Source organism: Ferrimonas aestuarii, from assembly GCF_005116665.1.
Taxonomy (GTDB): domain Bacteria; phylum Pseudomonadota; class Gammaproteobacteria; order Enterobacterales; family Shewanellaceae; genus Ferrimonas; species Ferrimonas aestuarii.
In genome coordinates, this window is sequence record NZ_SWCJ01000008.1 from 57,672 (window position 1) to 152,340 (window position 94,669).

A 94,669-nucleotide genomic window follows, 5' to 3' on the forward strand; every position below is an offset into this window, starting at 1 on the left:
GATTTTTTGTGGCGAAGAACCTGAGTATAGAGCACGAATTCACACCCTCTTGAGTAAAGCCGTTGTCTTTAATCAATTAGGAGGCATTCGCTGCCCAGCGTCGTCGTAGTTTGCTCAGGTTCTTCGTGTTTTGAAAAGGGAGTCAGTGTGGTCTTAGCTCTGGTGCGAAGACCACATCATTGTTTAGTGATCTTGAGTGTTGGCTGCGCCAGTATACAGCGGCTGGCCGTACTCCTTGTCGCCGTAGCTGCTGAACAGTTGCTGGCCTTTATCGCTGCCCAAGTAATGGACGAAAGACTCTGCCAACTTGCCTTTGGCATCGTGTTTGTTGCCGTGCAGAGCGTGGTAGGTATTCACCAAAATCGGATCTCCTTGAAACTGCACTTTAAGGTCAGTCAATTTGGCTTTTTCAGTGATCCAAGTTGAGCTGTCGGTCATGAAGTAACCCTGCTCGCGGTTGGCTTGGCGCAAAGTGGCGCGCATAAAGCTTTTGGTGGTTACGTACCAGTCGCCTTTCGGGGCGATATCGGCTTTTGACCAGATCATCAACTCTTTCTTATGGGTGCCTGAGTTGTCGCCTCGAGACAGGAAGCGGCTTTGGGTATCGGCGATGCGCTGATAAGCCTCAGCAATGGTGTTTGCCTGATGCACCTTGGCAGGGTCATTGACTGGGCCAACAAAGTAAAATTCGTTGCTGCCAATGAGGGTGCGATCTTTGGCCCAGCCCTCTTTAACTGCGGCTTTTTCTGCAGCAGGTGCGTGCACCATCACCAGATCCACCTCGCCTTGCTTTAATAGCTTTAACGATTTGCCTGATCCTGCCTTTACCCAGCAGATGCGACTGTCATGATCTTGGTTGAACGCATCGGCCAGTGCTTTTACCGCGCCCAATTCGCCTGGGCTACCGGTAGCCAAGCGAACTTCAGTGGCACCATCGCCATAAACCTGTTTGCAGGGAGCTGCGCTTAATCCAAAGCTAGGAATAAGTGCAATCATTAACCATTGATTGAGCTTTAGCATAATTGGTCCACCATTAAATTTGATTCAGCGATATGGTGGTAGCCATTTGGATGACCAACAATATGGCAACCTGTGATTTGCGGTTAGGGTCACGGCAAAATCCAGCGAAAAAACTTAAGGGAGAAAAACTGACTGCTGAAAAGGACAATATGTCTCAATGAATGGAAAAATACACCGGCGCAATGGGCGCCGGTGGAAAGCGAAACTCAGCGACTTCCTTGATTGGTTTACACTGGAAACCTGAGAAGAAACAAGAGCATACCAATTGATTGGAACTGCAGTCGCATAAGTGGTGCTAGAGGTCAGTCGCAACACGCTACAAAGTATTAAAGGTAGACTTAATTGCCATTGCAGGCGGCGTTGCCTTTTTATTAGTAACAACCCATTGTTTCAAAAATGTTTAATTTATATTTCTTAAGGTTTTGTTTTATTTGAAATATTAGAGTCACTCAAGTGACTCATTTTTGAAATATAACATTATCTTGTTTGTAACATTTTCCATCTAGATTCCCATACCAAGTTTTAAATAGAACCCTTGTTCTAGAGGAAAATAAGAAATGGAATTACGACGTTTATTTAAGTTAGGGGCTTTGGCATCAGCTCTTGCGCTTGCAGGCTGTGGTGGTGATATCAATCTGAACACCGGAAGCGATTCCGATAACACCCCTACGCCGACTCCAACCCCGACCCCAACCGATCCTATTGCCGATAAGTACGATGGCTTTGCAGATCGCAGCAACATCGACACCATCGATGGCAAGCAGGTATGGGTACTCAAAGGCAACCTGACTGGCGCTTCCAATGCAGCCAACAGCACCATCACTCTAGGTAACGACGTCGTGTGGGAACTGGATGGTGCCGTTGTGGTGGGTGGCGACAATGAAAACGCCACCGTGCTGGAGATTGAGCCGGGCACCAAAATTTTAGGTAACAACGATGCCTACTTGGTTATCAGCCGTGGCTCGCAAATTGACGCTGAAGGCACCGCTGACCAGCCCATCGTATTCACGTCATTAACTGCAGGTCTGGGACAGAAGGGCGATCGCGGCCAGTGGGGCGGCTTGGTACTTTTGGGTAACGCTCCTACCAACAAGTGTCCTGATCTGTCTAGCTGTGACCAAGGTTTTGAAGTGGGCGACCACGCCTTTGGTGGCGACCAAACCGACGATAACTCAGGTACCCTCAAATACGTTCGTGTTGAGTTCGGCGGCTTTAAAATTAACGACACTCAAGAGCTAAACGGCGTCAGCTTCGCCGGTGTGGGCTCTGGCACTACCGTTGATTACCTGCAGGTTCACAAGAACGACGACGATGGCATTGAGTTCTGGGGCGGTAACGTTTCCGTGAGCCACGTGGTTCTGACCGACAACTTTGATGACTCTTTCGACTGGACCAACGGTTGGAGCGGCAGCGCTCAGCACGTTTACATCCGTCAGGAAGACAACAACGCCAACCGCGGCATTGAAGCGGACAGCTCTAAGAGCGGCGAAGACGTGCCAGTTTCCACCCCGACCTTGGCTAACCTGACACTGCAACTGGCTGGTGGCGTAAACGGATCTGACGATGCCGCCGAAGGCATTTTGTTCCGAGTAGGCACTGCGGGTCACGTATACAACGCATTGGTTAAAGGCGGTGTGGACACCGGTGAGTGTTTGGAAGTGAACGATGCCTCCACCGTTGCCAACGCCGATGACGGCTCGCTGACTATCGAGCACAGCCTGATCGATTGTGTTGAGCCGTTTAAGAGCACCAAGGATGACTCCGATACCGTGATTCTGGACACCGAAGCTTGGTTCCTGGGTCAAGAGGGTAACCTAGCTGCTGCGGCAGATTTAGACGGTTATATGCCAAATGCATCATCTCCAGCACTGACTGGCGGTAAAGCGGGTCTAGCTAACATGGACGCCCGTCTGATGGACGCTGAGTACATTGGCGCTTTTGACGGCTCAAACGACTGGACCCAGGGCTGGACCATCGACATTCACGGTGACAGCACTGCGCCAGTGACGCTGCAGCCTCTGACCTCCTGCCCAGCGGGCACGGTGAACGATGCGACCTCAGCGGCGCTGATTGCCGATACCGATCTGGTGTGTACTTTGGAAGGCACCTACACCAACAACCTAACTCTGTTGGCCGGCAGCAATGTGAAATACAAGCTGGATGGCGGCGCTGTGGTTATTGGCGGTGACAACGAAAATTCCGCAACCTTGGGTATCCAAGCTGGGGTTGAACTGTTTGGTACCAGCAACAGCTACTTGGTGGTTAGCCGTGGCTCTAAGGTGATGGCTCAAGGCTCTGCCGAGATGCCAATCGTATTCACCTCTGAGGAAGACGTAACCGGCCAAACCACAGGCCAAGGTCAGTGGGGCGGTCTGGTACTGCTGGGTAATGCACCTACCAACAAGTGCCCAGATCTGAATAACTGTGACCAAGGCTTTGAGGTGGGTAACCACAGCTTCGGTGGTAACGACGACAGCGATAACAGCGGTCAGCTGAGCTACGTAGTGGTGAAGTACGCTGGCTTTAAGATCAACGACACTCAAGAGATGAACGGCATCAGCTTTGCTGGTGTGGGCTCAGGCACTCAGGTTGATCACATTCAGGTTCATGCTAACGGCGACGATGGTGTGGAGTTCTGGGGTGGTTCCGTTAACTTGAAGTACGTTTATCTGACCAACAACTTCGATGATTCCTTCGATTGGACTAACGGCTGGCGCGGTAAGGTGCAGCACATGTTCATCACCCAGGAAGACAACAACGCCAACCGTGGTATTGAAGCAGACAGCTCTAAGAGCGACCCGCTGGGCACTCCAACCTCCATGCCAACCATAAGCAACGTTACTATCTTGCCTGCTGGCGGTAACAACGGCTCCGACGATGCCGAAGGGATGATTCTGCGCGTGGCCACCGGTGCTCACCTGTCTAACTTCATCATCAAAGGTGGCGATGAGACCGGCGAGTGTTTGGAGATTGATGACGCGACAACTTGGGAGAACACCCAAGATGGCGACATCACCTTCACCCACAGCATCATCGACTGTAAAGAGGCCATCAAAGATGACGGTTTCGAAACTACCGCATGGTGGACTGCTCAGGAAGGCAACACCGTACTGACTGGCGATGACTTTGGCTCACTGATGTTGACCGAAGGCCAGCCAGCGGCGGATTCCATCGCCCTGGGTAACGGCAAAGACATGAGCGCAGAAGACAACTTCTTCGACAGCGCCGATTACATCGGTGCCTTCGATGGCACCACTGACTGGACCGAAGGCTGGACCTTTAAAGAGTAACTCCGACAAGGAACAGCATGAGCTGCGTCGCCGAGGCTATCAGAGCTAAAGCGGCGCAGCTCTCACGGTTTAAGATGAAAGGACAGTCAGTATGAAATCCCAACCAACCTTTAAGCTCGGACAAGCTGCAGTGGCAGTGCTGGCGGCACTCTCTAGTGCACCGGCCTGGGCGGACGAACAACAACAAACTAACGCCGACGATTTCCCTGTAGAGCGCATTGTGGTGACTGGCCGTTTGCAGCGCACCGCCTCTGAAGTAACCGAAGAGCGCCGTGAATCCCCTCAGGTAGCGGATTTGATGGGCGCTGACCAAATTGCACGAACCGGTGACAGCGATGCCGCCTCGGCGCTGCGCCGTGTGACCGGTTTGACCCTAAAAGATGGCAAGTTCATCTACGTTCGAGGCTTAGGTGAGCGTTATTCTTCCACCTCGCTGAACGGTGCATTGGTGCCATCTCCAGATCCGACGCGAAGCGTGATCCCGCTGGACATGTTCCCAGCCTCCATCATTCAGTCGCTGTCGGTACAAAAGTCTGCGGATCCAACCAAGTCGGCCACCTTTGGTGGTGGTCACGTGGACATCCGCACTAAGGCCATTCCCAATGATACTTTCTTCAAAGTCTCCGTAGGTGGCCAGTACAACAGCCAAAACTCCAATGACCGTCTGGCGGCGCCCGGCGGTGGTGACGACTGGTATGGCGAAGATGACGGCACGCGCGCCATGCCGTCGAGTATCAGCAATGCCTTCAATACCTACGGCGGCGTGTCGGTGACCGACATCTTCCGAGTGGTGGGGGATGCCGACCAAGCTCAGGCCATCAATCAGCAATTGGCGCTGGACATGAACCGAGACAACACCATCTCGGCCCACGATACCGATCCGGGCTTTCGTGGTTCACTGGCGTTCGGCGACAGTTATGATCTGGATACCGGCAGCGATTACATCTTCGGTTTCATGAGTGGCCTGTATTACAAGCGCCAGTCTGAAAACTATGAAAAAGAGGAGTATGAGCTGGTCAATAAGCAGGGGGATCTCAACTCCAGCTCAGTAGTGAAGGGCACCGATGACATCGTGCAGTGGTCCGCCATGTGGAACATGGGCTTAGAGCTGACCGAAGATCATAAGATTGAAACCTTCACCACCTACCTGCGGGACACCTCTGACGATGCCAGCATCTCTCTGGATGAGACTCTGGACACCATCAACGAAGACCAAGCCTTGCAGCGCTACGCCATCGATTACGAAGAGCGTACTCTGCTGAGCAACCAGATCCGTGGTGAGCACTTCTTCCCCTACTTGTGGGATCTGGAAGCGCGCTGGCAGTACACCGATGCTCGTGCTGAGCGTTATGCTCCCAATGAGCTGAACTACAAATACTCCGTGGTTGAAGGCGCCGATGGCCAACTTGTCAGCCGCAATATCGCTCGTCGCTCCGATGCCGCCGTGTATCGTTACAGTGACCTTGAGGACGATACCGAAAACTACGGCTATGAGTTCACGCTGCCCATCGAGTTTCGCAATTCGGTACTGCGCCTAACCGGTGGTTACAACTACTTTGAGCGAGCTCGTGAGTCCTACTCCACCCGTTTGAGTTTTGATGCCAGCCGTTATCAAACCGACAATCTGATTGGTGAGTTTGATGAGGTGTTCAGTGACGCCAACATTCAAAACCCAGACAACGGTTTCGCCCTGCTGGACACCACCTCAGAGACCGACGATTACATCGCTGCGCAGATGATCGATGCGGGCTTCTTCGCCTTTGACTGGAATTTTGACGACGTATGGCGCATCACCGGTGGTGTGCGTTACGAAGATTTCCGTCAGGTGGTGTTGCCGCTGACTCAAGAGGGCGAAGTGTCTGATGAAGGCGGTCGTAACGACATTGTTGATTACGCCCGTGCCGAAGACGATTGGTTCCCCTCCATTGCTGCAACTTGGAATTTCAACGATGAGATGCAGCTGCGCCTAGCGTACAGCATGACTTTGGTGCGCCCCGATCTGCGTGAAGTGGCTCCAGTGCGTTTCCAAGATCCGGTGACCGGCTTTGACATGGTGGGCAACTCGGCGCTGCAAAGCTCTGACATTCAAAACTTCGATCTGCGTTGGGAGTGGTATCTGGAGTCCGGTAGCAACCTAAGCCTAGGCGGTTTCTATAAGCTGTTCGATGCGCCAATTGAATCGGTACAGGTGGTGACAGAGCAGGATACCCTGCTGACCTTCCAAAACGCCGAAGATGGTTGGATCTACGGCGTGGAAGGGGAGTTCTACCAGCGCCTTGGGGTGTTTAATGAAGACAGCGAGATTCTCGACGGCTTCTTTATCGCCGGTAACCTGACCCTGTCGGACTCGGAAATTGAGATTCGCCCGTCTGGTAACATCGACCCGACTAACACCAAGCGCCGCATGACCGGCCACTCTGAGTACGTGGCCAACTTCCAGGTGAGCTTTGACTCCCCAGATGCCATGCACTCAGCTACCTTGGTGTACAACGTCTTTGGTGAGCGCATCGCCTACGCGGGTACCGGCGGTTTGGACGACGTGTATGAGCAGCCGTTCCACTCATTGGATTTCACCTACAGCTTCTATCCTACTGACTCCAGTTCGCTGAAGCTGAAGGTTAAGAATCTGCTGGGTCAAGACAGCGAGTATGAACAGGAAAATCATCGGGTGTTCTGGAAAGACTCTGGCACTGAATACACCCTGACGTTTGCCTATCAGTACTGATAAAATACCTTGAAATAAAACGCCGCAAACTCATTGAGTTTGCGGCGTTTTTTAATATTGGAAAAGTTGAGTTAAAACTCGCGGTTCATCTTAGTCAGGCATTGCAGCAGCAGTTTTTGCTCCTCCTCACTTAAGCTAGTAGTGATGTCAGCGGTGAGTTGATGGTGCAACTCATCGTGCTGCTGATACAGGGTTCGGCCCTTGTCGGTGAGATCCACCAAAATTGAGCGTCGATCCGACTGGTGGGGCCGCCGTTCTACCAGTTCTGCCGCCACCATCTTATCGATTTGCACCGTCAAGGTGCCGGTGGTGACCGCCAATTTTTCCGCCAACTCTTTCATTCGCAAGGCACCGTGTATGCCCAACAGTTCGATGGTGTGAACCTGCGCCAAGGAGATGCCGACATCTTTCACTACCGAGTGCTCCCAAGAGGAGAGCTTCTCGTAGAACTCGATGATGGCGTGATTGAGTTGATGGATGTGCGGCATAGGAACCTGTTTTTAAACGTTAACCAAGGTAATCAGCGTAGATGGTGTAGCTGCCGAACAAAATAGTCAAGACACCAACGCTGCGCATAATGGCAGGTTCGATCCAAGATTTTTGCAGCTTCCGCATGGCGCTCGTAGCTTTGAAGATGGCGTAGATCACCAGTGCCATGCTAACGCCGGTGCCTAGGGCGTAGATGGCAAATACCGCCACCGAGTTGATCCAACTGGCAGAATTGAGGGAGTAAGAATACATCAGTGCGACCGTGGGGCAGGGCACAATCATGTTCACAAAACCGATGGTTGCCAAACCAACTAGGGTGACGTTTTTCTTATCCAATTTCGGAGCATGGCTGTGTCCATGGCAATGGCCATCCTTGTGGCAGTGGTCGTGCTCATGCTCATGCTCATGATGATGGTCATGGTCATGGTCATGGTCATGGTCGTGAGAGTGCAGCAGGTGTGGCCGCCAGATAAGAATGGCACCCAAAGCGATGATGATCACCGCCGTAACCCAGTCAGTGATGGTCAATACCGATTCAGGCAATCCCGTTGACAGGAGTCCCAACGCGAGGCCAATCGCCAAACAGCCCAAGGTGGTACCGAAAATGAAGGCGCTGGTGAGGGAGAATACCCGTTTGCCATCTTTACTGCCCGCCACAAAGGGAGCCAAAACCAACCATGAGTGACCACAAGGGTTCACACCATGCACCAATCCCAGCACCAGGCTGCTTTGCAGTGCCACCATAAACAGAGTATCGAATTCCATAACATGCCCATTTGTTTTGATTATCAAACTACATTGTGGATCAAGTAGTTTGATAATCAAAGTAATGGCTTGAAAATGATCGGAAAAAGAGAGGGCTGAAGTGAAAAATGTGATCTGAACTTGGTTTGCGACTCTGAGAGTCGAATCTTGCTCTTGTTGTTGCTAAAGCAGCAAAACCTTGGTGTTTAGGCACAGGCTCTCTGGGTATACTGGTGGTTTTCTCCCTAAGAAGATCTCCCATGACTCCAGCCGTTAATCTGGCTAAAAAGGCCAAAATTGCATTTGAACTTCACCAGTATCAGCACGATCCCAATGTGGCCTCCTATGGAGAGGAAGCGGCTTCGGCCTTGGGTAAGGATCCCCGTCAGGTTTTCAAAACTCTGTTGGCGGCAGACGATGCTGGGCAGCTTTATGTGGCGGTGGTTCCCGTCTCGGGAAAACTGGATTTAAAAGCGCTGGCCAAAGTGGTGGGGGCCAAGCGGCTTAACATGGCGGATCCTAAGACCGCCGAGAAGGCCACCGGCTACCTAGTGGGCGGCATCAGCCCCCTAGGGCAGAAGAAGCGACTTAAATTGACTTTGGATAGCAGCGCCTCTGAGTTTGATACCATCATGGTGTCGGCAGGGCGCCGTGGTTTGGAGATTGAGCTGTCGCCTCAAGATCTGCTGTCGTTGACTCAGGGCAAGGCGGCGGCCATCGCACTGCAGTAACGATGGCCACGAGTGACTAGGCGTTAACTGAAGATTCGGCTGGCCCATAGGGTTAAGCCGGAGGTGACGCTACCAAAGTTATCACCGCTCACCATCGGTTTTTGATAGCGATCTGCCAAAAACGCTTTGATAAAGGGCGCGTTGGCGCTACCGCCAGTGAGATACAGAGTATCCGGCTCACATCCCGCCTGAGCCATGACATCGTCACACAGGTAAGCGATGCGGTTAAGCAGGTTTTGTGAGGCCTGAGTAAACTGAGATTGGGTCACGTCCGCGGTCAAATTGGCTTCGATGCAGCCCAGATCCACCTGAGTTTGAGGTTGCTCGCTTAAGGCAATTTTGGCCTGCTCCGCTAAGGCACTTAGCTGAAAGGTCATGTGTTGTTGCTGCACCTTAATCAGTCGAGATACCGTTGCCAGTTCCGGTTTTTGCTGCAGCTCCTGCAGGAACTTAAGCATATCCTTGCCGTAGAATCGGGTTTGAGCGCCAATGCTGTTGACCTCCGCCGCATCAAAGAATGGCTTGAGCGGAATGGTGCGGCCATTGCTGTCAACCAGGCCAGCGCCCAGAGTTGGCATCAAGGTGCGCACATTCAGGGTGATGTCAAAATCATTACCCCCGATTCGTTCGCCGTTAAAGCCTAAGATGCGGCGCTGCTGATCGCTTTGCTGGGCCAGTTTAGGCCCCATCTCGAGCATGGATACATCCGAGGTACCACCGCCAATGTCCACCACCATGACGCGCTGAGGGCGCTCAAGTTGCATCTCGTAGCTGAGCCCAGCCGCCACAGGCTCATAGAGAAATTCCACCTCTTTGAAGCCCACGTAACTGGCGGCGCGAGATAGCACATCCAGTGCCTGGCGATTGCTGTCTTCGCTGTTAAACCCCTGAAAGTTAACTGGGCGACCAATCACCACTTTTTCAAGATTATCAATTCCGGCTTGTTCCGCTTGGCTGCGCATCTGCCACATCATCGCAGCAGAGATATCTTCAAACATCTGCTGCTGACGGGTGGTAACGCCACTGGAGCCTAAGAACGATTTGGGGCTGCGCACGTAGTAACAGTCGGCGGGGTCTTCTAGGTAGAGCTCTAAGCCGTGGTGGCCAAAAGCGACCTCATCTCCGTAACCATCTAACTTGGCTTCGCTACCAGCGCGCAAACTTGCGGTGAGAGCCGTGGAGCGAGCTAAGGCGTAGGCGCGATCCAGCCCTCTCGGTTTTAATTGGCGGTATAGCCAACCGCAGATCATCTCTGGGTTGGGGGCCCACAGGCTGGAAAGCATGTAGTTACCGTGGTCCGGCAGGGCGACCACCTGGGGCTTATTGGCGTGAATGGTGCCTAGGGCACAGTTGGCGGTGCCAAAGTCGAATCCGGCAAAAGCGGCCATAAAGAAGCTCCAGTCAAGCTGAAAAAGGGCAGCAAGACTAACGATCTCTTGGTAACAACTCAAGGGCGATTTTGCCCTGTTATTGTGAAATTGCATCAAGATAGTTGTTTTGGTGGTGGAGGTTTTGACCTGTCTACAGGTGTTACCTAGATACTGTGGTATTTTTGTTGCTGTTGAGCCTTTGCTAAGGAAGCTGTTAATGAATCTAAAGCAGATAAGGTCGTCATATTGCCAGCATGGATTTGCCAAATTTACGGGGTTTTCTGGAGATAAGGAGATAGCCCAATTAACCGAGACGCTCATGCGTTTTCATCGGAACTGGTGTGTTGCCAATTTGGAGCTATATCAGCAAGGTGCAGTCAATTCGGCCTATTTGACTGGGACTCAGCATCTAACCTTGGCCGAAAGAAGTGTTTTGTTTGATTTCATCGGTTCCCACAAAGTGATGGAACTGGTGCAAGCGCTGCCGCTGCTTAAGCCTGCGTTTATGAATACTCAACTGTTTTTCGATCCTGTCAATGGCGCCCAGAGCAACTACTGGCATCGAGATCCTCAATATCACCTGAACTTGCAGCAGCAGCGACAGGCGCTCAGTGGTCCAGAGGTAATTCATCTGCGTTTGGCGCTCAAAGATGAACTTGGAATTGAGTTGGTGCCCGGTAGCCACCGAAACTGGGACAATGATGAGGAGTTGGCGGTGCGACAGCAGGTGGGAGGCCGATCAAACAGTGAGCCGTTATCTACGGGATTATCCCTGCCTTTGCAGCGTGGCGACCTACTTATCTTTTCCGCTAACATGATCCACCGCGGTTTATATGGCAATCAGCGTTTGGGCTTCGATATGCTATTTTGTGAGGCCTTGCCGGAGCTGCTCAAGTTCGCGGATGCCAACTGTTTACCCAGTGAGGCTCATCTGCAGCAACTGCAAGCTCCCATGGCATTTTTAAACACCCTCAACGTTAAGGGGCGCGGCGATTGCAAGCCTGATTAGCGTCGTGTCGTCGATTGAACTGAATCCAATACCGAGGTAACAATGAATCGAGTAACAACCGCGTTTGTTCGAGCATCCACTTTCGGGGTCGCGCTGACGATGATACTGGGGTGTGAGTCGACACAATCACCGGCGTTATGGCCATCAGCACCCACAACAGATGAGGCGTCTGAATCACTGGTTAAGGGGCAGTTTACCCAAGCGCTGACCCCAGAGCTGATTGTGGTAGCCAACGAGGTCTCTTGGGAACCAAGAAGCATTGGCAGCGTTAGCCTGCGCCTGTATCAGGTGGCGAATCCAAACTACCCCTTTGATCAGTTTGTGACCGGCACGATTGTACCCCGGGACGGCACCATCGTGGCTTTGGAAGCGGTAACCTTAGAACAGAGTCCAGTCATGGTGTTGATCACGCAAAGTGCAGGCTCTGGCGGTTATTTAAATGGCATGCTGTTTGAGTATTCTGGGGGCGCCTTGACCCAAATTACTGAGTCCTACGGTCATCAAAGTCGAGAAGCGCTAATGGCAGCGCTAGAGCGTAAAATTGGAAACGCAAAAGTAAGGCAGATATCAAAAAACTAGAGGAACGGCGCCAGTACTAGCAGTAGTTCTTGAGAGGCGCAGAGTGCGCCTCTTTTCATCGCGGCAATTAAAAGACTTCGTTGCCGGTCTGCTCCCCTTTTTGGTAAGCCTTAATGTTACTGAGAGTGGTGTCGGCAATCTGACTTAGTGCCAGATCCGTGAAGTAGCCTTGGTGGCCGGTAACCAGCACATTGGGATAGCTCAGCAGCAGGCCAAATACGTCATCATGGAGCACCTGGCCAGACAGATCTCTGAAGAAGAGATCCCCTTCTAGCTCATAAACATCCAGTCCAAGGTAACCAAGGCGGCCACTTTTAAGGGCTTCGATGGCATCGGAGGCGTTAACCAGTGCGCCGCGAGAGGTATTAATCAGCATCACGTTGTCTTTCATCTTGGCGAACGCTTCGTGATCGATCAGGTGATGGCTCTCTTCGGTGAGTGGGCAATGCAGGGAGATGATGTCACTTTGTGCATACAGGGTATCCAGATCCACATAGGTAGCGAGCTTTTCCGCTTCTGGATTGATGTAGGGGTCGTGGCACAGCAGCTTGCAACCAAATCCGCTGAGGGCTTTCATGGTGGCAAGACCGATTTTACCGGTGCCGATAATACCCACGGTTTTGCTGCCAAGGTTGAAGCCCAGCAGCCCTTCGAGGTTAAAGTTATGCTCTCGAATGCGAGAGTACGCTTTGTGCAGTTTTCGGTTTAAGCACAGCATCATCGCGACCGCATGCTCCGCCACCGATTCCGGTGAGTAACCTGGCACCCGGCTGACGACAAAACCGCGCTTTTTGGCTTCTACCAGATCGACGTTGTTAAAGCCAGCGCAGCGAAGGGCGATCATTTTAATGCCGGATTTATCCAACTGTTCCAATACTTTGGTGTCGACAACATCGTTAACGAAGCAGGAGATGGCGTCATAACCGTCTACGAGTTTGGCGGTGGAGGCGTTTAATTGAGTCTTATAGTAATCAAGCTCGAAGCCGAATTTCTCATTGGCTGCATCCATAGAGTGTTTATCGTAAGACTTACTGCTGAACACGGCGATTCGTGCTTTGGTCATGGTGGTTCTCCTTGCAAAATTTCCGGATATCGCTTGAGCCTGTGGTAAAAGCCATGCAACAACACAGGCTTAGGGCTCCTTCTTCGGTACCCAAGCGGCATCTTTGGCCATGCTACCTAGCTGGCAGGGGTATTGCGACCCATAGAGAGCGCTTGCCTTACAGTGTGGTTGAATAACATACAAAGAGGGGACGAAACTGAGTTATTGGGTAAGCTGGCTGGAAAATGGAGTTAAGCGCAGAGGCAAAACGAGAGGCTAATGGAGACAAAAAAGGCCGGCAGCTGCCGACCTTTTCTCATAAGCGCGATTAAACGCGGCTCATGTATTTTTTCTCTGCGGTGTTGATGCGAATCACATCGCCAGTAGCGATGTACTCTGGCACCTGAACCACCAAGCCAGTGCTTAGGGTTGCAGGCTTGGTACGGGCACTGGCAGAGGCACCCTTGATGGATGGATCGGTTTCGGTGATCTCTAAGTCGACGTTGGTTGGCAGTTCAATGGCAACCGGAGCATCGTTGACCAGCAACACTTGAATGCCTTTGGTCTCTTCGTTGATGAACAGCAGTTCGTCAGCGATGTTTTCTTGGTTGAAGTTGTATGGGGTGTAGTCTTCATTATCCATGAACACGTACTCGTCGCCGTCGATGTAGGAGAACATCACGTCACGGCGGCGCAGATCGCCCAGATCCAGCATGTCGCTGTCTTTAAAGGTTTCATCGACTTTCTGACCGGTTACCACATCGTACATGCGCATGCGGTATAGACTGCCACCGGCGCGGCCTTGAGGAACGGAACGCTCGATGTCACGAACGATGTAGGTTTTGCCGTTAAATTCAATGGCGGCGTTTTTTTTGATGTCACTTGCCTTAGGCATCTTCTCAGTCCTGAAATTTGGATACTTCAACAATCGATAAGCCATGAAAAATATCACGGCTTGCCCCATCTCGCCAAGATGATTCCCTACTATTAAACAGATAACGGGTAGTGGAAGCGGTAAAAAGGAGTCCGATGCAGAGCCTATTGTGGTTGGGGTTGTTGATGTGGTTGTCACTGGCACTGGTGCAGTTGCTGTCCAATCGATGGCAAGCTGCTGTGGTGTTAATTGTGGGCACGTTGACAGGGCAGGCGATCAGTTTTGGACAGGTGCAAACGGGCATTGATGCCCCTTCACTTAGCCAAGGGATCAGTTATTTGGTTCTACCTTGGCTCATCATGCAGGCCACGTTGCCTCTTTCGTTTGGGGTGATAAAGCGGCAAATGATCTGGTTGAGCTTTGTTGGCGTAGGCGGCTTTGTGTTCACCCTGATGGTGGTTGCCTGTGGACTCTACTACTGGGTGGATCATCTGGGGTTTCCGTGGCAGTCCGCTCTAGTGGTGGGCACGTTACTGGCGATGACGGATCCCATGGCGGTGTCGGCGCTATGGCGAGACCGCGCTAAGTTATCACTGCTGCTAGAGAGTGAATCGGTCTTCGGCGAGCTTTTGGGGTTTGTGGCGCTGGGCGTGCTGCTATCAGACTGGCAAAGTGCTTTCGCTGGTTCGGTATGGTGGCAACTGCTACTGAGCTTAGTGCTCGGAGCGCTGTTGGTAAAGCCGTTGACCTGGCTGTGCCAGTGCCATGGCAGTTTACTGCTACCCGTTGGCTATGGTGTCTACTATCTCTCCCAAGCCCATTTGGGACTCAGTGCCCCATTGGTGCTTATCTCATTGTGTCTGGGCATGCCTAAGGGGCTTTGGTTAGCGGGTTTTGCTCGGGGCAGCTATTGGTTGGGTCTGTCTTTGGTGTGGATTTTGGGTTTCTCTTTGACCCTTGAGATGTTCTCTGAGCGCGCGCCGATGATGGCGGTGGCCGCTTTACTGTGCTGGGCCGCAAGACTGATGTGGTTGGGCGTGTGCCATCTGTCTCAACGCCTCTCCGTTAGGGGCTCGCCTAGGCTCACGTTGGCAGAGTGGTGGCAATTGCCGGTTCATGGCCCGTTGGCACTGGCGGTGGTGCTGAGCCTACCAACCTCCCTGCCGGCATGGTGGAGCATTCAATCGGTGTGCTATGGGGTTATTGTGGCCGAGATTCTGCTTTGGCGGCCTTTGTTGCCGGCCAAAAGGGCGATCTCTTAAATAAATTTATTTGGGCGGCTGATCCCAAACGGGCCGTTTTCAGGCTACTGTATTAAATAATGGTGTGGTAAAGGAGGATGGCCATGTATTCCATTTCGCAAGCGTATGAGCTACTGCAGTCCGGTCAATTGTCTCGAAAACAATTGAGCGACATTGTGTCTTTAAGAGACTCATTAACGGGTCAAGAGCTGTTGGACTTTAATGAGGCGTGGGAGAACTACCTTTATGGGCAAGATGAGCAGGGAATTGCTCAGGTGTGTTCCATAATGCATCAACGATTAGGTTCAGTGAAATAACGCTTAAAAATCAAACTCATCTGTAGGCTGACATGCTGCTGTCATCTTAATCAGGCAGTCTCGGCAGAGGCCATCTAGGGCGTGAAAGGATGAGAGATGCGAAATTTTGCCGAGCAGCAGGCCCTCGATGAGGTGTTGGGCCAACGATTACTACACACTCAGTTTCAACCCATCGTTGAGCCCAAAAGCCAGCGTATTTTGGGGTTTGAAGCGTTGATGCGTGGACCCCAGTCTCATCCGCTGCATTCCCCCCTTGCCCTGTTGAGTGCTGCAAAGCTAACCCACAGAGAGTTTCAGTTAGAGTGGCTGGCGATGGAGCTGGCCATTGAGGCTTTTACCCGCTTAAATCAACATCCAAGAGTCAGTCTGTTTCTCAACATTAGCCCCCATGTATTGGTGATGTGTCATCAGGGGCGGGGTTCGTTGCGGGAGCTATTGTCCCGATTTGGTCTGAGCAACCGTCAAGTGGTGTTTGAGCTGTCGGAGATGCACCGCGTCGAGGAGCTGGGTGCGCTGAAAGTGGCGGTGGACGAGATGCGCCAGCAAGGGTTTCGCTTTGCCCTGGACGATTACGGCACGGGATATTCAAACGCTCAGCTTTGGATGGCGCTGCGCCCAGACTACGTCAAAATCGATCGCTACTTCTGCAATCAAATACATCTTGATAAAGGCAAGCGCGCCCATGCGCAATCGTTGATGCAGATGGCTAAGCTCACCTCAACGTCGGTGATCTTTGAAGGTATTGAAACCAATGAAGAGTTGTTGGAGCTGCTTCGCTGCGGTCTGGTTTTGGCTCAAGGTTACCTCTTTGCTCGGCCTCAATCACAACCCTGCGATGCCCCATACTGGCCGCCCATTGGACACACCACCGATGAAGAAGACCAATTGACTCACTCTTTGCTTCAATCATGCTTGCCGCTGGCCTCCAATCTGAAAGCGGAGGAGGCGGCCAAACATTTTGAGCAAAACCCTGAGCTTGAAGCGGTGGCGGTGGTTGATAAACAAGGGGCGGCGTTAGGCTTGTTGACACGGCTTCGACTGCTTGAGCTTTTCTCCAAAACTTTTGGCAGGGAGCTTAATGGCAAGCGCCGTTTGCATGAGCTTGCGGATCGATCTGTGCCCATGGTCGCCGCGACCACCCCAATTGGGCGCTTAAGCCAAGAAATCAGCGATCTGGATGACGGTAACTGGCAGTTTATTATAGTGGAGGGCAGTCGCTATCTTGGGCTTGGTTCGGTGCGGGACCTGCTCAAGCAGGTGACCGAACAGAAGCTGCACCACGCGCGATACGCCAATCCGTTGACCCAGTTGCCAGGGAATGTGCCCATCTTTGAGAAAATCGACGCATTACTGGCGGCGAAACGGGCTTTCCATGTGGCCTATTTTGATCTGAACCATTTTAAGCCCTACAACGACTCTTATGGTTACAGTCAGGGCGATGAGGTGATCACCATGGTGGCAACGCTGCTGCGTCAGTATTGCGATCACAGTGGTAACTTTGTGGGTCACCTAGGAGGGGATGATTTTTTGGTGGTGTTCACCTCCAGCAACTGGCAACTCTGTTGCCAGCGAGTGGTGGAGGCCTTTGATGCCAGAATTCGTGCGGCTTATTCCAGTGATGATATCGCTGCGGGAGGGATTCGTGGGGTATCTCGAGAGGGCAAACCGCAGTTCTTCCCAATCTTATCCTTGGCGGTTGGCGTGGCTTCACCGGATCCGATGAGTTGTCATAACCATCATGATGTGGCTGAGCTTGCTACTAATGCCAAACACACGGCCAAGCAACTCGAACAAGGGGGCGTGTTTGTGTCGAGGCGGCGCCACCCACAGCGAAACCGCCGTACCCATCAGTCAGTGGCGTGAGCGCATTTAGGGGTTAGAATTTCATCCAGTTGATTGGGAATCGCCAGTTCACTGAGGCTGTCTAAGCTGGGAATCAATTTGTCTTCAATGCCCAGTAGGTTGGCCAAAATCTTAACTGTAAACTCCCAGTGACGCAGCAGAGCATGCTCTTTGTCGGTCTGGAAGGTCTCCTCCAGTAACGGCTCTAGGGTAACTGGGGCGTCGCAGAACATAAACAGAATCCACTTTACTTCTCGAATATTGACGTTCTTTAGGTATCCCTGTGCTTGAACCTTTTCCAGTTCAAATCTCAATAGCTCCTGAATCTCATCGGGCTGGCTGGTGTAGAGGTCAAAGTGGCGACCGTCACTGCGAAAGGCATCGATCATCAGCTTCATGGCGCAAGGATCTTCAATTTGAGTGGCCATGAGGCGGCAAAGTAGCGTGAAGTAGCGCTGGTTGGCGGGCAAGTTGTCATCAAGCTCACTCAGAACCACTCGAATCTGGCGCATGGTGTTTTCACGGAGCAAACCACAAATCTGAGTCCAGATCTGTTCTTTGCTACCAAAGTGATGGCGGATTAGCCCGTGGGAAACTTCTGCCCCATCGGCAATCTGGCGGATCGATACCTGATCGAAGCCTTTGTCGATAAAGAGCGTTGCCGCTACCTCAAGAATGCGGAGCCGAGTTTCCTCTGCAGCTTGAGCACTTTGTTTTCCAGTTCGTTTCGTCGCCATCTATTGGTTTCCTAATGAGTCCTCAATCAGTGTAAAGCCTTTCCAGTAGATTTTGCACCCACTTACTACACAATTGTGTAGTAAGGGTTGCTATCCGTTTGTGTAGTATATACCCTATACAGGTGGATAATAAATGATGTTTTTAACAGATGGTGGATAAACCTATGTGGACAGGCAGGATGCGCGGACGGCGATCTCTGTATGCAGCGGCATTATTTGTAGTTGTAGTGACACTACTGTGGGGAGCGAAATCCCAGCAGCCGTTGCAGGCTAGCGAGCGGGAGCAAGTTAAGGTTCAATCGGTTAAGGCTTTGACGTTTGGGCATCAAATTAAGAGCTTACCTTTTGCGGCAAATGTTAGCGCCAGCAAACACGCGGCGATGGCATTTCGTATTCCTGGCCAACTTCGCCAGGTGTACGTGCGCATGGGGGAAGCGGTGACCAAAGGTCAACTTCTGGCGGAGCTTGACCCTACCGATTATCGTTTGGCGGTTCAGGCCAGACAGGCGGAGTTGGAGCTGGCGGAGATTGGTCATGAGCGCAATCAACGTTTGTTTGCCAAACAGTTGATCAGTGAAGATCAGTTCGATCGCAGCGAAACCAGCTTGCAGGTGGCTCAGGCACAGTTGGCGCAGGCTCAGAAAGATCTGGATGATACCCAGCTTCGTGCCCCCTTCGACGGTTACGTCGCCCTGACCTCGGCGCGCTCCTTTGAAGTGGTTGGCCCTGAGCAGTTGATCGCTCAAATTGAAAACAATGACTGGGTTGACGTTGAGTTCAACCTGCCCATTCAGTATGGCCGCCACCATGACGACGGCGACAAATTGACTGCTGCGGTGCGCTTTTCCGGGCATTCCGGTCGTTACACCGACGTAACGTTAAAGGAGTTTGCCTCCAAGCCCGATCCCGATACCAACAGTTATCGAGTAACCGTGACCTTGCCTCGCCCCCAACCGATTAATGCCCTTACCGGCATGTCGGCCTGGGTTGAGCTGGGAAGTGATGCCCCGCGCGCGCAGCAGTTGCAGCTTCCAAAGGGGGCCATCGCCTCCAAGCATGATGGGGATACCGCCATGGTTTGGGTAATCAACGAGAGCGATAACACCTTAGAGGCGCGCTCGGTGCGTTTGAGCAGCCGCGGCATCGTGTTATCGGGTTTGGATCAAGGTGAACGCATCGTGGCCGCAGGCGCTGACCGCCTATTCGCTGGCCAGCAGGTTCGAGTTTGGGAACGTGAGGGTGGCATCTGATGAAAGCTAAATTCTCCCTAGGTTTGGTTGCTACGGCGGCGCTGATGTTATCTGGTTGTGCAGATGAGCAAGTTCAAGTCACTGAGTCGGTGCAAACCGTGGCTGCCCTTCAATTGCAAGCTCCTGAAAAGCTTCAGGTTCGTCGTGTTAATGGTCAGGCTGCAGTGGCGGATCTGACTCGAGTGGCTTTTCGTGTTAATGGCACCATCGCCGGTTTGCAGGTGTTACCTGGGCAAAAGGTGCAGGAAGGTCAGCTGCTGGCGCGCTTGGAAGACGACATCTTGCGTCAGAAATTGCAGGATGCCAAAGCTCAGTATGAGCTGATTCAAAAGCAGTGGCAGCGCGCGGAAAAGGTGTTGTCTCAAGGGCTGTTGGCTCAGGCGGATTTTGATGAGCTCAATGCCAATCTGCGATTGGCCAAAGTTCAGCTAAAAGCGGCGCAGACCAATCTCTCTTATGCGCAGCTGCGCGCCCCCTTTGATGGGGTGGTTGACACGTTAAGTAAGCAGGCGTTTGAAACCACTGCCGTCGGTGAAACCGTGTTGACTATCTACCGTCAAGACCGCATCGATGTGGAGATTCAGGTGCCAGACACCATGATGAGCCACACCAGCGGTTACAACCCTAATCAGGATTATCATCCTCTGGTGACTTGGCAAGACAATGAGCAAGGGGTGCCAGCCCAGTACTTGGAACACTCCTTGAGCTTGATGCCAGAGACCGGCAGTTACATCGCTAAAATGTCTTTGCCTTCCAAGCACGTCAATCTGTTGCCCGGTCAAGCGGTGCAGCTGGAGATCGATCTTAAGCAAGCAGGATTGCCAGCCAGCTCTGGTTTTCGTGTGCCGCTGACGGCGCTGCAAGCGGGCGATGGTGAGCAGTTTACGCTGTGGCACATCGTTGGCGATCAGGTGGCGCCGGTATCGGTGTCGGTGATCCGCATGAGTCAAGATGGCGCTTTGGTGATGGGCCCGCTGAAAGCGGGTGAACGAGTGGTTACCTCAGGCTTGTCGCGTCTTCGTGATGGCCAGCGCGTGGCTTGGTCTGAGTAAGGCAGAGAAGTAGAAATAGAAGATGAATATTGCCGAATATACCATTAAGAATCGTGTCATCAGCTGGATGCTGTTACTGCTGCTGTTTGTTGGCGGCAGCAGTGCCTTCTTTAAGTTAGGGCGTCTGGAAGACCCGGCTTTTACCATTAAAGAAGCCATGGTGGTGACCTCCTACCCGGGAGCAACCGCCACCGAAGTGGAGGAGGAACTGACCTATCCGTTGGAGCAGGCGATCCGTTTGCTGCCTTACGTGGATAAGATCACCTCAACGTCGAGCCCTGGTCTGTCTCAGATCATGGTGTCGATGAAGATGACCTATGACGAGAATGAGCTGCCCCAGATCTGGGATGAGCTGCGCCGGAAAGTCAATGACCTGGCGCCGACCATGCCCGCCGGTGCCCATCCGCCGTCGGTGATCGATGACTTTGGCGACGTGTTCGGTCTGCTCTATTTGGTGACCGGTCCTAGCTATCAATTTGACGACCTTAAGCAGTATGTGGATCTGCTGCGCCGTGAGCTGGAACTGATTGACGGCGTTGGCAAAATCGACATCAGTGGTGCCCAGCAAGAGCAGGTGTTTATCGAACTGTCTCTGACACGCTTGGCGGCGCTGAACCTGGATCTTAATACCGTAGTCAACTTGCTGACCCAGCAAAATGCGGTACTGGATGCGGGCAAGATGACCATCAACGGCGAGTCTCTCTATCTGCGGCCAACGGCGCTGGGCTCCAGCATCGACCCCATTATTCACGGTCGCGATACCGGCCAGCTGGTGCGTCTGTCCGACGTCTCCACACTGCACCGTGGCTTCCAGGAGATCCCATCCCATCTGCTGCGCTACAACGGTCAGCCTGCTCTGAGCCTTGGTATCGCTTTTGCTGACGGCGTGAACGTGGTGGAAGTGGGTCAGCGGGTAGATGAGCGTTTGGCTGAGCTGGCGGAAACTCGCCCAGTTGGCATTGAAATGAAGCCGCTTTATCACCAGTCGCAAGAGGTGGAAAACTCCGTTGACGGCTTTGTCATTAGCCTCGTTGAAGCGGTTGCCATCGTTATCGTGATTCTGCTATTTGCCATGGGCTGGCGCAGTGGGCTTATCATCGGCATCATTTTGCTGCTGACCATGCTTGGCACCTTCATCGCCATGGATTACGCCGAGATTGAGCTGCAACGCATCTCTCTTGGGGCGCTGATCATTGCACTGGGTATGTTGGTGGATAACGCCATCGTGGTGGTTGAAGGCATCTTGGTTGGCCTAAAGCGTGGTAAGAGCAAGCTGGAAGCTTGTAAAGAGATCGTCAGTCAAACTCAGTGGCCACTGTTGGGTGCCACCGTTATTGCCATTACCGCATTCGCCCCTATCGGTTTGTCTCCGGACGCCACCGGCGAATTCATGGCATCTCTGTTTTATGTCCTTCTGTTCTCCCTGTTTTTAAGCTGGGTAACGGCCTTGACTTTGACACCGTTTCTGGCCGAAATGATGTTGCCTCTGCCTAAACAGGAGCAGGGCAGTGAGGACCTTTATCAAGGTAAGCTGTACCAAATTTTCCGCAGCTTCCTGCAGTGGGCATTGGCTCACCGCGCCTTAACCACCGTCATGTTGGTGGCAATTTTGGTGGGGGCTGTGGCTGGTTTTGGCAAAGTAAAACAGGCCTTCTTCCCACCTTCCAATACGCCGATGTTCTACCTGGATGTGTGGCTGCCTGAAGGCACGGACATTCGCGAAACCGAAGCGTTGGTGAAACAGCTGGAAACCGAAGTCTTAAAGCAGTCTGAGACTGAGTTTGTGGCCTCAACCATTGGGCAAGGTTTGCCTCGTTTCACGCTGACCTATGCACCGGAGCAGTCCTACGCCTCTTATGCGCAGATGGCGATTCGAGCGGCCGATCAAGAGCAGATGTTTGCCTTGGCCAAGCGCCTGGATAGCGAATTGCCGAAGCAGTTCCCGCAGCCGATGTTCCAACTGAAACTGATGGAGTTTGGCCCATCGCCAAAATCTAAGGTGGAAGCGCGCATCAGTGGCGCGGATCCAAAGGTTTTGCGTGAGTTGGCGCTTGAGGTGGAGGACATCTTCCGTCAAGACGCCAATGCCCGAGGCATTCGTCACAATTGGCGTGAGCGCACTAAGGAGCTGGTGCCGGTGATTGATGAGTCTCAGGCGCGCCGTTTGGGGATCAGTACCGAAGCGGTGGCACAGACTCTGAAGATGGCATACGGCGGCACCACAGTGGGCCTGTATCGCGATGGAACTCGTATGTTGCCGATTGTCACTCGTTTGGAGCAGCCCTATCGGGATGACTATGACAGCCTAGATAACCTGAAGATCTACAGCCCTAGCTTGCAGCATTACGTGCCGCTGCAGCAGGTGGTTCGTGATATTCAGCTGATATCCACCGATTCATTGATTCAGCGTAAGGATCGTAAGCGCACCATTACCGTGCTGGCGGACCACAATGTGCTGGGTGATGAAACCGCAGCGGATCTGTTTAATCGATTGCGCCCACAAGTCGAAGCACTGCCACTGCCAGCAGGCTACGAGCTCGAGTGGGGCGGAGAATACGAAGCCTCGGGGGATGCTCAGGAGATGCTGTTTGGCTCACTGCCAATGGGGTATCTGTTCATGTTCATCATCACCGTGTTGCTGTTTAACTCCGTACGTAAGCCAGTGGTGATCTGGCTGACTGTGCCGCTGTCACTGATTGGGGTGACCATTGGTTTGCTGTTGACCAATCAGCCATTTAGCTTTACTGCGCTGCTGGGCTTGCTAAGCCTGAGCGGCATGGTGTTGAAAAACGGCATTGTATTGATGGATCAGATCAACGTAGAGATGGACAGTGGTAAGAACCCATATCAAGCGGTGATGGACAGTGCCATCAGCCGTGTGCGCCCAGTATCCATGGCGGCCATGACTACCATTTTAGGCTTGGTGCCTCTGATGTTCGATGCGTTTTTCGCCTCGATGGCGGTCACCATCATGTTTGGTCTGGGCTTTGCGACCATTCTGACTCTGGTAATTGTGCCGGTGTTCTACGCCAGCTTCTACAAAATCAAGCCACCTAAGTCGGCGGCATAAGTTGAGTTATCAGGGACGCAATAGCGTCCCTTTTTTTGCTTTAGATGAGTGACTTAGAAAGTAAGCTTGGTATGCTGAGGGTTCAAAGAAGGGGATGAAATGATGAAACGACAATGGCTCGCTTTAGCAGTGGCAATGACCTTGCCAACTCAGTTGCACGCTCAGAATATGGATACGCTTTACCAATGGATGCAGGGCTCGTTTAGCTCGGAAGCGCAGAGTAACGATGACGATTACTACAAAAATGTGGTGCTGCACATGTCGCCCATCTGGGCTGATCGTACTGACGGCAAATGGCTCTATGTGGAGCAGGCGTTGTTCGAGCGCCAAGATAAACCCTATCGTCAGCGTTTGTATCGATTAACGGAAGACGGTGAAGGTGGCATCATCAGTGCGGTATACACCATCGACTCAGCCAGTCATTACATCGGCGGCTGGCAACAGCCAGAGCTGTTAAAAAAGCTGACATTTGAGCAGGTTCAGCCCAAAGTTGGATGTGCGTTGACCTTGCATTGGAATGGCGAGAAGCAGGGCTTCGAAGGAGCCACCGATGGCGATGCCTGCAAGAGTCAGCTTCGCGGTGCCAGCTACGCGACCTCACAAACCACGGTGACCAAAGACACCCTTATTAGCTGGGATCGTGGCTTTGACGATAAAGGCGATCGCAAATGGGGCGCAGAGTTTGGTGGTTACCGGTTTGATAAGCAGAATTAAATTGGGTAGCCAGTAACGCCTATTCTTTGAGAAGCGCAGGGCTGTCAGCCCTGCGTTTTTTGGTTTCTGCGAGCAGGTAAAAGCTGCAAATCTTCAAAGTTGTCTCAGAGAAATTCATCGATTTATTGATGCTAAATAATTAATCCAATGGTTAATTTCATAGGGGCGCGTAGACTAAAACTCATTGATGAATCTATGTGGAATCTTATCTATGAAGCTCCTGTTGCCCCTCTGTTTACTGCTGACTCTTATCGGTTGCAGTGACACCACCTCCTCCTTGGCTTTGGGCACCCTAGAGCGTGATCGAGTCACCCTGACCGCCACTGATAATCAGATTGTGCGCGCAAGGCCGGTGGCGGAGGGCAGCTTCGTAAAAGCGGGGCAGGTTCTGGTGCAACTGGACGACCTAAAACAGCGCTCAGTTGTGGCTGGCGCTGAGGCTCAGGTCGCCCAGGCGCAGGCCTATTTGGCTAAGCTCACCAACGGCGAACGGCCAGAGGACATCGCCGCCGCCAAAGCCGGTTTGGAAAGTGCCGACGCCACCTGGGAAGAGGCGCAAAGCAGCTTTAAACGAACTCAGTCGTTGGTGGCTCAGGGGCTTGCCAGTCAGGCGGAATTAGACCGAGCCAAGGCCAGCCGCGATGGGGCCAAAGCCGCCCACGATGGCGCGGCGGAAACCTTAGCTAAGCTGACCCGCGGCAGCCGAATTGAAGACATTAATCAGGCCAGCGCCGCGCTTGAAGCTGCGAAAGCGGAGCTCAAGTTGCAGCAGCAGATTCTCACCGACCTGACCGTGGTCGCGACACGAGATGGCATCATCGACAGCTTACCCTATCACGTGGGTGAGCGGGTTCCGGTAAATGGCATCGTTGCGGCCATTCAAGCGGACATGGCGCCCTTTGCTCGCGTGTACGTTCCTGAGCCCTATCGGGTTCAGTTGGCGAAAGGCAGCGAGCTTTGGGTTCAAGTTGACGGCATCGCGCAGCGATTTAAGGGGAAGGTTCGCTGGATTGCTACCGAGCCAGCCTTCACTCCCTATTACGCCTTGAATGAGCAGGATAGGGCTAGGTTGGTCTATTTGGCGGAGATCTGGTTGGGAGAGGAGGCCAAATCACTGCCTTCCGGTGTGCCGGTGCAGGTGGAGATGCCCCATGACTGAGCATGCCATCAGCGCCCATGGTGTGGTGAAGCGCTTTGGGGACTTTAAGGCGGTAGATGGCCTTAATCTCGAGGTGCCAAAGGGCAGCATCTATGGTTTCCTTGGCCCTAACGGCTGCGGTAAGTCGACGACCATCCGCATGTTAACTGGACTGCTCAGCCCCTCCGAAGGGCAGATTGAGGTGTTGGGGATGGCGATCCCCAAGGAGTCAGAGGCACTGCGATTGAAGATCGGCTACATGACCCAGAAATTCTCCCTTTATGACGATCTGACGGTGGAGGAGAACTTGGAGTTTATCGGCCTGATCTACGCCATGGAGCCGAAACCGCTGACGGCGCGCATCGATGAACAGCTTGAGACCTTCGGATTAACTCGTCTTCGCAAACAGCGTGCCGGTGGCATGAGTGGTGGTCAGAAACAGCGCTTAGGCTTGGCGGCGGCCACCATGCATAGCCCAGATCTACTGTTTCTCGATGAGCCGACCTCAGCCGTAGACCCAGAAAATCGACGAGAATTTTGGGAGCAACTGTTCGACCTCTGTGACGGGGGCACCACCATTTTGGTGACCACCCACTACATGGACGAGGCGGAGCGCTGTCACGGCCTGGCCATCATGGAATCTGGCGTCGTTCGCGCTAGTGGTTCACCAGAGACCTTGATGAACACCATGGGGGTGAACGTGATTGAGGTGCAAACCGACAACCTTCGTCAGCTCAAGGAGCAACTGATTGCCCTTGATGAGGTACGAAGTGCCGCCCAGCTTGGCGTGCGCTTGCGAGTATTGGTAGATGATGGCGTCGCCGAGCCCATCACTTGGTTGCAGCAGCAGTTTCCGTCATTACAACTGGCCACTTTGGAGAAGGTGCGCCCGAGCCTCGAAGACGTGTTCGTTACCTGCACTGGGGAGGGGCGCCAATGAAAACCCTAACTCGCATCAAGGCCATTGTTGTAAAGGAGTTAAGGCAGCTCTCTCGCGATCGCATCACTTTTGCAATGGTGGTGATGATCCCACTGATTCAACTGCTGCTATTTGGGTTTGCCATCAATACCGATGTCCGAGGCATTCCGGTGGCGCTGGTGGATCAGAGCCAAACGGCCCTAGGGAGGGTAATTACCGAGTCAGTAAAAGCCACTCAAGTGGTGACCGTTACCAAGCGGTTGGCGACCGTAGCCGAAGCGGAGCAAGCGATTGCCGCAGGTCAAGTTCGTGCAGCCTTGGTGTTGCCTAAGGATCTGGCTCAGAGAACCGCTCAGGGGCGTCAGTTAGGGCAGTGGCTGGTGGATGGATCCGATACCATGGTCAGCAGTGCCATTTTACAGCTGCAAAAAATGCCGCTTAAGGAGCTCATTACGTATCAAGCGGCTGGTCCGAATACCTTCGAAGTGGCGCTTTTCTACAATCCGTCGCGTCGCTCGGCGGTGAATATTGTCCCAGGGCTACTTGGGGTGATTTTAACCATGACCATGGTGCTGTTTACCTCCGCCGCCATCGTGAGGGAGCGAGAACGAGGTAACTTAGAGCTGCTGATCACCACGCCGGTGCGTTCCATGGAGCTGATGATTGCCAAGATCATTCCCTACATCTTTATTGGACTGATACAGGTAGTGATTATCTTAGGACTGGGTTGGGCGGTGTTTGATGTGCCCATTAATGGCGATTTGATGCAGATATTTTTCGGTACGCTGCTGTTTATTGCTGCCAGTTTGACCTTAGGCTTGGTGATCTCCACCATCGCCTCCACCCAGTTGCAGGCGATGCAGATGACGGTATTTGTGTTGTTACCATCCATTCTGCTTTCCGGCTTTATGTTTCCCTATGAGGCGATGCCTAACCTAGCTCAATGGATTGCTGAAGCACTGCCGGCGACCCACTTTATGCGCATCATTCGCGGCGTGGTGCTGCGAGGCGCGGATCTGGGGGCCATGTGGCCGGATACCCTGTGGCTAACGGCCTTCACCTTGTTAGGCCTGCTGGTAGCGTCATTGCGATTCAAAAAGACACTAGATTGAACCATTGGTGGTGTTTTTTGTGCCCTACTGCAATTTTATGTGGTTAACTATGGTTTCACTCGTTGATCCATGTCTGCTGGGAGGTTGACCGATTGTTCTGGCTAAATCTCATCAAAGCGGGAAGGGATGTCAGACGGGTTATGCTGGGGGCGAGCCTAGCCGAAATTCACGGGGATGGATTTTTCTTGTAATAACAATTGAATCGACTATCTGCTTGTGAATAATGCATGCGGTGCAAAGGTCAATAATAGGAATAAATACAGATGAGTAGTGAGGGAATGACGCCTGCCCAGCGAGCCAAATCCCATGGGCTAGAGTCATTAAGCGAAATGAGTGAGCTATCGCAGGTTTCGGTTAATACGCTCAAGCGTTGGGCTTACGACAAACCGGAGCGATTTGACGTTGTTGCCATCGGTTCGGTAGCCAAAAAGTATAACTACAAAGGTAATACCCTGATTTTCATCCATCATGTTGCTAAAGAGCTAAATATCATTGAGCCAAATGAGAAAACGGTCCCTTAAGGGGCCATTTTTTTGTCTATCTACCTGAATTCCATAATTTAATATTTCAATTATCACCACTTCTTGCAGCATAAGCACAGCTTTATACTAAGTATCCTGCCACTTTCATTGTTTGTGTTTTGCTCGCTTGGCTCAAATTGACCTGCTTTGTCTTTACAGTGGGTCTATATGGTCTATCATGCGTGTCGTTGTGAAGACGCTTTGCCTCAGTGTCGGTGCATGTATTACTGATATTTGCAGCGCGAGTCCATTATTTGAAAGCCCCTTGACGAATGTGGCTTCTGTCAAAGAGCTTCAATAGTGGCTTGGCGGCCGTCATTATCGAATGCAACATTTAAAGAGTGTGCAGCCGTTAAGGAGAGTTCAACACCCTTGGCAGCCTCTTTTTGGCCTCAGATTGCAGTGCGAAGCATCCCCGACATTTAGCTGGGTATACAGCCGGTCAATGGGCTACATCCCTTAAAAGCGTAAAAATTTTAGTGAGTGCATTGAGATAGTTGTCAGCGCTTCAGGTGGGGCTAATCCTGCGCTTGAAGCTATAGAAAAGACCATGGAGAAGTGAGACAACAGAATATGATTGGATACAGTCCGGTAACTGATTTGGACGAAGTGATTACTCAGCTTCACCATCGTTACGACCGCTCTGTAGATATGGAATCTAAGGCTATAAGTGAGGGAAACGAGAGCTGTCAAATAGAATCAAGAGTGAAAGCCATTACTATCCATAATGTATTGCAAATGCTAAAGAGGGTGCAGGAGAGTCAATGTGAAATATTCAATGTTGTCAAATGTGGAGCATTGATAAAGCAGTTTAAGACTAAGGTGGGTGCAGAGAATTATGTATCGGATAAATCCAACGATTACATAATTGAAAGGGTAGTGATATCAAAATAGTCAAGGGGCGGGCGCGATGGATTCGCCCTTAAAAAATAGTTGTATATGAAGTGTTTAGTGTTCACGGAAGTCATTCGACGCCCTGTTATTTACGAGGTTGAGTGCTGATGCAAAGGGGTAATCTTGAAATTAAGTAGTATTCTTATCCCATTTTTAAGCTTTCTAATATTAAATGTCATTATTTTTATTGCCGTGAAAGAACAGGTTCCATTTGGCCATTTAATTTACGGATTGGTCATCGGTGTCTGGGCATGCCAATTCCCAATATTCAGTGCCAATAAGACCATTCGAGCGTTAAACCGAGCGCTTGGGGAAGCGGGCCAAGCAAGGCTACTCCAAGAGGAGCGGCATCGAGAAAAAGAGGCGGGGTACATGGAAAAGATTTGCAATCTGGAAGACGAGATCGAGCGGTTGCGATCCAGATAGCTTTGGTGTCTATTCTTCAGGCTCAAGCTCAATGGCCGTATCCCCTCAATACGACTAACACTCTGAGGCGAAAAGGCGTATAAACGATCGTATCGCGTAAACGTTTGGCTTAGTTGTCGATATCAATCACAAACAAAGCGTGTGATAAATGATCTAAGCTAGCGTTGCCAGTCGTATAACGCACATGGAAAGTGGTTTGGGGGCGCCAGTGTTAGAGATTCAGGGAATTAATCTATTTCGTGGGGAAGGCCGTCAGCGACGGCAGATCCTATCAGACTGTCAGCTGCAACTGCACAGCGGTCGCCAGTTGGCCATTATGGGCGACAGCGGGGCAGGCAAGTCCACCTTATTGCATCTGATTGCTGGGCTCGAACGCCCTGATTCCGGTTCCCTCAAAGTGGCTGGGCAACCTCTTGAGGGGCTGTCGGAAGCTGAACTTAGTCAGTATCGAAAATCCATCGGTTTGGTGTTTCAACAATTCAATCTGCTGCCGACGTTGTCCGTCCGTGACAACATTTTATTCCAACATCGGTTAAATTGCTGCAATGACGAAACTTGGGTGCTCAATGAACTGGCTGCGCCACTGGGGTTAACCGAGTTACTGGACTACTATCCTGATCAACTGTCCGGCGGCGAGCAGCAGCGGGTGGCCATCGCTCGCGCCCTAGCTCACCGGCCCAAGCTGGTGCTGGCGGATGAGCCCACCGGTAATCTGGACGAGGGAAACAGCGCCGAGGTGATGGCGCTGCTGGCGAAGCTATCCAAGCAGTTTGAGCAGACGCTAGTTGTGGTGACTCACAGCCCGAAAGTTGCCGAAGCGATGGATCAGTGCCTGTTCCTGCGGCAGGGCAAACTCCATGATTGAGCTAAAACTGACCGCCCAAACCCTGATCGCGCACTACTGGCGGCGTCCGTGGCAGGGGTTGTTTCTGCTGCTTGGTTTAGTGTGTGGCGCCAGCTTGATGGTGGGGGTTGAAACCATCAATCAAGAGGCGCGACAGCGTTATCAACACAGTGAACAGCAGGCGGCAAGTGGCCAGGGCTGGCAGGTAATGCCCACTCAGCGAGAAGGCTGGTTGCCGCAATCCATTTGGGTTGAGTTAAGGCGTCAAGGCATTGATGCGCAGCCGGTTATCGATGCCAAGTTGGTGGATGATGAAGGGCGGCCATTGTTGGTGCGGGGAATCGATCCCGTTGCCATACTCAGCAGCCGGGAAACCTTGGCTTTTGAGCTGCCTGAGGCAGGGAGCGATTACCCACAGCTGTGGCTGGATAGTGGCCTTTCGGGCCGCTACCAGCTTGAGCAGGGTCAGCTGATTTATCTTTCTCAAGGGCAGCTATTGGGCCAAGTCAATCTGCTGGCCGATCTCGGCCCTTGGCTGATGATGGACATTGCCGATTTGGCCCCCATTATCGGCGCCGAGCGGCGGGTGAGTTACTTAACTCTGCCGCAACTGAGTCTCGAACGTCGACTTGAGATCGCTGCTGGGCTGCCAGCAGAGGCTCGCCTTCAGGCCCGAGGGGAGGCGACGGAGTTTGGCCAGCTTTCAGAATCGTTTCATTTGAATCTACGCGCACTGGCGTTAATGGCGTTGGCGGTATCGTTGTTTTTGGCGTTCAACGCCTTGCGCTTTAGCCTTATTCAGCGTCAGGGGCTCTTTGCTCAGCTTCGAAGTTTGGGGGTATCGGAATCCGCGATTCGGGCGGCGCTGCTGCTTGAGCTGGCGCTGTTGGCGCTTATCGCCGTGCCCATTAGCGCCCTGGCTGGCAGTCAGTTGGCCATCGCCTGGATGCCGCAGATTAACCATACCCTTGCGTCGATATACGGTTTCGAGCAGAGCTTGACGCTGTCGGGATGGGCGACGCCATTGTGGCTGGCAACCGCGGTGATTTTGGGAGCCTCTGCACTGGTGATGGCCAGCGTGATGCTCGACCCTAAGGTGGCCAAGCAGCTGCGCCTTTCTGAGCATCATCGTCGCAATCGACTCAACAATCGCCACTTAGCTATTGGTGCCATGGTCGTGATGGCCGTGGTGGTCGTGGCCAGTCAATGGATAAGCTCCACCACGCCCGCGCTACTTCTGTGCGCTTTGGTGCTGCTGGTTGGCGCGCTGTGCACGCCGCCTTGGCTGGCATTTTGTTGTCAAAAGCTGAAACGAGTGCGAGTAAAACACCCGTTAGCCCGCTGGCTTATCTCCGATCTTGAGGAGCAGCAGCGCACCATCAGCGTGGCCATGGTGGCGATCATGTTGGCGCTGGCTGCTGCCATTGGCATGCGCATGGTGGTGGGCAGTTTTGAGTTGGCGCTGGGAGGGTATCTGAACCAGCGTATTAATGCCGATCTCTATCTGCGGCCCACCCCGGGAGAGCACCCATTGTGGATGGAGCGTTTGTCGAGTCTGGAGGGGGTTGAGCGCATTAGCCCTTTCGCCCATCAAAAAGCCACCATCGCCGGTGTTGAGGGCAGCATCGCCAGCCTTGGAGATGAGGCTGAGCATTACTACCATCTACCTTTGAAAGTCGCACAGGATGATTGGCAGCAGGGGCTGTTTCAGCAAGGGTGCTTGGTCAATGAACGCACTGAGTTGTTGCAATCTCTTCGCCTCGGGCAGTCTCTCACCTTGTCGATAAACGGCAACGCCCATCGCTGTCGGTTGGTGGGCGTTTACTTTGATTACGGTAACTTGAGGGGACAGGCGTTTGTGAGTGAGCAAACCCTGTCGAGCTGGCTGTCAGCGCAGCAAGTTGAGATGCCTTACGGTGGCTACAGTCTGGTGGTGGCACCGGAGTTTCGTCAGCAAAATTACGAGGCGCTGCTCAACTGGTTGCCTGAGTCCCAAGTGATTGCGCGCGAGGGGATCAGGGCCATCGCCACCAAGTTATTTCAGCAAACCTTTTCGGTGACTGTCGCCTTGAACATTTTGACCTTGGTGGTGGCCGCGGTGGGGCTATTCGCGTCACTGTCTTCCTTAGAGCAGCATCGCCTTGGCCAGTTTGCCACCCTGTTGTCCATGGGAATAAGCCGGGGACAGTTGCTGCTGGCTCAGTTGACCCAACTGCTGATCATCTGCTGTTGTGCCTTATTTGTGGCTCTGCCCCTTGGAGTGAGCTTAGGTTATCTGCTGCTGAACTTGGTGAATCGGGTGGCGTTTGGCTGGACCATGGAGGTTCACCTACTGATAGGGGATTGGCCCGTACTGATCACCAGTTTGATGCTGGCGCTCACCTTGGCAGCCATCTGGCCTTTGTGGCGTCTTAGCCGCCAATCCACCGCCAATCAGCTCAAGGAGGGCGCATGAAGTTTCAAGCTGTAATCTGGTTAGTATTGGCGCTGCTTCTGGCGGGATGTCAGCCACAGTTCGAAGAGCTTGCCCGTAACGACGACAGTGGCGCTTGGTTCTCCGGCTTGCAAGGAGACAATGAGCTGCGCCTTGGGGAGCTCAATTTACGGCCGGTAACGTCAGACTATCGCCTCAGTTTCCCAAAAGATCACGGCGCTCATCCAGACTACGGGTTGGAATGGTGGTACCTGACCGCCAACTTAAACAGCGATAAAGGCCATAACCTCGCGCTGCAGTGGACGCTGTTTCGAACTAAAGTCTCTAACCGCGATAACGAGTGGGACGACGGTCAACTGTGGTTTGCGCACTTGGCGATGGAGGTTGATGGCAAACACCATGCGCTGGAGCGCTGGGCTCGAGGCGGCAGTGGTCAGGCAGGGGGTGTGCCTGAACCGTTTTCCGCATGGCTAGATGATTGGCAGCTGGCATCTGTAGGACAGGAATTTTTGCCCCTAGCGCTCACAGCCAACAGTGAACTTGGCAACCTTAGTTTGACCCTGAGTGATAGTCCCATCGTGCTTCATGGCAAACAGGGTTTCAGTCAGAAAACCCCAAACCCAGAAAATGCCTCTCACTATTACAGCTTGCCTCATTTACGTGCTCAAGGGCGGTGGCGAGAGCCAGATACCGGCCGGGAATTGGCGATCAGTGGTCAGGCTTGGATAGACCGTGAGTGGTCAAGTGGACTAATGGACTCGAAGTATCAGGGCTGGGATTGGTTGTCGCTGCATCTGGATGATGGACGGGCGTTGATGTTGTTTCGCATGCGCGGTCAGCCCGATTATTACTCTGGAAGCCTTATCTCCGCTGACGGCCAGGTGACACAGTTGGACAAAGCCGCGGTGGATTGGCAGATAACAAAAAGGGTTAATCTGGATGGCAGTGACTATCCCGTGGGTTGGGGACTGTCTTTGCCTGAGCACAATCTGACGGGTGAGATTCGAACCTTGAGTGACGATCAGCGAAATCAGTTGCGGTTTGCCTATTGGGAGGGGCCGGTTACCGCCACGGGCACCCTGTCTGGAGAGGGCTTTATCGAAATGACTGGATACTGATTCGAAATGACCTGAGTATCCAGTTTCAAAGACTGTGATTTAAATCCTACGAGTTTCCCAACATCATCGTAATAATGCAGCGTTGGCATTTTTTTGGTTTTGGGAACCCACATGGATAAGTTGTTGGATCGCTTTTTACATTACGTCACTTTTGATACTCAGTCGGATGCAAGCAGTAAATCTTGCCCAAGCACTCGAGGGCAGCTGCGTTTGGCGGAAGCCTTGGCGGATGAGTTACAGACCTTAGGTATGGACGACGTCAGTCTAGACAGCAATGGCTATGTGATGGCCACGTTGCCCGGTAATACGCCTAACGTGCCCACCATCGGCTTTATTGCTCATATGGATACGGCGCCAGATGCATCCGGCAAAGACGTAAAACCGCAGCGATTCGACAATTATCAAGGGCAGGTGATTACGCTTAATGATGTGGGCGATAAGCTGGACCCAGCTCAGTACCCGGTGCTGTCCGAGTTAATTGGCCAAACCCTGATCACCACAGATGGCACCACCTTGTTGGGAGCCGATAACAAAGCGGGCATCGCCGAGATCATCACTGCCATGATGGTGCTCAAGCAAAATCCCGATATTCCCCATGGCGACATTCGCATTGGCTTCACGCCGGATGAAGAGATTGGCCGAGGTGCCAACGCTTTTGATGTGGAGGCCTTTGGTGCCCAGTGGGCTTACACCATTGATGGTGGTCCGGTTGGGGAGCTTGAGTTTGAAAACTTCAACGCCGCCAGCGCGAAGCTCACGTTTACTGGTAACTCGGTGCACCCAGGTACGGCGAAAGGAAAACTGGTAAATGCACTAACTTTAGCGACCCGTTTCCATCAACAGATGCCCATGAGCGAAACCCCAGAGCACACCGAAGGCTATGAGGGTTTTTACCACCTAATCAACATCTCTGGCGGCACCGCCGAAGCCAGTCTCTCCTACATTGTTCGCGATTTTTGTCAGGATTCCCTTGCTCGCCGTAAAGCCTACCTAGAAAAGCAGGCTCAAGCGTTTACCGAACAAGGTGTGCCCTGCCAACTGGAGTGGGAGGATGGCTATCGGAACATGAAAACCGAAGTGGAACCTCACCCTCACATTATCGAACTTGCCCAAAAGGCCATGGAAAGTGTAGGGGTTAAGCCAGAGATAAAACCTATTCGAGGTGGCACTGATGGTGCAGTGCTCTCCTATATGGGCCTTCCTTGTCCGAATATCTTTACTGGCGGATATAACTTCCATGGTAAGCACGAATTTATTACCTTAGAGGGGATGGAATTCGCGGTGAAGACCATCGTTAAGTTGTGTCAATTAACTGCGGAGTCCAGAGAACTTAGTTCAAAATAGGTGAATAGAGAGGGCCGATGTTTGTTGCAATATTAGAGGTTTACCCCTCAGCAACCGGGAAAACTCAGTTACTGGGTTTGATGCGTCGACTTCTCGAGCTGATAAACGAACAATCTGGATTGGTCTCGGTAGAGCGATTCCAGAGTCTGCTGGATCAAGACAAGCTGATGAGCTTGTCTTTCTGGCGAAGTCGCGAGGAGTTAGAGGCGTGGCGCCTGTACCTTGAGCAGGTAGTCAATGACGACGAGCACTTCAAAGGATTGATACACCACTACCAACTGCGCATCAGTGAAGTGCTGGATCAGCATCACGGCCATGCGGCGCAGAACCGCAAAGCGTATGCGTAATGTTGTTCGAAAGGGTTTGCTTGTATTTTGATTGAAATGTGAAGCGGCTCTCACTACCCTGAGTTGAAAGATTGTGACTTGGGGTAGTGGTTATGATTTGGAACGATAAGGATGTTTCCCCTTTGTGGTGGTCGGTTTTGGCATTGATGCTGATTGCCGCCATCTCTCTTAATCTGCCAAGCCTACTGCGCTCGCAGCCCAGTATCTCCTCGCAAACACCCCCACTGCCTCAGGTTGAGTATTCTGCCTCTCGTGCACCCTTGGCACCGCAGGATCTATCTGTAGAGCCCCTAAGCAGTAATCTCTGGCGACTGGCTCAGGCGTTGGTGATTGGTATCGCCAATTTAAGTCAGCCCCATCAACTTGAACCAAGCTCTTCATCTCATCCAGTAACGAGCGATGATGGTTCCGCCTTAGAGTTGGCAGTGAGTCAGTTACAACGTGCTCAACGTGAAGATATGGATCTTCAACGAGCGGCACTGACCGACGGTTGGTGGCGGGATCGCTCTATTTTTCCTCAGCGCTACGAGATCTGGCTAAGTGCACGGCGGGGCATGGATGACGTGTTGGTTTCCCAAGCGTTGGCCCAGTTAGGCCTACCCAACGCCCTATTTATTGACGCCGTGGCCAGTGCAGCAGTGAGCTCAGAGGTTCAGCCCCAACAGGGTGATCAATTGCTTGCCATCAACGGTGAGCGGGTCTTTAATCAGGACGATTGGAAACATCATAAGCATCAGCAGGGCGCTGCGGAACTGACGCTACTTAGGAATGGAAAAGCCATCAGCCTCTGGGTTGAGGATCTCGGCGATCGGTTTCATCTACGTTCTCGAATCATTGAGTAGGTTTTTCTATCCTATTTCGCTGGCAGCAATACAAATTATAAGCGATTCGCTAATGAGATAAGAGGCGGATCACAGCCTGTGATTCCCGCTCGTTTCTCCATCGGTAGCCCCATGCATAATGCAGGCAAATGGCCCCCAATGTTTGGGGGTTGCAGCTGAGGTTTATCTATGCACAAGCGAGTCTGGTTGCCACTGCTGGCGGCGTTAGCCATGCCGGTATCGGCAGGTTCTTTAGAGGGGTTAAAGCCCATTGCGGTTGGTCCGTTGGGCATGGTTGAGATGAACCCTTTTGGGTTAGCACCATTGACGGCCGTGATCAAAGACGCCGGCCATTCTCTGTCCCAGGTTAAGGTGACGGTAGAGGGTAAGGGTGAGCATGGGGTCGATATCTCCTATCCGGTGGAGGAGCGGACTCTGGCCAACTACGGTGGCGTTCCGGTGTTTGGCCTCTATCCGAACTACAACAATAGGGTCAAGGTGGAGTACCTATTAGGCGGCAAAGCCCAAACCCATACCTATGAGATCTGGGCCAATCAGGTTGATTTTGGCAGTGCTGGAGCCAGTCAGTGGGCGGCGCAGCCTGAAATTAAGGTAAATCAACGTGCACCAGAGATGGCAGACCGCCTCTATCTGGTGAACTTTACTGGCCCAACGGGCGGTGATGCCCAGTTGGCGCACAACAACCCCACCGGTCCGGGCGCCTTTGCGTGGGATGGCACCCCGCAAATCTTCGTGACCGATACCCAGGGCGAAATCCGTTGGTACCTAGACCCAAGCATTCACGATGCCAAACAGTATGATATGGCCGGTTACTTAATGGGGCTGCATCAGGTGGATGGGGGCAAATTGATCTTTGGTCAGGGTCAGAGCTACTACAAGATGGATCTCTTGGGTCGTTTGAGCTTTAAGCGGCCACTCCCAGGGAATTTCATCGACTTCTCCCATGAAATACAGCAGATGCCAAATGGCCATCAGTTGATGCGGGTGGCTAAGAAGGACTACCTCACCCCAGAAGGGAAATTGGTAAACACCATCCGTGATCACATCATTGAGGTGGACGCCGATGGCTCTTTGGTGCACGTTTGGGATCTCAACACCATTCTTGATCCGTACCGAGACGTTACCCTTTCGGCGCTGGATATGGGGGCGGTATGCCTTAACGTTAATCTGAAAGACGCCGGCAAACAGATGACCAAAGCCGAGCTGGCAAGTGCGCCTTACGGCGATATTCCTGGTGTTGGTCCTGGTCGGAACTGGGCACACGTAAACTCCATTGACTATGACGCCAGTGACGACAGCATCATCATCAGTTCGAGACATCAGTCAGCGGTGATTAAGATTGGCCGAGATAATCAGGTTAAGTGGATTCTCTCCGATCCCCGCGGCTGGAGTGAGGACTATCAGGACAAGCTGCTTACCCCCATCGGAGCGGATGGCCAACCCCTAAGTTGCTTTAAGGGGAAGTGCCAAGGCGAGTTTGATTGGAGCTGGACCCAGCACACGGCTTACTTGACCCCTAAGGGCACACTGTCGGTCTTCGACAATGGCGATGGACGTCATAATCGTCAACCGATGTTTGCTAAAGACAAATACAGCCGCGCCGTGGAATACCGCATCGATGAGCAGAAGATGACCGTAGAGCAGGTTTGGGATTATGGTAAGGAGCGCGGTTGGGAGTGGTATTCGCCGGTGACCTCCATTGTGGAGTACCAAGAGGATCATGATTCCATGATGGTGTATTCGGCTTCGGCCATGCTGTTTGGCGTAGGTGGCGGTTTAGGTAACTTCAAGCACAGTGAAGGGGCGGGCATCGTGAAATCCAATCTGGTGGAGCTTAAATACGGCACCGACGAGGTGTTGGTGGACATGGACATTAACTCCAACCGCCTTGGTGCTACCGGCTACCGTGCGGTGGTGATTAAGCCAGAGTTCTAATGGTATCAACGTAACAATTACCAATGAGAAGGGGAGCATGATGCTCCCCTTATTGTTCGAATTATCTGTGGCTTGGCTTAGGATTTGGGCTCGCTGGGCAGCCGCGTAATTGCGATCTGCTCCAGTCGGTTGCCGGATGCCGATAACACCGTGAAACGCCACTGCTCCCAGTCATAGTAATCCCCCACTTCGGGCATCTCGCCCAAGCACCACATCAGCATGCCACCAAGGCTTTGGTAGCCCTGTTCCTGTTCATCTGGCAGGGCGTCCAACTCCAACTGATCTTTCATGATCACCACGGGGATGGCGGCGTTCATCAGCCAACTGCCTGGGCTACTTTGTATTGACCACAGCTCTGAGGAGGCTTTAGAGAGAAACTCGCCGGTTAGCGCTTCCAGCAGATCGCTGTGGGTAACGAGCCCCTGAAGATCGCCATATTCATCCACCACAAACACCATGTGTTCGCTGCTGTGGCGGAAAAACTCCAACAGCTGGTTACCACTTGAGGCCTCGGAGATAAACACCGGTGCCTGCAGTATGCTTCTAAGGCATTCACAGCGACTGTCGTTTATCCCAGAACGCTGCCCCAATTGCAGCATCAGCAGCTGCTTAGCAGAGATCACGCCGATGGGGTTATCGATGTCGCCATCAATCACTGGGAAGCGTTCGTGGTGGAGGCTAAGCAGTCGGTTTAGGTTGTCATCAAAGGCTTGGGACAGATCAAAGGCCACCATCTCGCTGCGCGGGGTCATCAGTGAGCCCACTTTACGATCGTCTAATCGAAACACGTTACGCACCAGATCCCGTTCACTGGCTTCGATGGCACCGCTTCGTGAGCCTTCGTCGACCAGCGCGTAGATGTCCTCTTCGGTTACTGATGCCTCCTGAGTATCGCCACTTTTGCCCAGCAGTTTGAGCAGCAGATCCGTCGACAGTGCCAACAGTGAGACAAAGGGGCGCGTCAAGATGGCCAGTATGGTCAGTGGTCTGGCGACAATGCGAGCAAAAATCTCAGGGCTTAGCTGTGCCAAGCGCTTGGGCACCAGCTCGCCAACCACGATGGAGAGGTAGGTAATCCCCAACACCACCACCAAGGTTGAAGTGATGGAGGCGCTGCTGGCAGACATTCCCCATTGTTTTAGGTATTCGGCAAACGGAGCCGCTAGAGCCGCTTCGCCATAGATGCCATTGAGTAGGCCGATGGCGGTAATGCCGATCTGCACCGTCGACATAAATCGAGTCGGTTCTTCTCCTAGCGCAATGGCGCTGGCGGCGCTGCGGTCGCCTTTGTCTGCCAATTTTTGTAGGCGACTTTTTCGCGCTGAGACCAGCGCAATTTCAGACATGGCGAACACGCCATTGAGTAATATCAGTGCCAATAGGATGAGCACATCCATTCAAGGTTTCTCCAAATAATGAGGCGAGCGCACTTTGACTGACGAGTGTGGAATCTCAAACGTGATTGTGCAGAGATTGTGCGTTAGATAACGTTTTTGAGATCTGGCTCACCCTAGGAGAATCATTTTAGTATTCATGTGGGGCAAGTTGTGGCAGCGATGCAAAGGGGAGGGAATTTAGCAAGATAGGTCAGCAGCAGAGGGGCTCTGCTGCTGAGACGAGAGCCTAAGGTTCTACGCCACCTCGTTTACAGGGGATCTTCAGCTCTGAATAGTAGGGGGTTTGCTCTCCGAATTGGTAACGACTGCCGGTGCAGAAGATGGTGAGATCGCCCACTTCGTTTTTCTTCGCCGAGGTTTCGTAATAGATCCGCTCAATGTAATGAGTGGGATAGAAGGCGGCAACGGCGGCACCAGCAAAGGCGGTACCAGCCAATAGCATGGCTACTAATGTCTTGTTTTTCATCGTTTGTTTTTCCTTGTTATCAACCCTGTCATTTTTAGCATCGCCGTTTGGAATAAACATGGCGTTATTGCCGCCAGTTGATGTGGGCCGTCGCAGAGGAAAAGCTTGGGGATAAGGCGTACGCCAGTGAAAGACAATCGCCAAAGAGGGGGACTCTTTGGCGTTATTGCCGGATTATCGGTATATGAGTTCGGAGTCTTGCTGCTGCCAGGTGCCGCGAATGGGGTAGTTGTTGTCAGGATCGCGAATCCACTTCAAACCACTGACTAAAGCGTCCAACTCAGGGCGTACGAAGGGGTTGTTGGAGATGTCCACCACATGCAGGTGGCCCTCTTCATTGATCACAAATAGGCCGGGCTCAGGGAAGGCGTGGTCGGTTTCCTGCTCGCTGCGAGGCACCGAAATATAGACGCCCAGAGTCTTGAGCTGATCGGTGGTGAGTCCATAACCGATGGGGAAGGAGACCTCCAGTCGACTCAGGTGTTCTTGCACCTGCTCAAGGCTGTCTGCAGTTACCGCGATCACATCCACCTTGATCGCGTTAAGTGCTTCTACGTGGGATTCCAGTGCGTTTAGGTATTTGGTGCATAGAGGGCAATGGCGGCCTCGGTAAACCACCACCAGTTGCCAGTCACAATGTCCCCGTGGCACCCCTAGGGTGACCTCATCACCATTGAGAGTGGTGACCATAACATGGGGGAAGATGGCGCCAGCTTGCAGTTTGTTTTTCACATCCATAATGGCTTCCTCGGAGTTGCATCATCGGAGCGTGTATTGATAATCGGGTTCGCTATTCAGTGTGATAACAAAGATAACGCATTTCAATCAGTATACTTTTGGTAACCTAGTCCAGCGGTCGTTGACGTTATACCCGCAATGATGGATTAGCGATCAATTTTGGTGGGCTTCAGAGGCGTGATTTCCGCGAAGCTAAGTATCAATTTAGACCTTGAGTTCGGCGTTTGAGAAATCGTACTGGGTTCCATAAGGACAGAAACGGTTAGGGAGGAATATGCAATCGGTAGTGTTTCAGGGCCGGCAGATCTGCCCCTCTAAAGTGGTGTGCATCGGTCGTAATTACGTCGAGCATGCCAAAGAGTTGGGCAATGAGGTGCCCAATGAGATGGTGGTGTTTTTAAAACCCAACTCCGCCATCGGGCAGACGCTATATAGCGAGCTGGACGAGCCGCTGCATTTTGAGACCGAGCTATGCCTGTTGATGGCTGAAGATGGTATTGCGGCAGTGGCGGTGGGGCTGGACCTCACCAAGCGAGCGCTCCAAAGTAAATTAAAGGCTAAAGGGCTGCCTTGGGAGCGGGCTAAGGCGTTTGATTGCGCGGCGCTGTTCAGTGAGTTTGTTGCCATCGATTCCCTCGACTCGCCCATCGAAGTTAGGCTTGAGATAGATGGCGAACGTCGTCAGCAAGGGGACTCCAGCCAGATGTTGTTCTCACCACAGAGGATCGTAACTCAGCTTAGCCAATGGTTAACTTTGGAAGCGGGCGACATCATCATGACCGGCACCCCGAAAGGAGTTGGCGTTGTGCCTCAAGGGGCGGCGTTTGTGGCGAGTTTAAGTCAACATGGCCAGATGCTGGTCGAATCGAAATGGCACGCGCGTTAGTACATTGCACTAATTAAAAGCTCAGACACCAAACACAAAAGCCACCGGCATTGCAGGTGGCTTTATTCAAAGAACAATCAAGGTAGTGATTATTACTTAGGCTGGTGACAGGTCATACAGGAATATGTTCCAGGGAAGCTCTTACTCAGGCTGTAAGCGTTGTTGTGCGGTACCCACAGTGGCCCAAATAGTTCTATCTCACCATCGAGGGCGGTTGGCGCGCGTGGCACGTAGTGCTGACCGGTTTCGTAGTGAGGTTCGCCAAAGTAGTAAGAGACAGTGTCGTGGTTGCTGCGGTTGTCATCGGGTTGCAACAGGAACTGCGCGCTGGCTTCACCATGATTTGGCATCACTGCCGCGTAATCTTGGTTAGCGTCATTCTTCGCGTTGTGGCAGAAGCTACAACGTGTCTCCTGATTGTGACGAGCGGTGGCTCCGTTGCTACCGTGGCAGGTCGCGCAGTAGTGAGGTTGCTGCACATCGAAACCGTCAGCAGTATTGATTGGCCAAGAGGCACCGCCGTGACCATTCGGATCCCGTTGTTCGTTGTGACATTGAGTACAATCGGCAATTTTCCAACCAAAGTGGCTCGAATCCAGAACTGGGGCATTGCCTACCGGGTTGGACTCGGTTGCCGGAATCAAGGTTCTCAGAACCGCAGTGGAGCACTTTCCGCCCTTACAAGAATTAATGTCGTAGTTGCCAAAGTCACTGCGCAGCAGCTTATCTTGGTCTACAAACACCTGCAGTTGTTTATCCGCATCCAGCTCGTTGCCGATAATCTGTTGGAATCCTAGAAACAGGAAGTCAACGCCGTAGTTGTTTACTGCGGTGTAGTGGTCGGTGTTGGTCATGTAACCACCGCTGCCGTTATGCTGGTTGAACCAGCGATCACACTCGGCTTTACCTAATGTCCACATGCCGGTTCCACCGATGGCTGCGGATGGCCCGCCTTGGTCGTTCATGTGCATGCAGTTTGGGTTAGTGCTGAAATCACCTAACATGCTTCCAGGGTTCTGAATCAGGCGACCGAACCAGTTGCCAAAACCACCACCTTGACCCAGAGGGCCTTTAGACAGAACAAAGCTGTTGAAAGGAACACCAGTGCTTAAGGTTGGCCAGAAGCTGAATCCAAGATCCACATCGTAATCGGCAGCGGCACTTAGGAAGTAATCCATGCCGATAATCACGCCAGGCTGGAATACATCGCTGCGTAAATTGAATGGGCGTACCTCAATCTGTGTGGCAATGATGCCGCTGTCCCCGGGTGACGCATCTGGGTGGTCATCAACGATCAGACGAAGTGCATCGGCAAAGACTTTGCCTCCGTTTTTGGCCTTTTTATCGATTTCGTGTTTCCATGCCAAGGTACGGCGACCTTTCATGGCTTCTGAGGTGGGTAAGAATCGAACCACGTCACCGGTTTTCAACCAGTATTCGTCCATGCGGCTGTACATGTGGAAGGTAAGGCCACCAAAGTAATCTTTGTTGTCGCCATTGGAGGCCATCAATTGGAAGTGCCACAGATCGCTGTTTGAATGCACGCCATCATTGGTGAAGTCACCGTCGCCATTTTGATCCCAGGACAGGGTGAATTCATGGGTTTTGTATTCTGAATCGGTAGGCTTAATGACATTGTCAAAACGCAGATCGCTGCGGGTTGCAACGAAGTATCGAAGCAGGTCAAAGACCGAGTAGTGGCCTTCTACGAAGATATCTGGGCGAGCCGTTCCGGCCCCAAGGCCATCGGGGTTGGTCTTTAGGACGCGGTCAATTTCACTGCCTAGTGTACTGACTTGAAGTCCTAACTCTACGCGTGCGCCGGCTTCTGAGGAATCCCAACGGTTGATCCAACCGTCGCCATTGAGATCGTAACTCATGTCACCTTGCTGGGCGAGGGCTGAACCTTGGTTAATGTACTGAATGACTTTCTCTTCGCTTTCGCCAAAAAAGACATCAAACTTACCCGCGACCATTGGTGAGTTAAAGCTCTCAGAATACGGGGTTTCGATGTAGTTCCAGGCTTCATTTTTTGGTTTATCGACAGGGGGCTCCGGCACTTCTGGCGTTGAGCTACTGTCAGAACCACAGCCTGCCAGACCAAAACAAAGCAGGGCTGGCAATAAGGAATAACGTTTTCTCATCATTCTCATTTCCTATTGTGTTTCATAGTTAATTAAGTGTTTTAGATTTTTATAATCTATTTTTGGGTGGGGTTTAAAATTTAAAGATATTGTGAATAAAACTTGATAAGTACTATACCCAGCCTAAATTCTTGGCTTCAAAAATAAGGTTTGGCTTATTGGTCGCACCGAGTTTCTGTTTGGCAATGGATAAATGATAATCAACACCGCGATTGGTTAAATGCAGTACATCAGCTATCTCATTTGAATTTAGTCCCAGTGCAGTCATTTTTAATACCTGCAGTGTTTTTTGCTTTAAATTGGGTAAGTCATTATTCACTGGGCCCTTTTTTAAAATGGTATCTCTGACCAGTTTTAACACTGAGGTTGTGGTTAACTTCTCTGCGTGTCGACATTGGCTTATCGCGATGACAACGTAGCCCACAATAGAGTGACTGTCGGTAGCATAGACGGCAAAGGTTTGAATGGGCGCAGTTTGGCCGTTGATGGTCATTTTACTAAGTTTGTTTCCAAACTCACTAACACCAAGAATGATCCTCGCACCAGCCTTCCTTAGTGCTGGATCAGATACCCACATTGCTGAAATAAGTGATTGTTCAACCATGTTTATTTGGATTTCTTTGACCTGGTATGGGTAAGAGGCATGCTCATTTTTAGTACTGAAGAAAATCCAGTTTGTTGTTGATGACATAACCGCGCTGTGCCTTAGTGATTCGATGGTGAGTATTGTAGGTAAACTGGCAAAGGGTTTTAGGGTGACCATTCGCAAGACTCTCGATGACAGAATTTATCGCTCACAGTTATGTGACCTATATTGTGATTCTTGCGGTTGTTTGATGTTGGTCCTTACCGAAATTGCGAAAATGTGTGCGCTCGATCACTTTGTATGAGTTATCACAGCTCTGAAGGTGGCAAAAAGTGGAGAATCTCTCCATCTGCTCGGCGGGTGTATAAGCATGGCGATTCATTGATAAGCTATTTAACTTCAATGTTTTACATTTTTTTGCATGGTGTTGGAGAGGAGGTGGATTAGGTTGGTACTGATGTCGCTGATATTTAGAGTTTAATCATTAAAGTGGTAACCTGAGCCTATAATAGCGGTAGCACTCTTTGAGTACCGATAATGACGATAGTTGGACGAAAAATGTTTGATAAAATTCAGATTCGGAAAATAAAAATTGCTAAAGCTGCGATGAAAATAATTCGAGAGCAGGGGTACTTGCAACTTTCAATGAATGAGCTTGCGAAGACAGTAGGCGTAACGGCTGGAACCTTATATCGTACGTTTGCATCGAAAGATGATCTATTGGTTTTTCTTTTTAGCTCAATCATTGGCACTTTGGCAGATTCAATGTTCAAATTTAATCGAATGGATCTTTCTGCCAAAGAAAAGATAGTCTGTTGTCATTGTTATCAATTTTATCTACGACAGTTTCATCCGGATACCGCCTCTTTAGATCTTATTGGTACCAATAAGGTGATTTTTGAGCACGCTAAGCCGGAAACCAAAGCTAAGTTTCAGCAAATTTTTGATTTATCTTCGTCACGTTTTAGAAAACAATTTTCCGACTTGTTAGAGAGCGGCAAGGTGATTGCTGATCATGAGTTGGCGTTTCGGGTACTCCGACAGATCACCTTGATCGGGCGAGGGGGGATGCTCGTTTCCAATCACGCGTTTATTGCCGCGAATGTATTTAAAGTGGAAGATCTCATCGATCTGTTTTGTCTGACTCTCGATCAGCTAGATTGGCAGGATGGGGAAGGCCGAGCAGACAAACGTCTGATTTTGTTAGCGATGCGTTCAGAGGTCGAGCAATCGTCGTCTGAGCTTTGGTGATGGGGACCTGCGAGGAATAAAGCGAGCATTCATGAGAGTCAAGAGCGCATTCAACGACCGTTGAGGGTATTAAAGCGACCCGACTAAGACCTTCATGCATTGACGACAAGGAAAGTCACTGCTTTTGACAATAAAGGTCATTATCAACATTCAATACCTTGCCTAGAGTGAAGACAACGATTTCACTGCAAGGAATGCTCATGTCTCAAGACGCTTTCATCTTCGATGCCATTCGCACCCCCAGAGGGCGGGGAAAAGCGAATGGCTCACTTCATGAAGTTAAACCCATTTCGCTGTTAACTGGCCTGCTAAAGGAGCTTGAGCACCGTAACGGTTTCGACACCCAAGATGTGGACGACATCGTCCTAGGTTGCGTTACCGCCGTGGGCGATCAAGGGGCAGATATTGCTAAAACCGCAGCGCTGGCAGCAGGTTGGAATGACGATGTGGCCGGCGTGACCTTAAATCGATTCTGCGCCTCTGGCCTTGAGGCGGTTAATACGGCGGCGATGAAGGTACGCTCTGGCTTTGAGCAGTTAGTGGTGGCTGGCGGAGTTGAATCGATGTCTCGGGTGCCCATGGGCTCCGATGGCGGCGCTTGGGCACAGGATCCGCAAACGAACATGAACACCGGTTTTATGCCCCAAGGCATCGGTGCCGATCTGATTGCCACTTTAGAGGGCTTTAGTCGAGAGCAGGTGGATGCCTTTGCCGTCGCCTCTCATCAGAAGGCCGCTGCGGCGTGGCAGCGGGGCGCTTTCACCAACTCCATCGTGCCGGTAAAAGATCAAAATGGGCTGACGATATTGGATAAGGACGAATTTATCCGTCCCGATTCCAATATGCAGACCCTCTCTGGGCTTAAGCCGTCATTTCAGGCTCTAGGTGAGATGGGGTTTGACTCTGTGGCTCGCGAAAAGTACCCCCAGGTAGAACGCATTAATCACATCCATACCCCTGCAAACTCCTCCGGCATCGTTGATGGTGCGGCCTTGGTATTGGTAGGCTCAAAAGCGATGGGTGAAAAGTATGGCCTTAAACCTCGGGCCAAGATCACCGCAACCGCAGTGGTGGGCACCGATGCCACCATCATGTTAACCGGCCCAGCTCCTGCGGCCAGAAAAGCCCTGAAAATTGCGGGGCTGAACGTGGATGATATCGATCTGTTTGAGGTTAATGAAGCCTTTGCCTCGGTGGTGATGAGGTTTCAAAAAGAGCTTGGGGTGGGTGACGATAAAGTCAACGTCAATGGCGGCGCTATCGCCATGGGGCATCCACTAGGGGCCACAGGAGCGATGATTTTGGGCACCTTGGTGGACGAACTGGAAGCTCGGGATCTTAAGCGCGGCCTGGCCACTTTGTGTGTCGGTGGCGGCATGGGCATCGCCACCATCATCGAACGTGTTTAAAGGAGTGAACATGAACAGCGTACGTATCGAACAGGATCAATCTGGCATTGTTCACCTGATTTTGGATAAGCAGGGCGCCTCCGCCAATTTGATGGACGACGCCTTTCGTGCCGACATGGCCAAGGCGGTGATTGAGCTCGGGCAATTGGACTATCCCGGCATCATCATTCGTTCGGCCAAATCCACCTTTTTTGCCGGTGGCGATCTGGTGAAAATTGCTGGGGTTACCAAAGACAACGCTGATGAATTTTATCAGATGGTGGAGTCGATCAAAGCCAGTTTGCGCGCCCTTGAAACCGGTGGTAAGCCGGTGGTGGCTTGCATTAATGGCGCCGCACTTGGCGGTGGCTGGGAGATTGCCCTAGCGTGTCATTACCGCATTGCACTGAATCACAAAGCGGTAAAAGTGGGTTTGCCTGAGGTTACGTTGGGACTGCTGCCCGGCGGTGGCGGCGTGGCGCGCACGGTGCGTAAATTTGGTTTGGAGCAGGCGATGCCGCTGTTGACCGAAGGTAAGCAATTTAGCGCTGAACAGGCCCAAAACATTGGCTTAATTGAAGCGCTGGCAACCGATGAGGCCGAGATGCTGGTGATGGCGAAGGCTTTCATTGAGGCCAACCCTCAAATCAGCCAACCCTGGGATCAAAAAGGCTTTAGGCTTCCCGGTGGTAGCCCAAGCTCGCCGAAGTTAGCGCCGATGCTGGCGGTGGCACCGGCGGTGCTGAAGCAGAAAACCAAGGGCGTGCTGCCAGCACCGGAAGCGATTCTTTCTGCCATGGCGGAAGGAGCGCAGGTGGACTTTGATACCGCCTGTCGAATCGAGTCGCGCTATTTTGTGGAACTGGTGACCGGCCAAGTGGCGAAAAACTTCATCAATACGTTTTGGTTCCAGCTCAATGAGGTTAAAGCCGGTGCCAGTCGGCCCGACGGCATAGCGCCGAGTAAGGTGACGAAAGTCGGTGTGCTTGGTGCTGGCATGATGGGGGCGGGCATCGCCTATTCCGCCGCGAAACGGGGCATCGAGGTGGTGCTTAAAGACATCTCGCTGGCGGCGGCGCAGCGAGGCAAAGATTACTCGGCGAGGCTACTGGATAAGCAGATACAGCGTGGGCGAAGCTCTGAGCAGCAAAAAGCGGCACTGCTTCAGCGCATTACTCCTACAGACAGTGCCGACGCACTTGCCGGGTGTGACCTTGTCATCGAAGCGGTGTTTGAAGACCGCGGCCTTAAAGCCAAAGTGACTCAGGAAGCAGAAGCACAAATCAGTGAGTCCGCATTGTTTGCCTCTAACACCTCAACGCTGCCGATCACCGGTTTAGCGCAGGCGTCGAGTCGTCCTGAGAATTTCATTGGTCTGCACTTCTTCTCACCGGTGGACAAGATGCCACTGGTGGAGATCATCTGCGGCGAGCAAACCAGCGATGCATCACTGGCGCGAGCTTATGATTTTGTGCTGCAACTGGGTAAAACGCCCATTGTCGTGAATGATAGCCGCGGCTTTTTCACCTCGCGAGTGTTTGGCACCTTTACCAATGAAGGCATCGCCATGCTTGGGGAGGGCGTCAGTGCCGCCGCCATCGAGAATGCGGCGCTGCTGTGTGGATTCCCTGTGGGACCGTTGGCGGTCTCCGATGAAGTTAGCCTGACCTTGATGGAGAAAATTCGCAATCAAACCATTCACGATCTGGCCGCCGAGGGGATAGAGCAAGCGCCCCAAGGGGGCGATGCCACCATCGACCGAATGATCGAACTTGAGCGCCCAGGAAAGCTTGCCGGTCAAGGGTTTTACGATTACCCCGACAGCGGCAAAAAACACCTGTGGCAGGGGCTAGAGGCGCAGTTCTTCCAAGCGCAGGCGCAGCTGCCACTTCAGGAGATCAAAGATCGACTGCTGTTTATCATGGCCATTGAAACCGCGCGCTGTGTTGAAGAGCAAGTGCTGACTAGCAGCCGCGACGCCAACATCGGTTCTATCTTCGGCATTGGCTATCCAACGTGGACCGGCGGTGCCCTGCAGTTCATCAATCAATATGGCGTTGAGCCGTTTGTGGCTCGCGCTGATCAATTGGCAGAGAAATTTGGCGACCGCTTTCGTGTGCCGGCCTCATTGCGAGACATGGCAGCCAGCGGTCAGCGTTACTAAAAGGAGAGAGTAATGATTCCAAGAACCCTATTTGACAGTGATCACGAGCTGTTTCGTGACAGCGTACGCCGTTTCCTGCAGGCGGAGGCGGAGCCGTTTCATGGAAAGTGGGAAAAAGAGGGCTGCGTCGATCGAGCGTTGTGGAATAAAGCCGGAGAGCAGGGCTTTTTAAGCCCAACAATGCCGGAGCAATATGGCGGCGTGGAGGTGGATTTTCGCTACAACGTCATCATCAATGAAGAGATCGCACGCGCAGGCTTAAGTGGCTTGGGCTGGGGGCTGCATTCCGACATCGCTGTACCCTACATTCTGAATTATGGCAGTGAAGCTCAGAAGCATCAGTATCTGCCAGGATGCATCAGTGGCGAGGTGGTGACCGCCATCGCCATGACCGAGCCAGGCACCGGCTCGGATCTGCAGGGGGTTAAAACCACGGCGGTTCTTGATGGCGACCACTGGGTCTTAAATGGTTCAAAAACCTTTATTACCAACGGCCAGCACGCCGATCTGGTGATAGTGGTGGCTCGCACCGACAAAAACGCAGGGGCCAAGGGGATCAGTCTGTTCTTGGTGGAAGCCAGCCGAGAAGGCTTTAGCCGTGGCAGCAACCTTGAGAAGATCGGCATGAAGGCACAGGACACCTCTGAGCTGTTTTTCGATAACGTGCGTTTGCCCAAAGACAATCTGCTCGGGGAGCTGGGCATGGGGTTTGTTTACCTGATGCAGGAGCTGCCTCAGGAGCGGTTGTCGGTGGCCAGCAATGCGGTGGCCAGCGCCGAATCGATTTTGGAGCAAACCACTCAGTATGTGACTGAACGCAAGGCGTTCGGCAAGCCGCTGGCGGCGCTGCAAAACACCCAGTTTAAACTGGCTGAATGCAAGACCAAGGTCGACTCGGCTCGGGTATTTACCGACCGCTGTATCGAACTTCACTTAGAGGGGCGTTTGGATGCGGCCACGGCGGCTCAGGCTAAACTGATGACCACCGAAGTTCAGTGCGAGGTGCTCGATGAGTGTCTGCAGCTGCATGGTGGTTATGGCTATATGTGGGAGTACCCAGTAGCCAGAGCCTGGGCCGATGCGAGGGTTCAGCGCATCTACGCCGGAACCAGCGAGGTGATGAAGCTTATCATTGCCCGCAAAATGCTTGAGCAGCAAGGGTAGCCTGCGGTGACGGCTCAAACCCAAGGTCCGCTGCAGGGACTCCGAGTGTTGGATTTCTCAACCCTGTTGCCAGGGCCTTTTGCCACCATGATGTTGGCGGACATGGGGGCCGAGGTCATTCGGGTTGAGGCTCCTAAACGCCCAGATATGCTCAGAGGCATTGCGCCCTTTGTTCAGGGGGAGTCGGCGGCTCACTTGACCATTAACCGCAATAAGCAGAGCGTGGCGCTGGATCTGAAAAACCCAGCCGCCCTTGCCGCGGTGCACAAATTGCTGCCGGAGTTCGACATTGTGGTGGAGCAGTTTCGCCCGGGCGTGATGGACAAGCTTGGGCTTGGCTATCAACAGGTGCAGCAGATAAACCCTGGCATCATCTACTGCTCCATCACCGGATATGGTCAAACCGGCCCCTTAAGCGATAAGGCTGGCCATGATATTAACTATCTGGCGCTCAGTGGCCTTGCCAGTTACAGCGGTCGTAAGCAGACCGGACCGGTATTGGGAGCCACTCAGGTTGCCGACATCGCCGCTGGATCTCAGCAAGGGGTGATCGCCATCTTAGCAGCGGTGATTCAGCGGGGCGTTGCCGGCCTTGGCCAGCACCTGGATATCTCCATGAGTGATGGTGCTCTGGCGTTAAATGCCATCAGTGGTGCCATGGCTTTAGCCAGCGGCCTGGACGCGAGCAGCGATGAGGATTGCCATCCTCAACTTGGCAGAGAGATGCTCAATGGCGGCAGTTTTTATGATTACTACCGCACAGCCGATGGCCGCTATTTTGCCGTTGGCTCATTAGAGCCGCAATTTGCCCAGCCGTTTTTTGACGCCCTTGGTCACCCTCAGTGGCTAGAGGAGGCCTTGTCGCCTCCAGGCGAGCAAGAGGCTCTGAAGCTGAAGATCGCCAAGGTGTTTGCACAGCATAATTTTGACTATTGGCAGGCTCAGTTCTCAGAACTCGATTGCTGCTGTGACCCGGTACTGTCATTTGCCCAAGCCTGTGAACACCCCCACTTTATCGAACGGGGCATGTTGCAACAGGTGGCCATGGGGGAGCAAAGGTTAACCCAGTTGGCTCCGGCGGTTAAGTTTTCTACGTCGAACCGCGCTAGCGTTGCTGGGGCAAAGTTGGGGGAGCACACTCAAACGGTACTGTTGGAAGCTGGTTTTACGGAAGCTGAGATTAAACGGCTTATCGACAGTGGCGCTGCGTTTCAGGCGTAGCGCCACGTGAAGTCAAGATTAACTGCCGGTTTGCTCAAACTGCTGAGGTTTCAGCTGCTGTAATATCCAAGTTTCTCGCTCGATGGACAGCCCCGCTTTGGGGCTGTTTTTGATGACGTTTAAGTTGTGGGCGATGGCGGTATCCAGTTCCACCCACAGTGGGGTCATGCCGTTGGCCTGCTCGTAATCTTCTAGCTGGTTTTGCCCCAATGTGTTATCGGCGGAGCACAGGTAGCAGTAGGAGTGCATGCGAACGTTGTCGTAATCATCTTTATACCAAGGACGCAGCTCTTCATAGACACCCAGTTCTTGATTGATGATGAGGTTTTGTGCGCCAGTCTCTTCACGCACTTCCCTAAGCAGGGCTTCGGTGAGCGATTCACCGGCGTCGACGCCACCTCCTGGAAGGCTGTAATCGTCGTAGCGGGCGGTGTACATCAGTAGGATCTTATCACCGTTTTGAATGATGGCTCGCACCGCGGTGCGGGCGAATTCGCTGCCATTGTTAACGGCATTGTGGTGAATCTGATGACGAAGTAGTTTCATTGCCCCTCCAAAAATTGAGGGGCGAGGTTAGCGAAACTGCGCTTGGGATGCAAACTTGGGCCTTAAGCGCTTGGTTTGGACGCGGGGTTAGAGATCCAAGCTGAACTCCATTAGCATGGATGCATCTGCTGGTACTGGGCGACCATCTTCAAACTTCGGTGCGTAACGCCAACTCTTCATCGCCTCTAGGGTGTTTTGGGCGAACTGCTTAGAGCCTTTGCTTTCGGTGACGAGAGGATCAGTGACAAAGCCATTTTCATCAATAGTAAATTGCACCACCACATGGCCACCCTGACGTCGTTTCAATGCTGACACTGGCCACTTGGGGGCAGTTCGGTAGAGTGGTGTTTGCTGCTGGGTTTCCTTCCAAGGCCTCATTTTCCCAATCGCGTGACAATGGGCGGTGGCCTGTTCACTCATGCCGCGTTTTTCATAGAGGGAAACCAGTTTTGAGTGGGCGGATAGGGCATAGGGGTGAGAGTATTCTAGGTCCTCTAAAAGAGAGGTCACTTGAGTGTAGTGTTCAATGGCGTCATTCTGCCGACCTTTGGCAAGCGCATAGTTACCATTGACAAATTCGGCACTTGCACGCTTCACCTTATGGTTGTCACCATGTTGGTTCAGTATGGCTAAGGCTTCTTTTGCCCAGCGGTAGCCCGTACGCTGAATGTCTCCATTTGATTGCATCTGCAGTGCAAATTCCGTCAACATCTGGGCGCGTTCCACTGAAGATGCCTCAAATTCAGCCTCGATGATCTGTTGACTTTCTTTGGTGTAGTGCTTGGCGTTCTGGAAATCGTATTGAATCAGAAGCAGATAGAGGTCTAACAGTTCCACACCGTGATCGCCATATTGGCGCTGATAAGTTTCCAGAGCGCTTTTCAACAGCAACTTGCTGTTCATGGGGTCTTTAACATCACCAGCTTTGACCATGTTGATGGCAAGGTTGGCAGTGTTAATCGATTCGGGGCCGAACTTAGCTAGGCCAAGTTCATAAGCTTGCTTGGCGTAGGTTCGAATCGCCGCTTTGTCACCCAGTTCGACTTGTTGTTGGTAACGGTCGTAGGCTTGGGAGAAGGTGAGAGTTTCGCTAAAAGCTAAGGGGCTGAGCATCAGCGATGCAGCAAGCGCCGCATTGCTAACATGGTTCATAAATAATCCTTTATTTATACTTTATCTTTTAATTTCAAAAAGGTAACACGGTGGGGGCTTCTTGCGAAGGGGAAAGCCCCGTGACCTTTTGATCACGGGGAGGAGATTATGCAGGCAATTGCTCGGTGATCTCCAGCTCTTTGTTCTCAGGAACTTCGTTGTAGGAGAGTACGGTTAACCCTCGGGCGAATGCCAGCGCGTAGCGCCCCAATAGCGGCCGCAACTGCGGCGCTACCAGCAGCAATGGAGGGACGCCTCGCTGACGAGCACTGGCCAGATACTCCGGCATGCTTTGCTGCAGCTTGGCCAGAATTTGCGGGTCTACCGGGAAGCTGTCTAGGGAAACCGTGCCGCCCTGCTGCGCTTGATGCAGCGCCCCGAGTAACTGCTGCTCTAGCTCGGATGAGAGGGTGAGCACATTGAGCTTTTTGGCATCACCAGCAACTTGATGCAGCAACTGCGATTTGATGGCACAGCGAGCATCTGCGGCCAACAGCACCGGATCTTTGGTGCTCTCAGAGCTCTCCAGCAGCGCCGTCGCCAAGGTGCGAATGTCCTTGAGTGACACCTGTTCTCGGAGTAGGACGCGGAAGGTTTTCAGCTGCTGAATTGGGGTTAATGCCGTGGACAGCGCTTCTGCCAATTTTGGCGCGATCTGGCCAAGGCGCTCATTCAAGTTGTTTACGTCATCGTGTTGCAGCATCTCTGGCAACGCTTCGCGAATCAGTTTACTGGTGTGAGTGGCGATAATGGTGGCATGATCTACCACGGAATAGCCCAAATTCAGCGCTTTGGCTTTGTCATCTGGACTGATCCAGGTGGCGTCCATATTGTAAGCGGGTTCTTTGGTAATGATCCCCTCAAGGGAGCCATAAACTTGATCGCTTTGGATCGCCATCAGCCGTTCAGGGTGAAGCTCAGATTGCGCCAGCGGTGTCCCCATGATGCTAATTTGATAGCCATTGGGCGGCAGCGTCAGGTTGTCGCGGACCCGAACTTCAGGCAGCAAGAAGCCCGCCTGCTCTGACAGGGTGCGACGAATACCGGTCAGTCGCTTAATCAGCTCAGCTCCTTGGCTTTTGTCCACCAGGTGAACCAAGCGGTAGCCTACCGACAGTTCGATTACATCGGTGTGTGGCAGTGCTTCCCAACTGGGTTGAGACGGTTCATTGATGACCTTCTCGGCCTTCTGTTGAACCTCTTCCAAGGGCTTAATGGGTTGGGTTTGAGCCTGCCTAAAGGCGATGTAGCCAATCAGTGCTGCAAAGGCGAGGAAAACCAAAGAGGGCATTCCCGGCACTAGGCCTAAGATCGCCATTACACCGGCGGCGGTGGCTAATACCCTAGGATTGGCAAGAAGCTGATTGCTCAGCTGAGTGGGCATCTCTTCCGCATCGGAGATGCGGGTCACCACAATGGCCGCAGAGGTAGCCAGCAGCAGTGACGGGATCTGCGCGACCAAGCCGTCACCGATAGTCAGTAGGGCATAGGTCTTAAAGGCGCTGGCGGCATCGAGGTCATACATGAAGATGCCGATGCAGATACCGCCGATGATGTTGATGGCCAGAATCAAAATGCCGGCAATGGCATCGCCTCGAACAAATTTCGAGGCACCGTCCATGGCTCCATAGAAGTCGGCCTCTCGGGCCACCTCTTGGCGCCGCTTTTTGGCTTGGTCATGGGTAAGAGTACCGGCGTTGAGATCCGCATCAATGGCCATCTGTTTGCCAGGTAGGGCGTCCAGTGTGAATCGGGCCGAGACCTCTGAAATTCGTTCTCCCCCTTTGGTAATCACCACAAAGTTGATGATCATCAAGATGAGGAATACCACCGCACCAACAACGTAGTTGCCGCCGATAACCACTTCACCAAAGGCTTGGATTACCTTACCTGCAGCGTCACCACCATTGTGACCTTCAATCAATACCACTCGGGTAGAGGCGACGTTTAGGGTCAATCGCATCAAGGTCGCCAGCAGCAGCAGCGTTGGAAATACGGAAAACTCAAGGGGCCTGCGGATCGACACCGATACCAGCAGTACCAAAATGGCCAAGATGATGTTGAAGGTGAACAGTATGTCCAATAGCCAAGGTGGCAGAGGTAAGATCACCATGGCCAGGATGGCCAGCAGCATAACGGGTATGCCGATAAAGCCTTTGTTGTTATTGAAAGCCTGTGACAGCCAGTTCATCTGTGGTGTCCTCATTTATGACGGAGGTGGTCTGGAATATGGAAATTTGGCAACGGTGCCGGTCTTGCCTGTTTGCCATTGCGAAACGCCTTAAGCTGCAATACGTAGTTGAGTACGTGTGCAATTGCTTGATACAGCGCTGCGGGAATCTGCTGTTCGATCTGGGTCGAGTGGTAAATGGCTCGGGTCAGCGGCGGTGCACTGATCACTTCAAGATCGTATTTGGGGGCCAACGAGCGCATATAAAGCGCCACTTCATCAACCCCTTTGGCGATAACGTAGGGGGCATCGACTCGGTCTGGTTCGTATTTCAACGCAACCGCATAGTGGGTCGGGTTAACCAGCAACACATCGGCCTTGGGAAGGGCCACTTCAGCGCGGCTGCGGGCCATCTTTTGCTGAATCTGACGAATTCGAGCTTTGACCTCCGGCTTGCCCTCTTGCTGTTTGTGTTCCTCTTTGACCTCTTGTTTGGTCATCTTCAGTTTGCGCTTGTGGCTCCAAGCTTGATAAGGCAAGTCGATAAGACCAATGAATGCAACGCCAGCACCCAAATAGTAAAGTCCTTGAATGATCACCTCTGCTCCCCGCTCAATGGCAAAGACTAGTGGTTGGCGAGCTAGCATTGGCAGTGTGTCCCAAACTTGCTGCAAATAGCCCCACATGATGCCGCAGACCAAAGCCACCTTGAGTATGGACTTGCCCAATTCGACGATGGAGTTGATAGAGAATATGCGGCCAAAACCTGAGAGTAGACTGATTCGGTCAAACTTAAATGCCACGCTGGCAGGGTTGAACACTGGGCCTTCAGGTAGGGTGGCGGCGATGGCCGTGCACAGATAGAGCCCGCTTAAAACCGGCACCAGCATCTGTATCAGAGCGAGAATGGTTTGGCCGAGAAGCTGGACTAGCATCCCTGGGGTTTTGAGCTGCTCGTGGCTGATGAGCATGTTCAGCTGGGTGATTTGGGCCATGCCATCAATCAACAGCTGGGTACTAAAATCCAGAGTGGCTGCGGCGGCGAGCAATAGCACGCCACTGGTGAAGTCTTTTGAACGGGCTAGTTGTCCCTCTTGGCGAGCCTTGCGTAGCCTCGACGCCGTGGGTTGTTCTGTTTTTTCGCCAGCGCTCTGTTGACCGCTCATTTGGGCCCCCCTATGGCAGCCAGCATCAACTGCAACGATTCGTCAGTAAAGGCACTGTAGAGCGATGGTAGGCCGCTAAACACCAGAGTTAAACACACCAAGCCCATCATCATCGACATGGGAAAACCCAGTGCAAATACGTTTAGGGAGGGAGCCGCGCGGCTTAGAACGCCGAAAGTGAGGTTCACTAGCAACATGGCGATCACCGCCGGTAGAGCTAATGCCAGTGCCGCAGCGAACATCCAGCCAAATCTCAGAGCAAGATCATGAAGGGGCAGATCGAAAATGCCCCTGCCTACCGGCCAAAGGGTAAAGCTATCGACCAGAATGCCAAGTGCCACTAGGTGCCCATCTAGGCTTAAAAACAGCAGCACACCATAAAGCATGAACAGTTGGCTCAAAATCGCCTGGCTGGTGCCGTTCACAGGATCATTCATGATCGCCATGGACAGGCCCATCTGCATGGAGACGATAGCACCTAAAATGGTGAGCGCGTTCAATACCAGCAGCAGTGGAAATGCCATGATCATGCCCACGAGAATCTGTTCCGCTGCGATAAGGGCCGAGGTTATCGACACCGCATCAATCTCAGGGGGCGCAGGAATCGACGGCGCCGCAACAATGGAGAACAGCATCACAAACAGAATTTTGACCCGCTGGGGGATGTGGGCGCTGGAAAACATTGGGATCATCAGCAGCGCCCCCATGATCCGACAAAAGGGCCACCAGATGTGACCCAATAGACTGCCGATTTCTGCCGAAGTGACACTAAACATACTTAACCTATGAGGTAGGGCATGTTGTTAAACAGGTAGGCAAAAAAATCGCTTATCTGCTGAAGTAACCAGTGCCCAGCAAACAGCACCATCAAGAGGGTGACCAGCAGCTTTGGCAGAAAGCTAAGTGTTTGCTCGTTGACTGAGGTGGCGGCCTGAAATACGGCGATCACCACCCCGAGTAGTAATCCAGGCAGGATTAGCACGGCGACCATGTTAACCACCAGGCTAACAGCGTCGGCAAATAGGGTGCTGAGAATCTGATTATCCATGGCTAGCCAAAGCTCGCAGCTAGGGTGCTAACGGTCATGGACCAGCCATCAACCATAACAAATACCATCAGTTTAAATGGCAAGGAGATGATCAGTGGTGACAGCATCATCATACCCATCGACATCAAGACGCTGGCAACCACCAGGTCGATGACAAGAAACGGTAGGAACAATAGAAATCCAATCTGAAATGCCGTTTTGAGTTCGCTGAGCACGAAGGCTGGCATCAACACCAAAAAGGGCACCTCGTCTGGAGTCAGATCCAAAGACTCTCCAGAGATTCGAAGCATCTGTTCCAGATCGGTCTCTCTGGTTTGCGCGAGCATGAAGGCTCTAAGCGGAATTTCTGCTGTCCTTGTTGCCTCCACTATGGTGATCTCACCTTGGTCATAGGGAACGATAGCCGAGGAGTAGATCTGCTCACCGACCGGTCTCATGATGAAGATGGTCAAGATAAGGGCGATCCCGAGCAATACTTTATTTGGTGGACTTTGCTGGAGACCTAGGGCTTGGCGCAGCACAGCCAGTACCACAATGATACGGGTAAAGCTGGTTGCCATCAGAATAAGCGCTGGCAAGACACTGATGGCGGTCATCAGTGCCAAAATCTCTAGCTTAATATTGACCGCTTGGCTGGCGTCACCATCGTCCAGCGTGAGTAGGGTGATGCCTTCTGCAGAAGCGATGCTGGGCAACAGCAGAAGGCAGACAACCAATAACAGTCTCATTCAATTAACCGTCTATGCCTGCTGAGAGTTGGGTATTCTCGACTTCCAAAAGGCGTACGCCGTAGCGTCCGTTCACTTCAACGACTTCGGCTCGGCCAAGTAGAGCGCCGTTAACACGAAGATCCAGGGGTTCACCAACCATGCGATCTAGGGTGATAACGTCCCCCTCTCCCAAGGTGGTTAATTCACCTAAAGACATCTCGGCACTGGCCAACTCTAACGTGACCTGAACTGGCAGCTGCTGGAAAAAGCTCATGTCTTTTTTAGGACGAGCTTGAGTGGCCGCTGGTAATGCCTGAGGCTCGTCATCCAGGATGTCATCAAGTAGTAGATCATCATCCATCAAATTGTCATCCACGGCGTATTACTCCTCTGGCTTATGCGTGTCGTGATTTAATTTGGCAACCAGTTTTCCGTCATGACCATGAACACTGGCGTAAAATTGGGTTCGCCCGCCGATGGTTACTGGGCATCGGGCGTGCATGTTGACTGGCAGAATTTCACCCGGACGCAGCGCATCCAGGACGTTAACTGGTACAGATTGGCGAGCCAACTCAACTTTGGCTTTTACTGGAATCTGGGTTAGACGCTGCTGCATTTTGTGTTTCAAATTAGGGTCGGGCTGGTATTGGGAGGGTTGCTCGGCCAGCGACCCCAGTAGCGCGTCAGATAGAAACAGGCTTATCGGTTCGAATGGGTGAGTACGAGGCCATTCAAAGCGCCATTGCAATGGAGAAACCACGCTACTTAAGTTGGGCAGGTTCTCGATTTCAGTAAGATCAAAATTCAAGTTTGTTTTAGGCAGAGTTTCTAGCGCCGAGGTAATGATTCGATTCGCTAAGCGAAGCTCTGATTGACTGACGCTGCGAAGCGGCGTCATCAAACGGGCATTGACGCCACCGTAGTAACTGCTCGCTAACTGATCCAATGTGCAACGATCTATGGCTAACCACGCCAAAGGAGTTCTGCCTGCGGTAAGGACAAAGTAGCCTGCACCCTGAGTGTCTATCTCGGGAGATTCTTGAAGAGAGATGCTAACAGGCGTTGCCTGTCCTTGGCGCATCAAAGGCTTGAAAATCAGTCGGATGGCGTCGAGCATTCGACTTCTTCCTTGCTCGATTTGACGAACAAGGCGGGTTCGAGCCAATTTTTCTTGTACCAAAACGACAGGCCTTACGGTCTGTTTTTCAGCACTGCGTAATAGCGTTGCTTTGGCAGTGGTTTTCATAGATTTAGATACATTGTTAAGTTGGTTAAAATAAGAGCTTGCTAACTATTAATCCGAGCTTTAATGACTCAAGTCTGAGTGGTTTATAAACCAGCAGGTCAAATTGTGCACATTTATTTTGATTCTGCTAAATCGAATTGGGAATATAAAATGGCTGTGTCATTTTTTTGTTATCGCCAATATTTAGTCAAACTTCATTATTGGTGACGAAACTTTGTCACCGTCAATATAATGTACTATTTAGTTATTCTTAATTCGTCTAAAGCCCTTGGTAAACAGTCCTTGTGTGCTGAACGGGTAAAGTAGCAATGACGCCATTGATATTCAAATTAAAATTATTTCCCGATGGTGGTTTTTTCGTCTTTAATGCATTTTTAATCTTTATTTTTATTATTTTCTTGATTTTATTATTGGTTAGAGACTAGTCTCTGCATTGTTTTTTTTAACCGTAATTAGAGAGCGATATGTATAAAGCGTTGGGCAATGCTTTTTTGACGGTTGTCGCATTTTTGGCGCCAGCCAATGCGACCGAAGTCAAATATCAAACTCAATATGAATTAGCCAGTTGGAATTTTTCTGGTGATAAATTCGCCTGCAATCTTAACCATGAAGTTGAGAATTTTGGCACTTTTTCTTTGTTAAAAAATGCTGGGGAACCAATGCGTTTAACATTGAAGGCGGATTGGTTGCTTGGTGATGATATTCGGGCTGCAATAGGTATTGAGCCATCGGCGTGGAACCGTGAATCGCAGCAAGCCTTGTATAAGGCGAGCTGGAATAATACCTATGCCAGCTTATCCCGTTCTACTGAAGGCTTTTTGGAGTCGCTAGAGTTGGGTCATCAGTGGCGTGCTGAGTTATCTCGCGGAGACCAGCATTGGTTGGTTCAATCAAGCAGTGTCGGTGCGCAACAAGCAGCGCTTTCCATGCGCAAGTGTCTTCGACAGATATTGCCGATGTCGTATGCCCAACTGCAACGGATCAATATCAGCTACGCTAGCGGAAGTATTGCTCCTAATAGTGAATCGAAACAAATACTAAGTGCAGCAGCTCTTTATGTGGCTGCCGATGACCGGATCTCTAAAGTTTTGGTCGACGGCCATACCGACTCCGATGGCGACTCTCTTGAGAATTTGGTGCTAAGCCGCACTCGAGCCGATGAGGTGGCTGCCCGTTTGGTGTCTTTGGGAATTGCGCCAAGCCTAATCGAAGTTAGAGGCCATGGTGAGCGTTACCCGCTGGTGAGCAACGGTTCGTCGAAGGGGCGCGCTAAAAACCGCAGAGTAACCATTAGATTAGTGATGTCAGGGAGTGAAGCAACGGGCGCTATGGAGCAACTCGAAGCGACTTTACCTAAGTCAATCAATGCACAGGTGAATCTTGATGAGTGAATATACCATAGCAACTCATGGGTTTGAGCTGGGTCATTTAGACCGACAGCAGCTTGACCTAAGCGGCTATCAGCTACTTGAAGGTGATGCTAAGTGCAGCTCTTGGTTGGCACTGGTTAGTCTTAAGGATTGCAGCGCGGAGTGTGTTGCACAAAGACTGGCTCAGATTGATGCCCAGATTAAGGTCGCCATGGTTGAGCCGGACCATGGTGAGCTTGCCAGTGCCGCCTTGAACTCTGGCGCTCAAGATTATCTACTTCTGCCATTGGACGTTGAGCAGCTAAATCGTTTGATTCGCCGCTCTATCAGCATCGAATCAACCCAAGAAAATCTGGTTGCCGTTTCTCCCATCAGCAAACAACTGTTGATGCTGTCTCACCGAGCGGCCAGTACCGAAGCCAGCGTTTTGCTCAGTGGTGAAAGCGGAACTGGCAAAGAGCAGTTGGCGCGCCATATCCATCGTCAATCATCCCGAGCCGATAAGCCGTTTGTGGCTGTGAACTGTGCTGCCATTCCCGAAACCATGTTGGAGTCGGTACTTTTTGGCCATGCAAAGGGCGCCTTTACCGGCGCGCATGCTGATCGTCCTGGAAAGTTTGAGCTGGCTAATGGCGGTACGTTACTGCTTGATGAAATTGGTGAAATGCCGCTGATGTTGCAGGCTAAACTGCTGCGAGTGCTTCAGGAGCGCGAGGTTGAAAGACTCGGCTCACATCGCAGTATTTCGCTGGACATACGAATCATTGCTGCCAGCAATAAAGACTTAAGGCAAGCCGCCACTCAGGGGGATTTTCGAGAAGACCTGTTCTACCGCCTCGACGTGCTGCCACTAAACCTGCCACCCCTAAGAGAACGGCGTGAAGACATCTTGCCTCTGGCTGAGCACTTTTTAAGTCGCCATTCGAAGTTAGCTGGGGGTGAGCAGTGTTACTTCTCCAGAAGTGCCCGAGAAGCCCTGATGAGCCACGACTGGCCGGGAAACATCCGCGAACTGGAAAACTGTGTGCAGCGCGCATTGGTGATGCGCCGAGGGTTTGCTCTGCAAGCAATGGAGTTGGGGTTACCTAACCTTATTCAACCAAAAGCTCCGGTGGCCAGTTCAGGACTGAAAGAGTCCAAACAGCAAGCTGAATACCAGTTCATCATCGATACCTTAAAACGCTTTCAAGGACACCGAAGTCGCAGTGCCGAAACTCTGGGTATGACCACCCGAGCACTGAGATACAAGATGGCTCAAATGCGTGAAGCCGGTATTGATGTCGATGCCATTTTAAAAAAGTCTCAATGTGCAGCATAGGGATTAGGAATAACCAATGAGTGTAATTACTGAACAATCAATGCTGCAAGCCATGGAGCTCCACAAGGAGATGGCCGCAGGCGAAATTCGAGTTCACCCGGATACCGACGCCAGTAGCGTCGGTTTTGCCGATTTGATGAAACAGAAAGTAGCGACGGTGAATGCGGATCAGAATTTCGCTGGTGCTAAGACGGCTGCCGTAGAGATGGGGCAAAGCGACGACCTTGTTGGCGCAATGGTCGCCTCCCAAAAGGCCAGCCTGTCTTTTTCTGCCATGGTTCAGATTCGTAACCGACTGGTGTCGGCCCTCGATGAACTTCTGAAGATGCCGTTGTAAGAGGAATATCATGTCTACGACTGTGGTGAATCAACCAAATTCTCAAGCGGCGCCAATGTCACTCAAAGGAGTAATGGCAAAAGTGGGACAAGGGGGCGGAGATAAACAGGTAATCGTGTTATCCGTTCTGGCTGTTGTCGCTGCGTTGCTGATTGTTGCCGTGCTTTGGAGTGCGGGTGAAAACATGCAGCCGCTATACGGTAATCAAGAGGGCTTCGATAGTGCACAAATCATTGAAGTGTTGGAAGGGGAGCAGATCTCTTACCAAATTGCAGCCAACACAGGACAAGTACTGGTCGCCGCTTCAGAGGTCAGTCGGGCTCGTTTACTGCTGGCTGCCAAAGGGGTAAAAGCGCAATTGCCTATGGGCATTGAGAACCTCCAGTCGGATATCACTACCAGCCAGTTTATGGAGCAGGCTCGATATCGTCATGGTATGGAGGGGGAGCTGGCTCGGACCATCATGGCCCTTGATGCGGTTCGTATGGCTCGAGTTCACTTAGCTATCCCTAAGCGCACACTGTTTATTCGCAAGCAAGATGCCCAGGTGTCTGCTTCGGTGATGGTGGATTTAAAGCCTGGCCACAATCTGTCTCGAAGTCAGGTCGCCGCTGTTGTGAATTTGGTTTCGGGAAGTGTGCCGGGCCTTGAAGCGGAACGAGTGCAACTGGTTACCCAGACTGGAGAGCTGCTAAGTGGCTCAACCAACGATGAATTTGGCATGGCGGGCCTTAATGATCAGCAGATCGAGTTCACGGCGAACCTAGAGCAGCAATTAAAGTCTCGCGCCGAATCGATGCTGTCGCCTGTGGTTGGCGATGGTCAGTATCGAGTTCAACTGTCTGCCAAGGTGAACTTTGACAGAGTTGAGGAGACTCAAGAGCAGGTTGACCCAAGTGTGGTAATGACCCAAGAGCGCTCCAGCACTCAAACTATTGAGGGCAATATGGCGCTGGGGATTCCTGGTGCGCTGTCCAATCAACCACCGCAACAGAACCAACCAACTAACCAAAGTAACAACTCTACCGAGGAGTTAAGCCGCTCTTTCGACACCGGGCGCTCGGTGCGTCACACGCAGTATCAACAGGCGCAGCTTGAGCAGTTGTCGGTTTCGCTGTTGATCAACCAGGACGCAGGCGATTGGCAACAGCCGCAGCTGGATCAGATGGTGCAGATGGTCAAAGATGCCATCGGTTTTGATGGCCAACGTGGCGATCAGATCTCCATCAGTGTGTTTACCTTCGCGCAAGCCACGGTTCCAGTTATTGAAGCAACGCCTTGGTGGCAGATGCCGGAATATCATCAGTACCTACGCTATGGCCTGGGAGCTTTGGTGGCAATCTGTTTGATTCTGTTCGTGCTACGGCCACTGGTGACTCATTTGGTCACCGTTGAGCGCAAAACTGCAGCAGAGAATTCGACTCCGGGTGCGGCGCCAGTGGCTCTGCCAGAGCCTGAAATTGAACCAGAACAAGAACCTGAGCAGCCTGCGCTTGCCAGTGCCATTGTGGCGTTGGGGCTACCAGAGCCTGGCTCACCGTTGACGGTTCAGCTTGAGCACTTAGGCATGCTCGCAAACGAAGAACCAGCGCGAGTCGCTGAAGTTATCTCTCAGTGGATTGGAGCCGACAAACGTGACTAAAGGTGATCAAATTCAGATGGACAGTGTTGAGCAGGCGGCCATGCTGCTGCTCAGCATGGGTGAACAGGGTGCTGCTAAAGTGCTGGCGCATCTGGACAGAAGTGACGTCCAACGACTAAGCCATCGAATGGCTCGTTTGAGTAACATTTCTCAAGAGCAGGCAGGTAGTGTACTGAGTAACTTCTTTGATGCTTACCGTAGCCAATCTGGTATTGCCAGAGCGTCTCGTGGTTATTTGCAGCGTACGCTGGATATCGCCTTAGGAGATCGAGTGGCTAAAGGCCTTATTGATAATATCTACGGTGATGAAATTCAGACCTTGGTTCGTCGACTCGAGTGGGTTGATGCCAAGCTTCTTGCACACGAAATTACCCATGAACACAGTCAGCTTCAAGCGGTTCTGTTGGGTCTATTACCTGCAGAAAATGCCTCGTTAGTATTACAGCACTTGCCGAGTCATTGTCATGATGAGGTTCTGCTGCGAATTGCCGCGTTAGGCGAATTGGATCGGGATGTGGTTGAAGAACTGCGTCAGTTGGTGGAGCGCTGCGTGGCCATCGCCATGGAGAAAAGTCACACTCAAGTAGCGGGCGTTAAGCAAGTGGCTGATATTTTGAACCGCTACGAAGGTGACCGTGAACAGTTGATGTCGGTGCTTCGGCTCCACGATCACAGTCTGGCGACTCAGGTCGAAGACAACATGTTCGACTACATCATTCTTGGCCGTCAAAAAGACGAGACACTGCAGAAACTATTGGCAGAGGTAGAGCAGGAAACCCTGTCCCTGTCTCTCAAAGGGGTCGATACCAAACTGCGCAAGTCGATTCTGTCGGCACTGCCAAAACGTATGGCCTCGGGTATCGAAACTCAGATGGAAGCCCTTGGACCCGTTGCCTTAAGCCGTGCCGATCAGGCCCGTACTGAAGTGATGGAAAAGGCTAAGTCGATGATGGAAGCCAAAGAGATTGAGTTGCAACTGTTCGATGAGCCGGTGGTGGAGTAATGAGCACAAATCGTTGGAAGCTTGATTCAAGTCGAGCTCGAGTTTTTCACTTTCCACCGCTGGCACAAAACGGCCAAGAGCAATTAGTGGAGAACCCGCAGCAGCAACAGCAAGCGCTAGAGCAAGGCTATCAAGAAGGCTTGGAACTTGGTCGCAGCGCAGGCTATGCCGATGGTCATGAAGAGGGCTTAAAAGCCGGTGAAGCCAAGGGCGTTCAATTAGGGCAACAGCAAGGGATGCAGTCTGCCAAGATGCATTTCGAGCAGCAGTTGAATCAGCTACTTCCGCCTATTACCGCGCTGCAGCAGCAGCTTCAGGAAGGCCATGAACAGCAGCTTAAACAGCATCAGCAACTGATTCTTGAACTGGTGCAAAAAGTGGCCGAGCAGGTGACACGCTGTGAATTAACTTTGCATCCTCAACAAGTGTTGAGTTTGATTGATGAGACTTTGGACAGCCTGCCAGAATCTAAAGTGACGCCAAAAATATTCCTAGATTCGACCACGCTGAATAAGCTGAAGGAGCAAGCTCCTGAGCACATTAAGTCTTGGGACATGCAGGAAGACCCTAGCCTGTCGATTGGCGACGTTCGGGTGGTGACTGATGAGTGTGAAGCGGATGCGTCGGCGCAATCACGCCTTGATAACTGCATGAAACACGTTGCCAAACACTTGGTGGATGATGACGGCTCACAGGCTTAATCGTGCCTTAAAGTCGGTGCCAAAAACGGTGCCGATTGCGACCATTTACGGTCGCTTGATGCGAGTGAACGGCTTGATGCTGGAAGCGGTTGGCTGCCAACTGGGGTTGGGGGAACGCTGCGTCATCGCTGGGCGAGATGGTCAGGAGATTGAAGCTGAAGTGGTGGGCTTTGATGGCCCATCATTGATGCTGATGCCACTGAATCAGACTCGAGGGCTGATGCCAGGGGCGCGAGTTTTACCCCTAGCCAATGATCAACAGGTTCCAATCGGTCAAGGGCTTCTTGGCCGTGTGCTCGATGGCAGCGGCGTGCCAATTGATGGCTTAGGTCCCCTGAGTCACTGCCAGTTGGTGTCCACCACAACCCAAGTTCCTAATCCGTTATTAAGACGTCCTATCGAAGCCCAATTGGACGTTGGCGTGCGTGCCATTAACTCCATGTTACCTATTGGCAAAGGCCAGCGTTTGGGGCTATTTGCTGGTTCTGGTGTGGGCAAGAGTGTTCTATTAGGCATGATGACCCGTTACACCCAAGCCAGCGTCGTTGTGGTCGGTTTAATTGGTGAGCGTGGCCGAGAAGTTCGAGAGTTTATCGAGCACGCCTTAGGCGAAGAGGGCCGACGCCGCGCAGTGGTGATTGCAGCCCCTGCAGACACCACTCCGTTGATGCGATTAAGGGCAGCAAAGCTGTGTCACCAGATCGCCTGTGCATTTCGCGACCAAGGCCAGGATGTGCTGCTGTTGATGGATTCTCTGACCCGTTACGCCCAAGCTCAACGGGAGATTGGCTTAAGCTTAGGCGAGCCACCAGCGACCCGAGGCTATCCGCCATCAGCGTTCTCTACCTTGCCGTCCTTAGTAGAATTAGCTGGTAACAGCGATAATGCCAATGGCAGTTTGACGGCCTTGTATACGGTGTTGGCTGAAGGAGATGATCAGCAAGATCCTGTCGCTGACTCTGCCAGAGCGATCTTGGATGGTCACATTGTGTTAAGTCGTAAATTGGCCGAAAAGGGCCACTATCCTGCGATTGATATCAATGCGTCAGCAAGCCGAGTGGCAGACCTTATCCGTACCCCTGAACAGTTGCAGATGGGGCAGACTGTCCGCCGGTTGTTAGGTCGTTACCAAGAGGTGAAGGAGCTTTTACCCCTTGGAGGATATCAACCGGGGCAAGACGCCGAGCTGGATAAGTCCGTGAAGTGTTACCCCGTTTTTGAACAGTTTTTGACTCAGAAGCAGTTTGATAGCGTTTCGTTAGCTGAAAGTGATCAGCAGCTCGAGTCACTTTTGGAGGCCGTAAACAGTGCCTGATAAAGCCATCGCCAAGCTTAAAGAGCGCCAGGAGAAGCAGTTGTCGGTATTGGGTGGGCAGAAACAGCGTCAGCTTCTGCGTCTGTCGCAGATTGCCACAAGGCAGCAAAACCTGAATCAGCAGCTTCAACAGCTTAGCAGTGAATTTGCGGTATCTGGTGCATTAGCTTTGCAAAATCGCGGCGATATTCATGCTCAGCTTATCCCTCGAAAGCACAAGCTTGAGAAAGAGAAACAGCTGGCAGAGGCGGAGTCCTCTCGGGTGAATCAATTGTGGCAGCAAACGTTGAGTAAACGCCAGGGGCTACATTGGCTTCAACAAAATCGAGAGGAGATGCGCCGAGAGCAACATCGGCGCCAAGAGCAAAAACAGACAGATGAGAGCGCGGCTAGGAGCGCATCAAACCGTAATCGTTATTGAGGGCTTCAGTGTGCTCAGGATTCAGCAGTTTGGCTAGGCTTTGCTGCTGAGTACTTAATAGCTGGCCGTTGCCGTCATTGTGGTGTTTACATAGGGTTACCTTCTGTTCAAGCTGGCTCCAGAGGGTACTGACCTTGTCTGAAGTGGCCGTTGGCAACTTCGACATTAACACCTTAAACCCCACGCCATTAGGCTCTAATCCTAAAGCGGATAAGTGTTGAGCGCGCGCATCAGCACTGCGCTTTAACTGTTGGCACAGCTGCAGCTGTTTTTGATTGTGCTCTTCTAACCCTGCGCAATTTCGAGATTGCAGCAAGGTGCGTTGTTCAGACAGCAGTTGCTGTAGAGCATCGTAATCGTTCAAGTCTTGCTTGATGCCGAAAACAATGGCCTTAACACGCTCTTTTGGGGTCATCTTTTATTTTTGTCCGCTATGTTGTTCAAACATCGCTTCTGCAATCTTATCAATATCAATGGGGTAGCCTTCGGTGGCTAGCTCTGCCTGAAGTTGAGCGATCTTGCTGGTATCGATCTCTGGTAGTTCTTGCAGTTGAGCGCTGGCATTATTGAGTTGCTGCCACTCATCGCTAACCGCTTTTTGCTGCGGCACCGCAGGCACAGATTGTTGCTGTACCTCGGATTGAGTCTGTGTATCTGTGGTTGTAATGGGCTTAATGCCAACGGATGAGATCTCCATGATCACCTCTCTCTATTGGATTCTACAGGACTACAGCGACAGCAAGGTTAGTAAACTTTAATAAAAAGTTTGCACTTTCCCTTTTTCGATGACGATCCCAGAAACCACCTTTCCGGATTTGCTATTGCGGACACGAATACGCTGGCCTTCACTGCCTGATTCTAAAGCAACGCCTTCTGAAGTTGCCACAAAGTCTTCGGTGCCAGCTTGCAAAATAATCAGTTCACCTCGTTTCACCCATAGAGGTGCGGTAACAAGGCTCTTGAGGATCGGCGAGTCGGAACGAATACCCCGCTTGGTTTGTTGACCAATTAACTCCTGCTTCGACATCACGATTGATTGATGTCGAGCCTCTATGGTGATAGTGCGCCAGCGTATGCTTTCGGCGTCAATCACTGCACCCTTGGACAGTTTTTTTGTGGTGATGGGGACCTGTGCCTTCATGGTGACCTCTGCGCGCGCAAACAAAACCCAACTTGGGGAAGTGCATTTAATCTGCCGTTGCTGTTGTCCGCCGGGGAATCGGTCAGCGTTGTTACTGATTTTCAGAGGCTGGGTGCAGGCCTGCAGGCGTTCCACGCCTACGGGCATGGTGATTTCCAGTTGATGAGGGCGCCAGCGACCCGGATGGTTGGTTTGCCAACGATGTACTTGCTGATTTAGGCCAGCTGTCAGTGCTTGGGAGATCTGAGATGTCACGTCGCCATCGGCAAAACTATGACCGGCCGTCACCAATGCCAAGAGCGGAAATAGTCGATGTGAAAACAGATGGGGAAGGGAATTTCCGCTTCCGATCTTTCCATGCCTTTTAATGTATCTCATTGATTTATCTCGGTTTGGCATGTTGGCATAAAACTTGTTTGCTATGTGCCTAGACCGTTTACATTAACAGGAGTTGTTATGGCTATCAATCTCGAAGCCGCCCTCGGGCTGCATGCTCAGGGACTGGATGTAAGAGTTGAGCGTAGCAAAATTTTAGCCGCCAACTTAGCCAATGCGGAAACCCCCGGCTATCAGGCTCAGGATATCGATTTTGCTGCAGCCATGAAACGCTATCAAGCTACTGGTGAAGTAGGGCGCGATTACCAACTTGGGTATCGGGTGCCTCATCAGTTTTCTGCCGATGGAAACACCGTCGAGCTGGATCAAGCGCAAGCGAGGTTTAGTGCCAATAGCATGGACTTTCAAACCAGTTTGACCTTTTTAAATATGAAAATTAATGGCATCCGCTCTGCCATTGAAGGCCAATAATCATGTCGTTTAATCAAATATATGACATCGCTGGCAGCTCCATGGCTGCGCAGACTCTGCGGTTGAATACCGTTGCCAGTAACCTCGCTAATGCCGATGCCGCCGCGCAGAGCCCAGAACAGGCATATCGCGCCATTAAACCGGTATTTCAAGCGGTGTATAAGCAAGCTGAAGGGCAGATGGCGCCGGCCGCTCGAGTTGAAGTGGCCGCCGTGGTGCAAACCGATGCGGAAGTCGATATGCGTTACGAGCCGAATCACCCTTATGCCAATGAAGCCGGGTTTGTGGCCTATTCAAATGTTGACCGAGTGTCGGAGATGGCTGACATGATGTCGGCAACTCAAAGCTTCGAAGCTAGCGTTAACATCATGAACCGTGCTCGCTCTATGCAGCAGGGTTTGCTGCAATTAGGAAGTAAGTAATGACGGTATCTGCAACCAGTAATAACGACGCTAAGGTCAATGCAAACAGTGCTCCAGTGGCGAATCCGGCCGACAGCTATAACATCGGCGACGCCAGTGAAGCCTCGAAAATTTCAAACCAATTTATGACGCTGATGATCGCTCAGATCGAAAATCAGGATCCAACTAACCCTATGGACTCCAATGAATACGTGAGTCAGTTGGCGCAGATGTCTCAGGTGGAGAGCTTGGAATTGATTCGGGAGAATCAGGCCATGCAGATGACCATGTTGGAAAACTCGACCATCGTTCAGTCCGCTTCTCTGATTGGTAAGCAGGCCATGGTTCCCGCCTCTGAGCTTACGCTTGCTGATGAGCCGATTACCGGAAAGGTGTTCCTAGAGAGCGCCGCAGAGCAGGTGAGCGTCGATATTAAAGATGAAAACGGCAAAGTCGTTGCCACCGTAGAGTTAGGAGCTCAGTCCAAAGGAGACATCCCCTTCGAGATTGACCCTGAAGCCCTTGGTTTGCCTCCCGGTGAATACACTCTGGCTGCAAAAGCCAGTGCCGATGGCGACATCACCGAATTGTCGACTTTCTTAGTCGGTGAAATTGAAAAAATTCACTTTGCCAGTGCATCGGGAATGATGCTCGCGGAGATGAGTAATGGCCTTGGCACTGTGTCGGTGCTGTCCATCAGTGAAGTTGCAGGCAGTAAAGACAGCAACTCCAATCCAGATAAATCACAGGAATCGTAAGCCCATGTCATACAACATCGCAATGAGCGGCCTGCGCTCAACCAGTCAAGAACTCAATACCATCAGTAACAACATTGCCAACGTATCAACGGCGGGCTATCGCGGTGCCCGCTCTGAGTTTGCTGCGGTTTATAACGGCGGCGAGGCCAATGGTGTCACCATGAGTGGTGCCAGCCAAAACTTTGCCTTAGGCGGTTCAATGACGTACACCGGGCGCGAGCTGGACATGGGCATTCAGGGTGAGGGCTTCTTCGTCATGAATGCGTCTGATGGCTCAACGCTGTACTCCCGTGCTGGCATGTTCAATCAAGATGCCGATGGCAACATCGTCGACCCATATGGCAACAAACTGCAAGGCTATCCTGTGGGTGCTGATGGCCAGTTGATGACCGGTAATGTGGGTGATCTTCAGGTGACCTCCGGCTCGGTTCCTGCGTCGGCAACCAGTAAAGTGAACATGACCGCGAATTTAGATTCTCGTGTTACTGCGATTAACCCTGCTACCACTCCGTTTAATGCCAGTGATGTGAGTACCTACCACTCCTCCAACACCGTTACCGTGTTTGACTCTCAGGGTAATGAGCATGCGCTGACCCAGTACTACGTTAAAACCGCCGATAACGCTTGGAATGTGCACTACTCAATGGACGGAACCACGTTGGCAGATACCAGCGCGATGACCTTTGATACCGACGGCAAACTGACCGCAGGTGGTACCGATTCCCTAACCATTCCCGCTGGCACTGGTGCATCGGATATGACCATTGAATTAGCGTGGAACAACACCACCCAGTATGGCGCGGACTACATTACCTCCAGCATCGACCAGAACGGTAACACCTCTGGCGAGCTTGTCGGTGTGCGCGTAGATGAAAGTGGCAAAGTGTATGGCACTTACACCAATGGTGAGGAGCAGCTTCAAGGTCAGGTTGTATTGGCAAACTTTACTAACCCGAATGGCTTGGAACCTGTGAACAATACCGCTTGGACCGCGACTCAAGCGGCAGGTGCTCCTGTAGTAGGTGCACCTGGCAATGGCACTCTGGGAAGCGTTAGCTCTGGTTACATCGAAGGCTCGAACGTCGATTTGACCGCTGAAATGGTGAACCTGATGACCGCTCAGCGTAACTACCAGTCCAATGCCAAGGTGCTGACCACCGCGGATACCATGAACCAAGCTCTGCTGAACGCGATTTAATCATGGATAAGCTTATCTACACTGCCGCATCTGGCGCCCAACGGGTGATGGAAGCGCAAGCTTTGCGAGCTAATAACCTTGCCAACGTCGATAGCAATGGTTTTCGCGCCGACTTGGAGCTGGTTCAGGCCAAGCAGATCTCTAACACTCGTGTGCTGTCTCAGATGGGCAGCGCTGGGGTCAGCGCCAGTAAAGGCGAATTGGCACCAACAGGAAGAGCGTTGGATCTGGCGATTTTCGATCAAGGTTTATTTGCTGTGGAAGCGAATGGCCAGGAAGCCTATACCCGCTCTGGTCAGTTTGAACTGGACGCCAATGGCCAGATGCGAATCGATGGCCGAGTCGCCGTCGGTGTAGAGGGCCCCATCGTAGTGCCTGAACACAAAGAGATCTTTGTTGGCGACGACGGCATGGTCAGCATCACCCCAGCTGGAGGTGGAATCATCGAAGAGGTTGGTCAACTAAAGTTGGTCAACCCTGATTTTGACACCCTGTTAAAAGGGGACGACGGCTTACTGCGCCTTAAAGATGGCACCGTTGCGGCAATGGACCCAGAAGTGTCGCTGGTGAGCGGATTTTTGGAGAGCAGTAACGTTGATGCGGTGACAGAACTGGTTGCCTCTATGGATCTCAGTCGTCAGTTCGAAGTTCAGATAAAGCTAATGAAAAGTGCTGAAACCTTGGCGAAGTCAGGTAATCGGCTACTAGGTAACATATAAGGAGCGACCCGTGAGTTCTGCACTGTGGATCAGTAAAACCGGTCTGGCTGCCCAAGACACCAAAATGACCACCATTGCCAACAACTTGGCAAACGTAAACACCACTGGATTTAAAAAAGATCGAGTGGCTTTTAATGACCTGTTTTATCAAGTAGAGCGTCAGCCAGGTGGTCAGATTGATCAGCTTAATGACCTGCCTTCCGGATTGCAGCTTGGTACCGGCGTTCGAGTGGCTGGTACCCAAAAAGTGTTCACTACCGGAGCGATGAACACAACAGGTCAACAATTGGATATCGCCATTGAAGGCCAAGGCTTTTTTCAAGTCGAAATGCCTACCGGAGAGCTGGCGTATTCACGAGATGGACAATTTTATCGTAATGCCGACGGTGCGATGGTGACTGCCGGTGGCCTACCGTTGACACCACAAATCACCATACCTGAAGAAGCGGTGACTGTGACCATTGGTACTGATGGCATGGTTAGCGCCCAAATGGCTGGTCAAACCGATGCAGAAGAGCTAGGTCAGATCACTTTGGTGAACTTTATTAATCCAGCTGGCCTTGAGGCCATGGGTGATAACTTGTTCAGTGAAACCGGCGCGTCTGGGGTGGCGATTGAGGGCGTAGCTGGTGAGCAGGGAATGGGCTTGCTTCGTCAAGGCTCACTAGAGGGCGCGAACGTCAACGTGGTTGAGGAGATGGTTGAGATGATTTCGACTCAACGCGCGTATGAGATGAACGCAAAAGTCCTGACTGCGTCGGATGAGATGATGCAGTTCCTGAATCAGACGGTGTAAGGAGTTTACCGTGAGAGTTTGGATTGTTGCCTTGGTGCTGTGCTTGTCTGGATGTGCCAGTCATTTCCCAGAAACGCCACCTGAGCCGGACACCCCGGATTGGGCGCCACCGACTATCGACTACAGCCTTCCAGAGGCAAAACATGGCAGCCTGTACCGCCCTGGTTTCATGCTGACTTTGTTTAAAGATAAGCGGGCGTTTCGAGAGGGCGACATCCTTACTGTTAATTTGGACGAGCGAACTCAAGCCAGTAAACAAGCGGATACCCAAACCAGCAAATCTTCAGCGTTAAACGGCAATGGCGAAGCCAGTTTCGGCAATGGCGATAGTTACAGTGGCCAAGGTTCTCTAGGGGTTGGCTCCACCTACTCAGGTAACGGACGTTCGAGTCAGCAGAACCAGTTGTCTGGGTCCATTACGGTAACCGTTGCCAAAGTGCTACCTAACGAGGTGCTGCTGATCCGTGGAGAGAAATGGCTACGTTTGAATCAAGGCGACGAATACCTTCGTCTTGTGGGTTTGGTTCGAATCGATGACATTGGTAATGACAATACCTTGTCTTCTCAGCGTATCGCCGATGCTCGGATTGTTTATGGTGGCAAAGGTGCCATTGCCGACAGCAACTCCATGGGCTGGGCGGCTCGCTATTTCAATAGTCCTTGGTTCCCAATGTAGGTTTTATGATGCGTCTACTCGTATTGCTACTCAGTTTACTTTCCTTCGGGATTTTCGCCGCGCCTCAGACTCGTCCGCTGATGGATCTGGTTGACGTTCAAGGCATCCGAAATAACCAGTTGGTCGGTTATGGATTGGTGGTGGGGTTGTCTGGCTCAGGGGATCGCAGCCAGGTTAAGTTTACCGCCCAGTCTGTTGTCAATATGTTGAAGCAGTTTGGGGTGCAGATTGATGGCACCTCAGATCCTAAGCTGAAAAACGTCGCCGCGGTTGCCATTCATGCCACGGTGCCGCCTCTGGCAAGCCCTGGTCAACAGTTGGATATCACGGTGTCCTCCTTGGGAGATGCAAAGAGCTTACGAGGCGGCACATTATTGCTAACCCCACTGCGAGGGGTTGATGGTGAAGTATACGCCGTTGCTCAGGGAAACTTGGTGGTTGGCGGTATGACGGCGGAAGGAAAAAATGGTTCATCAGTAACCATTAACGTCCCCACCGTAGGCACCATTCCCAATGGTGCGTTGATTGAGCAGAGTATTCCGAGCAGCTTTCTAGAGGATTCAGACGTTATTTTGAATTTGAAAAAGCAGAGCTTTAAGACTGCTCGAAACATCGAACGGGTGATCAATCGTCAATTCGGACCGAATGTGGCTCAGGCGCAAAGTAACGCCAAAGTGCGGGTGACTGCGCCGGAAGACCCTCGCCAGAGAGTGACCTTTATGTCGATGCTCGAAGAGCTCGAAATCGAACCAGGAAGGCAACCAGCACGGGTGGTGTTTAACAGCCGAACCGGCACTGTGGTGATGGGAGCCGATGTCCGAGTTCATAAAGCGGCAGTGGCCCATGGCACTCTTACTGTAGCAATTGTCGAGCAGCCGCAGGTAAGCCAACCAAATGCTTTTGGCGGCGGTGATACCGTGGTGACGAACAACAGCACCATCGACATCGATCAGGGCGACGGAAAAATGTTTGTTTGGCCTGAGGGCACATCATTGGAAGAGATCGTTAAAGCGGTTAACTCTTTGGGCGCAGCCCCAGCGGATTTAATGGCTATTTTACAGGCGCTTGAAGAAGCAGGCGCGCTGGATGCGGAGCTAGTAGTTATCTAATGAAAATCGAATCTGCCAATTACCTTCAACATCTGGATGCCAACACTCTGATCTCAAAACATGGTCAAGATGGCGCGATTCAAGCGGTGAGCGAGCAGTTTGAAGCTCAGTTTTTACAAACGGTACTTAAACATATGCGTTCGGCCAATGAGGTGCTGGCTGCGGAAGATAGCGCGTTATCCTCCATGGGCGATTCGGTGTTTCAGGACATGTATGACTCTCAGCTGGCGTTATCTCTCAGTGGAAAAACCGGCTCGCCTCTGGTTGAAGCACTGACCAAACAATTGGGTGGGGAATTTAAGTCAGAGACTTCCGCTGTCGCTATAGAACCACAACAACCGACAACCAAAGCGATGCAACAAGCGGTAATTCTCCCCTTTGTTGTTAAGGACGCAGTATGAGTAACATGTTGAACATTGGCATGTCTGGCATTTATGCCAGCCAAGCGGCCCTGAACGTCACCTCTAACAATATCGCCAACGCCGCTGTACCTGGTTACAGCCGTCAGCAGGTGATGCTGGAGTCGTCCATGCACGGCCCTTATGGCGGCGGCGTGAGCGTCACCGGTGTGCGTCGAATTGCTGATCAGTACCTAGTTGAACAGGTGTGGACATCCCAAACGACTGCGTCCTACTACGAAACTCAAGCGAGTTATTACGGGCAGGTCGAACAGGTGTTTGGAGCCGATGGTTCAAATATCTCAACTGGCTTGGACAGTTTGTTTGCGGCGTTAAATGCGAGCCTGTTAGCCCCCGATGACATTGCAACTCGTCAAGCAGTTCTGAATGAGGCGAGCAATCTAAGCCTACGATTCAATTCCATTGATGATGGTTTGCAGACGCAGCTTAACCAAATTGAAAGTCAGATGGGCGCATCGGTTTCTCAAGCGAATGTGTATCTGAATCAAATCTCGCGACTGAATGCGGAGGTGAAAAGCTTTGGTGGTTTGGATGGTACGCCGCCGGAGTTGCTCGACGAGCGAGATAATGCCATTGCAGAACTGTCTAAGTTGATGGATGTGACTGTGACGGATAACGCCGATGGCACGATCAATTTGTCGTTGCAGCAAGGTCAACCACTGGTGGTTGGCACCTCAGCGGCTGAGCTTAAGTACAGCCCGGATCCAACAAACCCTGAGATTGGTCAAGTTAGCTTGGATTTTGGTGACCAGAAGTTTCCTCTTAACGATGAGATGGGCGGCAGCATGGGTGCTCTGCTTGAATACCGAGATGACAGCCTAGCCGAATCTCAAAAGTTCATTGATGAGTTGGCAGTGGCTATTGCTGATGAGATGAATGCGGTATTCGCAGCGGGAACCGATCTTAATGGCAATCCGCCGACCTTGGATCTGTTTACCTACGACCCCAGTAATCCGGCGGGAACATTGAAGGTAAGCGATGGGTTTACAGCGGATATGTTGGCCTTTGGTAAAGACGGCACCCCAGGAGATAACTCGAATCTTCAAGATGCCATCGACTTAGCTAACAAGCCAATTCATTTTGCCTCATTGGGCGTTGATGCCACCATGGGGCAAGCTTATGCCACCAAGTTGGGACAGCTTGGTTCTGAGAGTGCGCAAGCGAAAATGGATGCTCAGTCAAGTGGACAGTCTTTACTTCGTGCTCAGACGGAGTGGGCCAGCAGTAGCGGTGTAAACCTAGATGAAGAAGCGGTGAACTTGATTGTGTATCAGCAAGCATATCAAGCGAACTCTAAGGTGATTTCAACCGCCGACCAGCTGTTTCAATCTGTATTGAATGCGTTTTAGGAGTAATGATGCGAGTATCTAATCAGTCGCTGTATATGAACAGTCTGTACAGTATGCAGAATACGACCGCTTCCTTAGGGGATAGCTTGTCAAAGATGTCCTTCGGTAAAAGTATCCTAAAGCCTTCAGACGACCCCATTGGTGCCGTGCAGGTATTAACGGTTCAGCGTGAGCACGCTGCTACCGATCAGTATATGAAGAACATTGGTGCGGTATCGGATAGCTTGAGCCGAAACGAGAGCCACATGAGTACCATGGTGGACATTCAGAATCGGATGCGAGAGATCGTTACCGCGGCAGGCAGTGGTACCACGTCTGCAGAAGATCGCCAAGCTTATGCCAATGAGCTTAAACAGCTTCAAGAGGCGATGGTCGATCAAGCCAATGCTAAAGACGATAAAGGCAACTACATCTTCAGCGGCAATCAAACCGACGCTCCTGCGATATCGAAAGACGCATCTGGAAACTACGTATATGGCGGTGACGGCAATAGCCGTAAAGTTCAAGTCTCTGACTCTACGTGGATCGAGGCCAATACCCCCGGGAGTGAACTGTTCTTCAGTGGTGGTGGTGATGACATCTTCAATCAGTTGGATGATTTTATTACCGTTCTAGAGGATCCAACATTGACCCCTGGGGATGCGGCCTTTGATGGTGAGCTTGACCAGATGATGGACTCATTGGACTCTACTTTAACCAGTGTTACTGGTGCCATGACCGACATTGGTGGTCGCCAAAATAGCCTTAGTTTGATGGAGTCTTCCCATCAAGATATGCAGCTATACAGTGAGCAGTTGATTGGTGAAATTGAAGGCTTGGATTATGCCGAAGCCGTGACCGAATATGAGACCATGCTGGTGGCGTTGCAGGTGACCCAACAAAGCTACGTCAAGATCAGTCAACTTTCGCTATTTAATGAGTTGTAATTAATGCTCTCTCCGGTTAATGAACCGCGCATTCCCGCAGTTGGTGGTCAGCCTAGATTAACCGCTGCGGCGACCACTACTCCCACTAGCGCCGCGATAGCGGCGCCAACCAACCTATTGGTGCCGTTGTCTCAGCACCGTTTAAGCAGCTATCAACGTTGGGAGAAAATTACCCAGCGTCACAAGTCTCTGCTGCTGGCCGAAGCCTCTGTTGGTGCCATCGGACCTCTACTCAAATTAATGAAGTCTTTCTATAAGGTAGTGAGTGAGGGTGGGGATGAGGCAAAAGAGGCGCGGAAGCGACAATTGTTGCATCGTCGAATTTTGTCTTTGCCAAACGGGTTTCAGGGAGAACCGCTGCTTGATAACCGCATGCAGATTCGCTTTTTCCAATCGCAACCGTCCAAGCGGATGTTCACTCTAGGCGGGGTGAACTTACTGACGGAGAAATCCCGAATGGAGGAGATTCACTGTCGCCATCATTCGGTTTCCAAAGTCGTGCTTCCTGCGGGGGCCGAGCCGGTTGAGCTGATCAGGGTGCTGTCTAGCCTGATGTCCTCTTTTGGCATCAATGCTGAAGTACATCAGCAGAAGTTGACCTTTAGTTGCGATGAACCTGTGTGGCAGGGTTTGAATGGTCAGTTAATGATGAGAGGCCAGGGACAGCGTCTGCCTGCTGGGGATTTTGTGCCAATTAAACTGGCTGAAGTTCATGCCTGGCAAGACCCTAAAGGTTGGCTGTTTTCGACTCATAGTGAGCGTCAAAAGTTACTTCCCCAAATTAAAGGAGTAATCGCTCAGTTAACTAGGCAATTAAATCAAGTCAGTTCGCTGTTATCGCAGCAGAAGCAGTTACTGGAAGGGGTAAAGGGCCAACTCGGTGCAGCTCAATTGGAAAGCAACTTGTTGGAGCTTAATAATCTGCTAACCGGGAATACCTTCTCCCAGCGAATCCGAAATCTAATGGCTCAGGCCAACGCCAGTCGCAATCAAACTCAGTCTTTACTCAAGTAGCCCATGTTGAGGCGCGTTTTGCGCTTCAATAGGGGCATCCCTTTTCTCCCTATCTCCTCTGGTCAGGGACTCCGCAGTCTTGCCACTTTACTTGTGTTCAAAATACGGTGACAAATTAGGCGTTCGACGCGATTCGGATTTTAGTTTTTACTCCCCTAGGTCGCCTTTGCAGTGTAACGGTTAGGTTTAGCTTTGAAGCGGAAGTGCGCTTTCCTTACCGGCGGAATAATCAAGAGGCTTTGTCGCTATTTGTTCCGTATACGAATATTAAGTTTTTGTTTTTATTTTGTATTTACTGGTGGCATGAAATTCGCATGGTGCTGCAGGTTAGCTACGAGGAGTTTGTATGATTTCCGGAATGTCGGCATCGCAAATGGCACAACAACTGGTTTCAGTTGAGCGAGCTGCGAAGGATGGTTATTACGCCAATAAGAAAACCAACTACACGGCTCAGAAAGACGCCTACGATCTTTTAGAAAAGTCACTGAAAGAGATGACCAAGGACCTAGAGTCTTTGGATAAGGACGCATTTAATGCGAAGTCCGGCAGTATCTCTGATGAAGACATCGCCAAAGTAAACGTTGGTGCAGACGCCCCAGCAGGTGATTACACCCTAGTTGTGGATCAACTGGCAAAAGCAAGCCAGTTGAGTGCGAGCTTTGCAGGGGAAGATGCCCCATTGCCAACCAGTGGCATTCTCGAGATCGAAGCTAACGGCGAAACCATGACCATCGATTTCTCAGTCGTCAACGCCAGTGGTGATGGCAAGGTCTCCGGGCTGGTTAGCTACATAAATAACAATTCCGGGGATACCGGCGTACAGGCTTCCCTACTGAGAAAAGGTGATGGTTCAGTTGAGCTGATGCTCACGTCAAAAGAGACCGGAACTGCCAATGAAATCAAAGTGACTCAGGACGATTCCGGTTTTGGGTTTACAACCATGGTTGCGGCTCAAGATGCCAAATTTTCATTGAATGGGGTCAGCATTACCAGCAGCACCAATTACGTTGAAAATGTGATTGATGGCATCAGCTTGGAGCTGACGGAAGCCCATGCTGCCGGCGAGTCCAGCACGATCACCGTCGGCAGTGATACCGAGTCCACCTCAAAGGCGGTGAACGATTTCGTTGACACCTTTAATACCTTGATGAGTCAACTGTCGTCTCTTACTCAGAGCATGGGCTCGACTTTAGAAGACGATTCATCAGATAGCGATAGTGAAGACTCCGAAGACGATAAGAAATCTGAGACGAAGAAAATCTCTGAAGATCAGATTGGAATTCTGAAGGGCGATACGTCCATCCGCATGCTGAAATCCCGTTTACAGCAAGAGGTTTTCCAACCTTCTGCTAATGGCATGCGTCTATCCGACATTGGCATCGAGCTGGATCGAAGCGGAAAGCTAACGGTGGATGATAAGAAACTCGAAGAAGCGCTTAAATCCAATTCTTCCGCTGTTGAAGCGATGTTTACCGGGGATACCGGCTACATCAAGCGTATGGATAACATTGTTGACCCATACAGCGAGCGAGAAGGCTATATCGATCAAAAGCAGAAGAACATTGGCAACAATATCGAGCGTCTCGAGGAAGATATCAGCCGTTACGATCGTCAGATGACCAAAACCTATGAGCGTTATCTCGCTCAGTTTACTGCAATGGAACAATACGTAACCTCGATGCAAAGCACCGCGGGATTATTCTACTAATAGGAAGCACTATGTTTGCTGAGCAAGACCCTTTTAATGCGTACAAGGCAACGAGCTTAGATGCTCGAGCCGCAGCCGCAAACCAACACGAAATGGTTCGTATGCTGCTTGATGGCCTACTCGAAGAGCTGGCCCGTGCCGAGGGGCATATTCATGAAAAACAGTTTGAAGCCAAAGGGTTGAGCCTGCAGAAGTGCATCAACATTGTTCATGGATTAGATAGCATGCTGGACCTGGAAAATGGCGGGGAAGTGGCTACCAACTTACATCGTTTGTATGAGTACAGCAGCAACCAACTGCTGCTTGCCAGCGTGAAAAATGATGCCAGTGAACTATCAGCAGTAGTAAGAGTGATAAACGATGTCAGAGCCGGTTGGGAAAATCTCAATTAAACAGTGGCAGAAATTTGGCCTAGCTCTGGAGCAATTTGCTGCAAAAGAAGACTGGGCTCGCGTTGCATTGATTGATCAAAAGCTACGCCAGCTGCTGATTCAAGTCGGTAAGCCCGACGACGAAGAGCAGCGGCAAGCGCGCATGGAATTGGCCAAGGTTCATCGAAAGGTTTTGAATCAATTAATCACCTCCAAAGAGGATTTGTCCCAAAAGATGAAACAGTTTCAAACCAGCCGCGAAGGCCTGTCGGCTTATCATCAAACGGAGTTAAGTGGTGAACGTTGATTTAGCCAGTTTGACGTCAGTTAAGAGCTCACCCAGCTCCTATGGGGCATCGGAGTCTATTGCTCCTTGCGTGGATGCGACTTCAACCAGGGCGCTTAACGGTAATACGCCAGCAAAAACTCAATCTGAATCACTTCAGAGCTTCGCCAAGGCATATTCGTCCTCAAGCTCAAAAGAGAGTGCATCAGCAGAAGTGGATGCTCTGTCGCCTTACGGTGTTGGTTTCAGCGAAGAGATGTTGGGCGAATTCGTTCTCGAAACTTCAGAGGGTGAGGGCGAGACTGAAGGCGCATTTACGTCTGTTGCTTCGGGCATCGAGGAGGGCGTCTTCGCCACGCTGCCAGAAAACTGGGCTAAGAGCGAGGGTTCGCAGCCGGGTAATGCCTCAGCGTTAACTTTGACTCAGGTTGCTACCGAACAGAGTGCAACCGGCGAAACTCAGCACTTTAGCCAAGCGTCTGCAAGCGCGGCGACTCAGCCAAATACAGCAACTTTGACTGCCGATCTGACGCAAAGTGTGGTGCGTCCTACTGATTTAGTGAGTCGCTTGGTCCGCGAAACCACCGTGGAGCGGAGTGGGGTGGCTGCTAGCAATGCAATGCCTCAATCTGCCACTGTGAATCAGCCGAGTGCCGCAGGCATTGGCGGCAACGCTATTTTGGCCGCTGATTATAGCGCCTCTATTACAACTGGCTCGACTTCCGGAAATCTCTCTTTGCAGCAATTTCAGCAGATACTTCAAGGCGGCGTAAAGCATAGCGCTAGCTCGACGATGCCACTTGGTGTCAGTCTAGAGGGAAGTGGTTCTGCTTCAGGTCAGTCCACCGTCGCATCTACTGACGCTGCCGGGATAGGGCCGTTGACTCACTCTGCACAAGCTGCTATCCGAGCGAACACCAGCTCTGTATGGGGACCATTGAGCTTACCAGCCAATGGGGATATGACTCAGTTCGGTAAAGAGATGTTGCTGCCCCTGCGTGATCAGTTCCGCTTTAGTGTGGATCAAGGAATTAAAAAGGCTGAGCTGCGCTTAGATCCACCAGAGCTTGGACGTGTGGAGATGACCATTCGTCAAGATGGGGATCGAATTAGCGTTCAGCTTAACGCTGCTAATCCCATGGTTCGAGAAGCGCTGGCGAGCGGTGCAGAACGTCTACGTGCAGAGATGACGCAAGGCTTCAGTGAGCAGGTTAGCGTCGATGTTGGTCAGGGAGACGCCCGCTCTGATGCCGAGCCAGAACAATTTAAGTCTGCAGACATTCTGGTCGCTGTAGAGAGTGAACAAGAATTTACCGAGTTGAGTAGCACCTCAAGTTCCGACTTGGTTAATACCCTCGCTTAAAGGAGCATTAGATGGCGATGAGTACAGGGCTAAAGCGGTCGCTGATGGCTGTAGTTTTTATTTTTTGGTCTGTGGCACTGGTGGTGTTTGGTGTGTTTGGGGTCGATAAACCCGAAACCTTCAACCTGCCTTTCCTGTCTCACGAAGAGAAGCCTGAACCGAATAAATTTTATCCGTTGGATAAATTGGTCATCTCACTTCCTGGCGAGCGCTACCCTCGATATCTACTACTTGAAATGGCACTTCAGAGCCCAAGTGAAGAGATGGAGTCCAAGCTGATTGCCAGTGATGCGGTGCTGAAAAACACCATGATTAAGCTCATGGGCAATAAATCTATCGATACCCTCAATGACACCAATCATTTGGAGCAACTTCAGGACGAAGCCCGAGAAGTGCTTCAAGCGGTACTGATTAAACATGGATTTGAAGTTCAACTGGATGCGGTTCTTATTACGCGTCTGGTGGTTCAGTAGGAGACACTATGCTAGCTGAAGCACTTGACTATGGCGCGCAGCAGAGACAGGGAAGTGAATCTCAATTGCTGCAGCAGTATCTACCGTTAGTCAAAAAAGCTGTCAATCAACTGCGAAGCCATTGCGGCAGTCAGTTGGAGATCCAAGATATGGAACAGATTGGCATGATGGCTTTGCTGGATTCACTGAGGCGCTATCCTGGCGAACTCGATGGTGGATTTATTAATTTTGCTAGCAAACGTATCCGAGGCTCCATTTTAGATGAACTCAGGCGCTTGGATTGGCGTCCTCGCCCAGTTCGTCAACAAGCTCATGAATTTAATGACGCCGTACGAACCTTAACCCGTACCCTTGGCCGACCACCTAAAGATGCTGAGATTGCTGATGCCATGGGGCTAAGTCCAGAGCAGCTTAGGGAGCGCTTGTACGCCAGTCAGGCTGAGTCGATGCAAAGTTTGGACGACCTGTTCCAGCAAGGAGTTGAGCCAGAGCAAAGCCGCGATGGGCAACCCAGCTTTATCGACAAGCGCACGCTGGTGAAGGCACTGTCGAAGCTGAATAAGCGGGAGCAGCTGGTGCTTGGTTTGTATTATCAGCATGAACTGAACCTTAAAGAGATTGCGTTAACCTTGAATCTAACCGAATCACGAGTTTGCCAACTGCATAAATTGGCGGTTAAGCAGCTACAAGAAATTTTAAGTCACTGGCACGGACAACAGTAGAGACATAGTCGATGAAGAAGTTATTAGGTTTCGTATTTTTGCTCGCTACTGTGTTTGGCGGTTACATGTCCCATGGTGGCAACATGGGCAACCTGTGGCAGCCATCTGAGTTGGTGATCATCTTCGGGGCGGGTATTGGTGCGCTATTTATTGCTAACCCTTTGTCGGTGCTGAAAGACATGAAAAGCCAATTGAGTGAGCTATGGAAGGCCGAAGTGGAAGACCCAGAGCTCTACCCACAACTGTTCGGCCTGATGCACGTATTGCTGGGGCAGTTGCAAGCCCAAGGGATGAAGGTGCTCGACGAGCATATTGAAAATCCCGATGAAAGCTCACTGTTTTTAATGTATCCCGCGGTGCTTAAGCAACCGGAATTACTTCAGTTCTTGATCGATAACCTGCGTTTGCAATCGATGGCCAAGGTTGATCCCCACGATCTCGAGGCACTTATGGAAGAGGAAGTTGAGCGAATTCATGAAGATCACCTTCGCCCCTCTGAAGCATTGTCCAAAGTCGCGGAAGCCATGCCTGGATTTGGTATTTTGGCGGCGGTGATGGGGATAATCATTACCATGGGTAGTATTGATGGCCCATTGACCCTGATTGGGGTAAAAGTGGCAGCCGCGCTGGTGGGTACGTTCATCGGTATCTTTGCCTGCTATTGCATGTTTGATCCACTGGCGACGGCTCTGGAGCATTTAGTCGATCGCCACAGTGCTAGATTGAGGTGCATGACCGCCATATTGGTGATGCACAGTAAAGGGAAGCCTGCGTTACTTTGTATTGATGCTGGCCGTAGACAGATTCAATCAGAGAACCGGCCGAGCTTTATCGAAGTTGAACGCTGGCTAGAGGCGCAACAACTCTGATGCAGCATGGAAAGAATCCCGTGATCATTAAGAAGAAAAAGAAGAACAAGCACGGAGGTAGCCATGGCGGAGCATGGAAAGTCGCCTTTGCTGATTTTACATTGGCAATGATGTGTTTCTTCATGGTCATGTGGCTGATGCAGATTGCCGATCAGCAGGAGCGTAAAGCCATTGTGCAGAAGCTCAATGGTCCGCCAATTGAGCAAGGTGCTAACCCCTTAGCCACCAGTGTTAACAGCTCCATTATTGACTTCGAAGGACGGCCTAGCATTGACAAAGCGGGGATCCCGGCAACGGGAACCGGCGCCGAGCAAGCAGGCGTTGCGATGTTCAATAATATTCCAGAAGGTGAGCAAGACGCCAAAGCCGGTCAGGGCAAAGAGCTCAATACCCTGATTGCTGGCGACAGCCCAAGCCAGATCAAGCTCAACATGTTGGTGGCGCAGGTGGAGCAATTAATGCAGCAGAGTGGCCTCTCTGATCAGATGGCGGTTGAAGTGACTCCTGAAGGGGTACGCATCTTGATTCAGGATGGTTCCGATAAATTTATGTTCAAGCGTGGTCAAACGCAGATGCAGCCTTATTTTGAAGATCTGATGCTGTCTTTAGCGGATCTGCTGGCTCCTCTTGATAACCGTTTTGTTATCAGCGGCCATACGGACTCGGCGCCCTTTGCTGGAATGAAAACCACCAACTGGGAGTTGTCCTCACTACGAGCATTGGAAGCTCGCCGAGCCTTGGTGGTCGGTGGTGTCGATCCCAATCGAGTGCTGCAAGTGGCAGGGTACGCCGATCAGATGCTTCTAAATCGTGACGACCCATTGGCAGCGGCAAACCGACGCATCGAGCTGTTCATTTTAAGTGAAGCGGGTCAGGATAAACTGCAGAGACAGCACGGCCTGTCCTCTCAGAAACTGATGCAAGCCAAATCAAAAGCCCAAGGCAATCAACCAAGGCTTCGTTATGAGTGAGCAAAAGGCAGCTTCTAGTACAAATAAAGCTTCAGGCTTTGTTCGCAACGGCCCAGATCGACTGCAGAAAGTGTTTTTGTACCTGATTTTGGTTAACTGGCTGGTGGCAGTATTGGTGGTGATGAAACTGCCAAGTCTGAGCTTGTTTTCCAGCTTGGTGGCCGGTGGCAGTGTGATAGCGCTGCAGTTAACCCTGCTGCAGCTGGCAAAGCTAAGAGCTAGGCGAGCAGGGGACGGTTATCTTTTGTATCCGATAACCGCCTGCACCATCTTGATGGTGTTTGTGATAACCGGATTTGTGATGTTTTACTAAGGGCCTGTTCAGGCCCTTTTCACTTTCTACTCTAATAAACAATCAGAGCTTTGATTGTTACATCTATTTCTCAGACAAGAAAAAAGGCCTACAGAAGTTCTGTAGGCCGAAATTGCAATCAACAAAAAAGAAGGAAGTTAAGCAAAAGAACCTTTAAACCAAACTGACTTTGCTTAGTGTCAGCCTAGCCGGAAATTGGACACTTAATGAGTCGTTCTCTCCTCAATGGCTGTCATTTTATGGGAGTTACTTAGGGTTAGACAACCAAAAAAAATTACCTTTTCGGATAACTTTTTCTAATATTACTTGTGTTGCCTAAAAATCAATTAGTTCCATTGAAAACACGCGGTTACTGGCTAGATCTCGGTTTGCGCCCCTAGGATGTATCGGTTCACAAAAATAATCAAAGTTAAAGAATATTAATGCAACTTTTGTCTGGGCTTGGTGACCAAGGTTGGATTCGTTATAGTGGCTGCGGGATAAGAACAAACACTAATAAGGATGCATCATGCGTGCGTTAGCATTTTCGCTATTGGGGTTGGGGCTTTTGGCTGGGTGCCAGAGTACCGAACAGGAGCCATTGACGACCTCGGTCATGCCGGAATCGGTTCGTCAAAATGTGGTGGAAGACCTTCATGGCACTAAAGTCGCCGATCCATATCGTTGGCTTGAGGATCTAGACAGCCCAGAAACCGCAGACTGGGTTAAACGTCAACAACAGTACAGCAATGATTACTTGTCAGGCATCGACAATCGAGATGTCATTGAACAGCGTATCACCCAGCTGTGGAACTACGAGCGATTGAGTGCGCCTTTTATCAAAGGTGATTACCAATTTTTCTACCGCAATGATGGCCTGCAGAGCCAGTCGGTTCTTTACCGTGCCAATAAAGATGGCAGCAATCCTCAGGTTGCTTTAGACCCAAATACTCTGTCTGCGGATGGCACGGTTGCCCTGTCTGGCGTGAGCATTAGTAAAGATGGTCGCTGGTTGGCTTATGGCACCTCTGAGTCGGGCTCTGACTGGCAGCAGTGGCAGTTTCTTGACCTGAGCAGCGGTCAGCCTCTTACCGACACCTTGGAGTGGATCAAATTCTCCTCCGCCTCGTGGGATAAAGAGGGCAAAGGAGTGTGGTATTCCCGCTACGATGCGCCAAAAGCTGGCGACGATAAGATGGAGCAGGCCAACTACTTCCAGAAAGTGTTCTATCACCGTTTAGGCACCGACCAGTCAGAAGACGTGTTGGTGTATGAGCGCAAAGATCAGAAAGATTGGGGGTTTGGCGCTGAGCTATCCGACGATGGTAAGTACCTACTTATCTATGTGTCCAAAGGCACCGACTCTCGTAACCTGTTCTTCTATCAAGATTTGGCAACCGGAAAAACCGTTGAGCTGATCTCTGAGTTTGAGGCTGAGTACGGCTACCTTGGTAACGACGATTCCACGTTCTACTTCCAGACCAACTACCAGGCGCCACAAGGTCGCATCATCGCCATCGATGTTAACAAGCCTGAAAAAGCCAATTGGAAAGAGTTGGTGCCTGAGTCGAAGAACACCTTAGCCAGTGCAAGCCTGATCAACGATCATTTCGTGGTTCGTTACATGAAAGATGTGCTGGCGCAAGTGAGCCTGTTCGATCTCAATGGCAAGCACACCGGCGACTTGAGTCTTCCTGGCGCCGGCAGTGTTAACGGCATCAGTGGCGAACGTAAAGATACCAGCTTCCACTTCCTGTTTAACTCTTACATCCAACCGACCGCGGTTTATCGCTATGACTTTGCTAGCAATAAGGTAGACAGCGTTACCCAACCGGATGTGGCGTTCGATCCGAAAGACTACGTGTCTGAGCAGGTGTTCTATACCAGCAAAGATGGTACCCGCGTGCCGATGATGATCTCCTATAAAAAGGGGCTTAAACGCAGCGGTGATAACCCAACTCTGCTGTACGCCTATGGTGGTTTTAATATCTCACTAACGCCACGCTTCTCTCCGGCAACCATCGCTTGGTTGGACATGGGCGGCGTGTACGCGGTGCCAAACCTTCGTGGTGGTGCAGAGTATGGTGAAAAGTGGCACCAGCAAGGCATGTTGGAGCGCAAGCAAAATGTGTTTGACGATTACTACGCGGCAGCGGAGTACCTGATCGATAACGGTTTCACCAATAGCGATAAGATGGGTGCCTATGGCCGCAGTAACGGTGGCCTACTAATGGGAGCCGCGTTGACTCAGCGCCCGGATCTGTTTGCCGCGGTGCTTCCTGCCGTGGGTGTTCTGGATATGCTTCGTTATCAGAAGTTCACCATCGGTTGGGCGTGGACGCCGGAATATGGCAGTGCCGATAACAAAGCCGACTTTGAGTATCTGTATGCCTACTCGCCGCTGCACAACGTGGCCAAGCGAGACTACCCAGCGACCATGGTGATGACCGCCGATCACGATGACCGAGTGGTGCCGTCTCACAGCTTTAAGTTTGCCGCAGAGGTTCAGCACCAGCAGCAGGGACCAGCACCGGTTATTGCCCGAATTGAAACCAAAGCGGGTCACGGTGCCGGTAAGCCGACGTCGATGCGAATTGCGGAGTATCGAGATATCTATGCCTTCCTATGGCAGAACTTTGGCCTAGAGATTCCAAAGACGATTAACTAAACCGAAGGGGGAGCACGATGCTCCCCTTTTTTGTCAGTTTAATTGGCCATTTTTACAGCAAACACTGGGCAGACAGAGTTTTTGTTTATAATTCGGTCGCAAAATTCGCATAAGTTTACCATTGTGCAACCTTAGGCTCTGCCATAGCGCCTAGCCATAAGGTATAGTGAGCGGTCATTACAACAATTACATAGACCCTATAGGTGAGGAATGGCGTTTCAGTGGCCAATAAGGGTGTATTACTCTGATACCGACGCGGGCGGGGTGGTATATCACGCTAACTACTTGAACTTCTTTGAGCATGCTCGGTCTGAGATGCTAAGGCAAAGTGGGTTTGAACAGGATGAACTGATGCAGCAAGGGGTGGTGTTTGTGGTCAGCAACATCAACCTTGATTTTGTTCGTCCGGCAAAGTTCAACCAACAACTTGTGGTCGATACCCAGATAACCAAATTGGGTGGTGCCAGCATGGCATTTGAGCAGCAACTGCTTGATCAAGACGGGCAAGTCTATTGCCAAGCGGACGTCAAAGTGGTTTGTGTCGATGCCACTAGCTTTAAACCTCAACCTATTCCTAAGTCCATTAAGCAGGAGCTAGCTCGTGTCAGCTGAAATTTCGTTTATTAGTTTGTTTTTAGAAGCCAGTTTATTGGTAAAACTGGTGATGCTGATGTTGCTGCTGCTGTCGATAACCGGTTGGGCGGTGATCATTCAGCGGCGAACGATTTTGAATCACGCCACCGCTCATGCTCGTCGTTTCGAAGACAAATTCTGGTCAGGGGTGGATCTGACCCGCCTGTATCAAGAACTCTCTGCTCGCCCTGAACGCAACTCTGGTATGGAACTGCTGTTTGTCGCCGGTTTCAAAGAGTACATGCGCCTGAGTCAAACCGCCTCCAGCGGCGGTGCCATTATGGATGGCTCCCAGCGCGCCATGCGCGTGGCGTTGTCCCGTGAAGTGGACAAATTAGAGTCCAACCTTTCCCTGCTTGCCACCATCGGTTCCACCAGCCCATATATCGGTCTGTTTGGTACCGTGTGGGGCATCATGAATGCCTTTATCGCGTTGGGTGCAGTGCAAAATGCCACCTTGAACATGGTGGCACCAGGCATCGCCGAAGCGTTGATTGCAACGGCAATGGGCCTGTTTGCGGCGATTCCAGCGGTGATCTTCTTTAACCGTTACTCCACCAAAGTGGAAAAGCTGGAGAACAGTTACATCAACTTCATCGAAGAGTTTTCCAGTATTTTGCACCGTCAGGCCTTCAACGATAAGGAAGCCCGTTAATGCAAGGATTTCAGCGCAAACGCCGTCGCAAAGTCGCTGAGATTAACGTGGTGCCCTACATCGATGTGATGTTGGTACTGCTGATTATCTTTATGGCGACCGCGCCCATTATCACCCAAGGGGTGAAAGTGGACCTGCCCCAAGGGGAAGCGGAACCTCTTAAGAAAGATTCAAAGCCGCCTTTGGTTGCGTCAGTAACCAAGGAGGGAGATTACTTCCTCGATAACGGCAGCGTGAAAGACGATCGCTCCCTCTCTTTGGATGAACTGGCGGCTTTGGTGGCCGCGGAACTGCAACTGGATCCGCAACGTCCGGTGGTAGTGAAGGGGGACCGCAGCGTCAGTTATGATGATGTGATTCAACTGATGGTGAGTTTACAGCGGGCTGGAGTGCCCTCCGTCGGTTTGATGACGGACAGTGCGGAGCAGTAGATGCAGCAACAAAAATTAACCGTTCCCTTTGTTCTATCGCTTATTTTTCATGGTGGCTTAATTGCCCTGCTGATATTTGGCGTCGAGCTGCAATCCACACCAAAGCCTCAGCCCAAGGGGGTATCCGCTCCCGTGGTTCAGGCGGTGGTTGTGGATCAGGCTCAGGTACAAGAACAGGTGGAGCGCATTAAGCGCGCCAAAGCGGCGGAGGCAGAAGCCGAGCGTAAACGCCAGCGAGAGATTGAGCAGCGCCGCAAGCGTGAAACCGAACAGCTTCGTAAGCTCGAAGAGGATCGCAAGCGCAAACAACTCGAAATTAAAAAGGCGGAAGAGGCGGCCCGTCAGGCCAAGCTGAAGCAGAAGAAAGAGCAAGAGCAAGCCAAGAAACTGGCTGAGCAGCGCAAGCGCGAAGAAGCCGCGAAGCAAAAGGCTCAGAAAGAGCGTAAGGCTGCAGAAGACGCGGCTCGTAAGGCGGAAGCTGAACGTAAGCGCAAGGCCGAAGAGGAGCGCAAACGCAAAGCCAAAGAGGAAGCGGAGCGTAAGCGTAAAGCCGAAGAGGAGCGCAAGCGTAAAGAGGCACAAGCTAAACGTGAGCAAGAACTTGCTGACCAATTAGCGGCGGAGCAAGCGGCGCTATCGGCGGCTCGAAATCGTCAGGTGCTGTCGGAGGTGGATCGTTACACGGTGCTGATTACTCAAGCGATCAAGCGTAACCTACGTACCGACACCAGCATGCGCGGCAAGGAGTGTAAGGTGAAGATCAAGCTGGCCAAAGATGGCTTTGTGATCTCCAGCCAAACCTTAGGTGGTGACACCAGCGTATGCCGAGCCACCCAAGCGGCCATCAACTCAGCAGGTCGCCTGCCGGTGTCTCCTGAGCCTGATGTTTACGACAAGATGAAAGAAATTGATTTAACGGTTCAACCAGAGCAATAGTGAAAAACCAATGAGATTGATACAGCAGATAACAGCAGCCATCTTGACCTGGTGCGCCTTTTTGGCCCCAGCTCAAGCGACGCTGGAGATTGTCATTACTGAAGGCATTGATGCGGCAAGACCCGTTGCGGTGGTGCCTTTCGTTTGGCAAGGGCAGGGACAGATGCCGTCACAATTGGCGGACGTGGTTTCATCGGATCTTCGCCGCTCTGGCACTTTTAATCCCATATCTCAAGGCTTGATGCCAGCTCAGCCATCGGCGGCATCGGAGATGGATCTGAATAAATGGATTGCCACCGGCGCCGAAGCCGTGGTGGTCGGAAAAATCAGCGAATTTGGTCCAGATCAGTATCAGGTGAGCTTCGAGCTGATTGACTTGGTTCGTGCTCAGATGACCGGCGGCGAGTCCAAAGGGCTGTTTAACGGCGAGTTAGTGGCCACTCAGGATCATATTCTGGAAGGTCGTGACACGGTGATTCGCGCCAGTCAGTTCCGTCAATATGGCCACCGTATCTCCGATCTTGTGTATGAAGCACTGACTGGAATTAAAGGAGCCTTCCTGACCCGAATTGCCTATGTGACCGTGGACGATGCTGACGCGTTTAAGTTTCAGCTTCGCGTTGCCGACTACGATGGTTATAACGAAAAGGTGCTGCTGCGCTCCAAAGAGCCGCTGATGTCACCATCGTGGTCTCCAGATGGTCGCAAACTGGCTTATGTGTCGTTTGAGAACAACCGCTCTGAGATCTACATTCAAGATCTGTACACCCAAAAGCGTGAGCGTTTGACGAGCTTTAGCGGCATTAATGGCTCCCCAGCTTGGTCTCCTGATGGCACGCAATTGGCCATGAGTTTGTCCAAAGATGGTAATTCTGAGATCTACGTCATGGATCTGGCGACCAAATCATTGCGCCGAATTACTAACCATTATGCTATCGATACCGAACCAAGTTGGCATCCTGACGGTAAATCGTTGATTTTCACGTCAGAACGGGGTGGTCGACCACAAATTTATCGAGTATATTTGGATACCGGAAGGATCCAACGTTTGACCTTCCAGGGAGAATGGAACCTTGGGGGTTCTGTGACCCCTGATGGTCGCTACTTGGTAATGGTGAATCGGACAAATGGCCGTTATCATATTGCGCGCATGGAGCTTTCTACCGGCTTTATGGACGTACTGACAGAAACCTATCTGGATGAATCACCGAGTGTGGCCCCGAATGGCACCATGATCATCTATGGGACAAGTCACAATGGTCGCCAAGTTTTGGCTGCCGTTTCGGTAGATGGTCGATTTAAGGCTCGGCTTCCAACCCTGGTAGGTAGTGTTAAAGCGCCGTCTTGGTCGCCTTATCTTTGATTGGAAAGAATTTATTTTAAAAGGAAAAATCAGATGAAACTGAATAGCCTACTCAAAGGTATGCTGATTGCTGTACCAGCTCTGGCGCTGACAGCGTGCTCCAGTACCTCTGACAGCGATTCCCAGTCCCAGACTGGATCTAATAATACCAATGAGCAAGTGAACACTGGCGTTCAAACTGGCGCAGTTGAGCCAGTACTGACTCCAGCTGAGCAGCAGCGTCTTAAGTATCAAGAGCTGCGCAAAGAGCACATCCTGTACTTCGATTTCGATCGCAGTGACATTCAAGCTCAGTACGCTGAGCTGCTGGAAGCTCACGCGAACTACCTGATCGAAAACCCAAGCGTTAAAGTGCTGATCGAAGGTCACGCTGATGAGCGCGGTACTCCTGAGTACAACATCGCTCTTGGCGAGCGTCGTGCGAAAGCGGTTTCTCGTTACATTCAAGGTCTGGGCGTACTGTCCTCTCAGATCTCTATCGTTTCTTACGGCGAAGAGAAGCCTCTGGATGCATCTGCAACCGACGCCGCTCACGCTAAAAACCGTCGCGCTGTACTGGTTTACTAATCGAAACGGTTAAATTATGAAGAAAGCTGTTATTGCAACGGCTCTTCTGATGGTGGGGGCGCAGCTTCAGGCTGCGCCCGCTCCCGTTATAGAAGCAGCTGAAAATCAAACCGCCTCCTCCTCCTTTGCCTCCAATGACCTTGAATCCCGAGTGACTCGCCTTGAGCGCTTGATGAAAGCCCGCAACCAAGCTCAACTTCATATGCAGCAGATGTTCGATCAGCTTCAATCCGAAGTGTCTGAGCTGCGTGGTCAAGCGGAAAGTCAGCAATATCAGCTTCAACAGGTGATTGAGCGTCAACGTCAGCTTTATCAAGAGTTGGCTCGCATCGAAGAGGGCTTTAAGGCCGCACCTGCTGCAGATTCTGCCGCGCCTGCAACCTCAGCTCAGCCTACGGCTACGCCGGCTTTGACTTTGTCAGAGGCGGATGCTTACCAGCAGGCCGTTGATCTGGTGCTTAAGCAGCGTCGTTATGACGATGCGATTCCGGCGTTCCGTCAGTTTATCGAAAACTACCCGCAGTCTTCCTATACTGCTAACTCTTACTATTGGTTAGGCCAACTGCTGTTTAACCAAAATAAGATGGGCGAAGCTCAAGGGGCGTTTTCTACTGTGGTAAATCGCTACCCTGACTCAGCCAAGCGTGCTGACTCTTTGCTTAAACTTGGCAAAATTGCCTCTGCTCAAGGTGATAAAGCGTCAGCAAATCGCTATTTTCAGCAGGTGGTTAAAGAGTATGCGAATAGCAATGCTGCAGATTTAGCCAAAAAAGAACTGGCAAAAGGCTAATTGGAGCAAAACCTTAGCTTGAAGCTTGTTTTTTTGAACGCTTCGCCGTTTTTGTGCGCAAAGGGTCAAAAAAGCTGGATTTCTTGTTGCGCGCCAACTCCAAATTGGTATTATAGCCGCCCGTCGGATGAGGCACTCCTCGAAAGACGCAGAGTGGGTCGTTAGCTCAGTTGGTAGAGCAGTTGGCTTTTAACCAATTGGTCGAAGGTTCGAATCCTTCACGACCCACCACATATTCCTAAAGGCATCGTCACCAAACGGTGCTGGAACACAAATTGCGTGGGTCGTTAGCTCAGTTGGTAGAGCAGTTGGCTTTTAACCAATTGGTCGAAGGTTCGAATCCTTCACGACCCACCATGTATTCCAAAAGGCATCGCTACCAAACGATGCTGGAACACAAATTGCGTGGGTCGTTAGCTCAGTTGGTAGAGCAGTTGGCTTTTAACCAATTGGTCGAAGGTTCGAATCCTTCACGACCCACCACGTATTCCAAAAGGCATCGCTACCAAACGATGCTGGAACACAAATTGCGTGGGTCGTTAGCTCAGTTGGTAGAGCAGTTGGCTTTTAACCAATTGGTCGAAGGTTCGAATCCTTCACGACCCACCACGTATTCCAAAAGGCATCGCTACCAAACGATGCTGGAACACAAATTGCGTGGGTCGTTAGCTCAGTTGGTAGAGCAGTTGGCTTTTAACCAATTGGTCGAAGGTTCGAATCCTTCACGACCCACCACGT

General features: G+C 51.5%; 91 protein-coding genes and 5 tRNA genes. 72 read left to right on the forward strand and 24 right to left on the reverse strand.

The features are described 5' to 3' along the window. Positions 1-183: 183 nt before the first annotated feature. Entirely contained in the window at positions 184-1,020 is an 837-nt protein-coding gene (locus tag FCL42_RS11950) for a substrate-binding domain-containing protein (RefSeq protein WP_136863653.1), read from the reverse strand. Between the two features lie 557 nt (positions 1,021-1,577). Here FCL42_RS11950 and FCL42_RS11955 point away from each other — a divergent pair. Next, positions 1,578-4,310, forward strand: a complete 2,733-nt coding sequence (locus FCL42_RS11955) for a hypothetical protein (protein ID WP_136863654.1) — start codon at positions 1,578-1,580, stop codon at positions 4,308-4,310. A 91-nt stretch (positions 4,311-4,401) separates the two neighbouring features. Beyond that, positions 4,402-7,035, forward strand: coding sequence for a TonB-dependent receptor domain-containing protein (locus FCL42_RS11960; RefSeq protein ID WP_136863655.1), 2,634 nt, complete (start codon positions 4,402-4,404; stop codon positions 7,033-7,035). Positions 7,036-7,106: 71 nt separating this feature from the next. Here FCL42_RS11960 and FCL42_RS11965 read toward each other — a convergent pair whose 3' ends face one another. Beyond that, the gene (locus FCL42_RS11965) at positions 7,107-7,523 is read right to left on the reverse strand and encodes a MarR family winged helix-turn-helix transcriptional regulator (RefSeq protein WP_136863656.1); all 417 of its coding nucleotides are present in this window, start codon (positions 7,521-7,523) and stop codon (positions 7,107-7,109) included. Between the two features lie 19 nt (positions 7,524-7,542). Beyond that, positions 7,543-8,289: an urease accessory protein UreH domain-containing protein gene (locus FCL42_RS11970; RefSeq protein ID WP_136863657.1), complete on the reverse strand. Its 747-nt coding sequence runs from the start codon at positions 8,287-8,289 to the stop codon at positions 7,543-7,545. Between the two features lie 239 nt (positions 8,290-8,528). Between FCL42_RS11970 and ybaK the strand changes: the two genes are divergently transcribed. Further along, positions 8,529-8,999 carry a Cys-tRNA(Pro) deacylase gene (gene ybaK / locus FCL42_RS11975; RefSeq protein WP_136863658.1) on the forward strand — a complete coding sequence of 157 codons (471 nt, stop codon included), beginning with the start codon at positions 8,529-8,531 and terminating at the stop codon, positions 8,997-8,999. Positions 9,000-9,022: 23 nt separating this feature from the next. On the opposite strand, the gene yegD is transcribed toward ybaK, so the two are convergent. Then, positions 9,023-10,387, reverse strand: a complete 1,365-nt coding sequence (gene yegD, locus FCL42_RS11980; protein ID WP_169308373.1) for a molecular chaperone — start codon at positions 10,385-10,387, stop codon at positions 9,023-9,025. Positions 10,388-10,586: 199 nt separating this feature from the next. Here yegD and FCL42_RS11985 point away from each other — a divergent pair, with 199 nt between their 5' ends. Both FCL42_RS11985 and FCL42_RS11990 read left to right on the forward strand, forming a co-directional pair. Beyond that, a complete protein-coding gene (locus FCL42_RS11985) occupies positions 10,587-11,378 on the forward strand; it encodes a phytanoyl-CoA dioxygenase family protein (protein ID WP_136863660.1) in 792 nt (263 codons plus the stop codon). A gap of 42 nt (positions 11,379-11,420) precedes the next feature. Beyond that, the gene (locus FCL42_RS11990) at positions 11,421-11,957 is read left to right on the forward strand and encodes a PliI family lysozyme inhibitor of I-type lysozyme (protein ID WP_136863661.1); all 537 of its coding nucleotides are present in this window, start codon (positions 11,421-11,423) and stop codon (positions 11,955-11,957) included. Positions 11,958-12,024: 67 nt separating this feature from the next. Here FCL42_RS11990 and FCL42_RS11995 read toward each other — a convergent pair whose 3' ends face one another. Both FCL42_RS11995 and efpL read right to left on the reverse strand, forming a co-directional pair. Then, complete coding sequence (locus FCL42_RS11995) at positions 12,025-13,020, reverse strand: 2-hydroxyacid dehydrogenase (protein ID WP_136863662.1); 996 nt, start codon at positions 13,018-13,020, stop codon at positions 12,025-12,027. 307 nt (positions 13,021-13,327) lie between these two features. Beyond that, on the reverse strand, positions 13,328-13,894 hold the full coding sequence (efpL, locus tag FCL42_RS12000; RefSeq protein ID WP_136863663.1) for an elongation factor P-like protein EfpL: 567 nt from the start codon (positions 13,892-13,894) through the stop codon (positions 13,328-13,330). A gap of 134 nt (positions 13,895-14,028) precedes the next feature. Between efpL and FCL42_RS12005 the strand changes: the two genes are divergently transcribed. The 3 genes from FCL42_RS12005 (at position 14,029) to FCL42_RS12015 (ending at position 17,294) form a co-directional block, all read left to right on the forward strand. Continuing rightward, positions 14,029-15,135 carry a cation:proton antiporter domain-containing protein gene (locus FCL42_RS12005; RefSeq protein WP_136863664.1) on the forward strand — a complete coding sequence of 369 codons (1,107 nt, stop codon included), beginning with the start codon at positions 14,029-14,031 and terminating at the stop codon, positions 15,133-15,135. An 83-nt stretch (positions 15,136-15,218) separates the two neighbouring features. Further along, on the forward strand, positions 15,219-15,431 hold the full coding sequence (locus FCL42_RS12010) for a hypothetical protein (RefSeq protein WP_136863665.1): 213 nt from the start codon (positions 15,219-15,221) through the stop codon (positions 15,429-15,431). Between the two features lie 96 nt (positions 15,432-15,527). Then, entirely contained in the window at positions 15,528-17,294 is a 1,767-nt protein-coding gene (locus FCL42_RS12015; protein ID WP_136863666.1) for a bifunctional diguanylate cyclase/phosphodiesterase, read from the forward strand. On the opposite strand, the gene FCL42_RS12020 is transcribed toward FCL42_RS12015, so the two are convergent. Then, positions 17,279-18,010, reverse strand: coding sequence for a TetR/AcrR family transcriptional regulator (locus FCL42_RS12020; RefSeq protein WP_136863667.1), 732 nt, complete (start codon positions 18,008-18,010; stop codon positions 17,279-17,281). The two genes, FCL42_RS12015 and FCL42_RS12020, sit on opposite strands and share 16 nt — an antisense overlap. Positions 18,011-18,237: 227 nt before the next feature. Here FCL42_RS12020 and FCL42_RS12025 point away from each other — a divergent pair, with 227 nt between their 5' ends. The 16 genes from FCL42_RS12025 (at position 18,238) to FCL42_RS12100 (ending at position 37,970) form a co-directional block, all read left to right on the forward strand. After that, positions 18,238-19,260, forward strand: coding sequence for an efflux RND transporter periplasmic adaptor subunit (locus tag FCL42_RS12025; protein ID WP_169308374.1), 1,023 nt, complete (start codon positions 18,238-18,240; stop codon positions 19,258-19,260). After that, positions 19,260-20,312, forward strand: a complete 1,053-nt coding sequence (locus tag FCL42_RS12030; RefSeq protein ID WP_136863669.1) for an efflux RND transporter periplasmic adaptor subunit — start codon at positions 19,260-19,262, stop codon at positions 20,310-20,312. The genes FCL42_RS12025 and FCL42_RS12030 overlap by 1 nt, the downstream gene beginning before the upstream one ends. A 22-nt stretch (positions 20,313-20,334) precedes the next feature. Further along, entirely contained in the window at positions 20,335-23,382 is a 3,048-nt protein-coding gene (locus FCL42_RS12035; RefSeq protein WP_136863670.1) for an efflux RND transporter permease subunit, read from the forward strand. 99 nt (positions 23,383-23,481) lie between these two features. Further along, positions 23,482-24,096, forward strand: a complete 615-nt coding sequence (locus FCL42_RS12040; protein WP_136863671.1) for a chromophore lyase CpcT/CpeT — start codon at positions 23,482-23,484, stop codon at positions 24,094-24,096. Between the two features lie 211 nt (positions 24,097-24,307). Next, complete coding sequence (locus FCL42_RS12045) at positions 24,308-25,255, forward strand: HlyD family secretion protein (protein WP_136863672.1); 948 nt, start codon at positions 24,308-24,310, stop codon at positions 25,253-25,255. Continuing rightward, positions 25,248-26,174, forward strand: a complete 927-nt coding sequence (locus FCL42_RS12050) for an ABC transporter ATP-binding protein (RefSeq protein ID WP_136863673.1) — start codon at positions 25,248-25,250, stop codon at positions 26,172-26,174. Before FCL42_RS12045 ends, FCL42_RS12050 begins: the two co-directional genes overlap by 8 nt. Beyond that, complete coding sequence (locus tag FCL42_RS12055) at positions 26,171-27,265, forward strand: ABC transporter permease (protein ID WP_136863674.1); 1,095 nt, start codon at positions 26,171-26,173, stop codon at positions 27,263-27,265. The genes FCL42_RS12050 and FCL42_RS12055 overlap by 4 nt, the downstream gene beginning before the upstream one ends. A 263-nt stretch (positions 27,266-27,528) precedes the next feature. Then, entirely contained in the window at positions 27,529-27,786 is a 258-nt protein-coding gene (locus tag FCL42_RS12060; protein ID WP_136863675.1) for a hypothetical protein, read from the forward strand. Between the two features lie 1,017 nt (positions 27,787-28,803). Next, the gene (locus tag FCL42_RS12065; RefSeq protein ID WP_136863676.1) at positions 28,804-29,106 is read left to right on the forward strand and encodes a hypothetical protein; all 303 of its coding nucleotides are present in this window, start codon (positions 28,804-28,806) and stop codon (positions 29,104-29,106) included. Between the two features lie 208 nt (positions 29,107-29,314). Beyond that, positions 29,315-29,971, forward strand: a complete 657-nt coding sequence (locus FCL42_RS12070; protein WP_229359853.1) for an ABC transporter ATP-binding protein — start codon at positions 29,315-29,317, stop codon at positions 29,969-29,971. Beyond that, positions 29,964-32,405, forward strand: a complete 2,442-nt coding sequence (locus FCL42_RS12075) for an ABC transporter permease (RefSeq protein WP_136863678.1) — start codon at positions 29,964-29,966, stop codon at positions 32,403-32,405. The genes FCL42_RS12070 and FCL42_RS12075 overlap by 8 nt, the downstream gene beginning before the upstream one ends. Continuing rightward, a complete protein-coding gene (locus FCL42_RS12080) occupies positions 32,402-33,502 on the forward strand; it encodes a lipocalin-like domain-containing protein (RefSeq protein ID WP_136863679.1) in 1,101 nt (366 codons plus the stop codon). The genes FCL42_RS12075 and FCL42_RS12080 overlap by 4 nt, the downstream gene beginning before the upstream one ends. Before the next feature lie 111 nt (positions 33,503-33,613). Then, positions 33,614-34,846 carry a peptidase T gene (pepT, locus tag FCL42_RS12085; protein WP_136863680.1) on the forward strand — a complete coding sequence of 411 codons (1,233 nt, stop codon included), beginning with the start codon at positions 33,614-33,616 and terminating at the stop codon, positions 34,844-34,846. A 17-nt stretch (positions 34,847-34,863) separates the two neighbouring features. Continuing rightward, positions 34,864-35,193, forward strand: coding sequence for an antibiotic biosynthesis monooxygenase family protein (locus FCL42_RS12090; RefSeq protein WP_136863681.1), 330 nt, complete (start codon positions 34,864-34,866; stop codon positions 35,191-35,193). Positions 35,194-35,285: 92 nt separating this feature from the next. Further along, the gene (locus FCL42_RS12095) at positions 35,286-36,035 is read left to right on the forward strand and encodes a hypothetical protein (protein ID WP_136863682.1); all 750 of its coding nucleotides are present in this window, start codon (positions 35,286-35,288) and stop codon (positions 36,033-36,035) included. A gap of 168 nt (positions 36,036-36,203) precedes the next feature. After that, on the forward strand, positions 36,204-37,970 hold the full coding sequence (locus FCL42_RS12100) for an aryl-sulfate sulfotransferase (RefSeq protein WP_136863683.1): 1,767 nt from the start codon (positions 36,204-36,206) through the stop codon (positions 37,968-37,970). A 77-nt stretch (positions 37,971-38,047) separates the two neighbouring features. Here FCL42_RS12100 and FCL42_RS12105 read toward each other — a convergent pair whose 3' ends face one another. From FCL42_RS12105 to FCL42_RS12115, 3 genes are all read right to left on the reverse strand, one after another. Next, on the reverse strand, positions 38,048-39,367 hold the full coding sequence (locus FCL42_RS12105) for a hemolysin family protein (protein ID WP_136863684.1): 1,320 nt from the start codon (positions 39,365-39,367) through the stop codon (positions 38,048-38,050). Positions 39,368-39,593: 226 nt separating this feature from the next. Continuing rightward, positions 39,594-39,833, reverse strand: coding sequence for a DUF6289 family protein (locus FCL42_RS12110; RefSeq protein ID WP_136863685.1), 240 nt, complete (start codon positions 39,831-39,833; stop codon positions 39,594-39,596). Between the two features lie 174 nt (positions 39,834-40,007). Beyond that, positions 40,008-40,571 (reverse strand): redoxin domain-containing protein, encoded by a 564-nt coding sequence (locus FCL42_RS12115; RefSeq protein ID WP_136863686.1) that lies wholly within the window; start codon positions 40,569-40,571, stop codon positions 40,008-40,010. Positions 40,572-40,845: 274 nt separating this feature from the next. Here FCL42_RS12115 and FCL42_RS12120 point away from each other — a divergent pair, with 274 nt between their 5' ends. Further along, positions 40,846-41,457: a fumarylacetoacetate hydrolase family protein gene (locus tag FCL42_RS12120; RefSeq protein ID WP_136863687.1), complete on the forward strand. Its 612-nt coding sequence runs from the start codon at positions 40,846-40,848 to the stop codon at positions 41,455-41,457. Positions 41,458-41,549: 92 nt separating this feature from the next. Here the strand turns inward: FCL42_RS12120 and FCL42_RS12125 are convergent, their stop codons facing one another. Both FCL42_RS12125 and FCL42_RS12130 read right to left on the reverse strand, forming a co-directional pair. Then, the gene (locus FCL42_RS12125; RefSeq protein WP_136863688.1) at positions 41,550-43,604 is read right to left on the reverse strand and encodes a hypothetical protein; all 2,055 of its coding nucleotides are present in this window, start codon (positions 43,602-43,604) and stop codon (positions 41,550-41,552) included. A gap of 109 nt (positions 43,605-43,713) precedes the next feature. Further along, on the reverse strand, positions 43,714-44,364 hold the full coding sequence (locus FCL42_RS12130; RefSeq protein ID WP_136863689.1) for a helix-turn-helix transcriptional regulator: 651 nt from the start codon (positions 44,362-44,364) through the stop codon (positions 43,714-43,716). 381 nt (positions 44,365-44,745) lie between these two features. Here FCL42_RS12130 and FCL42_RS12135 point away from each other — a divergent pair, with 381 nt between their 5' ends. The 5 genes from FCL42_RS12135 to FCL42_RS12155 all read left to right on the forward strand — a co-directional run bounded on the left by FCL42_RS12135 (position 44,746) and on the right by FCL42_RS12155 (position 51,375). Next, the gene (locus tag FCL42_RS12135; protein WP_169308376.1) at positions 44,746-45,438 is read left to right on the forward strand and encodes a TetR/AcrR family transcriptional regulator; all 693 of its coding nucleotides are present in this window, start codon (positions 44,746-44,748) and stop codon (positions 45,436-45,438) included. Positions 45,439-45,638: 200 nt separating this feature from the next. Next, positions 45,639-46,847 carry an acetyl-CoA C-acetyltransferase gene (locus FCL42_RS12140; RefSeq protein ID WP_136863691.1) on the forward strand — a complete coding sequence of 403 codons (1,209 nt, stop codon included), beginning with the start codon at positions 45,639-45,641 and terminating at the stop codon, positions 46,845-46,847. Positions 46,848-46,857: 10 nt separating this feature from the next. Continuing rightward, positions 46,858-48,990, forward strand: coding sequence for a 3-hydroxyacyl-CoA dehydrogenase NAD-binding domain-containing protein (locus FCL42_RS12145; protein ID WP_136863692.1), 2,133 nt, complete (start codon positions 46,858-46,860; stop codon positions 48,988-48,990). Positions 48,991-49,002: 12 nt separating this feature from the next. Further along, positions 49,003-50,154 (forward strand): acyl-CoA dehydrogenase family protein, encoded by a 1,152-nt coding sequence (locus FCL42_RS12150; protein ID WP_136863693.1) that lies wholly within the window; start codon positions 49,003-49,005, stop codon positions 50,152-50,154. A gap of 6 nt (positions 50,155-50,160) precedes the next feature. Next, positions 50,161-51,375 (forward strand): CaiB/BaiF CoA transferase family protein, encoded by a 1,215-nt coding sequence (locus FCL42_RS12155; protein ID WP_136863694.1) that lies wholly within the window; start codon positions 50,161-50,163, stop codon positions 51,373-51,375. Between the two features lie 18 nt (positions 51,376-51,393). Here the strand turns inward: FCL42_RS12155 and FCL42_RS12160 are convergent, their stop codons facing one another. The 9 genes from FCL42_RS12160 to FCL42_RS12200 form a co-directional block, all read right to left on the reverse strand. Then, a complete protein-coding gene (locus FCL42_RS12160; RefSeq protein WP_136863695.1) occupies positions 51,394-51,921 on the reverse strand; it encodes an NUDIX hydrolase in 528 nt (175 codons plus the stop codon). An 87-nt stretch (positions 51,922-52,008) separates the two neighbouring features. Beyond that, entirely contained in the window at positions 52,009-53,073 is a 1,065-nt protein-coding gene (locus tag FCL42_RS12165) for an energy transducer TonB (RefSeq protein WP_136863696.1), read from the reverse strand. A gap of 106 nt (positions 53,074-53,179) precedes the next feature. Further along, entirely contained in the window at positions 53,180-55,264 is a 2,085-nt protein-coding gene (gene flhA / locus FCL42_RS12170; RefSeq protein WP_136863697.1) for a flagellar biosynthesis protein FlhA, read from the reverse strand. 11 nt (positions 55,265-55,275) lie between these two features. Beyond that, positions 55,276-56,409, reverse strand: a complete 1,134-nt coding sequence (flhB, locus tag FCL42_RS12175) for a flagellar biosynthesis protein FlhB (RefSeq protein ID WP_136863698.1) — start codon at positions 56,407-56,409, stop codon at positions 55,276-55,278. Then, positions 56,406-57,185, reverse strand: a complete 780-nt coding sequence (gene fliR / locus FCL42_RS12180) for a flagellar biosynthetic protein FliR (protein WP_136863699.1) — start codon at positions 57,183-57,185, stop codon at positions 56,406-56,408. The genes flhB and fliR overlap by 4 nt, the downstream gene beginning before the upstream one ends. A 2-nt stretch (positions 57,186-57,187) precedes the next feature. After that, on the reverse strand, positions 57,188-57,457 hold the full coding sequence (fliQ, locus tag FCL42_RS12185) for a flagellar biosynthesis protein FliQ (RefSeq protein ID WP_136863700.1): 270 nt from the start codon (positions 57,455-57,457) through the stop codon (positions 57,188-57,190). A gap of 2 nt (positions 57,458-57,459) precedes the next feature. Then, positions 57,460-58,185: a flagellar type III secretion system pore protein FliP gene (gene fliP / locus FCL42_RS12190; protein ID WP_136863701.1), complete on the reverse strand. Its 726-nt coding sequence runs from the start codon at positions 58,183-58,185 to the stop codon at positions 57,460-57,462. Between the two features lie 4 nt (positions 58,186-58,189). Then, on the reverse strand, positions 58,190-58,528 hold the full coding sequence (locus FCL42_RS12195) for a FliM/FliN family flagellar motor switch protein (protein ID WP_136863743.1): 339 nt from the start codon (positions 58,526-58,528) through the stop codon (positions 58,190-58,192). A 21-nt stretch (positions 58,529-58,549) separates the two neighbouring features. Further along, positions 58,550-59,284: a FliM/FliN family flagellar motor switch protein gene (locus FCL42_RS12200; protein ID WP_169308378.1), complete on the reverse strand. Its 735-nt coding sequence runs from the start codon at positions 59,282-59,284 to the stop codon at positions 58,550-58,552. A gap of 593 nt (positions 59,285-59,877) precedes the next feature. Between FCL42_RS12200 and FCL42_RS12205 the strand changes: the two genes are divergently transcribed. From FCL42_RS12205 to FCL42_RS12240, 8 genes are read left to right on the forward strand one after another with little or no spacing between them, the layout of a single operon-like run. Then, positions 59,878-60,804: a MotY family protein gene (locus FCL42_RS12205; protein WP_136863703.1), complete on the forward strand. Its 927-nt coding sequence runs from the start codon at positions 59,878-59,880 to the stop codon at positions 60,802-60,804. Beyond that, positions 60,797-62,101, forward strand: a complete 1,305-nt coding sequence (locus FCL42_RS12210) for a sigma-54 interaction domain-containing protein (RefSeq protein WP_136863704.1) — start codon at positions 60,797-60,799, stop codon at positions 62,099-62,101. Before FCL42_RS12205 ends, FCL42_RS12210 begins: the two co-directional genes overlap by 8 nt. Positions 62,102-62,117: 16 nt before the next feature. Then, positions 62,118-62,438: a flagellar hook-basal body complex protein FliE gene (gene fliE / locus FCL42_RS12215; protein WP_136863705.1), complete on the forward strand. Its 321-nt coding sequence runs from the start codon at positions 62,118-62,120 to the stop codon at positions 62,436-62,438. Between the two features lie 10 nt (positions 62,439-62,448). Beyond that, complete coding sequence (fliF, locus tag FCL42_RS12220; RefSeq protein WP_136863706.1) at positions 62,449-64,080, forward strand: flagellar basal-body MS-ring/collar protein FliF; 1,632 nt, start codon at positions 62,449-62,451, stop codon at positions 64,078-64,080. 16 nt (positions 64,081-64,096) lie between these two features. Continuing rightward, positions 64,097-65,083: a flagellar motor switch protein FliG gene (locus FCL42_RS12225; RefSeq protein ID WP_136863744.1), complete on the forward strand. Its 987-nt coding sequence runs from the start codon at positions 64,097-64,099 to the stop codon at positions 65,081-65,083. After that, a complete protein-coding gene (gene fliH / locus FCL42_RS12230; RefSeq protein ID WP_136863707.1) occupies positions 65,083-65,784 on the forward strand; it encodes a flagellar assembly protein FliH in 702 nt (233 codons plus the stop codon). Before FCL42_RS12225 ends, fliH begins: the two co-directional genes overlap by 1 nt. Continuing rightward, positions 65,765-67,099, forward strand: coding sequence for a FliI/YscN family ATPase (locus tag FCL42_RS12235; RefSeq protein ID WP_136863708.1), 1,335 nt, complete (start codon positions 65,765-65,767; stop codon positions 67,097-67,099). Before fliH ends, FCL42_RS12235 begins: the two co-directional genes overlap by 20 nt. Continuing rightward, positions 67,092-67,520, forward strand: a complete 429-nt coding sequence (locus tag FCL42_RS12240) for a hypothetical protein (RefSeq protein WP_136863709.1) — start codon at positions 67,092-67,094, stop codon at positions 67,518-67,520. The genes FCL42_RS12235 and FCL42_RS12240 overlap by 8 nt, the downstream gene beginning before the upstream one ends. On the opposite strand, the gene FCL42_RS12245 is transcribed toward FCL42_RS12240, so the two are convergent. From FCL42_RS12245 to flgA, 3 genes are read right to left on the reverse strand one after another with little or no spacing between them, the layout of a single operon-like run. Further along, positions 67,489-67,935 carry a flagellar protein FlgN gene (locus FCL42_RS12245; protein ID WP_136863710.1) on the reverse strand — a complete coding sequence of 149 codons (447 nt, stop codon included), beginning with the start codon at positions 67,933-67,935 and terminating at the stop codon, positions 67,489-67,491. The two genes, FCL42_RS12240 and FCL42_RS12245, sit on opposite strands and share 32 nt — an antisense overlap. A 3-nt stretch (positions 67,936-67,938) precedes the next feature. Beyond that, entirely contained in the window at positions 67,939-68,217 is a 279-nt protein-coding gene (gene flgM, locus FCL42_RS12250; protein WP_136863711.1) for a flagellar biosynthesis anti-sigma factor FlgM, read from the reverse strand. A 57-nt stretch (positions 68,218-68,274) separates the two neighbouring features. Next, on the reverse strand, positions 68,275-69,039 hold the full coding sequence (gene flgA, locus FCL42_RS12255) for a flagellar basal body P-ring formation chaperone FlgA (RefSeq protein WP_169308380.1): 765 nt from the start codon (positions 69,037-69,039) through the stop codon (positions 68,275-68,277). Positions 69,040-69,117: 78 nt separating this feature from the next. On the opposite strand from flgA, the gene FCL42_RS12260 reads away from it, so the two are divergent. From FCL42_RS12260 to FCL42_RS12425, 34 genes are all read left to right on the forward strand, one after another. After that, a complete protein-coding gene (locus FCL42_RS12260) occupies positions 69,118-69,468 on the forward strand; it encodes a flagellar basal body protein (RefSeq protein ID WP_136863713.1) in 351 nt (116 codons plus the stop codon). A gap of 2 nt (positions 69,469-69,470) precedes the next feature. Beyond that, a complete protein-coding gene (gene flgC / locus FCL42_RS12265; RefSeq protein ID WP_136863714.1) occupies positions 69,471-69,890 on the forward strand; it encodes a flagellar basal body rod protein FlgC in 420 nt (139 codons plus the stop codon). Continuing rightward, entirely contained in the window at positions 69,890-70,627 is a 738-nt protein-coding gene (locus FCL42_RS12270; RefSeq protein WP_136863715.1) for a flagellar hook assembly protein FlgD, read from the forward strand. The genes flgC and FCL42_RS12270 overlap by 1 nt, the downstream gene beginning before the upstream one ends. A 4-nt stretch (positions 70,628-70,631) precedes the next feature. Beyond that, the gene (gene flgE / locus FCL42_RS12275; protein ID WP_136863716.1) at positions 70,632-71,825 is read left to right on the forward strand and encodes a flagellar hook protein FlgE; all 1,194 of its coding nucleotides are present in this window, start codon (positions 70,632-70,634) and stop codon (positions 71,823-71,825) included. Between the two features lie 2 nt (positions 71,826-71,827). Next, on the forward strand, positions 71,828-72,544 hold the full coding sequence (locus FCL42_RS12280; RefSeq protein WP_136863717.1) for a flagellar basal body rod protein FlgF: 717 nt from the start codon (positions 71,828-71,830) through the stop codon (positions 72,542-72,544). Positions 72,545-72,554: 10 nt separating this feature from the next. Beyond that, positions 72,555-73,340 (forward strand): flagellar basal-body rod protein FlgG, encoded by a 786-nt coding sequence (gene flgG, locus FCL42_RS12285; protein ID WP_136863718.1) that lies wholly within the window; start codon positions 72,555-72,557, stop codon positions 73,338-73,340. A gap of 10 nt (positions 73,341-73,350) precedes the next feature. Then, positions 73,351-74,016, forward strand: a complete 666-nt coding sequence (gene flgH / locus FCL42_RS12290) for a flagellar basal body L-ring protein FlgH (protein ID WP_136863719.1) — start codon at positions 73,351-73,353, stop codon at positions 74,014-74,016. Positions 74,017-74,021: 5 nt separating this feature from the next. Then, positions 74,022-75,125, forward strand: a complete 1,104-nt coding sequence (locus tag FCL42_RS12295; protein WP_136863720.1) for a flagellar basal body P-ring protein FlgI — start codon at positions 74,022-74,024, stop codon at positions 75,123-75,125. Further along, entirely contained in the window at positions 75,125-75,526 is a 402-nt protein-coding gene (locus tag FCL42_RS12300; protein WP_136863721.1) for a rod-binding protein, read from the forward strand. The genes FCL42_RS12295 and FCL42_RS12300 overlap by 1 nt, the downstream gene beginning before the upstream one ends. Next, positions 75,523-76,893 (forward strand): flagellar hook-associated protein FlgK, encoded by a 1,371-nt coding sequence (gene flgK / locus FCL42_RS12305; protein ID WP_136863722.1) that lies wholly within the window; start codon positions 75,523-75,525, stop codon positions 76,891-76,893. The genes FCL42_RS12300 and flgK overlap by 4 nt, the downstream gene beginning before the upstream one ends. 8 nt (positions 76,894-76,901) lie before the next feature. Continuing rightward, positions 76,902-77,819, forward strand: coding sequence for a flagellar hook-associated protein FlgL (flgL, locus tag FCL42_RS12310; protein WP_136863723.1), 918 nt, complete (start codon positions 76,902-76,904; stop codon positions 77,817-77,819). Positions 77,820-77,822: 3 nt separating this feature from the next. Next, a complete protein-coding gene (locus FCL42_RS12315; RefSeq protein WP_136863724.1) occupies positions 77,823-78,833 on the forward strand; it encodes a hypothetical protein in 1,011 nt (336 codons plus the stop codon). A 346-nt stretch (positions 78,834-79,179) separates the two neighbouring features. After that, positions 79,180-80,541, forward strand: a complete 1,362-nt coding sequence (fliD, locus tag FCL42_RS12320; RefSeq protein WP_136863725.1) for a flagellar filament capping protein FliD — start codon at positions 79,180-79,182, stop codon at positions 80,539-80,541. Positions 80,542-80,552: 11 nt separating this feature from the next. Beyond that, the gene (gene fliS / locus FCL42_RS12325; RefSeq protein ID WP_136863726.1) at positions 80,553-80,933 is read left to right on the forward strand and encodes a flagellar export chaperone FliS; all 381 of its coding nucleotides are present in this window, start codon (positions 80,553-80,555) and stop codon (positions 80,931-80,933) included. Then, the gene (locus tag FCL42_RS12330) at positions 80,902-81,219 is read left to right on the forward strand and encodes a hypothetical protein (RefSeq protein ID WP_136863727.1); all 318 of its coding nucleotides are present in this window, start codon (positions 80,902-80,904) and stop codon (positions 81,217-81,219) included. Before fliS ends, FCL42_RS12330 begins: the two co-directional genes overlap by 32 nt. Next, on the forward strand, positions 81,209-82,561 hold the full coding sequence (locus FCL42_RS12335) for a flagellar hook-length control protein FliK (protein WP_136863728.1): 1,353 nt from the start codon (positions 81,209-81,211) through the stop codon (positions 82,559-82,561). Before FCL42_RS12330 ends, FCL42_RS12335 begins: the two co-directional genes overlap by 11 nt. An 11-nt stretch (positions 82,562-82,572) precedes the next feature. Continuing rightward, complete coding sequence (locus FCL42_RS12340; RefSeq protein WP_136863729.1) at positions 82,573-83,034, forward strand: flagellar basal body-associated FliL family protein; 462 nt, start codon at positions 82,573-82,575, stop codon at positions 83,032-83,034. 8 nt (positions 83,035-83,042) lie between these two features. Beyond that, positions 83,043-83,756 carry an RNA polymerase sigma factor FliA gene (locus FCL42_RS12345; RefSeq protein WP_136863730.1) on the forward strand — a complete coding sequence of 238 codons (714 nt, stop codon included), beginning with the start codon at positions 83,043-83,045 and terminating at the stop codon, positions 83,754-83,756. Positions 83,757-83,767: 11 nt separating this feature from the next. After that, a complete protein-coding gene (gene motA, locus FCL42_RS12350; RefSeq protein WP_136863731.1) occupies positions 83,768-84,625 on the forward strand; it encodes a flagellar motor stator protein MotA in 858 nt (285 codons plus the stop codon). A gap of 20 nt (positions 84,626-84,645) precedes the next feature. Beyond that, a complete protein-coding gene (locus FCL42_RS12355; RefSeq protein ID WP_229359855.1) occupies positions 84,646-85,596 on the forward strand; it encodes a flagellar motor protein MotB in 951 nt (316 codons plus the stop codon). Further along, a complete protein-coding gene (locus FCL42_RS12360; RefSeq protein ID WP_136863733.1) occupies positions 85,589-85,909 on the forward strand; it encodes a hypothetical protein in 321 nt (106 codons plus the stop codon). The genes FCL42_RS12355 and FCL42_RS12360 overlap by 8 nt, the downstream gene beginning before the upstream one ends. Before the next feature lie 508 nt (positions 85,910-86,417). Beyond that, positions 86,418-88,556: a prolyl oligopeptidase family serine peptidase gene (locus tag FCL42_RS12365; protein ID WP_136863734.1), complete on the forward strand. Its 2,139-nt coding sequence runs from the start codon at positions 86,418-86,420 to the stop codon at positions 88,554-88,556. A gap of 210 nt (positions 88,557-88,766) precedes the next feature. After that, a complete protein-coding gene (ybgC, locus tag FCL42_RS12370; protein ID WP_136863735.1) occupies positions 88,767-89,168 on the forward strand; it encodes a tol-pal system-associated acyl-CoA thioesterase in 402 nt (133 codons plus the stop codon). Beyond that, positions 89,158-89,844, forward strand: coding sequence for a protein TolQ (tolQ, locus tag FCL42_RS12375; protein WP_136863736.1), 687 nt, complete (start codon positions 89,158-89,160; stop codon positions 89,842-89,844). The genes ybgC and tolQ overlap by 11 nt, the downstream gene beginning before the upstream one ends. After that, positions 89,844-90,275, forward strand: coding sequence for a protein TolR (gene tolR, locus FCL42_RS12380; RefSeq protein WP_136863737.1), 432 nt, complete (start codon positions 89,844-89,846; stop codon positions 90,273-90,275). The genes tolQ and tolR overlap by 1 nt, the downstream gene beginning before the upstream one ends. Beyond that, entirely contained in the window at positions 90,276-91,211 is a 936-nt protein-coding gene (gene tolA, locus FCL42_RS12385; protein WP_136863738.1) for a cell envelope integrity protein TolA, read from the forward strand. It abuts the gene before it with no gap. 10 nt (positions 91,212-91,221) lie between these two features. Further along, on the forward strand, positions 91,222-92,574 hold the full coding sequence (gene tolB, locus FCL42_RS12390) for a Tol-Pal system beta propeller repeat protein TolB (protein WP_136863739.1): 1,353 nt from the start codon (positions 91,222-91,224) through the stop codon (positions 92,572-92,574). A 33-nt stretch (positions 92,575-92,607) separates the two neighbouring features. Then, on the forward strand, positions 92,608-93,141 hold the full coding sequence (pal, locus tag FCL42_RS12395; protein WP_136863740.1) for a peptidoglycan-associated lipoprotein Pal: 534 nt from the start codon (positions 92,608-92,610) through the stop codon (positions 93,139-93,141). A 16-nt stretch (positions 93,142-93,157) separates the two neighbouring features. Beyond that, positions 93,158-93,931, forward strand: a complete 774-nt coding sequence (ybgF, locus tag FCL42_RS12400; RefSeq protein ID WP_136863741.1) for a tol-pal system protein YbgF — start codon at positions 93,158-93,160, stop codon at positions 93,929-93,931. A 155-nt stretch (positions 93,932-94,086) separates the two neighbouring features. Next, positions 94,087-94,162 (forward strand) — tRNA-Lys (locus FCL42_RS12405). A 50-nt stretch (positions 94,163-94,212) separates the two neighbouring features. Next, a tRNA-Lys gene (locus tag FCL42_RS12410) sits at positions 94,213-94,288 on the forward strand. 50 nt (positions 94,289-94,338) lie between these two features. Next, positions 94,339-94,414: transfer RNA gene (locus FCL42_RS12415), tRNA-Lys, on the forward strand. 50 nt (positions 94,415-94,464) lie between these two features. After that, positions 94,465-94,540, forward strand: a tRNA-Lys gene (locus FCL42_RS12420). Between the two features lie 50 nt (positions 94,541-94,590). Beyond that, positions 94,591-94,666 (forward strand) — tRNA-Lys (locus tag FCL42_RS12425). Positions 94,667-94,669: the final 3 nt, after the last annotated feature.

Coding starts and splice junctions, on each gene's coding strand:
- FCL42_RS11950 (WP_136863653.1), bottom strand. CDS start 1,020: ATGCTAAAGCTCAATCAATGGTTAATGATTGCACTTATTCCTAGCTTT.
- FCL42_RS11955 (WP_136863654.1), top strand. CDS start 1,578: ATGGAATTACGACGTTTATTTAAGTTAGGGGCTTTGGCATCAGCTCTT.
- FCL42_RS11960 (WP_136863655.1), top strand. CDS start 4,402: ATGAAATCCCAACCAACCTTTAAGCTCGGACAAGCTGCAGTGGCAGTG.
- FCL42_RS11965 (WP_136863656.1), bottom strand. CDS start 7,523: ATGCCGCACATCCATCAACTCAATCACGCCATCATCGAGTTCTACGAG.
- FCL42_RS11970 (WP_136863657.1), bottom strand. CDS start 8,289: ATGGAATTCGATACTCTGTTTATGGTGGCACTGCAAAGCAGCCTGGTG.
- ybaK (WP_136863658.1), top strand. CDS start 8,529: ATGACTCCAGCCGTTAATCTGGCTAAAAAGGCCAAAATTGCATTTGAA.
- yegD (WP_169308373.1), bottom strand. CDS start 10,387: ATGGCCGCTTTTGCCGGATTCGACTTTGGCACCGCCAACTGTGCCCTA.
- FCL42_RS11985 (WP_136863660.1), top strand. CDS start 10,587: ATGAATCTAAAGCAGATAAGGTCGTCATATTGCCAGCATGGATTTGCC.
- FCL42_RS11990 (WP_136863661.1), top strand. CDS start 11,421: ATGAATCGAGTAACAACCGCGTTTGTTCGAGCATCCACTTTCGGGGTC.
- FCL42_RS11995 (WP_136863662.1), bottom strand. CDS start 13,020: ATGACCAAAGCACGAATCGCCGTGTTCAGCAGTAAGTCTTACGATAAA.
- efpL (WP_136863663.1), bottom strand. CDS start 13,894: ATGCCTAAGGCAAGTGACATCAAAAAAAACGCCGCCATTGAATTTAAC.
- FCL42_RS12005 (WP_136863664.1), top strand. CDS start 14,029: ATGCAGAGCCTATTGTGGTTGGGGTTGTTGATGTGGTTGTCACTGGCA.
- FCL42_RS12010 (WP_136863665.1), top strand. CDS start 15,219: ATGTATTCCATTTCGCAAGCGTATGAGCTACTGCAGTCCGGTCAATTG.
- FCL42_RS12015 (WP_136863666.1), top strand. CDS start 15,528: ATGCGAAATTTTGCCGAGCAGCAGGCCCTCGATGAGGTGTTGGGCCAA.
- FCL42_RS12020 (WP_136863667.1), bottom strand. CDS start 18,010: ATGGCGACGAAACGAACTGGAAAACAAAGTGCTCAAGCTGCAGAGGAA.
- FCL42_RS12030 (WP_136863669.1), top strand. CDS start 19,260: ATGAAAGCTAAATTCTCCCTAGGTTTGGTTGCTACGGCGGCGCTGATG.
- FCL42_RS12035 (WP_136863670.1), top strand. CDS start 20,335: ATGAATATTGCCGAATATACCATTAAGAATCGTGTCATCAGCTGGATG.
- FCL42_RS12040 (WP_136863671.1), top strand. CDS start 23,482: ATGATGAAACGACAATGGCTCGCTTTAGCAGTGGCAATGACCTTGCCA.
- FCL42_RS12045 (WP_136863672.1), top strand. CDS start 24,308: ATGAAGCTCCTGTTGCCCCTCTGTTTACTGCTGACTCTTATCGGTTGC.
- FCL42_RS12050 (WP_136863673.1), top strand. CDS start 25,248: ATGACTGAGCATGCCATCAGCGCCCATGGTGTGGTGAAGCGCTTTGGG.
- FCL42_RS12055 (WP_136863674.1), top strand. CDS start 26,171: ATGAAAACCCTAACTCGCATCAAGGCCATTGTTGTAAAGGAGTTAAGG.
- FCL42_RS12060 (WP_136863675.1), top strand. CDS start 27,529: ATGAGTAGTGAGGGAATGACGCCTGCCCAGCGAGCCAAATCCCATGGG.
- FCL42_RS12075 (WP_136863678.1), top strand. CDS start 29,964: ATGATTGAGCTAAAACTGACCGCCCAAACCCTGATCGCGCACTACTGG.
- FCL42_RS12080 (WP_136863679.1), top strand. CDS start 32,402: ATGAAGTTTCAAGCTGTAATCTGGTTAGTATTGGCGCTGCTTCTGGCG.
- pepT (WP_136863680.1), top strand. CDS start 33,614: ATGGATAAGTTGTTGGATCGCTTTTTACATTACGTCACTTTTGATACT.
- FCL42_RS12090 (WP_136863681.1), top strand. CDS start 34,864: ATGTTTGTTGCAATATTAGAGGTTTACCCCTCAGCAACCGGGAAAACT.
- FCL42_RS12095 (WP_136863682.1), top strand. CDS start 35,286: ATGATTTGGAACGATAAGGATGTTTCCCCTTTGTGGTGGTCGGTTTTG.
- FCL42_RS12100 (WP_136863683.1), top strand. CDS start 36,204: ATGCACAAGCGAGTCTGGTTGCCACTGCTGGCGGCGTTAGCCATGCCG.
- FCL42_RS12105 (WP_136863684.1), bottom strand. CDS start 39,367: ATGGATGTGCTCATCCTATTGGCACTGATATTACTCAATGGCGTGTTC.
- FCL42_RS12110 (WP_136863685.1), bottom strand. CDS start 39,833: ATGAAAAACAAGACATTAGTAGCCATGCTATTGGCTGGTACCGCCTTT.
- FCL42_RS12115 (WP_136863686.1), bottom strand. CDS start 40,571: ATGGATGTGAAAAACAAACTGCAAGCTGGCGCCATCTTCCCCCATGTT.
- FCL42_RS12120 (WP_136863687.1), top strand. CDS start 40,846: ATGCAATCGGTAGTGTTTCAGGGCCGGCAGATCTGCCCCTCTAAAGTG.
- FCL42_RS12125 (WP_136863688.1), bottom strand. CDS start 43,604: ATGATGAGAAAACGTTATTCCTTATTGCCAGCCCTGCTTTGTTTTGGT.
- FCL42_RS12130 (WP_136863689.1), bottom strand. CDS start 44,364: ATGGTCACCCTAAAACCCTTTGCCAGTTTACCTACAATACTCACCATC.
- FCL42_RS12135 (WP_169308376.1), top strand. CDS start 44,746: ATGTTTGATAAAATTCAGATTCGGAAAATAAAAATTGCTAAAGCTGCG.
- FCL42_RS12140 (WP_136863691.1), top strand. CDS start 45,639: ATGTCTCAAGACGCTTTCATCTTCGATGCCATTCGCACCCCCAGAGGG.
- FCL42_RS12145 (WP_136863692.1), top strand. CDS start 46,858: ATGAACAGCGTACGTATCGAACAGGATCAATCTGGCATTGTTCACCTG.
- FCL42_RS12150 (WP_136863693.1), top strand. CDS start 49,003: ATGATTCCAAGAACCCTATTTGACAGTGATCACGAGCTGTTTCGTGAC.
- FCL42_RS12160 (WP_136863695.1), bottom strand. CDS start 51,921: ATGAAACTACTTCGTCATCAGATTCACCACAATGCCGTTAACAATGGC.
- FCL42_RS12165 (WP_136863696.1), bottom strand. CDS start 53,073: ATGAACCATGTTAGCAATGCGGCGCTTGCTGCATCGCTGATGCTCAGC.
- flhA (WP_136863697.1), bottom strand. CDS start 55,264: ATGAACTGGCTGTCACAGGCTTTCAATAACAACAAAGGCTTTATCGGC.
- flhB (WP_136863698.1), bottom strand. CDS start 56,409: ATGAGCGGTCAACAGAGCGCTGGCGAAAAAACAGAACAACCCACGGCG.
- fliR (WP_136863699.1), bottom strand. CDS start 57,185: ATGTTTAGTGTCACTTCGGCAGAAATCGGCAGTCTATTGGGTCACATC.
- fliQ (WP_136863700.1), bottom strand. CDS start 57,457: ATGGATAATCAGATTCTCAGCACCCTATTTGCCGACGCTGTTAGCCTG.
- fliP (WP_136863701.1), bottom strand. CDS start 58,185: ATGAGACTGTTATTGGTTGTCTGCCTTCTGCTGTTGCCCAGCATCGCT.
- FCL42_RS12195 (WP_136863743.1), bottom strand. CDS start 58,528: ATGGATGATGATCTACTACTTGATGACATCCTGGATGACGAGCCTCAG.
- FCL42_RS12200 (WP_169308378.1), bottom strand. CDS start 59,284: ATGCTCGACGCCATCCGACTGATTTTCAAGCCTTTGATGCGCCAAGGA.
- FCL42_RS12205 (WP_136863703.1), top strand. CDS start 59,878: ATGTATAAAGCGTTGGGCAATGCTTTTTTGACGGTTGTCGCATTTTTG.
- FCL42_RS12210 (WP_136863704.1), top strand. CDS start 60,797: ATGAGTGAATATACCATAGCAACTCATGGGTTTGAGCTGGGTCATTTA.
- fliE (WP_136863705.1), top strand. CDS start 62,118: ATGAGTGTAATTACTGAACAATCAATGCTGCAAGCCATGGAGCTCCAC.
- fliF (WP_136863706.1), top strand. CDS start 62,449: ATGTCTACGACTGTGGTGAATCAACCAAATTCTCAAGCGGCGCCAATG.
- FCL42_RS12225 (WP_136863744.1), top strand. CDS start 64,097: ATGGACAGTGTTGAGCAGGCGGCCATGCTGCTGCTCAGCATGGGTGAA.
- fliH (WP_136863707.1), top strand. CDS start 65,083: ATGAGCACAAATCGTTGGAAGCTTGATTCAAGTCGAGCTCGAGTTTTT.
- FCL42_RS12235 (WP_136863708.1), top strand. CDS start 65,765: ATGACGGCTCACAGGCTTAATCGTGCCTTAAAGTCGGTGCCAAAAACG.
- FCL42_RS12245 (WP_136863710.1), bottom strand. CDS start 67,935: ATGACCCCAAAAGAGCGTGTTAAGGCCATTGTTTTCGGCATCAAGCAA.
- flgM (WP_136863711.1), bottom strand. CDS start 68,217: ATGGAGATCTCATCCGTTGGCATTAAGCCCATTACAACCACAGATACA.
- flgA (WP_169308380.1), bottom strand. CDS start 69,039: ATGAGATACATTAAAAGGCATGGAAAGATCGGAAGCGGAAATTCCCTT.
- FCL42_RS12260 (WP_136863713.1), top strand. CDS start 69,118: ATGGCTATCAATCTCGAAGCCGCCCTCGGGCTGCATGCTCAGGGACTG.
- flgC (WP_136863714.1), top strand. CDS start 69,471: ATGTCGTTTAATCAAATATATGACATCGCTGGCAGCTCCATGGCTGCG.
- FCL42_RS12270 (WP_136863715.1), top strand. CDS start 69,890: ATGACGGTATCTGCAACCAGTAATAACGACGCTAAGGTCAATGCAAAC.
- flgE (WP_136863716.1), top strand. CDS start 70,632: ATGTCATACAACATCGCAATGAGCGGCCTGCGCTCAACCAGTCAAGAA.
- FCL42_RS12280 (WP_136863717.1), top strand. CDS start 71,828: ATGGATAAGCTTATCTACACTGCCGCATCTGGCGCCCAACGGGTGATG.
- FCL42_RS12295 (WP_136863720.1), top strand. CDS start 74,022: ATGATGCGTCTACTCGTATTGCTACTCAGTTTACTTTCCTTCGGGATT.
- FCL42_RS12300 (WP_136863721.1), top strand. CDS start 75,125: ATGAAAATCGAATCTGCCAATTACCTTCAACATCTGGATGCCAACACT.
- flgK (WP_136863722.1), top strand. CDS start 75,523: ATGAGTAACATGTTGAACATTGGCATGTCTGGCATTTATGCCAGCCAA.
- flgL (WP_136863723.1), top strand. CDS start 76,902: ATGCGAGTATCTAATCAGTCGCTGTATATGAACAGTCTGTACAGTATG.
- FCL42_RS12315 (WP_136863724.1), top strand. CDS start 77,823: ATGCTCTCTCCGGTTAATGAACCGCGCATTCCCGCAGTTGGTGGTCAG.
- fliD (WP_136863725.1), top strand. CDS start 79,180: ATGATTTCCGGAATGTCGGCATCGCAAATGGCACAACAACTGGTTTCA.
- fliS (WP_136863726.1), top strand. CDS start 80,553: ATGTTTGCTGAGCAAGACCCTTTTAATGCGTACAAGGCAACGAGCTTA.
- FCL42_RS12330 (WP_136863727.1), top strand. CDS start 80,902: ATGTCAGAGCCGGTTGGGAAAATCTCAATTAAACAGTGGCAGAAATTT.
- FCL42_RS12340 (WP_136863729.1), top strand. CDS start 82,573: ATGGCGATGAGTACAGGGCTAAAGCGGTCGCTGATGGCTGTAGTTTTT.
- FCL42_RS12345 (WP_136863730.1), top strand. CDS start 83,043: ATGCTAGCTGAAGCACTTGACTATGGCGCGCAGCAGAGACAGGGAAGT.
- motA (WP_136863731.1), top strand. CDS start 83,768: ATGAAGAAGTTATTAGGTTTCGTATTTTTGCTCGCTACTGTGTTTGGC.
- FCL42_RS12360 (WP_136863733.1), top strand. CDS start 85,589: ATGAGTGAGCAAAAGGCAGCTTCTAGTACAAATAAAGCTTCAGGCTTT.
- FCL42_RS12365 (WP_136863734.1), top strand. CDS start 86,418: ATGCGTGCGTTAGCATTTTCGCTATTGGGGTTGGGGCTTTTGGCTGGG.
- ybgC (WP_136863735.1), top strand. CDS start 88,767: ATGGCGTTTCAGTGGCCAATAAGGGTGTATTACTCTGATACCGACGCG.
- tolR (WP_136863737.1), top strand. CDS start 89,844: ATGCAAGGATTTCAGCGCAAACGCCGTCGCAAAGTCGCTGAGATTAAC.
- tolA (WP_136863738.1), top strand. CDS start 90,276: ATGCAGCAACAAAAATTAACCGTTCCCTTTGTTCTATCGCTTATTTTT.
- tolB (WP_136863739.1), top strand. CDS start 91,222: ATGAGATTGATACAGCAGATAACAGCAGCCATCTTGACCTGGTGCGCC.
- pal (WP_136863740.1), top strand. CDS start 92,608: ATGAAACTGAATAGCCTACTCAAAGGTATGCTGATTGCTGTACCAGCT.
- ybgF (WP_136863741.1), top strand. CDS start 93,158: ATGAAGAAAGCTGTTATTGCAACGGCTCTTCTGATGGTGGGGGCGCAG.